General features: G+C 59.9%; 107 protein-coding genes, 2 pseudogenes and 1 riboswitch (1 of these 110 only partly in view). Of the genes and pseudogenes, 51 read left to right on the forward strand and 58 right to left on the reverse strand.

The window, feature by feature from the left end:
* A partial coding sequence (locus PH558_RS23500; protein ID WP_285206934.1) for a LysR substrate-binding domain-containing protein occupies positions 1-277 on the forward strand: 277 nt, incomplete at its 5' end.
* A 110-nt stretch (positions 278-387) separates the two neighbouring features.
* On the opposite strand, the gene PH558_RS23505 is transcribed toward PH558_RS23500, so the two are convergent.
* Positions 388-1,395: an AraC family transcriptional regulator gene (locus PH558_RS23505; RefSeq protein ID WP_285206939.1), complete on the reverse strand. Its 1,008-nt coding sequence runs from the start codon at positions 1,393-1,395 to the stop codon at positions 388-390.
* Between the two features lie 194 nt (positions 1,396-1,589).
* Here PH558_RS23505 and PH558_RS23510 point away from each other — a divergent pair, with 194 nt between their 5' ends.
* The 7 genes from PH558_RS23510 to lpdA all read left to right on the forward strand — a co-directional run bounded on the left by PH558_RS23510 (position 1,590) and on the right by lpdA (position 9,751).
* Positions 1,590-2,357, forward strand: coding sequence for a 3-hydroxyacyl-CoA dehydrogenase (locus PH558_RS23510; protein WP_113408605.1), 768 nt, complete (start codon positions 1,590-1,592; stop codon positions 2,355-2,357).
* A 25-nt stretch (positions 2,358-2,382) separates the two neighbouring features.
* Positions 2,383-3,570 (forward strand): acetyl-CoA C-acyltransferase, encoded by a 1,188-nt coding sequence (locus tag PH558_RS23515; protein ID WP_113408606.1) that lies wholly within the window; start codon positions 2,383-2,385, stop codon positions 3,568-3,570.
* A 25-nt stretch (positions 3,571-3,595) separates the two neighbouring features.
* Positions 3,596-4,723 carry an acyl-CoA dehydrogenase family protein gene (locus tag PH558_RS23520; RefSeq protein ID WP_285206940.1) on the forward strand — a complete coding sequence of 376 codons (1,128 nt, stop codon included), beginning with the start codon at positions 3,596-3,598 and terminating at the stop codon, positions 4,721-4,723.
* 80 nt (positions 4,724-4,803) lie between these two features.
* Complete coding sequence (locus tag PH558_RS23525) at positions 4,804-6,036, forward strand: 3-methyl-2-oxobutanoate dehydrogenase (2-methylpropanoyl-transferring) subunit alpha (RefSeq protein ID WP_285206941.1); 1,233 nt, start codon at positions 4,804-4,806, stop codon at positions 6,034-6,036.
* 1 nt (position 6,037) lies between these two features.
* Positions 6,038-7,051, forward strand: coding sequence for an alpha-ketoacid dehydrogenase subunit beta (locus PH558_RS23530; RefSeq protein WP_285206942.1), 1,014 nt, complete (start codon positions 6,038-6,040; stop codon positions 7,049-7,051).
* Positions 7,052-7,053: 2 nt separating this feature from the next.
* Entirely contained in the window at positions 7,054-8,358 is a 1,305-nt protein-coding gene (locus PH558_RS23535) for a dihydrolipoamide acetyltransferase family protein (RefSeq protein WP_285206943.1), read from the forward strand.
* 4 nt (positions 8,359-8,362) lie between these two features.
* A complete protein-coding gene (lpdA, locus tag PH558_RS23540) occupies positions 8,363-9,751 on the forward strand; it encodes a dihydrolipoyl dehydrogenase (RefSeq protein ID WP_285206944.1) in 1,389 nt (462 codons plus the stop codon).
* Between the two features lie 21 nt (positions 9,752-9,772).
* Here the strand turns inward: lpdA and PH558_RS23545 are convergent, their stop codons facing one another.
* A complete protein-coding gene (locus tag PH558_RS23545) occupies positions 9,773-10,321 on the reverse strand; it encodes a VOC family protein (RefSeq protein ID WP_285206945.1) in 549 nt (182 codons plus the stop codon).
* Positions 10,322-10,546: 225 nt separating this feature from the next.
* On the opposite strand from PH558_RS23545, the gene PH558_RS23550 reads away from it, so the two are divergent.
* The 9 genes from PH558_RS23550 to ehuA all read left to right on the forward strand — a co-directional run bounded on the left by PH558_RS23550 (position 10,547) and on the right by ehuA (position 19,448).
* Positions 10,547-11,794 (forward strand): DUF3422 domain-containing protein, encoded by a 1,248-nt coding sequence (locus PH558_RS23550; protein WP_285207339.1) that lies wholly within the window; start codon positions 10,547-10,549, stop codon positions 11,792-11,794.
* Positions 11,795-12,073: 279 nt separating this feature from the next.
* Positions 12,074-13,060, forward strand: coding sequence for a hydroxyectoine utilization dehydratase EutB (gene eutB / locus PH558_RS23555; protein WP_285206946.1), 987 nt, complete (start codon positions 12,074-12,076; stop codon positions 13,058-13,060).
* Complete coding sequence (gene eutC / locus PH558_RS23560) at positions 13,057-14,073, forward strand: ectoine utilization protein EutC (RefSeq protein ID WP_285206947.1); 1,017 nt, start codon at positions 13,057-13,059, stop codon at positions 14,071-14,073. The genes eutB and eutC overlap by 4 nt, the downstream gene beginning before the upstream one ends.
* Complete coding sequence (doeA, locus tag PH558_RS23565; protein ID WP_285206948.1) at positions 14,070-15,248, forward strand: ectoine hydrolase DoeA; 1,179 nt, start codon at positions 14,070-14,072, stop codon at positions 15,246-15,248. The genes eutC and doeA overlap by 4 nt, the downstream gene beginning before the upstream one ends.
* 9 nt (positions 15,249-15,257) lie before the next feature.
* Entirely contained in the window at positions 15,258-16,277 is a 1,020-nt protein-coding gene (doeB, locus tag PH558_RS23570; RefSeq protein ID WP_285206949.1) for a N(2)-acetyl-L-2,4-diaminobutanoate deacetylase DoeB, read from the forward strand.
* Positions 16,278-16,381: 104 nt separating this feature from the next.
* A complete protein-coding gene (ehuB, locus tag PH558_RS23575; protein ID WP_095438213.1) occupies positions 16,382-17,239 on the forward strand; it encodes an ectoine/hydroxyectoine ABC transporter substrate-binding protein EhuB in 858 nt (285 codons plus the stop codon).
* A 93-nt stretch (positions 17,240-17,332) separates the two neighbouring features.
* Positions 17,333-17,998, forward strand: a complete 666-nt coding sequence (gene ehuC, locus PH558_RS23580; protein ID WP_285206950.1) for an ectoine/hydroxyectoine ABC transporter permease subunit EhuC — start codon at positions 17,333-17,335, stop codon at positions 17,996-17,998.
* A complete protein-coding gene (ehuD, locus tag PH558_RS23585; RefSeq protein ID WP_285206951.1) occupies positions 17,995-18,687 on the forward strand; it encodes an ectoine/hydroxyectoine ABC transporter permease subunit EhuD in 693 nt (230 codons plus the stop codon). Before ehuC ends, ehuD begins: the two co-directional genes overlap by 4 nt.
* Entirely contained in the window at positions 18,684-19,448 is a 765-nt protein-coding gene (ehuA, locus tag PH558_RS23590; protein WP_095438210.1) for an ectoine/hydroxyectoine ABC transporter ATP-binding protein EhuA, read from the forward strand. The genes ehuD and ehuA overlap by 4 nt, the downstream gene beginning before the upstream one ends.
* A 124-nt stretch (positions 19,449-19,572) precedes the next feature.
* Here the strand turns inward: ehuA and ehuR are convergent, their stop codons facing one another.
* The 6 genes from ehuR to PH558_RS23620 all read right to left on the reverse strand — a co-directional run bounded on the left by ehuR (position 19,573) and on the right by PH558_RS23620 (position 26,793).
* Complete coding sequence (gene ehuR, locus PH558_RS23595) at positions 19,573-21,003, reverse strand: MocR-like ectoine utilization transcription factor EhuR (RefSeq protein WP_285206952.1); 1,431 nt, start codon at positions 21,001-21,003, stop codon at positions 19,573-19,575.
* A gap of 142 nt (positions 21,004-21,145) precedes the next feature.
* Positions 21,146-22,525, reverse strand: a complete 1,380-nt coding sequence (locus PH558_RS23600) for an aspartate aminotransferase family protein (RefSeq protein ID WP_285206953.1) — start codon at positions 22,523-22,525, stop codon at positions 21,146-21,148.
* A 31-nt stretch (positions 22,526-22,556) separates the two neighbouring features.
* On the reverse strand, positions 22,557-24,053 hold the full coding sequence (locus PH558_RS23605) for an NAD-dependent succinate-semialdehyde dehydrogenase (RefSeq protein ID WP_285206954.1): 1,497 nt from the start codon (positions 24,051-24,053) through the stop codon (positions 22,557-22,559).
* Positions 24,054-24,172: 119 nt separating this feature from the next.
* On the reverse strand, positions 24,173-24,667 hold the full coding sequence (locus PH558_RS23610) for an Lrp/AsnC family transcriptional regulator (protein ID WP_095438206.1): 495 nt from the start codon (positions 24,665-24,667) through the stop codon (positions 24,173-24,175).
* A 301-nt stretch (positions 24,668-24,968) separates the two neighbouring features.
* A complete protein-coding gene (locus PH558_RS23615; protein ID WP_285206955.1) occupies positions 24,969-25,685 on the reverse strand; it encodes a DUF3846 domain-containing protein in 717 nt (238 codons plus the stop codon).
* A 163-nt stretch (positions 25,686-25,848) separates the two neighbouring features.
* On the reverse strand, positions 25,849-26,793 hold the full coding sequence (locus PH558_RS23620; RefSeq protein ID WP_285206956.1) for a LysR family transcriptional regulator: 945 nt from the start codon (positions 26,791-26,793) through the stop codon (positions 25,849-25,851).
* A gap of 131 nt (positions 26,794-26,924) precedes the next feature.
* On the opposite strand from PH558_RS23620, the gene PH558_RS23625 reads away from it, so the two are divergent.
* From PH558_RS23625 to PH558_RS23645, 5 genes are all read left to right on the forward strand, one after another.
* Positions 26,925-27,638 (forward strand): phosphoribosyltransferase family protein, encoded by a 714-nt coding sequence (locus PH558_RS23625; protein ID WP_095438941.1) that lies wholly within the window; start codon positions 26,925-26,927, stop codon positions 27,636-27,638.
* A 457-nt stretch (positions 27,639-28,095) separates the two neighbouring features.
* Positions 28,096-28,668 carry an aminotriazole resistance protein gene (locus PH558_RS23630; protein ID WP_095438203.1) on the forward strand — a complete coding sequence of 191 codons (573 nt, stop codon included), beginning with the start codon at positions 28,096-28,098 and terminating at the stop codon, positions 28,666-28,668.
* Between the two features lie 19 nt (positions 28,669-28,687).
* The gene (locus PH558_RS23635; protein ID WP_285206957.1) at positions 28,688-30,211 is read left to right on the forward strand and encodes an ABC transporter ATP-binding protein; all 1,524 of its coding nucleotides are present in this window, start codon (positions 28,688-28,690) and stop codon (positions 30,209-30,211) included.
* Positions 30,208-30,888: an energy-coupling factor transporter transmembrane component T family protein gene (locus PH558_RS23640; RefSeq protein ID WP_285206958.1), complete on the forward strand. Its 681-nt coding sequence runs from the start codon at positions 30,208-30,210 to the stop codon at positions 30,886-30,888. The genes PH558_RS23635 and PH558_RS23640 overlap by 4 nt, the downstream gene beginning before the upstream one ends.
* Positions 30,878-31,510 (forward strand): phosphoribosyltransferase family protein, encoded by a 633-nt coding sequence (locus PH558_RS23645; RefSeq protein ID WP_095438201.1) that lies wholly within the window; start codon positions 30,878-30,880, stop codon positions 31,508-31,510. Before PH558_RS23640 ends, PH558_RS23645 begins: the two co-directional genes overlap by 11 nt.
* Before the next feature lie 674 nt (positions 31,511-32,184).
* Here PH558_RS23645 and PH558_RS23650 read toward each other — a convergent pair.
* The 6 genes from PH558_RS23650 to PH558_RS23675 form a co-directional block, all read right to left on the reverse strand.
* On the reverse strand, positions 32,185-32,922 hold the full coding sequence (locus tag PH558_RS23650; RefSeq protein WP_285206959.1) for an ABC transporter ATP-binding protein: 738 nt from the start codon (positions 32,920-32,922) through the stop codon (positions 32,185-32,187).
* Complete coding sequence (locus PH558_RS23655; protein WP_095438198.1) at positions 32,919-33,764, reverse strand: ABC transporter ATP-binding protein; 846 nt, start codon at positions 33,762-33,764, stop codon at positions 32,919-32,921. Before PH558_RS23655 ends, PH558_RS23650 begins: the two co-directional genes overlap by 4 nt.
* Positions 33,751-34,629 carry an ABC transporter permease gene (locus tag PH558_RS23660; protein ID WP_446740130.1) on the reverse strand — a complete coding sequence of 293 codons (879 nt, stop codon included), beginning with the start codon at positions 34,627-34,629 and terminating at the stop codon, positions 33,751-33,753. The genes PH558_RS23655 and PH558_RS23660 overlap by 14 nt, the downstream gene beginning before the upstream one ends.
* A 20-nt stretch (positions 34,630-34,649) precedes the next feature.
* Complete coding sequence (locus PH558_RS23665) at positions 34,650-35,678, reverse strand: ABC transporter permease (RefSeq protein ID WP_285206960.1); 1,029 nt, start codon at positions 35,676-35,678, stop codon at positions 34,650-34,652.
* Positions 35,679-35,697: 19 nt separating this feature from the next.
* Entirely contained in the window at positions 35,698-37,293 is a 1,596-nt protein-coding gene (locus tag PH558_RS23670; RefSeq protein WP_095438195.1) for an ABC transporter substrate-binding protein, read from the reverse strand.
* A 62-nt stretch (positions 37,294-37,355) separates the two neighbouring features.
* Positions 37,356-37,550, reverse strand: a complete 195-nt coding sequence (locus tag PH558_RS23675; protein WP_285206961.1) for a hypothetical protein — start codon at positions 37,548-37,550, stop codon at positions 37,356-37,358.
* Positions 37,551-37,737: 187 nt separating this feature from the next.
* Between PH558_RS23675 and PH558_RS23680 the strand changes: the two genes are divergently transcribed.
* The 4 genes from PH558_RS23680 (at position 37,738) to PH558_RS23695 (ending at position 41,674) form a co-directional block, all read left to right on the forward strand.
* Positions 37,738-38,712 (forward strand): mannonate dehydratase, encoded by a 975-nt coding sequence (locus PH558_RS23680; RefSeq protein WP_285206962.1) that lies wholly within the window; start codon positions 37,738-37,740, stop codon positions 38,710-38,712.
* 39 nt (positions 38,713-38,751) lie between these two features.
* The gene (gene kdgD / locus PH558_RS23685) at positions 38,752-39,660 is read left to right on the forward strand and encodes a 5-dehydro-4-deoxyglucarate dehydratase (protein ID WP_285206963.1); all 909 of its coding nucleotides are present in this window, start codon (positions 38,752-38,754) and stop codon (positions 39,658-39,660) included.
* Between the two features lie 70 nt (positions 39,661-39,730).
* The gene (locus PH558_RS23690) at positions 39,731-40,903 is read left to right on the forward strand and encodes a lactonase family protein (protein ID WP_285206964.1); all 1,173 of its coding nucleotides are present in this window, start codon (positions 39,731-39,733) and stop codon (positions 40,901-40,903) included.
* 345 nt (positions 40,904-41,248) lie between these two features.
* Positions 41,249-41,674, forward strand: coding sequence for a DUF4168 domain-containing protein (locus PH558_RS23695; protein WP_095438191.1), 426 nt, complete (start codon positions 41,249-41,251; stop codon positions 41,672-41,674).
* 117 nt (positions 41,675-41,791) lie between these two features.
* Here the strand turns inward: PH558_RS23695 and PH558_RS23700 are convergent, their stop codons facing one another.
* The 8 genes from PH558_RS23700 to PH558_RS23735 form a co-directional block, all read right to left on the reverse strand.
* Entirely contained in the window at positions 41,792-42,616 is an 825-nt protein-coding gene (locus PH558_RS23700) for a hypothetical protein (RefSeq protein WP_285206965.1), read from the reverse strand.
* On the reverse strand, positions 42,613-43,740 hold the full coding sequence (locus tag PH558_RS23705) for a LysM peptidoglycan-binding domain-containing protein (protein ID WP_095438189.1): 1,128 nt from the start codon (positions 43,738-43,740) through the stop codon (positions 42,613-42,615). The genes PH558_RS23700 and PH558_RS23705 overlap by 4 nt, the downstream gene beginning before the upstream one ends.
* Positions 43,741-44,104: 364 nt before the next feature.
* Positions 44,105-44,965 carry a hypothetical protein gene (locus tag PH558_RS23710; protein WP_285206966.1) on the reverse strand — a complete coding sequence of 287 codons (861 nt, stop codon included), beginning with the start codon at positions 44,963-44,965 and terminating at the stop codon, positions 44,105-44,107.
* A gap of 70 nt (positions 44,966-45,035) precedes the next feature.
* The gene (locus PH558_RS23715; protein ID WP_095438187.1) at positions 45,036-45,311 is read right to left on the reverse strand and encodes a hypothetical protein; all 276 of its coding nucleotides are present in this window, start codon (positions 45,309-45,311) and stop codon (positions 45,036-45,038) included.
* Positions 45,312-45,575: 264 nt separating this feature from the next.
* A complete protein-coding gene (locus PH558_RS23720) occupies positions 45,576-46,607 on the reverse strand; it encodes an ABC transporter substrate-binding protein (RefSeq protein ID WP_095438186.1) in 1,032 nt (343 codons plus the stop codon).
* Between the two features lie 31 nt (positions 46,608-46,638).
* Positions 46,639-47,409, reverse strand: a complete 771-nt coding sequence (locus PH558_RS23725) for an ABC transporter permease (RefSeq protein ID WP_113408631.1) — start codon at positions 47,407-47,409, stop codon at positions 46,639-46,641.
* On the reverse strand, positions 47,406-48,224 hold the full coding sequence (locus tag PH558_RS23730; protein ID WP_113408632.1) for an ABC transporter ATP-binding protein: 819 nt from the start codon (positions 48,222-48,224) through the stop codon (positions 47,406-47,408). Before PH558_RS23730 ends, PH558_RS23725 begins: the two co-directional genes overlap by 4 nt.
* Before the next feature lie 222 nt (positions 48,225-48,446).
* Positions 48,447-49,007 carry a DJ-1/PfpI/YhbO family deglycase/protease gene (locus tag PH558_RS23735; protein ID WP_113408633.1) on the reverse strand — a complete coding sequence of 187 codons (561 nt, stop codon included), beginning with the start codon at positions 49,005-49,007 and terminating at the stop codon, positions 48,447-48,449.
* 131 nt (positions 49,008-49,138) lie between these two features.
* Here PH558_RS23735 and PH558_RS23740 point away from each other — a divergent pair, with 131 nt between their 5' ends.
* On the forward strand, positions 49,139-49,636 hold the full coding sequence (locus PH558_RS23740) for a cupin domain-containing protein (protein WP_285206967.1): 498 nt from the start codon (positions 49,139-49,141) through the stop codon (positions 49,634-49,636).
* Positions 49,637-49,655: 19 nt separating this feature from the next.
* On the opposite strand, the gene PH558_RS23745 is transcribed toward PH558_RS23740, so the two are convergent.
* On the reverse strand, positions 49,656-50,354 hold the full coding sequence (locus tag PH558_RS23745; protein WP_285206968.1) for a methyltransferase family protein: 699 nt from the start codon (positions 50,352-50,354) through the stop codon (positions 49,656-49,658).
* Positions 50,355-50,512: 158 nt separating this feature from the next.
* On the opposite strand from PH558_RS23745, the gene PH558_RS23750 reads away from it, so the two are divergent.
* Positions 50,513-51,460, forward strand: a complete 948-nt coding sequence (locus tag PH558_RS23750) for a bile acid:sodium symporter family protein (protein WP_285206969.1) — start codon at positions 50,513-50,515, stop codon at positions 51,458-51,460.
* 76 nt (positions 51,461-51,536) lie between these two features.
* On the opposite strand, the gene PH558_RS23755 is transcribed toward PH558_RS23750, so the two are convergent.
* Complete coding sequence (locus tag PH558_RS23755; protein ID WP_285206970.1) at positions 51,537-52,154, reverse strand: 4'-phosphopantetheinyl transferase family protein; 618 nt, start codon at positions 52,152-52,154, stop codon at positions 51,537-51,539.
* Positions 52,155-52,161: 7 nt separating this feature from the next.
* Positions 52,162-56,205, reverse strand: a complete 4,044-nt coding sequence (locus PH558_RS23760; RefSeq protein WP_285206971.1) for a Pls/PosA family non-ribosomal peptide synthetase — start codon at positions 56,203-56,205, stop codon at positions 52,162-52,164.
* A gap of 265 nt (positions 56,206-56,470) precedes the next feature.
* Here PH558_RS23760 and PH558_RS23765 point away from each other — a divergent pair, with 265 nt between their 5' ends.
* The 3 genes from PH558_RS23765 to PH558_RS23775 are packed head-to-tail and all read left to right on the forward strand — an operon-like array spanning position 56,471 to position 58,763.
* Positions 56,471-56,707 (forward strand): PepSY domain-containing protein, encoded by a 237-nt coding sequence (locus tag PH558_RS23765; protein ID WP_095438938.1) that lies wholly within the window; start codon positions 56,471-56,473, stop codon positions 56,705-56,707.
* Between the two features lie 2 nt (positions 56,708-56,709).
* Positions 56,710-57,381, forward strand: coding sequence for a response regulator transcription factor (locus PH558_RS23770; RefSeq protein ID WP_285206972.1), 672 nt, complete (start codon positions 56,710-56,712; stop codon positions 57,379-57,381).
* Positions 57,378-58,763, forward strand: coding sequence for a sensor histidine kinase (locus PH558_RS23775; protein ID WP_285206973.1), 1,386 nt, complete (start codon positions 57,378-57,380; stop codon positions 58,761-58,763). The genes PH558_RS23770 and PH558_RS23775 overlap by 4 nt, the downstream gene beginning before the upstream one ends.
* 145 nt (positions 58,764-58,908) lie before the next feature.
* Here PH558_RS23775 and PH558_RS23780 read toward each other — a convergent pair whose 3' ends face one another.
* Together PH558_RS23780 and PH558_RS23785 are read right to left on the reverse strand one after the other, a co-directional pair.
* Positions 58,909-59,868, reverse strand: a complete 960-nt coding sequence (locus PH558_RS23780) for an aminoglycoside phosphotransferase family protein (RefSeq protein ID WP_285206974.1) — start codon at positions 59,866-59,868, stop codon at positions 58,909-58,911.
* Positions 59,869-59,913: 45 nt separating this feature from the next.
* Positions 59,914-60,720 (reverse strand): MBL fold metallo-hydrolase, encoded by an 807-nt coding sequence (locus PH558_RS23785; RefSeq protein WP_285206975.1) that lies wholly within the window; start codon positions 60,718-60,720, stop codon positions 59,914-59,916.
* A 397-nt stretch (positions 60,721-61,117) separates the two neighbouring features.
* On the opposite strand from PH558_RS23785, the gene PH558_RS23790 reads away from it, so the two are divergent.
* Both PH558_RS23790 and PH558_RS23795 read left to right on the forward strand, forming a co-directional pair.
* Positions 61,118-62,803, forward strand: coding sequence for a Na/Pi cotransporter family protein (locus tag PH558_RS23790; RefSeq protein WP_285206976.1), 1,686 nt, complete (start codon positions 61,118-61,120; stop codon positions 62,801-62,803).
* A 140-nt stretch (positions 62,804-62,943) separates the two neighbouring features.
* Positions 62,944-63,081, forward strand: a pseudogene (locus PH558_RS23795) (biotin/lipoyl-containing protein); the annotation flags it as partial.
* Positions 63,082-63,149: 68 nt separating this feature from the next.
* Here the strand turns inward: PH558_RS23795 and PH558_RS23800 are convergent.
* The 4 genes from PH558_RS23800 to PH558_RS23815 all read right to left on the reverse strand — a co-directional run bounded on the left by PH558_RS23800 (position 63,150) and on the right by PH558_RS23815 (position 67,535).
* Positions 63,150-64,103 (reverse strand): sugar-binding transcriptional regulator, encoded by a 954-nt coding sequence (locus PH558_RS23800; RefSeq protein WP_095438174.1) that lies wholly within the window; start codon positions 64,101-64,103, stop codon positions 63,150-63,152.
* A gap of 21 nt (positions 64,104-64,124) precedes the next feature.
* The gene (locus PH558_RS23805) at positions 64,125-65,591 is read right to left on the reverse strand and encodes an FGGY family carbohydrate kinase (RefSeq protein WP_285206977.1); all 1,467 of its coding nucleotides are present in this window, start codon (positions 65,589-65,591) and stop codon (positions 64,125-64,127) included.
* A 178-nt stretch (positions 65,592-65,769) separates the two neighbouring features.
* Complete coding sequence (locus tag PH558_RS23810; RefSeq protein ID WP_285206978.1) at positions 65,770-66,726, reverse strand: transketolase family protein; 957 nt, start codon at positions 66,724-66,726, stop codon at positions 65,770-65,772.
* Positions 66,726-67,535, reverse strand: coding sequence for a transketolase (locus PH558_RS23815; RefSeq protein WP_285207341.1), 810 nt, complete (start codon positions 67,533-67,535; stop codon positions 66,726-66,728). The genes PH558_RS23810 and PH558_RS23815 overlap by 1 nt, the downstream gene beginning before the upstream one ends.
* Positions 67,536-67,758: 223 nt before the next feature.
* Here PH558_RS23815 and PH558_RS23820 point away from each other — a divergent pair, with 223 nt between their 5' ends.
* The 7 genes from PH558_RS23820 to ribB all read left to right on the forward strand — a co-directional run bounded on the left by PH558_RS23820 (position 67,759) and on the right by ribB (position 74,689).
* Positions 67,759-68,739: an ABC transporter permease gene (locus PH558_RS23820; RefSeq protein WP_285206979.1), complete on the forward strand. Its 981-nt coding sequence runs from the start codon at positions 67,759-67,761 to the stop codon at positions 68,737-68,739.
* Between the two features lie 116 nt (positions 68,740-68,855).
* A complete protein-coding gene (locus PH558_RS23825) occupies positions 68,856-69,785 on the forward strand; it encodes a sugar ABC transporter substrate-binding protein (protein WP_095438171.1) in 930 nt (309 codons plus the stop codon).
* Positions 69,786-69,813: 28 nt separating this feature from the next.
* Entirely contained in the window at positions 69,814-71,292 is a 1,479-nt protein-coding gene (locus PH558_RS23830) for a sugar ABC transporter ATP-binding protein (protein ID WP_285206980.1), read from the forward strand.
* A 20-nt stretch (positions 71,293-71,312) separates the two neighbouring features.
* Positions 71,313-72,101 carry an SDR family oxidoreductase gene (locus PH558_RS23835; RefSeq protein ID WP_285206981.1) on the forward strand — a complete coding sequence of 263 codons (789 nt, stop codon included), beginning with the start codon at positions 71,313-71,315 and terminating at the stop codon, positions 72,099-72,101.
* 4 nt (positions 72,102-72,105) lie between these two features.
* Positions 72,106-72,843, forward strand: coding sequence for a triose-phosphate isomerase (gene tpiA, locus PH558_RS23840; protein WP_285206982.1), 738 nt, complete (start codon positions 72,106-72,108; stop codon positions 72,841-72,843).
* A gap of 77 nt (positions 72,844-72,920) precedes the next feature.
* Positions 72,921-73,703 (forward strand): glucose 1-dehydrogenase, encoded by a 783-nt coding sequence (locus PH558_RS23845; RefSeq protein ID WP_113408641.1) that lies wholly within the window; start codon positions 72,921-72,923, stop codon positions 73,701-73,703.
* A gap of 100 nt (positions 73,704-73,803) precedes the next feature.
* Positions 73,804-73,950: riboswitch (FMN riboswitch) on the forward strand.
* A gap of 112 nt (positions 73,951-74,062) precedes the next feature.
* A complete protein-coding gene (ribB, locus tag PH558_RS23850; protein WP_095438167.1) occupies positions 74,063-74,689 on the forward strand; it encodes a 3,4-dihydroxy-2-butanone-4-phosphate synthase in 627 nt (208 codons plus the stop codon).
* A 56-nt stretch (positions 74,690-74,745) separates the two neighbouring features.
* Here ribB and PH558_RS23855 read toward each other — a convergent pair whose 3' ends face one another.
* The 5 genes from PH558_RS23855 to PH558_RS23875 all read right to left on the reverse strand — a co-directional run bounded on the left by PH558_RS23855 (position 74,746) and on the right by PH558_RS23875 (position 78,766).
* Complete coding sequence (locus PH558_RS23855) at positions 74,746-75,666, reverse strand: homocysteine S-methyltransferase family protein (protein WP_285206983.1); 921 nt, start codon at positions 75,664-75,666, stop codon at positions 74,746-74,748.
* A 63-nt stretch (positions 75,667-75,729) separates the two neighbouring features.
* The gene (locus PH558_RS23860; RefSeq protein ID WP_113408643.1) at positions 75,730-76,419 is read right to left on the reverse strand and encodes an ABC transporter permease; all 690 of its coding nucleotides are present in this window, start codon (positions 76,417-76,419) and stop codon (positions 75,730-75,732) included.
* Positions 76,420-76,430: 11 nt separating this feature from the next.
* Positions 76,431-77,156 (reverse strand): ABC transporter permease, encoded by a 726-nt coding sequence (locus PH558_RS23865; RefSeq protein WP_285206984.1) that lies wholly within the window; start codon positions 77,154-77,156, stop codon positions 76,431-76,433.
* A gap of 12 nt (positions 77,157-77,168) precedes the next feature.
* Complete coding sequence (locus PH558_RS23870) at positions 77,169-77,942, reverse strand: transporter substrate-binding domain-containing protein (RefSeq protein WP_285206985.1); 774 nt, start codon at positions 77,940-77,942, stop codon at positions 77,169-77,171.
* 44 nt (positions 77,943-77,986) lie between these two features.
* Positions 77,987-78,766: an ABC transporter ATP-binding protein gene (locus tag PH558_RS23875; protein ID WP_095438162.1), complete on the reverse strand. Its 780-nt coding sequence runs from the start codon at positions 78,764-78,766 to the stop codon at positions 77,987-77,989.
* Positions 78,767-78,937: 171 nt separating this feature from the next.
* Between PH558_RS23875 and PH558_RS23880 the strand changes: the two genes are divergently transcribed.
* Positions 78,938-79,423: an Lrp/AsnC family transcriptional regulator gene (locus tag PH558_RS23880; protein ID WP_095438161.1), complete on the forward strand. Its 486-nt coding sequence runs from the start codon at positions 78,938-78,940 to the stop codon at positions 79,421-79,423.
* Positions 79,424-79,510: 87 nt separating this feature from the next.
* Here PH558_RS23880 and PH558_RS23885 read toward each other — a convergent pair whose 3' ends face one another.
* Complete coding sequence (locus PH558_RS23885) at positions 79,511-79,738, reverse strand: hypothetical protein (RefSeq protein WP_285206986.1); 228 nt, start codon at positions 79,736-79,738, stop codon at positions 79,511-79,513.
* A gap of 119 nt (positions 79,739-79,857) precedes the next feature.
* Between PH558_RS23885 and PH558_RS23890 the strand changes: the two genes are divergently transcribed.
* The 4 genes from PH558_RS23890 (at position 79,858) to PH558_RS23905 (ending at position 84,931) form a co-directional block, all read left to right on the forward strand.
* Positions 79,858-81,198, forward strand: a complete 1,341-nt coding sequence (locus PH558_RS23890) for an MFS transporter (RefSeq protein WP_285206987.1) — start codon at positions 79,858-79,860, stop codon at positions 81,196-81,198.
* Positions 81,199-81,281: 83 nt separating this feature from the next.
* On the forward strand, positions 81,282-83,168 hold the full coding sequence (locus tag PH558_RS23895; RefSeq protein ID WP_285206988.1) for a bifunctional sugar phosphate isomerase/epimerase/4-hydroxyphenylpyruvate dioxygenase family protein: 1,887 nt from the start codon (positions 81,282-81,284) through the stop codon (positions 83,166-83,168).
* Positions 83,169-83,251: 83 nt separating this feature from the next.
* A complete protein-coding gene (locus PH558_RS23900) occupies positions 83,252-83,923 on the forward strand; it encodes a TetR/AcrR family transcriptional regulator (RefSeq protein ID WP_095438158.1) in 672 nt (223 codons plus the stop codon).
* A gap of 138 nt (positions 83,924-84,061) precedes the next feature.
* Positions 84,062-84,931 carry a shikimate dehydrogenase gene (locus tag PH558_RS23905; protein WP_285206989.1) on the forward strand — a complete coding sequence of 290 codons (870 nt, stop codon included), beginning with the start codon at positions 84,062-84,064 and terminating at the stop codon, positions 84,929-84,931.
* Between the two features lie 85 nt (positions 84,932-85,016).
* Here PH558_RS23905 and PH558_RS23910 read toward each other — a convergent pair whose 3' ends face one another.
* The 5 genes from PH558_RS23910 to PH558_RS23930 all read right to left on the reverse strand — a co-directional run bounded on the left by PH558_RS23910 (position 85,017) and on the right by PH558_RS23930 (position 91,488).
* Positions 85,017-87,158, reverse strand: a complete 2,142-nt coding sequence (locus PH558_RS23910; protein ID WP_285206990.1) for a beta-galactosidase — start codon at positions 87,156-87,158, stop codon at positions 85,017-85,019.
* Positions 87,159-87,175: 17 nt separating this feature from the next.
* Positions 87,176-88,327, reverse strand: coding sequence for an ABC transporter ATP-binding protein (locus PH558_RS23915; RefSeq protein WP_285206991.1), 1,152 nt, complete (start codon positions 88,325-88,327; stop codon positions 87,176-87,178).
* Positions 88,328-88,366: 39 nt separating this feature from the next.
* Positions 88,367-89,218, reverse strand: coding sequence for a carbohydrate ABC transporter permease (locus PH558_RS23920; RefSeq protein WP_285206992.1), 852 nt, complete (start codon positions 89,216-89,218; stop codon positions 88,367-88,369).
* Positions 89,218-90,093 (reverse strand): carbohydrate ABC transporter permease, encoded by an 876-nt coding sequence (locus tag PH558_RS23925; protein WP_095438153.1) that lies wholly within the window; start codon positions 90,091-90,093, stop codon positions 89,218-89,220. The genes PH558_RS23920 and PH558_RS23925 overlap by 1 nt, the downstream gene beginning before the upstream one ends.
* A 117-nt stretch (positions 90,094-90,210) precedes the next feature.
* Positions 90,211-91,488 (reverse strand): ABC transporter substrate-binding protein, encoded by a 1,278-nt coding sequence (locus tag PH558_RS23930; RefSeq protein ID WP_285206993.1) that lies wholly within the window; start codon positions 91,486-91,488, stop codon positions 90,211-90,213.
* A 200-nt stretch (positions 91,489-91,688) separates the two neighbouring features.
* Between PH558_RS23930 and PH558_RS23935 the strand changes: the two genes are divergently transcribed.
* Positions 91,689-92,834, forward strand: coding sequence for an ROK family transcriptional regulator (locus PH558_RS23935; RefSeq protein WP_285206994.1), 1,146 nt, complete (start codon positions 91,689-91,691; stop codon positions 92,832-92,834).
* A gap of 136 nt (positions 92,835-92,970) precedes the next feature.
* Here the strand turns inward: PH558_RS23935 and PH558_RS23940 are convergent, their stop codons facing one another.
* The 4 genes and pseudogenes from PH558_RS23940 to PH558_RS23955 all read right to left on the reverse strand — a co-directional run bounded on the left by PH558_RS23940 (position 92,971) and on the right by PH558_RS23955 (position 95,348).
* Entirely contained in the window at positions 92,971-93,957 is a 987-nt protein-coding gene (locus PH558_RS23940) for a GlxA family transcriptional regulator (RefSeq protein WP_285206995.1), read from the reverse strand.
* Between the two features lie 26 nt (positions 93,958-93,983).
* Positions 93,984-94,142, reverse strand: a pseudogene (locus PH558_RS23945) (proline racemase family protein); the annotation flags it as partial.
* Between the two features lie 10 nt (positions 94,143-94,152).
* Entirely contained in the window at positions 94,153-94,473 is a 321-nt protein-coding gene (locus tag PH558_RS23950; protein WP_285206996.1) for a hypothetical protein, read from the reverse strand.
* A 191-nt stretch (positions 94,474-94,664) separates the two neighbouring features.
* On the reverse strand, positions 94,665-95,348 hold the full coding sequence (locus tag PH558_RS23955; protein WP_285206997.1) for a 5-formyltetrahydrofolate cyclo-ligase: 684 nt from the start codon (positions 95,346-95,348) through the stop codon (positions 94,665-94,667).
* A gap of 114 nt (positions 95,349-95,462) precedes the next feature.
* Between PH558_RS23955 and PH558_RS23960 the strand changes: the two genes are divergently transcribed.
* Both PH558_RS23960 and PH558_RS23965 read left to right on the forward strand, forming a co-directional pair.
* Complete coding sequence (locus PH558_RS23960) at positions 95,463-96,368, forward strand: LysR family transcriptional regulator (RefSeq protein ID WP_285206998.1); 906 nt, start codon at positions 95,463-95,465, stop codon at positions 96,366-96,368.
* Between the two features lie 53 nt (positions 96,369-96,421).
* Entirely contained in the window at positions 96,422-97,543 is a 1,122-nt protein-coding gene (locus PH558_RS23965; RefSeq protein WP_285206999.1) for an HPP family protein, read from the forward strand.
* A 61-nt stretch (positions 97,544-97,604) separates the two neighbouring features.
* Here the strand turns inward: PH558_RS23965 and PH558_RS23970 are convergent, their stop codons facing one another.
* Entirely contained in the window at positions 97,605-97,952 is a 348-nt protein-coding gene (locus PH558_RS23970; protein WP_113408788.1) for a DUF488 domain-containing protein, read from the reverse strand.
* 96 nt (positions 97,953-98,048) lie between these two features.
* Positions 98,049-99,374 carry an NAD(P)/FAD-dependent oxidoreductase gene (locus PH558_RS23975; RefSeq protein WP_285207000.1) on the reverse strand — a complete coding sequence of 442 codons (1,326 nt, stop codon included), beginning with the start codon at positions 99,372-99,374 and terminating at the stop codon, positions 98,049-98,051.
* A 232-nt stretch (positions 99,375-99,606) separates the two neighbouring features.
* Here PH558_RS23975 and PH558_RS23980 point away from each other — a divergent pair, with 232 nt between their 5' ends.
* Positions 99,607-100,083 (forward strand): Lrp/AsnC family transcriptional regulator, encoded by a 477-nt coding sequence (locus tag PH558_RS23980; RefSeq protein WP_095438144.1) that lies wholly within the window; start codon positions 99,607-99,609, stop codon positions 100,081-100,083.
* An 89-nt stretch (positions 100,084-100,172) separates the two neighbouring features.
* Here PH558_RS23980 and PH558_RS23985 read toward each other — a convergent pair whose 3' ends face one another.
* The 7 genes from PH558_RS23985 to PH558_RS24015 form a co-directional block, all read right to left on the reverse strand.
* On the reverse strand, positions 100,173-101,834 hold the full coding sequence (locus tag PH558_RS23985; RefSeq protein ID WP_285207001.1) for an ABC transporter ATP-binding protein: 1,662 nt from the start codon (positions 101,832-101,834) through the stop codon (positions 100,173-100,175).
* The gene (locus tag PH558_RS23990) at positions 101,831-102,682 is read right to left on the reverse strand and encodes an ABC transporter permease (protein ID WP_113408662.1); all 852 of its coding nucleotides are present in this window, start codon (positions 102,680-102,682) and stop codon (positions 101,831-101,833) included. Before PH558_RS23990 ends, PH558_RS23985 begins: the two co-directional genes overlap by 4 nt.
* Positions 102,679-103,629 carry an ABC transporter permease gene (locus PH558_RS23995; RefSeq protein ID WP_113408663.1) on the reverse strand — a complete coding sequence of 317 codons (951 nt, stop codon included), beginning with the start codon at positions 103,627-103,629 and terminating at the stop codon, positions 102,679-102,681. Before PH558_RS23995 ends, PH558_RS23990 begins: the two co-directional genes overlap by 4 nt.
* A gap of 102 nt (positions 103,630-103,731) precedes the next feature.
* On the reverse strand, positions 103,732-105,342 hold the full coding sequence (locus PH558_RS24000; protein WP_113408664.1) for an ABC transporter substrate-binding protein: 1,611 nt from the start codon (positions 105,340-105,342) through the stop codon (positions 103,732-103,734).
* A 65-nt stretch (positions 105,343-105,407) separates the two neighbouring features.
* Positions 105,408-106,130: an HAD-IA family hydrolase gene (locus tag PH558_RS24005; protein ID WP_285207002.1), complete on the reverse strand. Its 723-nt coding sequence runs from the start codon at positions 106,128-106,130 to the stop codon at positions 105,408-105,410.
* 235 nt (positions 106,131-106,365) lie between these two features.
* Positions 106,366-107,739, reverse strand: a complete 1,374-nt coding sequence (locus PH558_RS24010) for an aspartate aminotransferase family protein (RefSeq protein ID WP_285207003.1) — start codon at positions 107,737-107,739, stop codon at positions 106,366-106,368.
* 13 nt (positions 107,740-107,752) lie between these two features.
* Entirely contained in the window at positions 107,753-108,592 is an 840-nt protein-coding gene (locus tag PH558_RS24015) for a GNAT family N-acetyltransferase (RefSeq protein WP_285207004.1), read from the reverse strand.
* 319 nt (positions 108,593-108,911) lie between these two features.
* Between PH558_RS24015 and PH558_RS24020 the strand changes: the two genes are divergently transcribed.
* Positions 108,912-109,580, forward strand: a complete 669-nt coding sequence (locus tag PH558_RS24020; RefSeq protein ID WP_095438136.1) for a haloacid dehalogenase type II — start codon at positions 108,912-108,914, stop codon at positions 109,578-109,580.
* A gap of 14 nt (positions 109,581-109,594) precedes the next feature.
* A complete protein-coding gene (locus PH558_RS24025) occupies positions 109,595-110,869 on the forward strand; it encodes an NAD(P)/FAD-dependent oxidoreductase (protein ID WP_095438135.1) in 1,275 nt (424 codons plus the stop codon).
* A 68-nt stretch (positions 110,870-110,937) separates the two neighbouring features.
* On the opposite strand, the gene PH558_RS24030 is transcribed toward PH558_RS24025, so the two are convergent.
* The 3 genes in view from PH558_RS24030 to PH558_RS24040 are tightly spaced (at most 14 nt apart) and all read right to left on the reverse strand, a layout consistent with a single transcriptional unit that may run on beyond the window.
* Complete coding sequence (locus tag PH558_RS24030) at positions 110,938-112,395, reverse strand: NAD-dependent succinate-semialdehyde dehydrogenase (RefSeq protein ID WP_285207005.1); 1,458 nt, start codon at positions 112,393-112,395, stop codon at positions 110,938-110,940.
* A gap of 14 nt (positions 112,396-112,409) precedes the next feature.
* The gene (locus tag PH558_RS24035) at positions 112,410-113,453 is read right to left on the reverse strand and encodes a tartrate dehydrogenase (protein ID WP_285207006.1); all 1,044 of its coding nucleotides are present in this window, start codon (positions 113,451-113,453) and stop codon (positions 112,410-112,412) included.
* An 11-nt stretch (positions 113,454-113,464) separates the two neighbouring features.
* Positions 113,465-114,243, reverse strand: the 3' portion of a protein-coding gene (locus PH558_RS24040; RefSeq protein ID WP_285207007.1) for an aldehyde dehydrogenase family protein. 685 nt of this gene lie beyond the right edge of the window; the window shows 779 of its 1,464 coding nt (coding positions 686-1,464); its start codon lies beyond the right edge, outside the window — the gene reads right to left on this strand; its stop codon occupies positions 113,465-113,467.

Here is a 114,243-nt window from a genome sequence, read left to right on the forward strand (position 1 = left end):
ATGGATCGAAAAGAGGGGGCGCTCTCTGACCGTTAAACCATCGCTTCGTTTCAACCATTACACTGAGACAATTGCTGCGGCTCGAGCAGGGCAGGGGATTGCGCTCGGCTGGCGTCTTCTTGTCCAAACCTTTCTCAACGACGGCACCCTCGTAGCACTGGAGGAGGCCGAGATACCCACCGCCGACCAATATCACATTCTCCTCCCAGCGAAGCCGCGCCGTACGCTCGCCGCGCAGCACGCCGCAAACTGGCTTGCCAACGCGCTAACGCGGTAAGGCCAGTTTCGGAACTCAATCTGGATAAGGCTTGTCGAGATCGCGAATGCCAACAGGCCATAACGAAACACTATGGCGCAGGCCGTTGGAAGACCCGACGTCGGGCATGATCACCGGTTTCGCGCGGTCATCTCCTTTCGAAATGCAGCCGGGCTCCTTGCGGTCCATTTCCGGAATGCCCGATGAAAGGCGCTGGGTTCGGAAAAGCCGAGGCGCGTCGCGATCTCCCCGACGCCGAATTTGGTCGTTTGCAGCATCTCGATTGCAAGATCGCGGCGGATTTCATCCCTGATGGCGGCATAGTTCTGGCCCTCGGCGTGGAGCCGATGCCGCAGGGTCGAAGGAGACATGCGCATTTGCGCGGCCAAATCATCGAATGCTTCCCATGAAGCAGGCGGCGATTGGCGCAGCCGCCTGCGCACGCTCGCGGCAAGGCCGGCGTCATAGCGGTAACGCACAAGGATGTTGGCCGGTGCATTGCGTAGAAACTGCTTCAAGGCCTGCTCGTTGCGCGTCACCGTCAATTTAAGGAGAGAGGCATCGAAGGCAAGCCTGCTCGCCGGCTGTGAGAAGCGCACGGGCGCTCCGAAAAATTGCCGGTAATCTGCGCCATGGTCCGGCTCGGCGCAGCGAAAATCGACCATTCGCAGGGGGATGCGGCGCCCGATGAGCCAGCATGCGATGCCGTGCAGCAAGATCCAATAGGTTCGGTAGGCAAAAGCCGAACGTGCGTTCTTCAGGTCGGTTAGCACAATATGCGCCAGCCCGTCGACCACTTCGATATGCCCTTTCGGGTCCTCCAGCACAATGTTCAAAAACCGCAGCGCCCGTCGCAGCGCCTGGTCGAGGGTCCTTGCGTGCAGCACGCAATGGCAAAGCAGCGTGAAGCTGCCGCGACGCATGGGTCTGCCGCCCATGCCGAAGAATTCGTCGTCGATCTCGGCGGCGATCGCCAGCCAGAGCGCGCCATAGCTTTCAGCCGAAACCGGCACGTCGATCTGAGCGGATAGGCCAAGCGTCGCGAGCAATCGTTCGGGGGATTTTCCCTGCCGCCGAAGGCAGTCGATCGCCTCTTTCACGAAGAAAGGTGATATCATCCGCCGTGCGGTTTCCGTCATCGTCATGACCTGCAAAATATGGTAAAACTGGCCGCTGATTTGAGACGCTTTTGTCATCGAATGCAATATCGCGCGACGGTAAGCTTAGGCGAGGCGCGAGGTGACCGTGCTCTTCCGAGGATGCGATACTGCGGGCGACCGCACGAAGCGTGGAGGCCCTCGGTTGAAATCGACTGCGCTGGAGGAGAGCGACCATGTTGATCCAGGGAAAGACTTTCGTCGTTACCGGTGGCGGTTCGGGCCTTGGGGCTGCGGTTGCGCGCATGCTGGCAGGTGAAGGGGCGAACGTGGTCATCGCCGATGTCAATACGGACGCCGCCGCCGCCGTCATCAGCGAGCTCGGAGGCCGCACCGCTTTCATAAAGACCGACGTTACGCAGGAAGAAGAGGGCCAGGCCGCGATCGATATAGCGCTGGAACGCTTCGGTCATCTGCATGGCCTGGTCAATTGCGCCGGCGTCGCGCTCGGCGAAAAAGTGATCGGTCGCAATGGTCCGCACCGGCTCGACAGCTTTGCGCGCGCGATCGGCATCAATCTTATCGGTACTTTCAACATGATCCGGCTCGCGGCGGCTGCCATCGCCAAGGAGCAGCCGGATACGGACGGCGAGCGCGGGGTCATCGTCAATACGGCGTCGATTGCAGCCTTCGACGGACAGATTGGTCAGGCGGCCTATGCGGCCTCGAAGGGCGGCGTTGCCGCCATGACGCTGCCGATAGCTCGCGAATTGGCGCCTAGCGGCATTCGCGTCGTCGCCATCGCGCCAGGCATTTTCGAGACGCCGATGATGGCCGGCATGCCGCAGGAGGTGCAGGATTCGCTGAGCAAGAGCGTGCCCTTTCCACAGCGCTTCGGAAAGCCGGTGGAATTCGCCGCATTGGTACGCCACATCTGTGAGAACGTCATGCTGAATGGCGAAGTCATCCGCCTCGATGGCGCTTTGCGCATGGCACCGCACTAAACGGGATCGTAACGGGAGGTTTGATATGACGCGAGAAGATCCGATCGTCATCGTTGGCGCGGCCCGTACTCCAATGGGTGGCTTCCAGGGAGATCTTAAGGATTGCACGGCGCCGGAACTCGGTGCTGCCGCCATCCGCGCAGCACTCGAGCGCGGCGGCGTTGGCCCGGAGGCAATTGAGGAGGTGGTCTTCGGTTGCGTTCTTCCGGCCGGGCAGGGTCAGGCACCGGCAAGACAGGCCGCGATCGGCGCCGGTTTGCCGTTTGCGACGGGCGCGACCACCGTCAACAAGATGTGCGGTTCGGGAATGAAGGCCGTCATGCTGGCACACGATCTGATCGGCGCCGGCAGCGCGTCGATCGCCGTTGCCGGCGGCATGGAGAGCATGACGAATGCGCCTTACCTGCTCGACCGGGCACGCGGCGGCTACCGGCTCGGGCACGGCCGCGTCATCGACCATATGTTCCTCGATGGGCTTGAAGACGCCTATGACAAGGGACGCCTCATGGGCACTTTCGCCGAGGATTGTGCCGAGGCCTATCAGTTCACACGTGCGGCACAGGACGACTACGCCGTCACATCCCTGACCCGTGCCCGCAATGCGATCGAGGAGGGGGCATTCGATCATGAGATCGTACCTGTCACCGTCAAGTCAGGGCGATCCGAACTTGTTGTCGGCCGTGACGAACAGCCCGGCAAGGCCAAGCCGGAAAAAATCCCGACGCTCAAGCCGGCTTTCCGCGAAAATGGCACGGTGACCGCCGCGAATGCCTCTTCCATCTCCGATGGTGCTGCCGCGCTGGTACTGATGCGGCGCTCAAAGGCCGAGCGCGGAGGTATTGCACCGCTTGCCACCATCGTTGGTCACGCCACGCATTCGCAGGCGCCCAATCTCTTCGCGACTGCGCCGATCGGCGCGCTGCGCAAGCTTTCCGAACGCACCGGCTGGAACCTTCGGGACGTCGACCTGTTCGAAGTCAACGAGGCCTTTGCCGTCGTTGCCATGGCGGCGATGCGCGATCTCGACTTGCCGCACGACAAGATCAACATTCACGGCGGCGCCTGCGCGCTCGGCCATCCGATCGGCGCGTCCGGCGCCCGCGTGCTCGTCACGCTGCTTGCAGCACTCAAGCGCTACGGCATGAAGCGCGGCATGGCGACGCTTTGCATCGGCGGCGGCGAAGCAACCGCCATGGCGGTCGAACTGAACTGAACGGTTTCGAGGAGGAGACCGGACCATGATTCTGAGCGAAGACCAGATCCAGATCCGCGACATGGCGCGTGATTTTGCCAGGGAGCGCTTGGCGCCGGGTGCTGCCGAGCGCGATGCGAAGAGCCTCTTTCCCCGCGAGGAGTTGAAGGAGATGGGCGAGCTCGGCTTCCTCGGCATGCTCGTACCCGAGGCCTATGGCGGTTCGGAAACGGGCGTGATCGCCTATGCCGTAGCACTTGAGGAAATTGCCGCCGGAGACGGGCCATGCTCGACCATCATGAGCGTGCACAGCTCCGTCGGCTGCGTGCCGATCCTGAAATACGGCACGGAGGAGCAGAAGCAGCGTTTCCTGCCGAAACTGGCAAGCGGCGAATGGATCGGCGGCTTTGCCTTGACTGAGCCGCAGGCCGGTTCCGACGCCTCGAATCTGAAGACCCGCGCCCGCCGTGACGGCGATCATTATGTCATCGACGGCGCCAAGCAGTTCATTACGTCGGGCAAGAACGGCAATGTCATCATCGTCTTCGCCGTCACCGATCCCGATGCGGGCAAGAGAGGAATTTCGGCCTTTATCGTGCCGACCGACACGCCCGGCTACGAGGTCGTGCGCGTCGAACACAAGCTCGGTCTGCACTCGTCCGACACCTGCCAGATCGCCTTTACCGGCATGCGCATCCCCGCCGAAAATCGGCTCGGTGCGGAAGGCGACGGCTACAGGATCGCCCTGTCGAATCTCGAAGGCGGCCGCATCGGCATCGCATCGCAATCCGTCGGCATGGCGCGAGCGGCTTTCGAGGCGGCGCGCGACTATGCCCGCGAACGCAAGACGTTCGGCTCGCCGATCATCGATCATCAGGCTGTCGCCTTCCGGCTTGCGGATATGGCGACGCAGATCGAGGTCGCCCGTCAGATGGTGTTGCACGCGGCACAGTTGAAGGAGGAGGGGCAGCCCTGCCTTACCGAAGCGTCGATGGCGAAGCTGTTCGCGTCGGAAATGGCCGAAAAAGTCTGCTCCGACGCGATCCAGATCCATGGCGGCTACGGATATATGGCGGACTATCCGGTCGAGCGCATCTACCGAGATGTCCGCATCTGCCAGATTTACGAGGGAACGAGCGATGTTCAGCGCATCGTTATCGCGCGCAACTTATAGTATGTTTTCGTAGAATGTTGCGGCCGTGCCAGCCGTGGGGAGCGCGGGTGGGGCGGCCGACAAGGGAGGTATCACAGCGCATGAACGAGGTTCCAAATCTGAGCCTGCACGTCCCCGAGCCGGCGGTGCGGCCGGGCGGCCAGCCGGATTTCTCCAACGTCAAGATCGCCAAGGCCGGCTCCGTGCCAAAACCAGCGGTCGACGTTGCGCCTGAGGAGATCCGCGATCTCGCTTATTCCATCATCCGCGTTCTCAACCGCGACGGCGAGGCGGTCGGCCCGTGGGCCGGATTGCTCTCCGATGAGGAATTGCTGACGGGCTTGCGCAACATGATGAAGCTCAGGGCCTTCGACGCTCGGATGCTGATGGCGCAACGACAGGGAAAGACCTCTTTCTACATGCAGCATCTTGGCGAAGAGGCGGTGAGTTCCGCCTTCCGCAAGGCGCTGAACAAAGGGGACATGAACTTCCCGACCTATCGGCAGGCAGGCCTCCTGATCGCCGACGACTATCCGATGGTCGAGATGATGAACCAGATCTATTCGAACGAGGCCGATCCTTTGCGCGGTCGGCAACTGCCGGTCATGTACTCGTCGAAGGAGCATGGCTTCTTTACCATCTCCGGCAATCTTGCCACCCAATATGTGCAGGCCGTCGGCTGGGCGATGGCGTCGGCCATCAAGAACGACACCAGGATCGCGGCCGCATGGATCGGCGACGGCTCGACGGCGGAATCCGATTTCCATTCCGCACTGGTCTTCGCCTCCACCTACAAGGCGCCAGTCATCCTCAATATCGTCAACAACCAGTGGGCCATCTCGACCTTCCAGGGCATTGCCCGCGGCGGTTCCGGCACCTTCGCCGCCCGCGGTCTCGGCTTCGGCATTCCGGCACTTCGCGTCGACGGCAATGACTATCTGGCGGTCTATGCCGTCGCCAAATGGGCGGCCGAGCGCGCAAGGCGCAACCTCGGCCCAACATTGATCGAATATGTCACCTACCGCGTCGGCGCCCATTCCACCTCCGATGACCCGAGCGCCTATCGGCCGAAAACCGAATCCGAGGCCTGGCCGCTCGGCGATCCGGTCCTGCGGCTGAAGAAGCATCTGATCGTGCGCGGCGTCTGGTCGGAAGAGCGCCATGCCCAGGCGGAGGCCGAGGTTCTCGATGAAGTTATCGAAGCACAGAAGCAGGCCGAAAGCCACGGCACGCTGCATGCGGGCGGCAAGCCATCGGTGCGCGACATCTTCGAGGGCGTCTATGCGGAAATGCCCGCCCATATCCGCCGCCAGCGGCAGAAGGCAGGATACTGACATGGCAAGAATGACAATGATCGAGGCCGTGCGCAGCGCCATGGACGTCTCGATGGGACGTGACGACAATGTCGTCGTCTTCGGCGAGGATGTCGGCTACTTCGGCGGCGTTTTCCGCGCCACGCAGGGACTCCAGGCCAAATACGGCAAGACCCGCTGCTTCGATGCGCCAATCAACGAATCCGGTATTCTCGGTACGGCGATCGGCATGGCCGCCTACGGCTTGAAGCCCTGCGTCGAAATCCAGTTCGCCGATTATATGTATCCGGCCTATGACCAGATCACCCAGGAAGCGGCGCGTATCCGCTACCGCTCCAATGGCGACTTTACCTGCCCGATCGTCGTGCGCATGCCAACCGGCGGCGGCATCTTCGGCGGGCAGACGCATAGCCAGAGCCCGGAAGCGCTGTTTACCCATGTCTGCGGATTGAAGGTGATCGTGCCGTCCAATCCCTACGACGCCAAGGGCCTGCTGATCGCGGCGATAGAGGATCCGGACCCGGTGATGTTCCTCGAACCGAAGCGGCTCTATAACGGCCCCTTCGATGGTCATCACGAAAGGCCGGTGACGCCCTGGTCGAAGCATGATCTCGGCGAGGTTCCGGAAGGGCATTACACGATCTCGATCGGCAAGGCGGAAATCCGCCGGCCAGGGAGTGCCGTCACCGTGGTCGCCTACGGTACGATGGTGCATGTGGCGCTTGCCGCGGCCGAGGAGACGGGGATCGATGCCGAGGTGATCGATCTGCGCAGCCTTCTACCGCTCGACCTCGATACGATCGTCCAGTCGGTGAAGAAGACCGGCCGCTGCGTCGTCGTGCACGAGGCAACGCTTACCTCCGGCTTCGGCGCGGAAGTCGCATCACTGGTTCAGGAGTACTGCTTCTATAGTCTTGAGGCACCGATCGTGCGCGTGACCGGCTGGGACACGCCGTATCCGCACGCACAGGAATGGGACTATTTCCCCGGTCCCGCCCGTGTCGGCCGGGCGTTGAAAGAAGTGATGGAGGGCTGAGGATGGGTGAATTCGTCATCAAGATGCCCGATGTGGGTGAAGGCGTGGCCGAGGCCGAGCTGGTCGAATGGCATGTCAAACCGGGCGACCCGGTGCGTGAGGATATGGTGCTTGCAGCAGTCATGACCGACAAGGCGACGGTGGAAATCCCCTCTCCGGTCGAAGGGGTCGTACTCTGGCTCGGCGCCGATGTCGGCGATACGGTCGCCGTCAAGGCGCCGCTCTTGCGCATCCAGGTCGCTGGCGAGGATAGGAATGCGAGCGAAGAGGCCTCCCTCGCCGAGGCTCCCCAACCTGCGAAGACCGGACCGGCCAGGGACGAGGTGAGGGAGGCCAAGCCGGTCGCACCACCTCTGGCAAGACCGGCAGTCGAAGCGAAGGTTATTCAGTCGACGGCGCCGGTCGAGCGCCCGGTTCCCCGCGAACCGGCGGAGCGTCCGCTTGCTTCCCCTGCCGTCCGGTTACGTGCCCAGGAGGCTGGTGTCGATTTGCGCCAGGTGCCTGGCACTGGGCCAGCGGGACGCATCACCCATGACAATCTCGATCAGTTCATCGCGCATGGCATGCAGCACGCAATCGCTGCTCCAACGGGCGCCGCCCGCAAGACCGATGTCGAGGAGATCAAGATCACCGGCCTGCGCCGGCGCATCGCCGAGAAGATGCGCCTCGCAGCCTCGCGCATTCCCCACATCACCTATGTCGAAGAGGTCGATGTCACCGACCTTGAAGACTTGCGGGCGACGATGAATGCCGGCCGCAAACCCGATCAGCCGAAGCTGACCATTCTGCCCTTCCTGATGCGGGCGATGGTGAAGACGCTGGGCGAGCAGCCCGGTATCAACGCCACCTTCGACGATGATGCCGGTGTCGTCACCCGCTACGGCGCCGTCCACATCGGCATCGCCACGCAGACGCCCTCCGGCCTGACCGTACCGGTCGTCCGCCACGCCGAAGCTAGGTCGATCTGGGATTGCGCCGCCGAGCTGACACGCCTCGCCGACGCTGCCCGCAATGGCACCGCCGCACGCGAGGAGCTGTCCGGTTCCACGATCACCATCTCCTCGCTCGGCGCGCTCGGCGGCATCGTGACGACGCCGATCATCAACCATCCCGAAGTCGCGATCGTCGGCGTCAACAAGATCATGACCCAGCCCGTCTGGGACGGGGCCCAGTTCATCCCGCGCAAGATCATGAACCTATCGTCGAGCTTCGACCATCGCATTGTCGACGGCTGGGACGCAGCAGTCTTCGTGCAGCGGATCAAGGCCCTGCTGGAAACTCCCGCGCTGATCTTCATCGAAGGTTGATGACATGAAAGAAATCGTCTGCAAGCTCCTCGTCATCGGCGCCGGACCCGGCGGCTATATCTGCGCCATCCGCGCCGGACAGCTCGGTGTCGATACTGCCATCGTCGAATCCACAACGGCCGGCGGCACCTGCCTGAATATCGGCTGCATCCCCTCCAAGGCGCTGATTCACGCGGCCGAGGAGTTCGAAAAGGTCAGCCACATGACCAGTCCCAATGCGCTTGGCATCACCGTCGAGGCGCCAAAGCTTGATCTCGCGCAGACCATACGCTGGAAGGATGGTATCGTCGGCCGATTGAACAGCGGCGTGCTTGGGCTCCTGCGCAAGTCCAAGGTCAAGATCGTGCATGGGCAGGCGACGTTCCGTGACGGCAAGACTGTCGAAGTCGAGACCGAGACCGGAACTCAGGTCATCCGTGCCGAAACGGTTGTCATTGCGACAGGCTCCGAGCCGGTCGAGCTGCCGCTGCTGCCCTTTGGCGGAGAGATCCTTTCGTCCACCGAGGCGCTGTCGCTGACGAGTGTGCCCAATACACTTGCTGTCGTTGGCGGCGGCTATATCGGCCTGGAACTCGGCACTGCCTTTGCCAAGATGGGCGCGCAGGTCACGGTGGTCGAGGCGATGTCGCAAATCCTGCCGCAATATGACGCCGAGCTCGTCAAGCCGGTTGCCAAGCGTCTGCATGAGCTCGGCATGCGTGTGCTGACTGGAGCCACGGCGAAAGCCTATTCGGGAGAGGCGCTGCTGATCGAGACCGCTGCTGGCGAAGAAGAACGGATCGCCGCGGACAAGGTTCTCGTCACAGTCGGGCGCAAGCCGCGCACGGAAGGTTGGGGTCTCGAAGAACTCGATCTCGATCGCGCCGGCCGCTTCATCCGCATCGATGAGCGCTGCCGCACATCCATGCGCGGTGTCTATGCCATCGGCGATGTCACCGGCGAGCCGATGCTTGCCCATCGTGCCATGGCGCAGGGGGAGATGGTCGCTGAGATCGTTGCCGGCCGCAAGCGTGTCTGGGATAAACGCGCCATTCCCGCTGTCTGCTTCACCGATCCCGAGATCGTCACCGCGGGGCTTTCACCCGATGAAGCGCGCGCTCAGGGCTATGAAATCCGCGTCGGTCTCTTTCCCTTCGCTGCCAACGGTCGGGCGATGACGACCCAGTCGGAAGATGGTTTTGTGCGGGCTGTAGCGCGCGCGGACACCAATCTGGTGCTCGGCCTGCAGGCGGTTGGTGCCGGCGTCTCGGAACTGTCAAGCGCGTTCTCGCTGGCACTCGAGATGGGCGCGCGGCTGGAAGACATTGCGGGCACGATCCACGCCCATCCGACCCGCAGCGAAAGCCTGCAGGAAGCCGCATTGAAAGCGCTTGGCCATGCCCTGCACATCTGAGCCGATCTCAGCTGCCTGTAATCATTTTTCCGGAGATTTTGGCGACCAAAGGATCGTTTCGGCCGTCTTTTCGTAGGCCATGCCCTCCGGATAGCTGATGACCTCCAATTGCAAGCCCCAGGGGGACTGGAAATAGAGGATGCTCTGTCCGGCATTCGGTCCCTCGCTGATGGGGAGCGGTCCGAGGCGGGTCGTGATGCCTTGTGCATCGAGGTAGGCCTTGGCCGCCTGAATGTCTTCGACGTAAAGTCCGACATGGAAGGCGCCAATGTCGCTGTTCTTTTGCTCAAGGCGGCGCTGGCCCGGTGCCTCATATTCGAAGAGCTCCAGATTGGAGCCGTGACCGATGCGGATAAGCGCCGCGCGCCTGATGCGGGCGCGTGGATGAGTGCCCAGCGCCTGGCGCATGAAATCGCCTTCATCATCGCCGATCGGGCCGAAGGTATAGGCATGCCTGCAACCGAGTATTCGGACGAAGAAGTCGAGTGCCTCGTCAAGATCGGGAACGGTGATGCCCGTATGGTCTTGACCCAGGAGGCCAGGCAATCCCAGGCTTGCGGCATTTGTCATGCAAGTCTCCCCTTCAACAGTTCCAGGACGAACCGCCGGTTGTGTGGTTCTCTGAGCCTGGCCGTGCGTTCGCCGCTATTTTCTACCGAAAGCCTCGGTTCGCAAGTCATGCGATCGATGTTGGTTGCGTCGAGCTTACCCTATGTCAGAATTCAGCCGAACAGGGTTGCCTTCAAAACCTCGGGACACTCTGTCGCAGGCAACGAAGCATTGCCGATTGCCGCAATGGCCGGCATACGATTGGAGCAGGCATTTGCTTGGGGAGCGAAAACGGTGGCAGTCGATTTCAATTCGGAACTTCACGCGCGGCCATCGATCTATTTTTCGGGTCCGGCGCTCGTCGAGCATATCGCCCTGTCGGGCACATCACCCTCGATCTCCGACCTGAGTCACCGTGTCGTCGTTGCCGAGGATGCAATCGAAGGCCCTCGGACACAGGTCGAGTTTCATACCGAATTCGTCACTGTCACCCGAGTTACGCCTCTTGAGGCCGAACCCTCGACCTGGCCCGCGGATTCGCTGTCGATCGATGAGGCGGCGCGGCTCGCCGGCTTGACCGACTGGTCGTTCGTCTGCCGATTGGAAATTCTCATTTGCGGATCGGCGCCGGGTGAACTTGGGCCTCTCCTTTCGGCGCTTCAATTCGGCGATACGGCGGCGTCCACGATCGGCGGCGGAGCCGCACTCGTTTGCTCGGATTTTCGCGTCGGAGACAACGGCACCAGCCGCACGATCCTCTTCAACCATGACCTCAATGCATACCGGCTCGGCCGTATGGTCCGCAGGGTCTATGAAATCGAGACCTACCGTGTCATGGCGCTTTTGGGCTTTCCGGAGGCGCGGCGGCTTGGTCCTGTTCTTGGTGGCTACGATCGGAAGCTTGTCGAATTGACGAATCGCCACGTATCGACCTCCGCCGAAGACCATAAGCGACTGCTTGATGAGATTTCCCAGCTTTCCGCGGAGGTGATCTCCGCGGCGGCGCAGACGCGCAATCGTTTTGGTGCCACGGCAGCCTATGCCAAGATCGTCGAGGAACGCATCGCCGAGCTGCGCGAGACCCATGTCCCAGGTTTTCAGCGTTTCGGGGTTTTCGTCGCGCGCCGCTTCAGACCGGCAGTCAGGAGTTGTGAGGCGACTGCATTGCGCCTGGAGCAGCTATCGCATGCGACCATGCATCTGATCGATTTGCTCCAGACCCGCATCCAGGTGGAGATCGAGGTCCAGAACGCCGTTCAGATCCAGGCCATGGCCGAGCGCGCCGAAACCCAGGTCAAAATTCAGCGGGCGGTCGAGGGTCTCTCGATCATCGCCATCAGCTACTACCTTCTGAGCCTGATCAAGGTCGCGATCGAGACGGCGGATCATGCCGGCCTTCACATCAATCCAATCTACATGCTGATCTCTATTCCCGTGGTGATCGGAGCAGTCGCCCTTGCGATCCTGAGGGTCAGGCACGCGCTGAAATCCTGACGTCTTTTTGAACGTAGCGCACAGCAACTACCGCCGCGCCGGCATCAGCACGAATACGAAATCCCATGCACCTGGCGATCCGCCAAGCGTGCGCCATGCTGACATTGCCTCACTCGGCTGTCAGCCTTGGAAGGTGCACTTATAATTGTAATGAAACAATATACAGATTGACATGATCCATTGTCTCTTTCACGCTGATGTCATGAACATCCAGCGCGAGAAAAAGATGAAATTCGTGATGACGCCGGTTGCATCATCGGCAAGGCATCGGTGTGTGCCATGACGATGATGGTGACGTTGCAGGATATAAAAGCGGCGCGGCGGCGCATTGCGCCAAACGTGCTGCGCACGCCGTTGCGGCTTTCGCAAGCGCTGTCTCAGCGGACGGACGTTCCGGTTCATCTCAAGCTGGAAAACCATCAGCATACGGGCAGTTTCAAGCTTCGCGGCGCCACGAATGCGCTTTTGCGCCTGGACGAAAAGGCACGTTCGCGTGGGCTTGTGACGGCATCGACCGGCAATCACGGCAGGGCGGTTGCCCATGCGGCCAAGACGATGGGCGCTCGCGCGACCATCTGCCTGTCTGCACTTGTTCCCACCAACAAGGTCGAGGCTATCCGAAATCTTGGCGCGGACATCCGTATCGTCGGGCACTCGCAGGATGATGCGATGTTGGAGGTCGAGCGCCTCGTCCGTGATGAGGGCATGTGTTTCATTCCGCCCTTCGACGCCGCCGATGTCATTGCCGGTCAGGGCACGCTCGGGCTCGAGGTCGCAGACGATTTGCCGGAAACGGCGCTGGTTCTCGTACCGCTGTCGGGCGGCGGGCTGGCCTCGGGTGTTGCAGCCGCGATCAAGAGCCGTCTGCCGGCCGCCAAGGTGGTCGGCGTTTCGATGGAGCGCGGCGCGGCGATGGCGGCGAGCCTTGCGGCCGGTCGTCCAACGGATGTGCAGGAGGTAGAGACCTTGGCGGATTCGCTGGGTGGCGGCATTGGGCTCGATAACCGCCTGACGTTCCGAATGTGCTGGGCGCTTCTCGATAATGTCATCCTGCTTAGCGAGGAGGAGATCGCCGCCGGCATTCGCCATGCGGCCTTGATCGAGGGGTTGACCGTCGAAGGGGCGGGTGCCGTCGGGATAGCGGCCTTGCTCGCCGGCAAGATCAAGCCCGATGGTCTGACGGTTGTTATCGTGTCCGGAGGCAATATCGATCCGGCGACCCATCGGGCAATCGTGAGTGGTCCCGATAGGGGAGTGGCGCCATGACCCGTGTGCTGATCCTGACCGAAACAGATCTTCGCAAGATCGTTCGGCTCGATAACGATGCCGTCGATTGCGTCGAGCAGGCATTCGCGGCGCTGGCGACGAAGGCCGTGGAAATGCCGCCGATCATGCGGCTCGATATTCCCGCCCATCGCGGCGAGGTTGACGTGAAGACGGCCTATGTTCCCGATCTCGACAGTTTCGCGATCAAGGTAAGCCCCGGCTTCTTCGACAATCCATCACTTGGATTGCCAAGCACCAACGGGCTGATGATGCTCCTGTCGGCTCGCACCGGCCTGGTCGAGGCGCTCCTGCTCGACAATGGCTATCTGACGGATGTTCGAACCGCCGCGGCAGGGGCCGTGGCCGCACGGCACCTGTCCCGCCCGGATAGCCGGATTGCCGCAATTCTCGGAGCCGGCATGCAGGCCCGCCTGCAATTGCGTGCGCTCACGCTGGTTCGGCCGATCGAAGCTGCTCGGATTTGGGCGCGCGATCAGGCAAAGGCCGACAAACTCGCGACGGAACTGACGGCGGAACTCGGCTTTCCCGTCGTGGCGGAGGCGGATGCCAAGAAGGCCTGCCGCGACGCCGATATTATCGTCACCACCACACCGGCGGACAAGCCGATCCTCGATGCCACCTGGCTGCAGCCGGGTCAGCACGTCACCGCCATGGGTTCCGACGCCGAACACAAGAACGAGATCGACCCAGCCGCCATCCTGAAGGCCGCGCCTTATGTTGCCGACAGTCTGAAGCAGACGCGGCGGCTGGGTGAGCTTCATCATGCAATCGCCGCTGGGCTTGTAAGCGAGACGGCGGATTTCCCCGAACTTGGCGCCATTGTTGCCGGCCGGGCGGCAGGCCGCCGGTCGCCCGAGGCGATCACCTTTTGCGATCTGACCGGGACCGGCGTCCAGGATACCGCCATTGCCACGCTTGCCCATCGCCGCGCCGTCTCGGCCGGCGCGGGCCAAGCGATCGAAACGACGAAAGCATCAGGAGACCCAGCGTGAGCGAACCGACCCTCAATTTCACCCGCGCCGAATATGCCGAGCGGCTCGAAAAGACGCGCCGCGCCATGGAAAAGGCCGGTGTCGATCTCGTCATCGTCACGGATCCCTCCAACATGCACTGGCTGACCGGCTATGACGGCTGGTCCTTCTACGTGCATCAATGCGTGCTGGTGCCTGATACCGGCGAGCCGATCTGGTATGGCCGCGGCCAGGATGCCAATGGCGCCAAGCGCACGGCCTATCTCGCCCATGACAACATCATCGGCTATCCCGATCACTATGTGCAGTCCAATGAGCGCCATCCGATGGATCTGCTCTCGAAAATTATCGAGGAACGCGGCTGGGCCAATGCCTCGATCGCCGTCGAGATGGACAATTACTGGTTCACCGCCGCGGCCTATGCCTCGCTCGTCAAGCACTTGCCGAATGCGCGCTTCAAGGATGCGAGAGGGCTCGTGAACTGGCAGCGTGCCGTCAAGAGCAAGACCGAGCTCGACTATATGCGCAAGGCAGGTCGCATCGTCGAGGCCATGCACCAGCGGATCGTCGAGAAAGTCGAGCCAGGCATTCGCAAATCCGATCTGGTCGCCGAAATCTATGATGCCGGCATTCGCGGCGTCGATGGCTTCGGCGGCGATTACGCTGCCATCGTTCCTTTGCTGCCGTCGGGCGCCGATGCCTCCGCTCCGCATCTGACCTGGGACGACAAGCCGATGAAGAGCGGCGAGGGCACCTTCTTCGAGATCGCCGGCTGCTATCGCCACTATCATTGCCCGCTGTCGCGCACCGTCTTCCTCGGCAAGCCGACCCAGGCCTTTCTCGACGCGGAGAAGGCGACGCTCGAGGGCATGGAGGCCGGCCTTGCCGCCGCCAAGCCAGGTAACGTCTGCGAGGATATCGCCAACGCCTTTTTCTCGGTCCTGAAGAAATACGGCATCGTCAAGGATAACCGCACCGGCTATCCGATCGGCCTTTCCTATCCGCCGGATTGGGGCGAGCGGACCATGAGCCTGCGCCCCGGCGATCGCACCGAATTGCTACCGGGCATGACCTTTCATTTCATGACAGGCCTCTGGCTGGAAGACATGGGTATGGAAATCACCGAAAGCATCGTCATCACGGAGAGCGGCGTCGAGTGCCTCTCGAACGTTCCCCGACGGCTTGTCGTGAAGTGATGGCCTGAGATGAACAGCATGAGCATATCCAAACGTCCATCGCCGATCGCGCCGACAGTCGATTTCGATCGTGACGGCATCCAGCACGGCCATCTGCGCCTTCCCTGGTCGCGCGACGATTCCGCCTGGGGTTCGATCATGATCCCGATCTGCGTCATCAGGAATGGCGAAGGGCCGACGGCGCTTTTGACCGGGGCCAATCATGGCGATGAATATGAAGGGCCCGTTGCGCTTTTCGATCTCGCCCGCACGCTGAAGCCGGAGGAGATCAAGGGGAGGATCATCATCGTTCCGGCGATGAACTACCCTGCCTTCCGCGCAGCAACGCGCACCTCGCCGATCGACAAAGGCAACCTCAATCGGAGTTTTCCGGGCCGGCCTGATGGTAGCGTTACCGAGAAGATCGCCGACTATTTTACCCGCTACCTGCTGCCGCTTGCCGATATCGTGCTCGATTTTCATTCGGGCGGGCGCACCCTCGATTTCCTGCCCTATGCCGCAGCGCATGCCTTGCCGGATAGGAGCCAGGAGAAGGCCAGCTTCGATGGGGTTGCCGCGTTTTCTGCGCCCTATTCCATGCGGATGATCGAGATCGATGCCGTCGGCATGTATGACACCACCGCCGAGGAGATGGGCAAGGTCTTTGTGACCACGGAGCTTTCGGGCGGTGGAACCATATCGGCGCGCACGGCTTCCATTGCCAAGCGCGGCGTTCTGAATGTCCTGAAGCACGCCGGAATCGTCGCAGGCGCCCCGGAGGTCGAAGCGACACAATGGCTTGATATGCCGTCGTCAGACTGCTTCGTCTTTTCCGAGGCCGACGGCCTTTTCGAACCGCTCAAGGACCTGGGTGAAATGGTTTCGCGGGGCGAGATCATCGCCCGCATCCATCCGATCGGCCGTACCGGATCCGAGCCCTTTGACTATCGGGCGGCGCTGGATGGTGTTCTCGCCGCACGTCATTTCCCCGGCCTCATCAAAACCGGGGATTGCTTAGCCGTCGTCGCAACATTGACGGAGGCGCCCTGAATTGCCGCGCCGCGACAGCGCGGCGCGGGTCACCACCCCGTTATCGGCAAAGATCCGGAAAACCGGACAGCCGGTGACGAATTTCAACCACAGAGGAGTGAACTATGAGATCGAATTTTTACCGCAGCCTCGCCGCCATGGGCCTAACCCTCGGCCTCGCCGTTTCAGCCCATGCCGCCAGCCTCGAGCAGATCAAGAAGGATGGCTACATCCGCGGCGCCAGCGCCAATGAGGTTCCCTACAGCTACATGGACGAGAGCGGTGCCGCCAAGGGCATCGGCCCCGATGTTGCCGCCGCCGTTTTGAAGTCGATGGGTGTCAAGGAAGTCGAGTGGACCGTGACGCCGTTCGGGTCGCTGATCCCCGGCCTGAAGGCCAAGCGCTTCGATTTCGTTGCCGCCGAGCAGAATATCCTGCCGGAGCGCTGCAAGCAGGTGCAGTTCACCACGCCGAATTCGAGCTATGGCGAGGGACTATTGGTGCCGAAGGGCAATCCGAAGAAGCTGCATTCCTATGAGGATATCAAGAAGGATCCGTCGCTCAAGGTCGCGATCGTCTCGGGTGCCGATCAGTTGGACTTCTTCCATGGTCTCGGCATTCCGGAATCCCAGATCGTCATGATCCAGGCGAATGCGGATGCGCTATCCACGATCCAGACCGGCCGTGCCGACGCCTATGCGGCAACCGAGTTGACTGTCGCCAAGCTCGTTCAGGGCAGCACGAATGTCGAGCATGCCGAGCCCTTCACCGATCCGGTGATCAATGGAAAATCCGTCAGAAGCTATGGCGGCTTCGATTTCCGGCCCGAGGACAAGGAACTCTACAAGGCCTTCAATACTGCTCTCGAAGCCTTCAAGAAGACCGATGACTACAAGAAGATCCTGATGTCCTATGGTCTCAGCGCCGAGAGCGTCGAGGCCGCGCGCACGAAGAGCACCGAAGACCTGTGCGCGGGCAAATGAGCCTATCGATAGTCAAGAACGACCCGGCGGTCGTCTGCGGACGATCGCCCGGTCGTTCGGCCCCTCCCATTCTGGAACGGAGGTGACCCGGACATGAGCTGGACACACTATCTGCCGGCATTGCTGAAGGGCGCGGAGGTGACGGCGCTCATCGCCGTTGCCTCGATGTTTCTCGGTGCCATCCTCGCCTTTGCGGCCGGCCTTGCGCGCTTTGCCGGAGGGCGGCTGCTCTCCGCAATCGCGATCGTCTATATCGAGATCTTTCGCGGCACATCGCTTCTGGTGCAGCTTTTCTGGCTCTATTACGCGCTGCCGCTGATTGGCATCTCCTTCGATCCCATCACCACGGGCATCGCCGGCCTGGCGCTCAACATCGGCGCGTATGGCGCAGAGGTGGTGCGCGGCGCGCTGCAGGCGGTCCCCGATACGCAGCATGAGGCGGCGCGGGCGCTGAATTTCGGGCAGGGCCAGACGCTCTTCCATGTCGTCCTGCCGCAGGCCGTGGTCGAAATGATGCCGGCTTTCGGCAATCTCGCTGTCCAGAACCTGAAGGACACCGCCTTGGTGTCGCTCATTTCGATCAGCGATCTCACCTTCCAGGCGCAGCAATTGCGCAACATCACGCTCGACAGCGTGACGATCTACTCGCTGACGCTCATCGGATATTTCATCATGGCGCTCATTCTGGTTGCCTTCATGCGCTGGCTGGAGACGATTCTTCGCCGTGGCGTCGCTTTCCCGGGGAGGGCGCCGGCATGATGTATGGCTTCACCTGGGATACGTCGACGACGCTGTCTTTCGCATTGTCGATCCTGCCGATCCTCGGCATCGGCCTCATCGTCACGCTGGAGGCGGCAGCCGCCGGTTTTGCGATCGCGCTTGTTATCGGCCTTGTCTTCGCCTTGCTGCGGCGCAGCCGTTTCGTGGCCATCTCCTGGCCGACGGCTTTCGTCATCGAGTTCCTGCGCGATACGCCGCTGCTCGTCCAGCTCTTCTTCCTCTATTATGTCCTGCCGATCTACGGCATCGTATTACCTGCTTTCCTGACCGGCGCGCTGGCGCTCGGGCTGCAATATTCGGCCTATACGTCGGAGGTCTATCGCGGCGGCCTGGATGCCGTGCCGCTCGGACAATGGGAAGCTGCGACGGCGCTCAATCTCAGCCGCGGCCGCACCTATTGGGATATCATAATCCCACAGGCGATCCCCCGCATCATTCCGGCCATGGGCAACTATCTCGTCTCCATGCTGAAGGAGACGCCGGTCCTGTCGGTCGTCACGGTGGTCGACATGCTCAATCTCGCCAATCTCATCGGGGATCGGACGTTCGAGTATCTGGTGCCGCTTTCTCTCGTCGGCCTGATCTTTCTCATCCTCACGCTCGTCTGCTCGGCGGCCATTCATTGGCTCGAAAAGGCGTTGCCGAAAAACGGAATTGCTCTCAAATGACGCAACCATTGATCCGCTTTCAAGATGTGACCAAGCGCTACGGCCACCTGACCGTCCTCGACAATTTCTGCTTCGACGTTACGCCCGGCGAGAAGGTGACGCTGATCGGCCCTTCCGGCTCCGGAAAATCAACGGTCCTGCGCATCCTGATGACGCTCGAGCCCTTCCAGGAGGGAACCCTGCATCTGGCCGGCATGTCCTATCATCAGGACAACGGCCGTGGTCGCTTCCTCGCCAGCGAGGCGCATCTGCGGCAGATCCGTACGCATGTCGGCATGGTCTTTCAGAGCTTCAACCTGTTTCCGCACATGACTGTGCTGCGCAACGTCGTCGAAGCGCCGACACGCGTGCTTGGGCTTGGCCGGGCGGAGGCCGAGTGCCGCGCTGTCGAGCTCTTGCGCATGGTCGGCCTCTCTGAGAAGAAGGATCACTATCCAAGTCAGCTTTCCGGCGGTCAGCAGCAGCGCGTCGCGATCGCCCGCGCGCTTGCCATGCGCCCGCGCGTGCTGCTGTTTGACGAGCCGACATCCGCACTCGATCCGCAGCTCGTCGGCGAGGTGCTGGGCGTCATCCGCGATCTCGCCCATGAACACGATCTGACCATGCTGCTGGTCACGCACGAAATGCGCTTTGCCCGCGAAGTCTCCGACCGGGTCTGCTTCTTCGATAAGGGCCGTATCTGCGAGCAAGGCAAGCCGGAAGAGATCTTCAGCGCGCCGAAGGAAGACCGCACCAAGGAGTTTCTCAGTTCGATCCTCTGATGGGATCGAGCTGCGGCAAGACCAGAGCATTTCCGCTTTTCTGCGCATCGCGGAAACGCTCTATCTTCTTGTTTTCAAACGCACTCTGGACGGAAAACCGCTGCGCACTTTTCCTAGAAATGCTCTAAACGATCGATCCCACATCGAAAACGGGCGGCAGTTGTTCGAACGTGCCGCGAACGGTTTCGAGCGCCGAGCGAAGAGCGGAATGGGAGAGGCGGCCACCGAGACAGATGCGGATACCGCCGACCGGCCGCTCTCCACCGGCCACGAACGGATCGGATGGCGTGACCGCGACACCCTTGCGTGCCAGTGCCCGCACGAGGCCTTCCTCGGTCCAACGTTCGGGAACGGAAAGCCAGGCGCAAAGCGACAGCGGATGGCTGCCGGCGACGAACGGCGCCAGCACATCGGAGACGATCGCCTGCCGGGCCTCCGCCTCGTTTCGCTGGACGGTAAGCAGGGCTTGCGCCGTCCCATCCAGAACCCAGCGCGACGCCATTTCGGCAACGACGTTGGTGGCGCTCCATCCGGTGACGCGCAGGATCGAAGCAGCGCGGATTGAATAATGGGCCGGCACGACGAGATAGCCGATGCGCAATCCCGTCATGACGGATTTGGTGAAGCTGGTCACGAAGAAGCCGAGCTCCGGGATGAGATCCGCCATCGAGGGAAGGGGATCCCGCAGCATGGGCTTGTAGACCTCATCCTCGATGACGAAGATATTGTGCCGACGAGCTATGTCGGCGATCGTGCGGCGGCGCTCGGCTCCCATGACATGGCTGGTGGGGTTGCCCAGCGAGGAGACGATAACAAGCGCCGACACATCGCCGATAGCGCAGGCGGCCTCGAAGGCGTCGGGCAGGATACCCTCGCGATCGGTCGGAAGGCCGCGCAGCGTGAAGCCCAGGACGTTGGCAAGGCCGATGATGCCGTGATCGGTCAGGTTCTCGGTCAAAACCACTTCGCCGGGTCGAACGACCGAGGCGACGGCAAGGAAGAGGCCGTGAGCGGCGCCATTCGTGATGAGGATGCGATCTGGATCGGTTGTGACCGACAAGCCGGCGAGCCAGACCTGTGCTGCCGCGCGATGGGCGTCGAGGCCCGCGATCGGACGGCAGGGCCGCATGAAACTGCTATTATCGCTCTCGGCAAGCGCCTGCATGAGTTCGCGGGCCGATCGCTCATGCGCCTCGGTATAAACAGCACGGATGATGGAAAGATCGGCGCTGCCGCTTGGATCGCGATCGAGCATGAAGCTGTCTGCGCGCTCAGTGACACGGCTACGAACGAAGGTGCCCCGCCCGACCTCGCCACGCAGATAGCCGCGACGCTCCGCCTCTTTGTAGCTCAAGCTCACGGTTTGGACGGAAATTCCCAGTGCATGGGCGAGATCGCGATGCGTCGGCATCTGCGCGTGCACCGGCAGGATGCCATCATCGATGTCGGAGATGATCTTGTCGGTGAGCAGCTTGTGCTTGGTCACGCCTTTGCGATGCTGGAGGACGGGTTTCCAGGCGCCATTGTCCTGGCTTTTTGAATCATGACGATACATGGATTGATCCGGTACAATTACAGGAATCCATGTACACCATTCGGCGCCGGATGGCGACGACCGAATGCAATGGCGCGGCCTATTGTCAACAACAGGCCGCGCCATTGGCTAGGACGTGTAGGGTCGTCTCGTCAGGAGCGGATCAGCGGCCCGAAAGTACGCTTTCGATGGCGCCGGCCGCTGCCTTGACGACGGTATCGGCTTCCTCGCGCGTCAGGCACAGCGGCGGTGCAAAGCCGAGGATGTCTCCCTGCGGCATGGCGCGGCCGATGACGCCGCGCTCGAGCAATGCCGCCGCCACCTGCGGTCCGATCTTCTGCGCGGGATCGAAGAACTTGCGATCATCCTTGTCCTCGACGAATTCGATGGCTGCCATCAGCCCGTCGCCGCGAATCTCGCCGACATGCCTATGGCCGCCGACGGCCTTGGCAAGTTCGGAGCGGAAATAGGCGCCGGTCGAGCCCGCATTTTCGACGATGTCGAGTTCGTCGACCAGCTCGAGATTGGCGATACCGGCAGCCGCGCAGATCGGATGGGCGGAATAGGTCCAGCCATGGCCGATGGCGCCGAGTTGATCGGATCCCTGGACGAGCACCTGCCACATCTTGTCGGAGACGATGCTGCCTGATAGAGGCGCATAGGCAGACGTCAGGCCCTTGGCGATGGTGATCAGATCCGGTTTCATGCCGTAATGATCGGAGCCGAACATCGTGCCGAGGCGACCAAAACCAGTGACGACTTCGTCGGCGACGAGCAGGACGTCGTATTTGTCGAGAACGGCCTGGATCTTTTGCCAGTAGGTCTTCGGTGGCGGAACGATGCCGCCGGTGCCGAGGATCGGCTCGCCGATAAAGGCTGCGACCGTCTCCGGACCTTCAGCGAGGATCATCTCCTCCAGCCTGTCGGCGCAATGCTGCGCAAACTGTTCCTCGTTCATTGACCGGTCGGTGCGCCGGAAGAAATAGGGCGCTTCGGTATGGAGGATCGGCGCGCGCGGTAGGTCGAAAGCCTTATGGAAGAGTTCGAGGCCGGTGAGGCTGCCCGTCATGACGCCGGAGCCATGATAGCCGCGCCAGCGAGAGATGATCTTCTTCTTTTCCGGTCGGCCGAGAATATTGTTGTAGTACCAGATGAGCTTGATGTTGGTCTCGTTGGCGTCAGACCCGGAAAGCCCGAAATAGACGCGGCTCATGCCTTTGGGCGCACGGTCGATGATCATCTTAGAAAGCGTGATCGAGGCTTCTGTCCCATGGCCGACATAGGCGTGATAATAGGCGAGGTTCCTTGCCTGCTCGGCGATCGCATCGGCGATTTTCTGCCTGCCATAGCCGACATTGACGCAATAAAGGCCGGCAAACGCATCAAGGCTCTTCTTGCCGGCGGTATCCGTGATGTAAACGCCTTCGGCGCCGGCAATGACGCGGGTCGGCGTCTCGCCGCGCGCGTGCATGCCCATATGCGTCGAGGGATGGAAGAAATGGTCCCTGTCCCAGGCGTTCAGTTCGTTGCGCTTGTCCAGCATATTATCGTTCCTTCTTTTTCTACTCGCGGTGTCAGGCTGTCGTGTCGACGCAGAGATATTTGAGCTCGGTGAAAGCCTCGATGCCGTGGCGGGAGCCTTCTCGGCCCAGACCTGACTGCTTCCAGCCGCCAAACGGGATCGGGCCGCCCGTGATCTTCACGCGGTTGATGGCCACCATGCCGTATTCGAGCGCCCGACCGAGCCGCATCTGCCGCGCGCCGTTCGTCGTCACGACATAGGCGACAAGGCCGTATTGGGTGTCGTTGGCCCGGGCGACAACCTCGTCCTCGCTGTCGAAGACGCTGACGGCTGCGACCGGTCCGAAGGTTTCCTCATGCATGATCAGGGCATCCGGCGAGGGATCGACGAGCAAGGTCGGCTGGAAGAACAGCTTCCCGGCTGGGTGCCGTTTTCCGCCTGTTGCAAGCCTCGCGCCGTGTTTCAACGCGTCGGCAACATGCTCCTCGATCTTCGTAATGGCGCGCTCGTGCATGAGAGGTCCGATATCGACGGCACCATCCAATCCGTTCCCGACCTTAAGAGCTTCGATGCGCTTGGCGAACGTCCCAACGAAAGCGTCCATGATCGGGCGCTGGACGAAGATGCGGTTGGCGGCGAGGCAGTCCTGGCCGGAGGTCGCGAATTTGGCATTGATGGCGATATCGACAGCGCGGTCGAGATCCGCATCGTCGAAGACGATCAAGGGCGCATGGCCGCCAAGTTCCATCACAAGTCGCTTCATTGTCCCGGCACACTGGCCGGCGATCATCTTGCCGATGCCGGTCGATCCGGTGAAGCTCAATGCCCTGACCCGGGGATCTTCGCAGAAGGCGCCGACGATGGTTGCGGCATCGCCGGTCACCACGTTGAAGACCCCGGCCGGAAGCCCGGCGCGTTCGCCGAGTTCAGCAAGTGCCAGTGCCGATAGCGGCGTTTCGGACGACGGGTGAGCGACGACAGTGCAGCCGGCGGCAAGTGCTGCAGCGGCCTTGCGCGTGATCATCGCGGAAGGAAAGTTCCAGGGCGTGACGATACCGACAACGCCGAGTGCTTCCCTGCGGACGAACATTTCGGCATCCGGCAGGTGGCTGGTCACACTCTCCACATTGATGCGCTTCGATTCCTCGGCATACCATTCGATGAAGCTTGCGGCGTAATCGATCTCGCCACGGGATTCGGCAAGCGGCTTGCCTTGTTCCAGCGTCATGATGAGCGCCAGATCCTCGCGTGCCTCCAGCATGAGTTCATACCACTTGCGCAGAATCGCCGATCGCTGCTGCGGCAGAAGCGAACGCCAGGCGGCAAAGGCACGCGCGGCAGCATCGATGGCGCCGATGGTCTCCTGCCTGTCGAGACTGGCGACCCACGCAAGCGTCGCAGACGATGCAGGGTCGGTGACCTCGAAGCTTTGATTGGCTTCGCCGGCGACCCAACGGCCTGCGACATAGGAGAGGTCTCGCAGCAGATGACGGTCGTTCAGCCGCGAAAGGGCTTCATGATAGGTGGCGCGGGCGTGGAGCGCGGTCATGGTCGGGTCTCTCTTTCCAGATAGCCGATGCTGTCACGGAACGATGTGAGAGATTGTCCATTGCTGGCGACTGGTAGAGAGAAAGGATCTAAAGTGAAGCGCGGCGCTAGAGAGTTTCTCTATTCGCTGTCCGACGTGCCCGGAGAAAGCAGGTCGGCGACGGGAAGCACCGTCTCCTCCTTCACAGTCTTGGTGACGATGTAGGTGAAATAGCGTTCGATGCCGAGGTCGCGATTAAGAAGGTCGTCGATCAATCGCTGATAGGCATCGATATTGGCCGCCATGATCTTCAGGATATAATCGACGCCGCCGCCGACAGCCCAACAGGCCGCGATTTCAGGAATGGCCGCCACTGCCCGCTCGAAACGATCGAAGTCGATCTGCCGATGATTTGCCAGTGTCAGTTCTACCATGACGCTTGCGACCGGTGCGAGACGACGGAGTGCCAGACGGGCGTGATAGCCCGTGATGATCCCGGCCTTTTCAAGCTTACGAAGGCGTAGCCAGCATGGCGTCGGCGACAACCCCACCTTATCGGCCAGCGCGAGCTTGGTGATGCGGCCATCGCGCTGAATGGCATCCAGTATCCGCAGATCGATTGCATCAAGTTTCATGTGAAAGCTGCTTGTTGTCGTCGCTTGTCGTTTCCAGACCAATGGCACTCGAAACCAGAGCTGACAAGCTTGCTTCGTGGAATTGGGCTGATCGCGCGGCGTTGTCTGATCCTGAATGAGGCTCTTTATCTGCCGGATGGGCAGCGCTGATTATGTTATGCGGCCGCGTTTCGCTATCGGGAAACAGGTTTACGAGCGATGCTCTTCACATCCCATCAGCGGTGGTATCATGGAAAGAAATATAATAGACATTTCTAATATTGCGCTGATGCCAAATCTTATCGTGCATCTTTCTCGCGCCCTATTCTATGATGTTCGGGATCGAGCGTTCAATGCGAACATCCAGACGGATGACGCGCGTGCTGAGAATTTGAGATTCGCGCACGGTTTCGAAAACGGGCAGGAAAACCGGACGAATGATCGTGAACCAGGAAGCGACGTCGTCGATGCCGGCACTGACACTGGTGGTCTTGCCGCTTTCATCCTTGCCGACGATCAGAAGATTGCCGGCTAGCGGCGAAGGATGGCCCTTCAAATCCGCTATGCTGGAAAGCCCGTCGATGAGGCCGTTATCATCGGCATAGAGAAGATGGGAGTCCGCGATGCGGACGACATCGATCCCGCTGGATCCGACCAACTTGCGGATGTGCTCGATCCGGTTGCCGGCGGGAAGCATCACCGTCCGGATCGTTCCGTCGACCGTGCTTAAAAGATATGACTTGGCTTCTGGCATGGGAATTTCTTCCGTTTGCCGTTCGACGAAGCGCGGTTCTTGTGCACGAACGAGGCGAAGCTGCGGTCGTGCTCTCCTATGGGATTCGTATGGGCTATAATCATTCGCCATTCCCTTGCCACCTCGAGAATTAGCAGTAGAAGATATTGGCTTATAGGCGTGAGCTTGTGCAACTTTTGCAAGCATCAAAATTAGTTCGGTGTGTTGCCTTTTCTTCAACGGCAAGGTGCCCCGGACGCCTTTGATCCGAATAGATTTAGCATGGATAATGTTATGCGCCGGCATCCCGGGCTGCCGCTCACGAGAAATGACATGAGCATTGACATCTCAAGCCAAGGTATAAAATGCGCTTGTTGCTACCGTCGATTGATAAAGGGTCGACGGAGACGAGGCAGTGCCGTGATGGAGGCGTCGCCGCGCAAGGAATCCTGTTCAGGTGGGAGAGCGACTACTCCAATGAATGCACAGATTCCTTTCCGGCTCGAACTGCGATCTCATCGAGATATTCCTCGAAATACCTGCGGGCAATGATGGATGTCATCGAGAGGCTGCGCCTGGGATCAACGATCAGGGAAAGGACCATCGGCGGCAAGCCGCTGTCGGCAATGCGAGAGTAGTGCAATCCGTCCTCATGCGGAAGGGACATGCCGGAAGCGATCGCCGTAACCCCGAAACCGCCGCCCTCGCGGACCATGGACCGCATAAGCGACAAGCTGTTGGTCGTGAGGACAGGCTGAAAGCGGATGTCGATACGCGCCGCGGCAATGTCGACGACATCCCGTAGATGGCTGCTGGTGTCGGGAACGATCGTCGGCTTCTTGAAGAATTCGCCTATGGAGATGCTATCCGGCGGCTCTACACCGGGAGTTGCGGGCAGCATGGCGACGAGATGAAAATCGGCGGAGCGCGTAACAATGACCCCCGGGAGGGGCAGGGGGCTGAAGGTCAGTCCGAAATCTGCGCCCCCATCCCTGACCAGCTGTCGCACGCGATCAGAATCCTCCACTGCGATCGCATTGCGGATACGAGGATGGTCCTTCGTGAATCGCGCAATCGCTGCCGGCAGGAAATCGGGTACGGTTTCCTGGGAAGCCGCGATTCTCACCTCGCCGCGGCGTAATCCCTTCAGTTCCTCGATTTCGGATTTGATGCGGGAAAGGTCCTTATTCCATTCCCTGTAGCCATTGACGAGCAATTCGCCCGCCGATGTCAGCCGCATGCCGCGCGGCAGGCGCTCGAACAGGGCAACACCGAATTCCTCCTCGGCGCTGATGAGCTGCTTGTTGATCGCCGAAGCCGACACATTCAGCTTTTCCGCTGCTTTTCTGATCGAGCCATGGTTGGCGATCTCGTCGAGGTAATGCGCGAAGCGAGAAAACAAGAGTCTGCTCATTCGGAAGTATACCTCGTTGAAGAAAAGGAAACACACCGGACGAATTTTGTTGGTTGTAAAAATTGTGTGATCTAGTGTCTATTAAGACAATAATTTGAATGCAATCAATGTGCCAAGAAGGCCGCAGCAGCATGTATCTGGAGACTCCGCAAACCCATCAGGTGCAGGTTGCCGGCGAGAATTTCAGCTTGCCGATCGTCCAGCTGAGCGATCGGCGGGCAATCGCACTGCTGATGGTCATCGATATGGGTATCCGGTTCGGAGACCTCGTCGGCGAGGCCCTTGCCCGTCATTTTGCGCCGTCGCGGCCTGACATCGTCGTCGGCAGCGCTACCTTGGGCGTCCCTGTCGCCATCGAGGTCTCGCGGCGCCTTGGCATCGATCGATATGTAATCCTGCAGAAATCACCCAAATTTCACCTTGCCGACGCCTTGGTCGAGGATGTTCGTTCCATTACGACCGCAGCGCCACAGCGTCTTCTGCTGGATCGCCGTTCGATAAAGCTGCTTCAGGGTAGACGCGTTCTGGTTGTCGATGATGTCATCGCCACCGGTTCCAGCATGGCGGCGGCAATTAGGCTCGTGCGTCGCGCCGGCGCAAACATAATTGGTGCGGGCGCCATTCTGACCGAAGGTCATTCTTGGCGGAACCTGCTTGGAGAGGACGCCAAGCTGGTGACCAGTCTGGGCCATATTCCGCAGTTCGATGTTGTCGATGGAGTGGCGACGCCGGATGCCGCGACCGAAAAGCATGCCTGGGCAGAAGACCGCGCTTCGGTCAGCAGGCCTGTCAGGCAGATCCGGCGGAAACGTTCCGTGGCCCAGAAAGACGCAGCGCGGATATAGGCAGGGTGCCGGCTATTTGCTGAGCTGTCTTTGCCGCACTCGTTCGTCGCTGTACGCATGATTGGGTTGGCCTGCCGATACTGCGTGTGCTAGATCAAGTTTCATATGCAATCATGGGTGGTTTTCGTGATTTGAATTTCTATACGTCGTTTGAATGTTGGAGAGAACTTCCGTGAGCGGGCAATCATCGCTATTGCAATTCCAATCTGCGCGTTACGCTGGCCTTTTCTCCATCGCGCCCGTGAGTTTTAGGGGGCTGAAACAGTAGCCTATGGGGGACCCGGGGGTCTGTAGAGTATAATGTCCTGGCCTCCGTTCGTGATTGGACGAAGTCCGGGATCTGAGTAATCGGATGCGTCAATAAGAGAGCGCGAAACTGCGCCTGAATGATCGCGGAGGGCCGTCCAATGGGTTTTCCGAGAATTTCTGGAAATTACTTTTTAAAGGGACCAAGATCATGCAACCAGCGACCGTTTCACAAACCGACGGCAATACACTCTTTCCTATCGTGCTCTCGATCGTGGCAGCTGCCGCGACTGGCGTGCTTTGGGCTTATGCCAATCCAATCCAGCTCGTGCCCGGCGTCATTCAGTGGCGCATTTTCGCCTTTCTGCCGTCGGTGATCGGCATTCTGCTCGGCTGGCGCAGCGGCTTCATTTGCGGCTATCTCGGCACCATCGTCTGGTCGCTGCTGGCTGGCACCTTCATACCTGCGCATTCGCTTCTTGTTGACGGCATCATGGTCGGCCTGACCGGCCTTGTGCCCGGGCTGCTTTTCGATCCTGCCAAGACGGCTTTCGATCGCAGCGGGCTGATCAAGATCGCCGCGGTCTGCCTTATCGTCGGGCTCGTTATGGTGGCAGCAGTGTCTGCAAGCCTTGCCTATCTCGGCATTTTCCCATTCTGGTGGGGTTTTGGCTATCTCGGCCTGTCCGACATCGTCCCGATGGTTGTCGGCACGCCGCTTCTGATCATCCCGGCCCTGAAAATTCTGAAGAGTGCGCATCCCGCCGGTTTCAAGCGCTTCTGAACCCGATCTGGATCAACAAGTGCTCAATATTGCCAATCTGACGATCGGTTTCGGCGGCGCTGCGCCGGTGCTTGCCGAAACCAGTTTTATGCTTGACGAGGGGCAACGGCTTCTCGTCTGTGGTGAAGCGGGCAGCGGCAAGTCGACATTGCTCGGCGTTGCCGCAGGCCTGATTCCTCGCTTTATTCCAGTTGCCGAATTCTCCGGGCAGGTGGAGCTTGCTGGCCGCCCACTGCTTTCCTTCACAAAGAAGGAGCTATTCGGCACGATCGGCTTCGTGTCGCAAAATAGCGAAGACCAGCTTTGGGACATCTGCGTCGAGGACGTCATCGCCTTTCCGCTGGAAAACAGGGGAATCGAGCGCAACGCGATTCGGGATCGGCTGACCGAACTGATGACCGAATTCAAGCTGCAGGCCTTGAGCGGCCGTCGGGTTCTGACCCTTTCGGGGGGTGAGCGGCGAATGGTCACCATTGCTGCGGCGATCGTCTCCAGCCCATCGATTCTGGTGCTGGACGAACCGACGACCGGGCTTGATCCCGCCGCGCGCGTGCGGCTATCCAATATCCTGCTGAAAGTGCTGGACGGTACCCCGACATTGTTGATCTCGGAGCAGGACCCTTTGGCACTCCGCTCCGTGATAGACAGCATTGCCTTGTTGCGTCGCGGCGGCGTCTCTCCGAGCATGCCGCCGGAGACGGTGCTTAAGCACGGTGCCGCCTGGATCGACGCCGGCATTTTGCCGCCGATGCGCGCCCGGCCGGCGCGGCAGACTGTCGAGCCGGGTCGCCCGCTGTTGACCGTTTCGGGCCTGACGAGCCAGCTTTCCCGATCGCGCGGCAACCCGGTGCTGAAGGACGTCAGTTTCGATGTCCGGGCTGGAGACGTGCTGGCGCTCATCGGCCGTAACGGCGCCGGAAAGACGACGCTGTTCAAATCGATCCTTGGGCTGGTGAAAACCACCTCGGGTTCCATCCTTCTCGACGGGACAAAGGCCGACGACTGGTCTGTCGCGGCAAGGGCGCGCAAGATTGCCTACATTCCCCAGAACATGCGCCATATCCTGTTCAATATGACCGTAATCGGCGAGGTGATCTTTGCCATTACGGCGTCGAGTGCATCGTCGAGCGACCCCGCCGTCGTTGCGCGCGCCAAGGCAGCGCTGGAGCGATACGCACTCTCCGACTTGGCGGAAGCCAATCCGTTTGCTCTTTCGGCTCGCCAGCAAGCACTGCTGGGGCTCGCTTGCGCCGATGCGACCGGCGCGCTCGTTGCCATCATCGACGAGCCGCTTTTGAGCAGGGACATCAAAGGCCGTCAAATGCTGGAACGTTTCATCTCGTCAATGCAGTCTTCGGGGCGGGCGGTCATGCTGATCTCGCACGATCTGGAATTGGTCGACGATCTGGCTACCCGCCTGATGATCCTCGACAACGGCAGGATCGCGTTCGAGGGAGTACCCGAAGACGGCTGGGAAAACGGCACCTTCCGTTCTCTCGGCTGGCAAGCCCCCTACGATATGACAGCTTGGAGCACGGCATGACGCGGCTTCATGAGCTCAACTTCTTTATCAAGCTGGGAATTGCCTTCATCATCATGCTGGCCGCCTGGTTTGCCCCGGGCTGGCGGTTCGGAGTACCCCTTGCGCTTATCTGCCTGGCCCTTCTATGGGGCTTGAGGGTCCCCGGTCTCCGCGGTTACCTCAAGGGCGCCACACTGCTGACCGGCATGGTCATGGTGAGCTGGATGTTAAATCTCTGGTTGCAGGGTCTTTCGACGCCGGAAGCCTTATCGGTCGCGGCGGCGATGGCCGCCAGGCTGGTAACCACGACGGCCGCCTTCTATTTCGTCATGGAGACAAGCTCGCCGGGCGAAATATTGGCGGCGGCAAGTGCTGCGAGGCTGCCGTCCATCGCCACGCTCGTCCTGTCGCTGACCTTCGGCGTCATTCCGATGCTGCGCGATGATTTCGAGCGTATTGCGGACGCTCAGCGTTCTCGCGGCATGGAGATCGACGATGTCGGCCTGCCGACGAAATTGCGTTTTGCGCTGGCACGCGGCATTCCGCTGCTCATCCAGGCGATCCGCATGGCGCACGCCATCTCGTTTTCCCTCACCCTTTACGGGTATGATCTGAAACACAAGCGAACAACCTGGCGAGAAGTCGGCCTGATGGTCGAGCAGCGCCTCAGCATGAAGGATAAGGCCCATGACCCCTGAGACCGCGGACCCGAGAACCGGACAGAACTGGCAGGTCGATGTTGCCGGCTATGCCGTTGAGCTGCCGATCGTGGCAATCAAACCGGATTTTGCCATTTCCCTCATGATGGTCATCGATCTCGGCGTGAAATTCGGTGAGCACGTCGGCATCAAGCTTGCCGCCAAATTCGCGTCGCTCAAGCCCGACATCGTGGTCGGCACGGCAACCCTCGGCATTCCCGTCGCCATTGAAGTGACGCGGGCGCTCGGCCTCGACAACTATGTGGTGCTGCAGAAGTCGCCGAAGATCCATTTGGCAAATGCGCTGGAACAACGCATCTCCTCCATCACCTCCAAGGGCGAGCAGCGCCTGCTGCTGGACCGCGCCGCGATCCCGCTTCTCAAGGGCAAGCGTGTGCTTGTCGTGGATGACGTGGTCGCCTCGGGGTCGAGCCTCAAAGGTTCGCTGGAACTGGTGCGTAAGGCGGGGGCCGAAGTTGTCGGCATTGGCGTTATCCTGACCGAGGCTCGCGATTGGCACGAGACGCTGGGATCCGATTGCGACCTTGTTCAGAGCCTCGCTCACATCCCTCAATTCTCCAGGACCGGCAATTCTGCCTGGGAGCCAATTCCCGGCACCTGAGGCGACGGCTGTCATTAAACGTATTTCGGCTCCGCCGCTGTTTCGACACGTGTTCGATGCCCTGCGCCTGGGCGTGCCATCTGAACGCCGAGACAGCGGTCATCGGTCCTCAGACGTTCCGAAGTTCCGGCAATCACGCTAGACGAAACCCATGCATGAGGCGCTGCGCGCCAAGCAACCTTTTGTCAGGATCGGCAAGCTCGCCACAGCGGCTATTGCTTCCGGACCCTGCAGATGACGGTACCGTCACCCGTTTGCGCCTTCTTGTTGGGATCGATGCATGTCAAGGCATTGGGCTCACAATCCTCGCGGAACTCATACATGCCATTGGGGCCTATAGCTTCCAGATTGGGGGGTTGCGACGGGCAATCCACGGCCTCGGTGCCGCGTTGCTCGCATGCGGAAAGCGTAAGACCGATCAAGAGGAGAGCAAGAAACTTGTGCATCATCTGTCTTTGATTACAGGATCATATGATGAATGCAAACCCAACCGGGCATCATGGACCATATCGAAACCAGGCGAATGGCCACACATCGACCTGTCCTGGGGGCCTTCTGAATTCCGCTATAGAAAAATCATGGCCACGAAAATCGTAATCATGATCCCGATAGGAATCGGACGACGATCTGCCTTCGCGTGAAGATTGGAGCGATCGGCTATCGGTCATATGCGCCTAAAGGAAACTCGCCTCGAAGAGTTCGCGCGTATAGGCGTCGTGTGTCGTGCCGGCCTGCAGATCCGCCTTAGTCAGTTCGTCGACGAAGGTCCCGCCCTTCATGATCAGCACGCGATCGCACATATGCGCGATGACGGCTAGATCGTGGCTGACGAGGACATAGGTTAGGGAACGCTCGTCACGCTGGTCGGCAAGCAGATTGAGGATTTCTGCCTGGATCGACACATCGAGCGCCGAAGTCGGCTCGTCGAGCAGCAGGATCGGCGGTGAGAGGATCAAGGCGCGGGCGATCGCGACGCGCTGACGCTGTCCGCCGGAAAGCTCGTGCGGATAGCGGTTGGCGAAGGCTGGCGGCAGGCCGACCTGGCGCAATGCTTTTTCGACCTTTACCCAGACATCGCCATACCCCATGGCCCGCAGCGGTTCGGCGAGCGCCGTGCCGATACGGTGGCGGGGATGCAGCGACCCATAGGGGTCTTGAAACACCATCTGAGCATGCCGCAGTTCATCCCGCGTACGGGTCTTGCCGACAGCGTTGCCGGCAAGACCGATATTGCCCGACCATCCCTTTTCCATGCCGGCGAGGCAACGCAGCACGGTCGACTTGCCGCATCCGGACTCGCCGACGATGCCAAGCGTCTCCCCCTTGCCGACATCGAAGCTTACCCCTCTGACGACATGGTTCTTCGTCTTGCCGGAGGTGAAGACGACATCAAGATCGCGAACGCTAATCATCGGCTGGTCTCCAGATCAAACTTTGCCCTGTCGAGCACTGCGAGGCGGCGTACCGGCTTGTGCGGGTCCGGCAATGCGGACATCAGTCCGCGCGTGTAGGGATGCTGCGCATCTTCGAGACGGGTCAGCGTCTCCACGATGCGGCCGGAATACATGACGATGATGCGTTCACAGAAGGCCGCGACCATGCGGATATCGTGGCTGATGAGCAGCAGCCCGGAATTGTTTTCGCGCACCAGTTCGTCGAGCAGGCTGAGCACGTCTTTGCGCACGCTGACATCGAGCGCGGACGTCGGCTCGTCGGCGATGACGAGCTTCGGCTTTGCCAGGAGCATCATCGCGATCATGACGCGCTGACCCATGCCGCCCGAGATCTGGTGCGGGTAGAGCGCCATTACGCGCTCCGGATCGGTGATGCGGACACGCTCGAGCATGGCGCACGCGGCATCCCGCGCTTTGCCGCCACGCAAACCCAGATGCAGCCGCGCCGCCTCGGCGATCTGCCTGCCGACAGTCAGCACCGGATTGAGGGAATAACGCGGATCCTGCATGATCAAAGCAATATCCTTGCCGCGCAGGGCACCCATTTGGCGCTCCGACCTGTCCAGCAGGGAGACGCCGTCGAGCGTCATGCCTTTGGCCGTGATGCTTGCGCTCGGCGGTAGCAGGCGCATGACAGCGCGCCCCGTCGTCGATTTTCCGGAGCCGGATTCGCCGACGATCCCGACGCGCTCGCGTCCGACATCGAAACTGACATCCGAGACCGCCGCGAGCGAGTTGCGCCCGAACCGAACGTTCAGGCCCTGAACGGAGAGGATAGGATGGAGATCACGATCTTGCATGGCGGGGATCCAGAATATCGCGCAGTGTGTCGCCGACGATGTTGAAGGCCAGACTTGCCAGAAGGATCGCAATGCCGGGCATGACGGCGACCCACCAGAAATCGAGCATGTATTTGCGTCCGTTGGAAATCATCGCGCCCCATTCCGGCGCCGGCGGCTGGGCGCCTAGCCCTAGGAAGCCGAGGGACGCCGCCGTCAGGATAATGCCTGCCATATTGAGCGTCAGGCGCACGATGACCGACGGGACGCACATCGGCGCGATGTAGAAGAAGAGGATACGCAGCCTGGAGGCTCCATAAAGCCGCGCGGCGGCGACATAGTCGGTGTTCCTGACGACGAGCGCTTCTGCGCGCGCCAATCTTGCAATCGGCGGCCAGGCCGTCAGCGAAATGGCGATGATCGCAGTGCCCAGGCCGGCGCCGAGCGCTGCGGCAAAGGCCAGCGCCAGGATCAGCGACGGAAAGGAGAGCACGATATCGGTGGCGCGCATCAGCAGCGCGTCGATACGACCACCGAAAAAGCCGGCAACCACACCGATCAGAAGACCGATCGGGCCGACGATCACCGAAATCGACAGCACCGTCTGGATGGTGATGCGCGTGCCGAAGATCAGGCGGCTGAGGATATCGCGGCCGAACTCGTCCGTTCCGGCCAGATGCGCAAGGCTTGGCGGCTTCAAGGCGTCAGAAAGCACCTGCACGTTCGGATCATAGGGCGCCAGAAGCGGCGCGAAGATCGCGATAAGGCATAGCAGGGCGAGGATGATGAAACCCGCCAGGCCAAGTGGTTCATGAGCAAGCTTGCCGCTGGCGCTTCTCAGCGAACCCATCATGCGGCTCATGATATTCGGCGGACGGACGGTCATGTCCGCATGGATCGCATCACTCATCGCACGGCCTCCCTGGTGCGCGGATCGAAGACTGCATAGGCGATATCCGCTAGAAAATTCAAAAGCATGAAGAAGAATCCGACAATGATGGTTGCCGCAAGAATGGCATTCATGTCGCCGATCATCAGGGCATTCGTCATGTATTGGCCGATGCCCGGCCAGGAGAAGACGATTTCGGTCACCACCGCGCCCTCAAGCAGCCCGCCATAGGAGATGGCGAGAATGGTGATGAGCTGTACGGCAATGTTTGGAAGGACATGACCGACGATCGTTCGCGCCGGACCGACGCCCTTGGCGCGGGCGGCGATTACATAGTCCTGGCTGAGCTGCTCCAGGGTGAAACTGCGGGTCATGCGGGTGATATAGGCAACGGCCGCATAGGCGAGAATGAAGGCCGGCAGGATGATGTGGCTCAGCGCATTCCAGAAAATGTCCGTTTCGCCTTGCAGGAGGCTGTCCACCAGCAGAAGGCCGGTTTGCGGCATGACGATACCCTCATAATAGACGTCGACCCGGCCAGGGCCGCCGACCCAGTTCAGGCCCGCATAGAGGACGACAAGCCCGACGATCCCGAACCAGAAGACCGGAATGGAATGGCCGACGAGGGAGATGACACGCGCGATCTTGTCGATCAGCCGGTCACGGAACAGCGCCGCCACCAGACCGAGCGGCACGCCGACGAAGGTCGAGATGATGACTGCAAACGTCGCGAGTTCGAATGTTGCCGGAAAGGCCTGGGCAAGATCGGCTGAGACGGGATTTCCCGTCAGGATCGCCGTGCCGAAATCGCCATGGGCGAGCCCCTTCAGATAGATGAAGAACTGCTCGTAAACGGGAAGATCCAATCCGAGCCGCTGGCGCATGGCGGCATAGGCGGCGGGATCGGCCAGTTCGCCGACGATCGCCCCAACCGGGTCGGCCGGCAGGACGCGGCCGATCACGAAGGTGACCAACAGGAGGATGAACAGGCTGACGATCAGATGCGCGATGCGTCGGCCCAGTTCGGCTACGGATAGTTCCTTCATGATCGCTGCCTTCGATTGCTTATTCGGCGTCGGCCTTGGTCACGCTTTCAAGGCGGGTCATCTGATTGGGATGTCCGAGATAGCCTTTGACCCTGGCGGAGAGAACAAGGGGTTCGAACCGCTCGAAAAGCGGCAGGAGCGCCGGCTTCAGATCGACGAACATCTGCTGCATCTGGCCATAAAGTTCCGCCCGCTTCTTGGCGTCAGGTTCCACTGAGGTCTTTTCCGCAAGTGCCGTCAATCCAGGGATATCCCAGGCGGAACGCCAGGCAAAATTACCGGCATTGTTGGCCTCGAGGCGGTTGTCGGGATTGTTGGCGAAATCATCCATGGAGCCGAGAACGTTGGGCATCAGCGCGCTGGTCTGCGGCAGCAGGAGGTCGAAGTTGCGCGCGCGGTGGGCGGCGATGATCTCGGAACCATTGCCCTGCTGGATCTCGACCTTGATGCCGATCTGACCGAGGGAGGCCTGAATGGCGGTTGCCAGATCGATGCGCGGCGTCTGCGATATCGTTTTCAGCGTCAGCGAAAAGCCATCCTTGAAACCTGCTTCCGCGAGCAATTGCCTTGCCTTGGCGACATCGAGGTGCCAGTCCGGATTCGGCAGCGCGTATTCGAAGTTTTCCGGAACGGGAATGTTTCGTGCCCGACCGTAGGGACCCATGATGGTCTTCTCGATGCCCTTATAGTCGATGCCATAGGCGATGGCTTCACGAACCTTTGGGTTGGCGAGATATTGGTTGCCGGCGTTCATAGCCAGCACATAGAAGCCACCCGTCGGCACGCGTTGGATGACGAAATTGCTCTTGGTCTCGAAGGTTTCGAGATCGGACTTGGACAGCGCATTGCCGATATCGATATCGCCGCGGTCGAGCATCAACCGCTCGACCTGGCTTTCCGGCACATGACGAATGATGACACGCCGCATTTTCGGTGCGCCGCCGACATAGGCCTTGTTTGCATCCAGAATGACGATCTCGTTCGGGGTCCATTTGTTCAGAGTGAACGGCCCGGAGCCTGCCGAATGGGTACGCAGCCATGCGTTTCCGGAATCGCCGTTCGCAATATGCTTCTGCACCTCGACGCTATCGACGACGCTCGAAACGCCCAGCGCCAGCCGATAAAGCAATCCTTCCGCCGTCACCTTGTCCGTCAGATCGATGCGCACCGTCTTGGTGTCGACCGCATGGATCTGATTGGCGATCGTTTCGGTGGAATAACCGATGCGCTTGAAATAGGAGGAACCAGACTGGTTGAGCGTCATCAGCCGGGTCAGCGAGAAGACGACGTCATTGGCGGTGACCGGATTGCCGGAAGCGAAAGCGGCATCCCGCAATTTCAGCGTCAGCGACTTGCCGTCATCCGTCCAACTTTCCGCCAGCTGCGGCACGATCTTGCCATCCGCGGTCGTTGCGACAAGTCGATCGTAGAGATTGGCAAGGATTTCAAGCGCTTTAGGTTCGGTGGCCTGCTGCGGATCGAGGGACAGGACCTGCGCGAGCGACGTACCGATCACTAATTGATCTTTAGGCGTGGCAGCCTGGAGCTGCGGTGCCGCCAATGTCAGCATACCGATTGCAGCGCCCATAAACATGGCCTTCGAAAAGTGCTTCATTATGCCTCCTCCATCGAATACTATATAATACGTATGATGTTAACCGCATGTCATATTATGATTTAGCGAAGATCGGCATGGTTGGCAAGGCCCGTGCCGATGGTTGATGCTGAATGACGAGGGGCAAAGTGGAAACTGGCGTAACAATCGATCAGTTGCCATATGGCTTGGCGGCTGGCTTTTGACAGGGCCGGAGAGACGAAGCAGCCTTCGATGTCAGCAATTGTGCCTATCTCGGCAAAATCCGCGCTGGGCAACGGTTAAAAATCCTGTTGGTGACCGCCGCAGGTCAGGACTCTGAATGCGCCTGATAGACGATGTGGGCAGATATGCTGACGAGCCAGCGACGTTATCGCCCGCCATGGAGCAGCAATAGCTCTCGACACCTCATAAAATTCATATTATGTCATATGATATGGATCAATCTTACGGGAGAGACGCTCGGTGTATGTAGGAACACAGGTCGAGGCGCGCGACGACGACGATTATCGCGTTTTTGCGCAATTGGGGCTGAAGCATATATGTGCGGATCCGCCGGGAAAGCCGGAGAGCTGGACGCTATCTGATCTTGAGCGCCTTCGCGACAAGGTCGAGAGTTTCGGGCTGATTCTGGATATGATTCAGCTCCCCTTGCCGTCTCAACCGATCGAAAAGGCATCCTATCCTGATATTCTGCTTGCCGGACCGGATCGCGATCGCCAGATCGATGCGGTCTGCAAGCTCATCGAAGATGTGGCGGCGGCCGGCATTCCCGCGGCAAAATACAATCTCAATCTCATCGGCATTCCGCGCACGCCGGAGGAACCTGGACGCGGCGGTTCGATGAATGCGAGCTTCCGCTGGGATAAGGCAGATCACCAGGCCGCCCCTGGCTTAGCCGGCGTCCTGTCGGAAGACGAGAACTGGGAGCGCATCGATTATTTCCTGGAGCGCGTCGTGCCCGTGGCGGAGAGCAATCGCGTTCGTCTTGCTTGCCATCCGCACGATCCCTATACACCACCGGGTTATCGCGGCGTCACACGCGTACTTGGCTCCGTCGAAGGCTTGAAGAAGTTCGTGCTGATGCGCGAAAGCCCCTATCACGGACTGAATTTCTGCCAGGGATCGGTCGGCGAGATGCTCGACAATCCGCGCGAGGAGATTGACGACATCATCCGCTGGTTCGGCACGCGCGGCAAGCTTTTCAACGTCCATTTCCGCAACATTCGCGGTGGCAAGCTCTCCTTCATGGAGACCTTCCCGGATGAGGGCGACATGGACATGGTCCGCTCCGCGAAGGTCTACAAGGAAGTCGGCTATCAATACATGCTGATGCCCGATCATGTGCCGACCATCAGCGGCCGGGACCCGACCGGCGTCGCCTTCGCCTTCTGCTACGGCTACATCGCCGCCCTCGTCCAGTCGCTCGAAGGCGCCTGAGACCCAATCGCCCATACCAATCGATAACAGGATTCCCATATGAACCCGATTGAACTGAAAAAGGCGGTTGGCAACGGCCTGCTGTCCTTTCCCGTCACGCATTTCGACAGCGACTTGAAATTCGACGAGGCGAAGTACCGCCGCCATGTCGAATGGCTGGCAGGCTATGATGCCGCCGCTCTTTTTGCAGCCGGCGGAACCGGCGAGTTCTTCTCCCTCAATCCCGCTGAGATCCCGCAGGTCGTTCGCGCCGCAAAGGCATCGGCGGGCAATACGCCGATCATCTCAGGAACAGGCTATGGCACGTCGCTTGCCATCGAGATCGCCAGGGCAGCCGAGAAGGCGGGGGCGGACGGTCTGCTGCTCCTGCCGCCTTATCTCATGTTCGCCGAACAGGCCGGCCTGATCGCTCATGTCAAGGCTGTATGCCAATCCGTCGGAATCGGTGTCATCGTCTACAATCGTGACAATGCGGTGCTCAGCACCGACAGCATCGCGCGGCTTGCCGACGAGTGCCCCAATCTCATCGGCTATAAGGACGGGGTCGGTGACGTCGACAAGGTGATCGAGATCACCACGACCCTCAAGGACCGTCTCGTCTATGTCGGCGGTATGCCGACCCATGAAGTCTATGCCCAAGCCTATTTCGCCGCCGGCGTCACGACCTATTCCTCCGCCGTCTTCAACTTCATCCCCGCACTTGCCCAGCGCTTCTATAGCGCGTTGCGGAGCGGAGATCAGGCAACGGTCGATGAAATCCTCACGGACTTCTTCTTCCCGTTCGTCGCCCTGCGCAATCGGAAGAAAGGCTATGCGGTCTCGATCATCAAGGCCGGCCTGCATGTTCTCGGCAAGGATCCAGGCCCGGTGCGCCCGCCGTTGACCGATCTGACGCCGGAGGAGCTGGCAGCGCTCGCAAAGATCATCGATACGGCCAAGGCCGCGTGAGGCACAGCCAAGCACATGCAAATGATCGTCGGCGCTGCCGGCGATCGCGCTTTGCAGGAGGAGGACACTCGTGGTTGGATTACAATCTGGAATTTTTGCCGCGATCATGGCGGCCTCGGCAATGCTTGCGTCGACACAAGATATGTTTGCCAGGACATTCGTCTATGTCTCTGCGGCAACCGACGGGAAGATCGACAGCTACAGCATGGATGAGAGGACCGGCACCCTGACGCCGGCGGCGACTTTCGATGCGGGCAAGATGGTGATGCCGATGACCATCGGCCCCGACAAGAAGCATCTTTATGCCGTCGTGCGCTCGCAGCCCTACCGGGTGCTGACGCTGGCGATCGATGCGGCAACCGGCAATCTGACGCAGGGTGCGGTCGCGGCCTTGCCCGACAGCATGCCCTATGTGTCGACCGATCCCTCCGGGCGTCTGCTCTTCACCTCCTCCTATGGTGGAAACAAGATCGCGGTCCTGCCGATCGACCCGGATGGCCGTGTGACGGACGGCACTCGCCAGATGATCCTGACCGGCCGCAATGCTCATTCGATCGTCAGCGATCCCAAGGGCAAATATGTCTTTGCGACCAATCTCGGCTCCGACGTGGTGCTGCAGTTCGTGCTCAATGCCGAGACCGGCATGCTGGAGCCGAATAATCCGCCTGAGATCGCCACCAAGCCGGGTTTCGGGCCGCGCCATATCATTTTCGCGCCGGGCGGCAAATCGGTCTATGTCGTCACCGAACTGACCGGCCATGTCATTCACTACAGCCTCGACCCGGCCAAGGGGACGCTCACCGAAGTCGAAAGCGTCGCATCCGTTCCGGACGACACCGGCCTGTCTCCAGGCATTGCCCCGCCGCCTCCACCGCCGTTCAACGCCACGGCGCCGGCAGTCGCACCTGTCGATGACGGCAAGCCGAAGGTCTGGGCCGCCGACATCGGCATTACTCCGAACGGCAAATTCCTCTATACGACCGAGCGAACCACCAGCAAGATCGCCCTCTTCCATGTCGCGGAGGGGAGCGGCAACCTCACTTACGTTACCAATTATCCGACCGAGAAGCAGCCGCGCGGCATCCGCATCGATCCGTCGGGCCGCTTCCTGATCGCGACCGGAGAAAAATCCGACAAGATCGCCGTCTATGCCATCGACCGGGCAAACGGTGCGCTCACGCCGATCGGCCGTTATCCCGTCGACGCCGGCGCGAACTGGGTCGAGGTCGTCACTCTTCCCTGAAACGAGACAAGGATCACAGTCATTCCGCCTTTGTATGGCGGGATGGCTGTGCAAGCAATAAAGGCCGAAGCCCGGCCATGTTCGCGCAGTTTCCTGGCTTTCACATCGGGTAACTGCATTGCGGCTTCGGAAGAAATTCGCGCTGGTCGGATCTCGATCGCCATAAAGCCGCCGCGTCACGGCCAGGGGATCGTCACGCTATTGCCTCACAGAAAACGTTTGACGGCCACATTGCCGCCGGATCGTTCCTCAACCCTAACCGGCGGCTGAATCTAAAACGATATGCCAACCTTCGCTCTACGCCATCAAAGAGGTGTTCCCCCCGCACGACTAAGAGGAATTCAGATGATTATTCGTCATATCCCCGCTGCATCGTTGACCGCTGCAGCCTTGAGCCTGATGGTTCTCAGCACTCAAGCGTTCGCACAGCAAGCAACGCAAGAGCAACAACCTGCCCAAGCGCAGCAGCCCGATAGCAACGCTGCCGCTGCCCCAGTCAGCGATCAAAAGATAGAGGCTTTTGCGGTCGCTTATCTCCAGGTGGACAAGATCAGGCAGGAATATTCGGCCAAGATCGGCGCAACACAGGATCCGACCGCGAAACAACAGCTGCAGACCGAAGCAAGCAAGCAGATGGTGCAGGCTGTTCAGACTTCTCCGGGGATGTCGGTAGACGAATATAACGCAATTCTAACGGCCGCGAAGAAGGACCCGGCACTCGTCAAGAAGGTCCAGGACAAGATTCAGAAAGCCGAGCCGGCCCAGCAGTAAACGACGCCACGATCTCTAAATGAATTGATCTCACGTCGCGGCCGCGCCAAGGGCTTCGATCTTGGCGCGGCTTCGATCGACCTTTTCGACGCCCTGGAAGCGAGGCTATTGGCCGGCCTATCGCCCGGCCGCTTTCAGCAGACCGCTTCGAGCGAAAGTCTCGCGCAGCCGCTCATCGATAGCGATGTAGGAATCGAGTGTCAGTGCGAGTTTTTTCGCAATGACTGGCACGCTTTCCGCCAGCTTTATCAGACGCCCCGGATCGGAAAACACGATTTCTGCATAGGTATTGAAGTCATTCTCCGAGGTCGTTGCGCCATAGGCGGAGAGAAAACCGGTTTCCACCGGCGGAGCGGTCTGGCCATTGCGGGCGATCTGATCGGTCGCGCCGTTCTGAAATTGCCAACCGGCCGGCTCGAGTGCGGAGAAAGCTCGTTGCAAGGCATCGTTTCGCAACCAGATGAAGGAACTCGTTTCGTGGTGCACGCCAAGCTCTGCGGTCAGCTGACGCGTCTCGGCCGATACGTTGGAGGGCGCGGCGAGAAATATCCAGTCTAGCCCATAGGTGCCGCCCGCTTCGGCGCCGTCTATCAAAATCCTGCCCGCGATGAAGATCGCCTTGATGATCCGGCCGAGGCATTGTTCCGGGTAAGCTTCGAAAGCCCTGGCAATGCCGCGCAGCGAGTCCTTTACAGCGGTGTGGTCGGCAGCGCTCAACACGACCCCCTCTACAGGCGCATCGGTAGATAGATAGGGCGGCACGTAGAAGGTCGATGGATCGCCAAAACCGATCGTCAGGCCCTGTTGCCGGCCAAGCTTGGCCGCATACGAATCAGGATCGGCAATAGCATCCTCTTTCGGTGTCGACCGGCCGAGAAGGTAAGAACCGCTCCCGGCCAGAACCACTGCCGCGCCAAGTAGAAGACGCCGTGAGACGATCAATGTGCCAGTCCAACCCGGGCGCCGACGTGTACGGCGGCCGGAACCGCTGCGCGTGGCAGGGCTGTGGTGGCTGCGCCGCGAAGCATAGCAAGGCCGCGCGTCAGCGAGGCGCCGGCGGCCGCGAAGGAGGCCGGATCATCGGCAACGCCGACGCCGCCGGAGAAGAAATCCTCGACCAGGGTGCCGACGACAATGACGCCAGCGCCGATGACCAGACCGGTGCCGATGACACGGCTCCAGTTGGTCCCTTCCTCGGGCTCGCGGATGCGTACCGCGTCACGCACGGCCTGGGGCGAGGGTGCCGACGGAGGAATGTGAGCCTTTGGCGTGATCAGAATGACGAAGGCTACGCTCATGGCGACATAGTGGAATGGGCCGATCCTGCCCTGCAGCTTGGGGAAACGGACCTCGGCGCGCAGCTTCGGTATCGGGCTGCTGGAGCTGAACTCGACACCAACCGCGGTGGCCGCCGCGTTCGGCGTTGTGCTCTGGCTGACCAGCATGGAGCGCACGGTCACTTCTTTTTTCTTCGAATCGTAGATGAAGCGCGTGTCGCCGACGAGCTGGCCGAAGGCGACGTTGGCCTGCTGCGAGATCTGTGTCTCCAGCCGTCCGCCGTTGCTCACGTAGGTTGCCGGATAGCGCTTGTCCGTCATCAGGACGACATCACCGGTCATGCGGAACTCGATCGTCGCCGTCGGAGTCTCGATGACGGGCATCGTCAGATCGTTCAAGCGGTACTTGATCGAGATCGGCGAATAGACGTGCGGCAATTCCTTCTTCAGTTCCGTAGCCGGGTTGCCGGTGCGAAGCGGCTGCGGGGAGGCGGAATGCGGCGCCGGCGTGGTGGCGGATGTCGAGGGATTATGATGCTGCGACGTATGCGGCGGATGGTGATGACCATTGCTGCCATGCTCGCGCTGACCCGGCAGAACGGGGATCAGAATTGTGCTGCCGGCATGGATCAAATCCGGATCGGGAATTCCATGGCCGGTGGCACGAATGACATCGCGGCGGTTATTATAGCGCCAGATACGCGGCCATTGCGCACCATGGCCGAGATGCTCGTGAGCGATAGACCAGAGCGTATCACCCGCCTTGATCTGATATCGTGTGCCGATCATACTTTTCCCCCGTGCGTTGCTTAAAGGAATAGGATAGTTGGCTGAAACGCCTGTCAACGCCGTATCAGGTTTTCGCTATCGTCATATGACAATAAGATTACTAATCATACCTGGCGTAGAGATATTCCACCGTTAGCTGTATCCAGATGATCACGCTGCCGATGGCCGTGACGGTCACAGGGGGCCGGAATTCAACTTGCGCGGTGCCTCGATGCTGGGAGGCCGGAGCTGCCTATCACGTTCGGATTCCCAGCGTGCGACAAGGCCGCGGTGCCCTTGATTGCCGCGAACGGAGCCATGTTTCATCGGCCCTCGAATGGGATAAATACCTTGTAGTATGTGGCTTTCACCGGCACCCGCAGCATTATACTAATGCCGTTATCTGAAAGCCGTTTGATTTCATGAGTTCCAAGATGCCGTCATTACCGAGTAAGACAGCCAATGGGAGAAGGAGAAAATTCTTCGTCGAGTCAATTTTCAAGACCTGTTTGAAAAGTAGCGCCTTGAATTGCGGACCCGCCAGGGAGCCGAGCGGATTGACGACTCCTTCCTTGGTGATTTCCTCTCGCAACCGCGTGATCTCAGATACACGCCGCTGCTCGTAAAGTGTTTCCATGTAGCCACCGATAGGCCCCAGCTGACGGCGTTTCTCGAGAAGATAGCTGATTTGATGTGCGCCAACTGCTTTCAGTGTGAACGTATCGGGTGGCGACCATATCCACATCAGGTCCGTATCGCTTATCAGCGGGGAGATTTGCTTTCCACCGGAGCGGACATGATCCATGATCACACCCTCGACACTTGGTGCCCATGAGTGTTGTCCTTCGCCCATCAGCAATAAGGCCACTACGTATCCTGGAAGGCGTTCAACCGGGGAACCTGCTGCTGTCGGCATAATGCGGCGTAGATCGTCTGCATCCGTCGGCGGCAAATCGGGAAGAACCGGTGGCACTTGTTTTATATTCGTCGAGTACTTCAAGTGCGGAGCATTCGGGCCGATGTCGGTATAGACCGAACTTGCCTGATCGGATATCCGCTCTCCATCGCGAACGATGTCGGATACCAGTGCGGCACCGATGCGTTCATAGCCGAAGATGGCGATTGATCGATCTGCCAGATTCGCTTGCCAGAATACTGCATTATCGTCACTTGCCGCCGCGCTTCGGCCAGCCGGAACCGTCAAAGCGCAAGCCAGAATGGCGAACTGCCGACGTGTTAGATGCATACTGCTCCTCCATTGACCATCTCAGATGGGTCTGAAGCGTAGGTCGATCGGGCCGTTCCGGATATCGCCACTAGGGACGCTCCATTGTCGGGCGTCCACTCCAGGCGGCCGTCACGTTGCTATCGAGCCGCGGTTTGATAAATGGCCGGCGCCGAGCAATCAGGGTCGTCAATCGTGGATCGTGGAAGCGAGCCTGATACGGCTCATCAATGGTGAAAATTGGCGGTGGGATTGCACAGGCTTCTGCGCGCACGGCGAAGGGAAGGGCAAAAACGAGCAACATGCCGAGCAGTTTTGCCGAATATATCCGCTTCTGGCCCGCTGGCGTTTTGAATGATGCAACCATTCTCATTCTCCAGTATCGGACCGCAGCCTGCCTCGATCTTAAGAATCCTTGTCATTCAGGCTTTCGTCAGATCTTGCGCTGCTTGAACGCGCAATTGATCGAAATCCGTCGGTCAATTTGAAAAAATTCTTCGCCCCGAAAGGTCCGTCATAAGACCGCTGCCGGCATCACGCCGGCCCGCCGGCGCTTGCTCGATCTGATAGGATTTTGGCTCGGCAGGGTTAGGCGTACCCGGCCAACCGCCGGGCATGCCTATTGCCTCGATCAGGTCTTTGCGGCCTTGGCAAAGGTCGGATCGAATGTCTTCTCGAAAGGCACGTCGGCACTGGCGAGTTCGGGATCGAGCGTCTTCAACACGCCCATCATGGAATTATAGCCTTCCGGCGTGACCATGCCGTCCGGGGAATACATTTCCTTGGAATTCTTGAAGGCCTGCATGTAGAGGTCGCGATTGCCGAGCAAATATTCTTCCGGAACGACGCCCGCGACATCTTCGGGGCTTGCTGTCGCGATCCATTTCAGGGCCTTCATGAAGGCATTGACCGTCTTTTGCGTGGTGATCGGGTTCTCTTTCGCAAATTCGTGCTTGATGTAGACGGTCGCGGCCGGGTTCGGACCACCGAAAAGCGCACGCGTACCGGCCTCGGTGCGCGTATCCAGAAGCACCGTGATGTCGCCATCATACTGCAACTGCGCGATAACCGGATCGAGATGGGAAAGGCCGTCGATCTGACCGCTCTTGACCGCGGCTACCGCGCCGGCCCCGCCGCCGACGCCGATCAGCGACGCATCGTCGGTCTTCAGCCCATTCTTCAGCATGGCATATTGGAACATCAGCGCCGTCGATGAGCCTGGCGCGGTCACGCCGATCTTGCGGCCCTTCATGTCCGCCATCGACTTGATCTCGCCGGCGAGATCCTTGCGCACCGCGATGACGATCCCCGGAAAGCGGCCGAGATTGCAGATCGCGACGATATCCTGGCCCTTGTTCTGCATGCGGATCGTATGTTCATAGGCGCCGGCGACGACATCGAGGGAGCCGCCGATCAGTCCCTCCAGCGACTTCGAACCGCCGGCGAAATCATTGATGGTGACGTTGAGACCCTCTTCTTTGAAGAAGCCCTTCCGTTCGGCGATCGTCAGTGGCAGGTAATAAAGCAATGGCTTGCCGCCGACGCCGATCAACAGATTCGGCTTTTCCGGCTTCGCGTCCTGTGCCACTGCTGGTAGAATGCCCGCAAGCGAAGCGCCAATTCCGAAGCTCGCCGTCCCGATCAGAAATGTCCTGCGTTCCATAGTTTTTCCTCCACGTCCCTGTTTCTTTGCGCTATTGGCCGCGCCAGGCAAGCAGCCGTCGTTCAACCATCGTCATGACCCAATCCACCAGCAGGACGAAAGCGGTCAGAACCACCATGCCCGCAAAGACACCCGTCACATCAAAGACACCCTCGGCCTGCTGTATGAGGTAGCCGAGACCGGCGGCGGAACCGAGATATTCGCCGACCACGGCACCGACGACGGCAAAGCCGACCGAGGTATGCAGGCTGGAAAACACCCAGGAAAGCGCGGAGGGCAGATAGACATGGCGCAGCAGCTGTCGCTCGTTCATGCCGAGCATGCGGGCATTGGACAGCACCGGCTGGCTGACCTCCTTGACGCCCTGATAGACGTTGAAAAAGACGATGAAGAAGACGAGCGTGATGCCGAGCGCCACCTTGGACCAGATGCCGAGGCCGAACCACAACGCGAAAATCGGCGCCAGCACGACGCGGGGCAGTGCATTCGCCGCCTTCACGTAAGGGTCGAAGACAGCCGCGATTAGAGGCCTGCGGGCGAACCAGAAGCCAAAGACGACCCCGCCGAAGGCGCCGAGCAGGAAGGCAAGGATCGATTCCGATAGCGTGATCCAGAGATGATACCAGATCGATCCGCTAGCGAACCACTGGATGACACGCTGCGCGACCTTGAGCGGATCGGCAAAGAAGAAGGATATGGTCTTCGGATTTCCGAAGAGGCCGGTATTCGTCGCCAGATGCCAGAGGACCAGAATGACCAGCGCCACCAGGATCTGCAGCAGGAGAAGGAGGGAGCGGTTCATGCGATCTCTCCGCTGCTCTGGCGATAGGCGGTCATCACCTCGTCGCGCAGCGCCTGCCAGATATCACGATGAAGCTGGTTGAAGACGGGATCGTGCCGGATTTCGCCGATTTCGCGCGGCCGTTCCAGCGGCACCTTGAAGTCACCGATAATGCGGGACTTCGGACCGGCGGACATGATGACGACACGGTCGGCAAGGGCAATCGCCTCATCGAGATCGTGGGTGACAAACATCACCGCCTTGCGGTCCTCAGTCCAGAGTTTCAGCAGCAGGTCGCCCATGATCAGGCGGGTCTGCGCATCGAGCGGGCCGAAGGGCTCGTCCATCAGGAGCAGTTTGGGATTGCGGATGAGCACCTGAGCGAGACCGACCCGCTTGCGCTGGCCGCCTGAGAGCATGCGTGGGAAACGATCGGCAAATGTGGCAAGGCCGACACGCCCCAGCCAATCCCGCGCAATCCTTTTTGCCTCGGCTCTATCTGTGCCCGCGATCTCAAGCCCGATCGCAACATTCTCGAGAACCGTTTTCCACGGCATCAGCGAATCCTGCTGGAAGAGGTAGCCTGCCTGGCGGTTGATGGATTTGAGGGGTTGGCCGAAGACTTCGACCGTCCCCGACGCCGGCGTCAAAAGCCCCGCCGTTGCATTGAGAAGTGTGGATTTGCCGCAGCCCGTCGGGCCGACAATAGCCACGAACTCATGCGCCTCTACATTCAGATTGGTCGCCGCCACGGCGTCGAACCGTGTCTTCCCGGCCATTTCAAAGGAAATCGCCACCTGTTTCAGGCTGACCGCCCTCACAGCCTCCATCGTCATGCCCTGCTTTCCTCCCGGACGCCCGTAACCTCGCGCGGACATCAGGCATTGTCATGTTGGGTCAACAGATCAAAGCCAGCCGTACCAGTCAATATGCGATTAATGCAGGTTCCGTTCTATCGGAGGCGGAAAATGCGAAAACCCCGAAAAGTTGAGTCCAACTTTTCGGGGTCAGTTCACATTCGATACCGGGGTTCTACGAGTTCCGTGAGAGCTGATCGCTCAGGCCGCGCGGTGCTGGTGCGGACCTTCTTGAACCTCTTCGACGATCTTATCGATGAAAGCAGGAAGGTCGTCGGGCGATCTCGAGGTGATGATGCCCTGATCTGTCACGACCTTTTCGTCCTTCCAGGTCGCGCCGGCATTTTTGACGTCTGTCTTGATGGACCAATAGGAGGTTGCCTGACGCCCACGCAACGCATCGGCCTCGGCTAGCAGCCAGGGTGCGTGACAGATGGCGGCGACGACCTTGCCGGAATTCACGAATTCACGGACGACCCGCATGGCATCTCCTTCAAGGCGCAGCTTGTCGGGATTGATCTGGCCGCCCGGCAGCACCAGCGCATCGAACTGATTCACGTCGACATCCTTGGCCATGAGATCGACGTCGACGCTGTCGCCCCAATCGGTCTTATCCCAGCTCCTGATACTATCCTTCTTGACAGAGGCAACCTTGACGTCAGCGCCACGCTTCCTCAGTTCGTCCAGAGGCACGCGAAGTTCCGAACGCTCGTAGCCATCCGTCGCCAGAATGAGGATATGTGCGGAATTGATGGAAGGCATGATTTATCCTTTCGTTATATCTTCGATTGGAATGCCAGGCCCAAACCCTAGCCGCAGGCAATCGTTCCCGGTTTTCCGGGAACTGCAGCGGGATCCGGCGGTTATGATGGCAATCGACAGGGAGAGATCGTATGGAACAGGCAATCCAATTCGAGCGATCCGGCTGGGTCCCCAATAACCAGCGATTTCCGGCTATCGTCTATCGTCAGGTGCTTGATGGGCCTGACAGGGCTGACGCTTTCGAACGGCTCTTTCGAACCAATGGGTGGGGCGGCCTGTGGCGAAACGGCGTCTATTCCTTTCACCATTTTCATTCCACGGCCCACGAAATATTGGGCGTCGCGGCAGGTCAGGCCCGGCTGATGATCGGCGGACCCGCCGGCAAGGAAATCACGATCGAGGCCGGCGATGCCCTGCTGCTGCCGGCCGGAACCGGCCATTGCCGGTTGGAGGCGAGCGACGACCTGCTCGTGATCGGCGGCTATCCTCCGGGTCAGGAGGCTGATCTCTGTCGGGAAATGCCCACGGCCGAACAGCGAGCTATGATCGAAGAGCTTGGCGTGCCAGCCAGAGATCCGCTGAAAGGAGAGGCCGGCGGCCTCCGATCCCTATGGCTTGGTAAAGCCTAGCGCCGGCCAAAAGCGAGCATCACCAGACACCCGGCAGCAATCGGAACCGCACGTGCCCCGCATAATCGGCATAACCCTCGAGCTCCGCCTGCAGCAGGGCGTCCTCCCAGCTGGTGCGCAGAATCAGCACGCCGCTTGCCAAAGCGGCTGGGATTAGAGCCCACCAGGAACCGAGCGCCAGCGCCAGCCCGGCAAAGATCACGATCGCGCTGACATAGCCTGGATGGCGCACATAGGCGTAGGGACCATTGCTGATGACATGCTGACCGCGTTCTCGCTGGAGGCGGACACCCGGTTCGAAAAAGCGATTAACGGCCTGGGCCCATGTGCCGAGGGCAATGCCGACCGCAAGCAGGATATAACCCAGGATCACGACGGAGGTTGGCATCACCGACCATTTCATCCTGCCGGAATCCAGGGTTCCAACCGGTATTTCGGCGATCATGCCAAGGCATATGAGCGAGACCAAGATGAGGTCCCAGCGCTTGGTCCCGGCCTGGAAGCGGCTGCGTGCCCTGAAGATCGCGGGGTTTACCCGTTGCATAATCAGTATCGCGATGCCGTAGACTACCACGAGGAAAACAATAAAGACCCATCCGGGCCGCCAGTCGAGGCGACCGACAGGTAAAAAGACGAGAGCAAGCAGCGCAAGTGGCAGACCGATCGCATAGGATATGGCCTTCCTGCGGGACATGGGTTCGGGATCGGTGACGGTCATGCATTTGCTCCTTGCAAGGCAAACCAGCTGCGCCCTTCAATAGATTTATGTCGTGTCGACGATGTAAATAGACGGATCGGGCAGTTCGAAGCCTTGACACGCGATGCGCCGCGTTTAGACCGGCCGAATATCATTATGCTCCTTCCCCCGGAGATTCCATGAAATTCCTGGCATCCTTTTCCGCCTTCGTCGGCAAGACTTTTTCCATATGGGTCAGCCTGTTTGCCGTTCTCGGCTTTTTCCTGCCCGATGTCTTCAAGCAGTTCGCACCCTGGATCGTCGTCCTTCTCGGTATCATCATGTTCGGCATGGGGTTGACGATATCCGTTGACGACTTTCGCGAGCTGGCGCGTCGTCCTCATGAGGTCGCGATTGGCGTCATCGCACATTTTGGCATCATGCCGGCGCTGGCACTGCTTTTGACGCGGATCATTCCGATGCCGCCGGAGGTCGCCGCCGGCGTCATTCTGGTCGGCTGCTGCCCAGGCGGCACCTCGAGCAATGTCATGACCTATCTTGCCCGTGGCGATGTGGCGCTGTCGGTCGCCTGCACGAGTGTGACGACGCTCGCAGCGCCCATCGTCACGCCGTTCCTTGTATGGATGTTCGCGAGCCAGTATCTGCCTGTCAATGCCTGGTCGATGTTCATCAGTATCGTGCAGGTCATCATCGTGCCGCTGCTGCTTGGCTTCATCGCGCAAAAGGCCGTGCCCGGTCTGGTTCGTGCGGCGATCCCGGTCCTGCCTCTCGTCAGCGTCATCGGCATCGTGCTGATCGTTGCCGCCGTCGTTGGTGCCTCGAAGGCGGCCATCGTGCAGTCCGGCCTGCTGATCTTCGCCGTCGTCGTCCTGCACAACGGTCTCGGCTACCTCTTCGGCTATTATGCCTCGAAGGTGCTCGGCCTCAATTTCTACAAACGCAAGGCGCTGGCGATCGAAGTGGGCATGCAGAATTCAGGCCTGGGTGCAGCGCTGGCCACAGCCTATTTCTCGCCGATCGCTGCCGTTCCGAGTGCGATCTTCTCCGTCTGGCACAATATTTCCGGCGCGACCCTGGCAAACTGGTTTGCTTCGCGCCAAGACACAGACGCGCCGCCGCGGCCGTGAAATCTACGGTATGGATGGGACGCGGCTTCAAACCACGTCGTGCCGGCCGAAATGCTTCCTATCGAGCAATGGGCGTTCAGCTCATATCCCTGGCAAGGGCGCAATAGACGGCTTGATCCGCGGTCCCGCCCAGTCGGGTTACGGTGAGCGCAATTGGCGGCAGCCGCGATCCAGCGCCAAGACGGATGGTCGCGCCATCGCTGCGCAGGAGGTTCAGTTGGGTCGCCAGATCAGGTTCGTCCAGCCCGTCGAAGATGCCGCGGCCGCTGATCTTCAGCGCAGCCTCCTTGGCGACCCAGAGGCGGTAGCAGACTTCCAGCGCGATCGCGCTATCGAACGTGGCAACCGCGGCCGCTTCCCTTGGCGAGAAGTGGTCGGCGGCAAACGCTACCGGCTCGAAGCCGTTGATATCTTCGACCTCTATATCCACGCCGACAGCATTATTGGGCGCAAAGCCCGCCAGCAGCAGATCGGTGCGATGTGAAAGCGAAACACCCAGCTCGTGATAGGGCTGCCTTAGCGCCGGCCGCTCGCTCGGTCGGCGATAGATGGAAAGATCGTCCCGCCGCGTAGCTGTCCTCAAGGCTGTTTGCGCGATCTGATCACGCTCCGCTCGCCCGCCAGGCATCGGGCGGACGAGGATGGCGATCGCATCTGCGACCGTCAGGACGACCTCGAATCGAGGGGCCGTCATCCCACGCTCACGCTGCGGCGGAGGGCAGGGCCTCTTTCTGAGCAACGGGAGCCGGCTCTTGCTCGGTTTGAACCGCCTGGGCGGGTGCGCCGACCCATGACGTTCCTTGCGGGATGGCCTCGCCCTTCATGACCAGTGTCAACAGTCCGATTTCGGCGAAATTGCCCACATTGGCCTCGTAAAGCACGGTGCTGCCTGAGCCGATGGAGACGCCGTCGCCGATCGTGATGCGGCCGACCTTCATGATGCGGTCTTCATAGAGATGGGTCTGCGGGCAGGAGCCCATATTGAGGACCGCATGGTCGCCGATATGGGTGCAATCGAACTCGCAGATATCGGTGCTGTTGATCCATGCCCCTTGGCCGATCTTGGTGCCGAAGGGACGGAGCAGCCAGGGCAGGAAGGGCGTACCGCGCAGATAGTCGAGCAGCATCTTGCTGGCGAGGCCGCCGTAGAAGACCGCGACGGCTTCGGTGCGCATGGCCCACCATGACCACATCGGCCGGTTCATCGGCTTGTAGGTGCCAATCAGCGTCCATTTGAATGCGACGGCAACGAGATACAGGATACCGGAGGTCGCCAGGCCCGCGGCCATCAGGGTCCAGAACAGGCTGCCCCAGGCACCGTTGTCGATTTCGTTGGCCAACATGTCGGACATGGCAAGTGCCATGACGATGAGGATGGCGGTCGGCAGCGACGTGTGCATGGCCTCGAACAGGATGCGTACAAGGCGCATGCGGAGCGGCGGTGCATAGGTGGTGTTGGCGGCCGCCTGCAGCCTCTCGCGCGTCGGGAACTGGAAAGCGGGGCTGCCGCACCAGGTTTCGCCAGACTTGACGTGCAGGGAGTCGGGCAGGCGCGTCTTGATACCGATGAGCGAATCGCTTTCGATCACGGCACCCTGCGAGATGACGGAGGAGTTGCCGAAGAAGCAGCGATCACCGGTCTTAAGGCGCTTGAGTATCATCCAACCGTTCTGGATTTCCTCGTCGCCGAAGATGGTCTCGTCACCGATGAAGTTGTCGCGGCCCATTTCGATAAGGTCGTATCGACCGGCGAAGTTTGCCGAAATCTCCGTGCCCTTGCCGATCTTGGCCCCCATCAGACGGTACCAATTGCGCATGAAGACGGTGGCGTAGAGCGAATTCAGGGTTTCTAGCATGGCCTCTGTGGTCAGGCCGACGACCCATTTGCGGAAATAGAGATTGCCGAAGATGGAATAACGGCCTGGTACGACGCGAGGCAACAGCACCCATCTGAGCGCCACGACGACGGCCATGGACACGACGATCAGCAGGAAAGCGGCCGGCCAGGAGAGCGCGGCGATCATGCCCCAGGACAAGGCCTCGTCGGAGCCGGGTGCGTAAATCTGCTGGACGGCGGTGAAGAGATAAAAGGCCGGGAAGATCGGCAGCAGACCGACGACGAGGCTGAGATTGTAGGCGACGAAATAGGCTGAGAACTGGAAGACGCGTCCGACGGTTCCAAGCTCCGGATGAGCGGGCACGTCCTCGTGCTCTACACGACCCGTCTCGCGCGCCGGCGAACCGTCCCAGCGCGTATGGGCTTCCACATACGTTCCAGCGGCAATCGCCGTCAGATCGCCGATGACGGCGCCGTCGTCGATCTTGACGTTATGGCCGATAACGGAGCCATTGCCGACCTGCACGCCTTCGCCGATATCGATCGTGCCGACATGGATCTCATTGCCGATGACTTCGACATTGGCGAGCTTGATCTTGACGCCGAGGCTAGATCTTGCGCCGATGCGCACAAGGTCGATCGCGCCTTCCTCGAACTCGTCGATCATCGCATCCTTGCCGACCTTGGCGCCGAGTGCTCGCATATAGACGCGAATGAGCGGCGAGCCTTTGAGGAATTTCGGAGCGGTGAGCTGAACGATGCGCTGCATCAGCCAGATGCGGAAATAATAGGTGCCCCAGAGCGGATAGACGCCGGGCTTTGTGCGGCCGATGACAAGCCATTTGAGGGCGATGACGATCAGTTTCTCGCCGAGATTGAGAGCGAGGTAGACGCCGCCGAGAATGAGGATTTCATTCCAGAGCGATGCACCGTCGTCGATCAGCAGGATCGAGGCGAGCAGCAGGCCTATCCATTGCAGCGTTGCGATCGCAACGATGAAGGGCAATACCACGGCCTGAGCGAGACCGCAGAGAAAACGCCGGCGCAAGGGTACCGGTTCGAAATTCTTGCGCTCCTGTCCCGAGGTGCTCTCCACGCGCTGCTCCAGGATCGCGGCAATGCCGCGCAGGGTGCGGCCGGCATAGACGTCGCGCAGGGCAATGCTGGCGAGCAGCGGGATCTTGCGTACTTCGGAAACAAAACGCGCCGCCAGCATGGAATGGCCGCCGAGCTCGGTGAAGAAGTCCGCTTCGAAACCGATTGAGCGCAGCCGAAGCGCTTCCGTGGCGGCCTTCAGCAGCTGTGCTTCTGTCCACGTGCGCGGCGGCTCTTGTGCCTGGGTTGGCTGATCGGCCACCAGCGGAATGGCGGCAAGCGTCTTGCGGTCGATCTTGCCGGAGGGAAGCCGCGGCAGCGAGACATGGCTATGCCAGGCGGCCGGCACCATGTAGGGCGGCAGCTTGGCTGCAAGCACGGCGCGCGCCTTGTCGCGATCGAAGCTGCTGCCCGTGGTAACGATGTGGGCGACCAGCATCTCCTCACCATCCGGCGGCCGATGGACGACGACGGATGCGGCCTTCACGTCAGGAAGTTCGCCGACGACGGTTTCGATCTCGCCGAGTTCGATGCGATAGCCGCGAATCTTGACTTGGTCGTCGATGCGCCCGAGGAAATGGAGCTGCCCTTCCTCGTCCATCAGAACAGCGTCGCCGCTGCGGTAAAGCACCGGGTCGTCATGGCCGGCAAAGGGGTTGGAGATAAACTTCGCGGCGGTCAGCTGCGGCAGGTTTCTGTAGCCGGCAGCAACGCCCGGTCCGCCGATCAGCAATTCGCCGGTATCGCCGCGAGCAACGAGCTGCAGGTTTTCGTCGACGACGTAGGCAGTCGTGTTGGCGATGGGGCAGCCGATCGTGATCGGTCGGGAAGAATCGAGTTCCGCGTAGGTCGCGACCACCGTCGTCTCAGTCGGGCCGTAGGTATTGATCAGGCGTCGGCCCGGCTTGGAGAAGCGGCTGACGATTGCCGGAGGGCAGGCCTCGCCGCCGACGATGATGACGCGCAGGCTTTCGACATCGCGTTCCAGCATGGTGAGCAGCGTCGGCACGGTGTCAATGACCGTGATCTTTTCCGCTTCCAGCACATCTGCGAGCCTGTCCAGCTCGGCCATGACGGCGGATGTCGCCACTTTCAGCGTTGCGCCGACCAGATAGGGAACGAATATCTCTTCAAGCGAAAGGTCGAAGGCGACCGAAGCCTGCTGAAGAACGACGTCTGATTCGACCATGCCGAGGACATCGTTGCCGGCCCGCAGATAATGGCAGATGTTCCGGTGCGTGACGACGATGCCCTTCGGCTTGCCCGTGGAGCCGGACGTATAGATGGCGTAGGCGGGATCGTCGTGAGTGGCGGCGCGCAGCGCAATGCCATCATCGTCTTCTGCGAGCAGTGTCTTGAGGATCAGCGTCTGGCCGTCGAATTCGGGGGCGAGGGCCACCTTTTCGTCATGCGTCAGCAGCCATTTCGCGCCGCAATCGGCGAGGCTGACGGCCACGCGGTCGGCAGGGGCAGACGCATCGAAGGGAATATAGGCAGCTCCGGCCTTGAGAATCGCCAGAAGCGCGACATGTAGCTCAAGGGAGCGCTGGAACCAAAGGCCGACGAAATCGCCGGAGCCGATACCGCGACGGCTGAGCGCGCGCGCCGCCTCGTCGGAGAGCCGGTCTAGTTCGGCATAGGTCATCGCCCGGTCGGTTCCGATCAGGGTCAGTGCCGTCTTGTCGGGGCTGCGGGCGACCGTTGCCTTGAAGATGTCCACCAGGGTTTCATTGCGGACGAACTCAGGCCGAATGCCGCCTGAGAAAACCGAGAGGCTGGCATTTGGGGTAATCGACGAAATCTGGATAGTCATGGTAACTTCTGCGGAACGAAACTCGGCACAATCGGCGTGCCATCTATCGATGCTTATACACCTTTCAATTTGCAGCTCTCTTACGGGCGTTGTCAGTGAATTGTAATGTTGGGAAAGCTATGCTTGGTTTGCTGCGGGGCGAGCCCTGCGTGCTATCTCGGAAGAAGGATTGATATTGATATCGTTGCGCATATTCGGGCGAAGAGCTGGCTGGCCCCGCTGGCTGTCCGTTCTCTTGGTGGCGGCTTTGCTGAGCTCGCCAGGCATGCAGGTATTAGCTCGTTCGCATAGCAGTGTTCTGGTCGAAGATGCCGGCAGTTTGCGGCCGCTGCGCGACATCTATGCGGTCGTTGCGCGCGAGATGCCGGGCAAGGTGCTGCGAATCAAGCGGGTGCGCCGGGCCGGACGCCAAGCCTACGCCGTGCGTGTGTTGAAGCCGGATGGCAAACGTGGTGATATAGTACTCGACGGCGCAACGCTCGCCGTGATCGAGAGACGCTGAGAATGCGCATTCTGATTGCTGAGGATGAGCCCAGTATCGTGGCGGATATGCGCCGCTGCCTGGAGGATCAGCACTATGTCGTCTCGACCGTGAGCAACGGCGAGGAAGCCTGGTATCGCGGCGATATCGAGCATTTTGATCTTGTCATCCTCGATCTCGGACTTCCGAAGCTTGACGGCCTGACGGTGCTGCGGCGTTGGCGCGCAGAAAAGCGGGGCATGCCTGTTATCATACTGACGGCGCGAGATGGCTGGCGCGACAAGGTCGACGGCATGGATGCGGGTGCCGACGATTATCTGACCAAGCCCTTCCGTATGGAGGAGCTTCTGGCCCGCGTGCGCGCCCTGATGCGCCGCGCCGCGGGGCAGTCCTCCCCGATCCTTTCTAATGGCGTGCTGGAGCTCGATACACGCCAGCGCACCGTTTCGTTTCGCGGGCAGCCGGTTCAGGTGACGGCGCTGGAATACCGACTTCTTGCCCATCTGATGCACAATGCCGGCACCGTGCTTTCCCGAACGCAGATCGCCGACAGCATCTATGACGAAGAGACGGAGCTTCTGTCGAACGCGCTCGAAGTGGTCGTCGCACGCCTTAGGCGCAAGTTCGATGGCACCGTCATCGAGACCCGGCGCGGCCAGGGCTACATCATCCCGCGCGAGGCGCCGCCATCATGACACCGTTCTCGCTGCGAGGGCGGTTGCTGCTGGGTTCGGTGGTGGCGATCATCGTCGCAACCTTTCTGGCGGGGGTCGGCATCAATGCCATTTCCGGGCTGGCCGTCAGGGCTCTCGCCCTCTCGGAGATAGACGAAGAGTTGCGCGTTCTTCTGGCCGCAGTCGATATCAATTCGTCCAATCAGCTCTTCCTTGATGACATGCCGACCGATCCCCGCTTCGGCATTCCGAATGGTGGCTTCTATTGGCAGGTCGGCCGCAATGGCACTGTCGAGCTGCGCTCCCAATCGCTCTGGGAGCAGAACTTGCCTTGGCTGCGTGCCCGGCCTCGCGATGCCGGACGGGCGACGGATATGAAAGGGCCAAACGGCAGCCGTCTTCTCGCCGTCGAACGGTCCATTTCGATCCCCTCGGCCACGGGCGACCAGATGGTCGATATCGTCATGGCGCTCGACAACAGCGAGCTTGCACCGGCGCGCTGGCGCTTCTTCTATGCTATGGCGCCCTCTCTTGGCGTGCTGTCAGTCGCCCTGATCGGGGCAGTCGTGGTATTCCTGCGATATGGGCTGCGGCCGCTCAATGACCTGCGCACGGCCCTGATGGCGGTACAGGAGCGATCCGCACGCAAGATCACCGGTCAGTTTCCGCGAGAAGTCCAGCCTCTCGTGGACGACCTCAACGGCCTGCTCGCATCGCGCGAAACCCAACTGACACAGGCGCGTGCGCGCGCCGGCGATCTCGCGCATGGCCTGAAGACCCCGCTCGCAGCGCTTGAGGCGACCGCGCGTATTCTCTCCGAGGAGGGCATGTCGGAGCGGGCTGCGGCGATCCAGACGGAGGTGAGCCGGATGGAGGCGCAGATCAAGCGAACGCTTGCGCAAACCCGCGCAAGCCTCGCCGCCGCCCATACCGTCGGCGTCATGGATGCCAGCGCCGATCTCCAGAAGATCATCTCGGTCATGCGTCGTCTCTCGGCCGAGCGGAAAATCGATTTCGAGCTCGTGGCGCCGCCGGAGATGTGGCTGGCGATCGATGAGGCGGATTTTGCCGACATCACCGGCAATCTGATCGACAATGCCAGGAAATGGGCGGCCGGCAAGGTCAAGGTTCGCCTATCGCAGTTGCCCGAGGGCGTGGAACTGTGCATCGAGGACGATGGCCCGGGTTTGCCCGAGGATGCGGAAATGGCTTTCATCCGGCGCGGCAGGCGGCTCGACGAAAGCATCGCCGGAACCGGCTTCGGCCTGGCGATCGCCAAGGATCTGGTCGAAGCCTATGACGGCAAGCTGACGCTCGCCCGCTCCAGCCTCGGAGGGCTGTCCGTCACCGTCAATTTGCCGACGCGGCTGGTCAAGGACAAGCAGGCGGCGCTGGAAAATTAGAGCAATTCCAGGAAAGTGCATGGCGTTTTCACGATTCGAGGAAACGTCGAGAGGCTCTAATTCGGCGCGGCCGATTGGTCTGGAAACAAGGATGGATATCGCAGATTGGTCGCCGGAGTGCAGTGAAACCTGATTTATACAGCGTTCATGACCGTACGAGTTTGAGATTCAGTTCAAGCGCGTGTTGCATCCTTGCTCGAACTGCAGGCGCTGATGGAGTCTCGTTGCCGTTGAAAATGTGGCCATGCTCGGCCATCAGGTCCAGTAGGAGGACGCTCGTATAGAGACGAAAAAGCCGGTCATCGGTTTGCCCGGCATGCCGGAGCCACGCAAAGACATAGCTCATGGGGCCACCATAGGCCATCAGAGCAGCCAGTGTTAAAGCGGCAGGATAACGTGGATCGCCAAAGCAAAGATCATCGACATCGACGATGCCGCTGAACGCGCCTTCTGGTGTCACAATCACATTCTTCGTCGTGGTGTCGTGGAGGAAAGGTGTGGCTTCGATCTTGTCGAGCTCTCCGCGTCTGGCAGCGACCTCATGTTCGATTGCGTCAACCAGCCCGATGTCAAACAATCCGGCAGATCCGATCCGGCCTCGCGAACGCGCAAGATTGGCAAGCAACACTTGCGACCATGTGCCATGCGGCGCTTGTTCCGCTCGTGCGGCATATCCGTAGCGCCCCGCGGACTTGGTTCTTGCTGTGATGGCCTGAGCATGCGCCACCTGTGAGGCAATCGCATCGAGCTTCTCTTCCGAGAGGTTTAAGATGACAGAACCCAGATCCATGCCGGGAAAGCGTTCTAGCAGAAGCCAGGGAAACTCTGCGTCGATATTTTCGGCCAGAATGGCTGGTAGCGGCACACCTCCGGGCCGCAATAATCCCGAAAGATAAACTGCACCGGCCATTTCAGCCCGAGCCGATGGCTCACCTATGCGGACGACGGCTGGACGCCGGTCAGCGAACTGAAGATCGAAGACATAGTGCCGTGCACCGGTTGTGAAGCGTCTAACGGCAACCGGTGTGCAACCAGTGACCCCTGAGGCAATGGCGGCGGCAAGCGCGGCATCCGGTGTGCGCCGCATTGGTGTTTTCTGTTTCATGTATGAGTGGGCCTATGCTTGAGGTGGAGCATCGGTTGCAAATTCTCAACTTGCGATCGCCTGCCGATATCTCTCCGCGGAACGTTCCACCACGCCGTTGCCGTCGCTCTCGACCGTTCGACCGGGAAATGCGCCGTAGATCGCTTCGAAACGATAGGGTCGGATGGTTTCCGATATCGCCGTCACGGCCTTGGCGTCGAGCGGAACAAGATTTGGGTAGCTGCGCATGAAGCTGACGAACTTGCGGTCCATGGTCACCTGCATCGTGTCGCCGACGAAGAGCGCGCCGCGCCCGCCTTCGAGCCAGGGGCAATGGAGCACGCAACTGCCGTCGAAATGGCCGCCACAGCGGATCATGGTTGCCTGTCCAATCGACAGTGTCTCGCCTGTCCATGGACGTAGCGCCGCATCGCGCCTTTGCACCCATTCGCTATCATTGGCATGGATATAAATCGGCACGCCTCCGCAGGCGGCACTCCATCCGGTCATCGATGAATAGAAATGAGGGTGGGAGATCGCGATCGCGCTTAAGCCGCCCATGGTGGCGATCCGTGCCTTGCTGGGCTCGTCGATAAGGCTGAGGCAGTCCCAGAGGATATTGCCGTTAGGTCCTTTGACCAGAAAGACGCGCTGGCCAATGCCGAAATGGGGCGAGATCTGCAGACTGAAAACGCCTTCGGCTTCCTCGCTCCAGATTACCTCATGCTTCTGGCCGAGGCTCGCCATATCGGTCCATTCCTGCCCCGATTGAGGTACGAACTGACGCTCGTCTTCACAGATTGGGCAGGCCGGAGGTGGCCCGTCGCCTTCGCCGAACTGTGTGCCACATGTAATGCAGATAAAATGCGTCATCTCGAACTCCTCGCCAGTCTACCTTTCCAACCGGTGGCCGTGGGTGGGCCCGCCGCACGGCATGTGGAGGCTTTTGTGCTATATTGGCCAGACCTTGGACGGATCAAAGCAAAAAGGCAAAGCGGCGATCCTCAGACAATCTCGTCGCAGACAGAAAAGCGTCGTTTTCAGGCCGGCCTCTCCCGGAAAAATGGATATTCCTAATGAACGATGATAGGATTCAGGGGTGGCCTATCATTATGATTTTAATGCAAAAATTCTTATTCTATTGGTTTGTGACAATCTGGCCTTGCAAAAGACGTCAAGACAAAGAAACATAGTCGGCTAAAGAAAGTTAGATAATCGCGATATTGATGCTCGGCATTTGTCCGGGATCGCAGGCAAATGGAGGTCCATCATGGCGCTTATTCTCGGCCTCGTTGCTCTGGCCGGCCACATCGCCCTTTTGCTCTGGGGTACGCGCATGGTGCAGACCGGTATCCAGCGCGCCTTCGGCCCCGATCTGCGCTCCTTTCTCGGCCGCGCGCTCAGCAATCGCACGAAGGCATTTTTTGCCGGGATCGGCGTCACTGCCATCCTGCAGAGCAGTACCGCTACCGGTCTCATGGCTTCGGGCTTTGCAGCCGGCGGGCTGGTGGATCTCGTGCCGGCGCTTGCCGTCATGCTGGGAGCGAATGTCGGCACGACGTTGATCGTCCAGGTGTTATCTTTCAACGTCGCAGCGGCTTCGCCGGCGCTGATCCTGATCGGCGTGCTGATGTTCCGCCGAACCGGGAATTCACGCGTGCACGATCTTGGCCGCGTCATGATCGGGCTTGGCTTCATGCTTCTGGCGCTGCATCAGCTCCTCGACCTCATGACGCAGTATGAGGGATCGAAGGCGCTCGCCTACGTCCTTGATGCGATCGCTGCGACGCCGGTGCTGAGTATGCTTCTCGCAGCCATTCTGACATGGGCTGCCCATTCCAGCGTGGCCGTGGTGCTGCTCATCATGTCGCTTGCAAGCAAGGGGCTCGTCGATGTCGACCAGGCCTTTGCACTCGTTCTCGGCGCCAATCTCGGCACCGCGATCAACCCACTCATCGAAGGGCAATCGGGAACGGATCTATCGGTGAAGCGGCTGCCCATCGGCAATATGTTGACGCGCATTGTCGGTGTGATCGCGATGATCGGCCTGCTGGAACCAGCCGCGCGCCTTTCGGCAATGATCGATAGCGACAGCGCCCGCGCTGTCGCCAATTTTCATACTGCCTTCAATGTCGTTTTGGCCGTGGTGTTCATGCCGCTATTGCGGCCCTATGCCGATCTATTGACCAAGTTGCTGCCGCAGAAGATCGACGAGGCCGATCCGACCCGCCCGAGATATCTCGATCCGGCGGCCAAGGAAACGCCCGTGGTTGCTCTCGGCGCGGCAGCGCGCGAGGCGCTGAGACTGGTGGACGTGCTCTCGGAAATGCTTGCAGGCGCCAAGTCTGCCTTGTCGGACACGGATCGAAAGGCGCTGACGCGATTGCGGTCGCTGGACAATATCCTCGATAGCCTGAACACGGCGGTAAAGACCTATCTGACATCGATCGATCCCGATGAGCTCGGCGAAGCCGACCGGCGGCGCCTGAACGAAATACTGCTGTTTTCGATGAACATGGAACATGCCGGCGACGTGCTCGACCAGAACCTTCTGCCGCACCTGGCAAAACGCCTGCGCCGAGGTTTGAGCTTCTCGAAGGAAGGACAGCTCGAACTCGCAACATTGTTCGACCGATTGCAGTCGAACCTCCAGACGGCGGCTGCCCTGTTCATGACGCAGAATGAAAGTGCCGCCCGCATGCTGGCGGAGGAGAAGGTGATTTTCCGCAAGGCGGAGCGCGAGGGGACGGAAGCCCATTTCCAGCGTTTGCGCCAGGGCGGGATCGAGACCGCCGAGACCAGCTCACTTCACCTCGACCTTCTGCGCGACCTCAAGCAGATCAATTCCCACCTCGTTGCCGCCGCAGCCTATCCCGTTCTGGAAGAGCGTGGCGAACTTTTGCAGAGCCGGACACCAAGCCCGGTTCCACCGGTTGCAGTGCCTGCACATGATTAAAAAGGCTTATCTCAGCCACCTGTCGGACGGCTGGGCCTGAATGCGCGACGCCGATGTGGCTTCGATACGTCCGCTGGTTATAGCTATTCCGTCGGTCGCAGCGCTGTGCCATCAAAAGTTCTTTTGACCCCATCGTATAGGGGCCGACGCTCTTCATCATCGAAGCGATGAAGGTCTTCAACAAGATCGCAGCCCCGCAGGCCGACCGTATCAGGCAGATCACCGAAATAGATGGCGGCGAAGTCGAGACGGGCGACATGCTCGCGGAGATCGCGTGATGGCGGCATCTCTCGACAGGGTGGGCCTGTCGATTTCATTGGCGACAGATTGTTGCCGCTGTGGTCGCCTATGATTCTATAAGACGCTCGGCGCTGAACTTGTCCGTTATCAGCGTATCGATAACTCCTATCCTCAGGGCGCCGGCGATTGCCGCGGTCTTCTTCGCTCCGCCGGCAAGCGCGATGACCCGATCGACTCGTTCCAGATCTTCAAGCGGGAAGCCGATGACACGCTCGTCGAGCGGCGTCTTCACAGGCTTGCCGTCCTTGTTGAAGAACCGCAGCGATATATCGCCGACTGCACCTGCTTCGGCAAGATCGGCGAGCTCCCGCGACGAGAAGATGTTGCCGGATCTCGCCAGAAGTTCCGACGGCTCCACGGCCCCTATGCCGACGATGGCGAGCGTGATGCTGCCGAAAAGATCCATGGTCTCCCGCACGAACGGATCCGCCTGCATCAGGAGTTTGGCCTCGCGGGAGGTCGTGACGCCCTGTACTGGAAGAAGCTTCGGCTCGGCACCGGTCAGTCGGGCGAGGCGGGTGGTCAGCTGGGTGGCATGGGTTTGGACCGACGGGTCGCCCATGCCGCCAAGCGTCTGCACGACGTACTTGGCCTGGGCGCTCTTCTGCGGATGAATGTTTTCCACCATCCTGAAGATCGTCTGGCTCCAGCTCGACACGCCGATGATTTCGCCGGGCGCAAGCGTCACCTCCAGAAGATGCGCGGCAGCTTCGCCGATCCGGGCCATGATGGCACCGTCGCGATCCTCCGTGCATTCGACGACAATCGCCTCGGGGAGACCGTACTTCTCGCGCAGCGCTCCCTCGAGATCGCTGTAGGTGCCTACGGGCGGGATGACGCTCGTGCGCACGATGTCTTCCGCCTCGGCTCGCTTCAGCATTCGCGACACGGTTGCCTGCGACAGGCGAAGGTGCTGCGCGATGTCCGCCTGCCGCTTGCCCTCTATGTGGTACATCTGGGCAACTCTTGAGATGAGGCGGAGTTCGTTAAGGCGAGCCATCGTTGATCCCGGGGTGAATTTTTATTCACCTTTAACCGGAGTTGTGCGCAACGTCGAGCGGGCCAGCGCATCATTCCACCTGTTCAGGAGGCCCGTACTGTCGATGTTTTCCGGCTCGATGACCTTGTTGTTTCTCGGAAGCGCCGCGATGGCATCGAGATCCGGCCACAGGCCTATCGAAAGACCTGCAAGATAGGCTGCCCCAAGCGCCGACGCTTCCGGCGCCTCGCACTGGATGACAGCGTGTTTTACCAGGTTTGATACGCACTGCATGAGAAAGCGGTTCTGGCTCGGGCCGCCGTCGACGTAAAGCATGCCGAGATCGCCACCGCTCTGTGCCTGCATCGCTGCAATCACGTCATGAACCTGGAAAGCGATCGAGTCGGTGACCGAGCGCGCCATCTGCGCGCGGGTGGTGCTGAAGTTGATCTGCGAGAAAAGTGCGCGGGCGTCGGAATTCCAGTAAGGTGCGCCCAGCCCGACGAAGGCGGGCACGAAGCCCGGGCCATCAGGCTCGGCGGTTGCCGCCAGGTCGACAAGGGAGGCAACGTCCGGAAGGCCCAGGATGCCGGCCATCCATGGCAGGCTCGCGGCGCACACGAGGATATTGCCTTCGAATGCGAAGGTCGGTTGTCCGGCGATGCGCCAGGCGACCGTTGTGGTGATGCCATTGCGCGGTGCGATGAAGCGCGGAAGAGTGGTCATGACGGACGAGCCCGTTCCGAAGGTCGCCTTGCCGTCGCCCGGCTTGAAGGCTCCGTGGCCAAACAAGGCCGCATGGCTGTCGCCGATGGCCGACCTGATTGGCGTGCCATCCGGAACGCCGGCAAGACCAAGCGTCGTTCCGAAGTCCGAGGAGCTGTCGAGCACTTCCGGAAGGAGCCGGATATCGACCCCGAAAATCGCGCCTAATTCCCTGCTCCAGGCTTGGGCCTCAAGGTCGAACAACTGGCTTCGCGCGGCGTTCGAGGCGTCGCAGACATGCTTGCGGCGGCCGGTAAGGCGATGAATGAGCCAGCTGTCGATCGTGCCGATGCGGACCTTTTTTCCGCGCGCGACCCGATCGAGAAGCCATCGGAACTTCGGGCCGGGAAACATCGGATCAAGGGGGAGGCCGGTCAGCGCCTCCACGCGCTTGAGATGTCCATCGGCGATGAGACGCTCGCAGTCCGGCGCCGTGCGCCGGCATTGCCAGCTCAAAACTGGTCCAAGCGCCTTGCCCGTCTCGGCATCCCAAATAGTGACGGATTCTCGCTGGTTGGAGATCGCTATCGCTTCGATTGTCGCGCCAGGCGCGTTTTGCAGGCATAGTGCGATCGCTTCACAGACGGATGCGTAAATCCGATCGGGATCCTGCTCGACCCAACCGGGCTGCGGATAGGAGATGCCTACCGGAGCAGAGCCTCTGGCAATGATGTCTCCGTTCTCGGAGACCAGTACCGCCTTGGAATTGGTGGTTCCCTGGTCGATTGCCAGAATGGCCCGCATCATATCCTCCACCGAAGCATGGTGCCGAAACATGTAAGCGGTTCTCGGGCGACATCATGCTCTACTTCTTTGATTTTGGAGCGGATTCAGATTTTAGGCCGATTCGGCCTAAAATCATCCGGTTCTCACGATAAGGCGGGGGCGGCAAGCCGCCCCGTCTTGAATGCGTGCTGTTCGTCTATTTGCGCTTGATAAGCGCTTGCGCGGCGTCCGCAATAGCCGAGGGGGCCATGCCGAATTCGTCGAGCAGGAATTCGGCCGATCCGGTCGGCGCGTAGATGCCGGGAACGCCGAGGCGCGTCATCGGGACGGGGACGTTGTCGACGACAACCTCGGCCACGGCCGATCCCAGCCCGCCAAAGATCGAATGTTCTTCCGCGGTCACGATCGCGCCGGTTTCCCTGGCGGCCGCAATGATGGCATCCTCGTCGATCGGGCGAACCGTGGCGAGATTGAGCACTCTGGCCTCTATGCCGCGTTGCGCGAGAAACTCGGCGGCCTTCACCATGCGATGGGTCAACGTTCCGTTTGCGATGAGCGTGACATCGGAACCTTCACGCAGGAGATTGGCCTTTCCAAGCTCGAACTTGTGGCCTTCCGGCAGGAGGTCGGGCACGCCGACCCGCGACAGGCGCAGGAAGCAGGGGCCATTGTAATTTGCTGCCCACTCCACCGCCGCCGCCGTCTCAATGCGGTCGCAAGGCGCGATCACGGGGAGGTTGGGCAGAACGCGCGTCCAGGCGAAGTCCTCGATCGAGTGATGGGTCGGACCGAGCTCGCCATAGGCCATTCCGGACGAAATGCCGACGAGCTTGACGTTGGCATTCGAGTAGGAGATGTCGGCCTTGATCTGCTCGAGCGATCTGCCTGTGAGGAACGGCGAGGCGCCACAGACATAGGGGAGGCGTCCGCCGTTTGCGAGACCCGCGCCGACGCCGACCATGTTCTGCTCGGCGATGCCGACATTGACCAGGCGATCGGGGAATTTCGACTTGAAGCCGCCAAGCTTCGAGGATCCGACCGAATCGTTGCAGACTGCGACGATCGTTTCATTCTCGACCGCGAGGCGCTCGAGGGTCGATGCGAAAGCGTCTCGGCAGTCATGGAGGTTGGGTGCATTCACAGGCGCGTTCATTAAAGTGCCTCCGACAATTCTGCCAATGCGACTTCGTATTGTTCTTTATTCGGAACCTTGTGGTGCCAGTCGACACGATCCTGCATGAAGGAGATCCCATGCCCCTTGTTGGTATGGGCCACGATGCAATGGGGGCGATCGCTTCGGTGTTCGAGCGTCGGGACAACCTCATGCATGTTGTTGCCGTCGATTTCGGTAACGTCCCAGCCAAAGGCTTCGAGCTTCGGGCGAAGCGGCGCGATATCATTCGTATCCGAGAGCGCGGCACCTTGCTGGAAACGGTTGTGGTCGACAACTAGGGTGAGGTTATCAAGCCGGAACTGCGCCGCGGCCATGATCGCTTCCCAATTGGAGCCCTCCTGCATCTCGCCGTCGCCGGTGATCACGTAGGTATGGTAGCCAGCGCCGGATAACTTCGCCGCCTTGGCCATGCCAACCGCGACCGGCAGACCGTGCCCGAGAGGACCAGTATTGGTTTCGACACCCGGCACCTTGTTGCAATTGGGATGGCCATTGAGCCGCGAATGCGGCTTCAGGAACGTTGAAATCTCGTCTTCTGGAATGAAGCCGCGCTTCGCCAGAGTGACGTAAAGTGCGCATGCCGTATGTCCCTTCGACAGCACAAACCTGTCCCGATCAGGGTGTTTCGGTTGATCCGGCCAGACGCGCAGCACGCGGAAATACAGTGCGGTCAGGAGATCGATCACGGACATCTCGCCGCCAATATGTCCGGCCCCTGCCTCGTAGACTGCCTGGAGGTCTCGCAGACGTATCTGGCGAGCAACGCGTTCAAGTTCGGAAGGCTCCATCATTTCCTCGTGTGAATAAATATTCATTCATTTATATTTTTGCACAAGAGGATCGTTAGTCAAGCCCCCGCGGATGAGTTGTTGTCAAAATAGGCCGAAAAGACCCGGTTGACAGTGCCAAGGTGAATTGGTAATGAATTTTCCAGCATATGTGAATAAATATTCTAGCTTGAAAACCTAGCCGCCAAGCATGGCCGCTAGCTGTAAGTCCCAGGGAGGAATGATGGTGGCGATCGACGTCAATGAACAGAGCCGTCCGTCCGGTGCGTGGCTGAGAAAGCTCACCGGCGCGACCGGACCGCTTGTCGGATTGCTCGCTCTTTGCGTTTTTCTGAGCCTCAGCACCGATGCATTTCTTTCGCTCCGCAACGGTCTCAACATTCTTGATCAGATCACCGTGCTCGGAATCATGGCTGTCGGCATGACCTTCGTCATCCTGATCGGCGGTATCGACCTTTCGGTCGGTTCGGTTCTTGCGCTCGCCATGATGGTCATGGGCTGGACGGCAAATATTGCCGGCCTGCCGCTTGCGGCCGGGATCGTTGTCGCACTTGTCGCCTCTGCGGTAAGCGGACTGATCGTCGGACTTCTCGTCACCCTCTTCAGGGTCCCGGCCTTTATCGCGACATTGGCGATGATGTCGGCTGCGCGCGGCGTCGCGAACATGATCACGGATGGCCAGCAGATCGTCGGATTTCCCGACTGGTTCATGATGCTCGCGATCGATCGGCATTTCGGTGTGCTGACGGCAACGGTCTTCCTGATGCTGGCGGTCGTCGCCGTGGCCTGGGTGTTCCTTCACTTCCGCTCCGAGGGGCGCATGCTCTATGCCGTGGGTGGCAATCCGGAAGTGGCTCGTCTCGCCGGCATCAATGTCCAGCTCGTGACGATTGCCGTCTATGTCGCAAGCGCAGTGCTTGCCGGTCTGGCCGGTATCGTGCTGGCGGCTCGTCTCGATTCCGTTCAGCCGTCCAGCGGCTTTGGATACGAACTCGATACGATTGCGGCCGTCGTCATTGGCGGCACTTCGCTCTCCGGTGGATCTGGCGGTATCGGCGGCACGCTGATCGGCGTCCTGATCATTGGTGTCCTGCGCAACGGGCTCAATCTGCTCAACGTCTCGCCATTCCTGCAGCAGGTCATCATCGGCATCGTCATCGTGCTTGCGGTCGGTGCGGAAACGATCCGCAGGCGGCGGGCCTGATATTCGGGTCCGCGTCCGGCGGATCCCAGCGATTTCCTCTCCGAAAGGTTTGGAGCGGATCATTTGCCCGAGGGGGAGGATATGCCCAAGGGTTCACTAAAAAAGGAGGAAATGAAATGAAACTTGCGCGCATTCTTCTGGCCTCGGCCGCCGTGCTGGCGATGTCATTGGGCTCTGTTCAGGCAAAAGACACTAAGAAGATTGGCCTGGCCGTCGCAAACCTGCAGGCAAACTTCTTCAACCAGATCAAGCAGTCCGTCGAGGATGAGGCCAAGAAGCGTGGCATTCAGGTCGTGACCGTGGATGCCAAGGGCGATGGTCCGACGCAGATCAACCAGATCCAGGATCTGCTGACCCAGAATATCGATGCCTTGATCTATATTCCGGCCGGCGCCGCGGCTGCAACCGTTCCCGTCAAGCTTGCCAAGAATGCCGGTATTCCGGTCGTCAACGTCGACCGCAACGCCGACGGCGCGCCTGGCGACACCTTCCTTGCAACAGATTCCGTCGCGTCCGCCAAGGGCGTTTGCGACTACATCCTCAAGCAGGCCGGCGGCAAGGGCAAGATGGTGATCATCCACGGTCAGAAAGGCACCACGCCTGAAGTCGACCGCAGCAAGGGTTGCGCTGAATCGTTGAAGGCAAATCCAGGCGTGAAGGTGGTTGCCGAACAATATTCCAACATGTGGGCCCAGGACGAGGGCTTCCAGATCATGCAGAACATGCTGCAGGCAAATCCGGATGTATCGATCGTATTTGCTCAGGCCGATGCACTTGCGCTCGGCGCCGCACAGGCGATCAAGGTTGCAAACCCATCCCAGAAGATCGTTGTCGGCGGCTTCGATGGCGATACGGCGGCTCTGGAAGCGCTCAGCAAGGGTGTCTTCGACGTGACCGCGACGCAGCAGACGCAGAAAATGGGCCGCGATGCGGTCGCCAATGCCGTCAAGCTCGTCGCCGGCGAGAAGGTGCCTGCAGTACAGCTGATGGACGCCACGCTGACGACCAAGGAAAACGTGGCCGGCTTCATCGCCAACCACCCGTAATCGTCCTGAAATCTTGAGGAGGTGCGCCGTGACTGAGCCCGTTCTTTCCCTGAGGGGCATATCCAAGCGCTATGGACCGCTTCAGGTGCTGAAGAATATCAGCCTTGATGTCTATGCGGGTGAGGTGGTCGCGCTTCTCGGCGAAAACGGGGCCGGCAAGTCGACCTTGTCGGGCATTATCGCCGGGTCACGCACGCCTTCCGAGGGAGCGATGACATGGCTGGGGCAGCCCTATGCCCCAGCCACTCCACGCGAGGCGATCGACAAGGGCGTCGTCCTGATCCATCAGGAATTGCAGCTCCTGCCGCATCTTTCGATCGCCGAAAATGTCTTCATCGGGCGATGGCCGATGAAGAACGGGGCTGTCGATCGCCCCCAGATGGTTCGGCGTGCGCAGGAACAGCTTGCCCGCCTGAATTTGCATATTCCGGCGACGCGCAAGGTCGCGGGTCTGTCGACTGCCAACCAGCAGCTCATCGAAATCGCCAAGGCATTGGCGCTCAATGCCAAGCTGCTGATCCTCGACGAACCGACGGCCGCACTTGGTGGAGCGGAGACGGAAGCGCTGTTCGAGCAGGTGAGAAAGCTTCGGTCCGAAGGTGTCGGCATTGTTTACATCTCCCACCGCATGGAAGAGATCAAGCAGATCACCGATCGCATCGTCGTCCTGCGCGATGGCGAGCGCGTCCAGGAGTTCGCCGACAGCGCCACACCCGTCCGTACCATCGTTGAAAGCATGGTCGGCCGTTCGCTGGACCGGATGTTCCCGGCTCTTCCCGAACCGACGAATCGCCCTGTTCTGCAGGTCAGCGGACTGAACTCGCCTGACGGGTCCTTCCGTGACGTAACGTTCGATGTTCGCGGCGGTGAGATCCTCGGCATTGCCGGGCTGGTTGGTGCCGGCCGCACCGAACTTGTCCGCGCCATTTCCGGTGCCGATCCGATCAGCGCCGGCTCGATCAGGCTGGAGGGTGAAGAGCTCAAGCTCCGCGATCCGGCCGATGCGATCGCCAAGGGCATCGTGATGGTGCCCGAGGATCGCAAGGAACAGGGTCTCGTCGTCGGCCATCGCATCAGTGAAAACATCATCTATGCCAATCTCGACAAGCTCGGCGGGCGTTGGATCACATCACGAATCAAACGTGCTTTCGCCGAAAAGGCTGTGGCGAAGTTCGGCGTCAAAGGTCAGGCCGAGCAATATGCCTCGGACTTGTCAGGCGGCAACCAGCAAAAGGTCGTCATTGCAAAGTGGCTGATGCGTGACCCCAAGGTCGTCGTCCTCGATGAGCCGACCCGAGGCATCGATGTCGGCGCGCGCGCCAGCATCTACGACATCATCGTCAACCTCGCAAAGCAGGGGGTGGCTGTCATCGTCGTCAGCTCCGATCTCGAGGAAGTACTTGGTGTCTCCAACCGGATTCTCGTGCTTGCACAGGGCAAGCAGGCAGGCATTCTCAATCGTGACGAGGCCAATGACGTCTCTGTCATGGAACTTGCGACAATCTAGACAAACAGAAAGGAAGAGCGGTGTCCGACATCACTCTGAACGCCCTGAAGCTTTTCGATCTTGAGGGACAGGTCGCGCTTGTGACCGGCGCTGGAAGCGGGATCGGGCAGCGTATCGCGATCGGTCTTGCCCAATGCGGCGCCGACGTCGCGCTTCTTGACCGTCGCTCTGACGACGGTTTGGTGAATACGGCTTCGCATATCGAGGCGGCCGGCCGCCGCTCCATCCAGATTGCGGCTGATGTCACCAGCAAATCTTCTCTTGCGGATGCGGTTGCTCGCACAGAGGCGGAGCTTGGCGCCTTGACGCTTGCCGTCAATGCCGCCGGTATCGCCAATGCCAATCCCGCGGAGGAAATGGAAGAAGACCAGTACCAGACGCTGATGGACATCAACCTGAAGGGCGTTTTTCTGTCCTGCCAGGCGGAAGCACGCGCGATGCTGAAGAACGGACGCGGATCGATCGTCAATATCGCCTCCATGTCCGGCGTCATCGTCAATCGCGGCCTGAGCCAGGCTCATTACAACGCCTCCAAAGCCGGCGTGATCCACATGTCGAAGTCGCTCGCGATGGAGTGGGTTGGCCGCGGCATCCGCGTCAACACCATCTCGCCGGGATATACCGCGACGCCGATGAACACGCGTCCGGAAATGGTTCACCAGACCAAGCTTTTCGAAGAGCAGACGCCGATGCAGCGCATGGCAACGGTGGATGAGATGGTCGGCCCCGCCGTCTTCCTGCTGTCGAATGCCGCAAGCTTCGTGACGGGCGTCGACCTACTCGTCGATGGCGGCTTCTGCTGCTGGTGATGCGATGAAGAAACTGATTGCCGGCAACTGGAAAATGAACGGTCTCGCTTCTTCCCTGGCTGAGATCGAGGCGCTGAAGGGAATGATGGGCGAGGCGGCGTGCGACATCGTCGTTTGCCCGCCCTTCACGCTGGTGGAAAAGGCGGTTGAACGGGCGCGAGGGTCAAGGATTGCCATTGGAGCACAGGATTGCCACGCGCAGACCTCGGGCGCCTATACCGGAGATGTTTCTGCCGAGATGCTCGCCGAAATCGGCGCTCGTTTCGTGATTCTGGGACATTCCGAGCGGCGCTCGGCCTATAGGGAGGCGGATGCCGCAGTTGCGGCCAAGGCTGTCGCGGTCCATGAGGCCGGGCTGGCGAGCATCATTTGCGTCGGGGAGACACGTTCAGAACGGGACGAGGGCAGGGCGATCGAAGTGGTTCGTGCCCAGCTGGAAGCGTCAATTCCAAACACCGCAACCAGTTCGAACACGACGATCGCCTATGAACCAGTATGGGCGATCGGAACAGGACTGGTTCCGACCCTCGAGCAGATTGAGGAGATGCATTCGTCTATCCGCCAGGCGCTTGAAAACCGGCTGGGAGAAGAGGGGCAGGATGTCAGGATTCTCTATGGCGGTTCGGTCAAAGCATCGAACGCAAGGGCGATTTTCGGCGTTTCCAACGTCGATGGCGCTCTCGTCGGAGGCGCGTCGCTGAAGGCATCGGAGTTTGCCGGAATTATCTTGGCTGCCGTTTGAAGTCGTCAGCAAAAGGCAGGGCGATCGGCTCCTTGAGCCGGCGCCTGGCGTGGCTGTCACCGCGAAAGGAATAGGAAATGCAGCGTTTCGAAAACAAGACTGTCGTCATCACCGGCGCGAGCCGCGGCATCGGGGCTGCGATCGCCCGGCGGTTTGCGCGCGAAGGTGCTAATCTGGTGGTCTCGGCCAATGAGGATTCCGTCCATGCGGTCGCCGATGCGGTCAAGGCTGATGGCGGAAAGGCGATTTCCTTCGTCGGCGACGTGACGGACAAGGCTAGCGTGAAGGGCCTTTACGACGCTGCCGAGGCAGCCTTCGGCGCCGTCGATATCTCCATCCAGAATGCCGGTGTCATCACCATTGCCCGCGTCGAGGATATGACCGAGGGCGAATGGGATAAGGTCATGGCGGTCAATACCAAGGGCGTCTTCCTCTGCGCCCAGGAGGCGATTGCCCGCATGCGCAAACATGGCCGCGGGGGCCGTATCATCAATACCGCCTCCGGCCAGGCGCGGGACGGTTTCATCTACACGCCGCATTATGCGGCATCGAAGATGGGCGTCGTCGGCATTACCCAGAGCCTTGCCAAGGAAGTCGCCACCGAAGGCATCACCGTGAACGCCTTTTGCCCCGGCATCATCGAAACCGACATGTGGGCCTATAACGACCAGGCTTGGGGCAAGCTTTTGGGCAATTACGGCCCCGGCGAACTCATGAAGGAATGGGTCGAGGGCATTCCGATGAAACGGGCCGGATCGGGTGAAGACGTCGCCGGTCTCGTCACTTTCCTTGCCAGCGACGATGCGGCCTATATCACCGGCCAGACGATCAATGTCGATGGCGGCTTGATCATGTCGTAGTTCGACAATGAGGAACGGTGCGTTCATTGGGCGGATCGGATTCTCGACGATTCGGCGATCAAAGCCTCTTGCGGAATGAGGCATTGATCCCTTATCTTCCACTTGTTCTCAGGGCGGGGTGTAATTCCCCACCGGCGGTATGGGGAGTTTCCTCGAGCCCGCGAGCGCCTTCCGAGCTTTCGGAAGGGTCAGCAGATCCGGTGAGATGCCGGAGCCGACGGTATAGTCCGGATGGAAGAGAGCAACGCAGGAGACGCCGCGTCGTGGTGGCGTTCACATGCTTGTTCGCCCAAGGGAAAATGGTGGCCTTAACCGGCCATGCACGCCGCTCCAAACGGCAACCCTTGAAAGGCAGGAAAATGGCAATTTCGAAAATTGAAGATGCGATCGCTGCGATTGCGCGGGGCGAGATCATTGTGGTTGTCGATGATCGCGACCGCGAAAACGAAGGCGATCTGGTGATTGCCGCGGAAGCGGTCACACCGCAGGCGATCGCGTTCATGATGAATCATGCCCGCGGTCTCATCTGCGTTCCGATGGAGGGCGAGAGGCTCGACGAACTCGACATTCCGTTGATGGTGCCGCGCAACACGGAAGTCCTCAAGACCGCTTTCACCGTTTCGGTCGACTACATCCCGGAAACCACGACCGGAATATCTGCCGCTGACAGGGCGGCAACCGTTCAAGCCCTTATCAGGGATGGATCGCGTCCGGAGGAATTTGCCCGTCCCGGTCATATCTTTCCGCTTCGCGCGCATCCAAACGGCGTCCTGTCGCGTCCGGGGCACACGGAAGCAGCCGTGGATCTGGCCCGGCTTGCCGGCCTTTCGCCGGCCGGCGTCATCTGCGAAGTGGCGAATGACGACGGCACGATGGCGCGTCTTCCAGAGCTCGAAGTTTTCGCCGAGCGGCATGGCCTCCATCTTGTGACGATCGAGGATTTGATTGCCTACAGGGCTGCAAGCGCTCCCTTCAAGGCTGCCTGATCGTTCTGATACAGCCTATCCCGATCCTGCTGGGTCGATGCTTGTGGAAGGCTCTCCTACGCTCGTTGAGGATAAAGGAGGGCCTTCTTCAGCCGATGGATATGCCCGGCGCCGATCCCGCAACAGCCGCCGACCATCGTCGCGCCGGCATCGACCCACGAGCAGGCGAAGCGCGAATAGGCGTCATCATTCAGATCCTCTCGGGTCTCATGAAGGCCTTCGTTGGCGGCCGACTCGCCTTGTTCTCCCTCGAAAGCATTGGCATAGACGCCGATCTGGAGATTGTTGCCGCCCTGCTTGAAAACCTCCGCTGCCGCATCGACGGCCTTTCGCATGACTTCCGGTTTGCTGCAGTTGAACAGGAGTGCGTCGGCGCCGGATGAGGCGGCCCAGCGAGCCGCATCGTCGACGGGTTCGCCGGATCGGAGCTTGGGCGAGGCGCCATTCCTTTGCGCGGCATCATCCGCCAGCGTGAAGGAGATCCAGAACGGCTTGCTTGTTTCAGCGACGGCAGCCCGAACCGCCTCTCCCTCCGCGATCAGGCTGAGGGTTTCGCCGAGCCAGACATCGACATAGGGATCGAGGTTTTCAACCAGAACCTTGAGATAGTCCTGTACCCGTGACGGATCGAAATTCTGCGGCTCGTAGGAGCCGAAGATCGGGGGCAGCGAACCGGCGACCAGGATTTTTCGATCCTTACAGGCATTCGCGGCGTCGCGCGCCAGCCGCCCGGACAGGGCAATGAGATCGGCCCCTTCCTTCCAGAACCGCTCCTCACCAATGTGGAAAGGGACGAGCGCATAGCTGTTCGTTGTAACAACGTCCGATCCGGCGGCAATGAATTCGTCATGGACCTGCCGGACGATCTCCGGCGAATTGACGAGCGCCAGCGCCGACCATTCCGGCTGTTTCAATTCTGCGCCGAGACGCAGCAGTTCGCGGCTCATGCCGCCGTCGAGGATCAAGAGTTTGCTCATGAATGGAATCTCCAAAATGGCTCGGATCTGCGGAGAAGTCTGCTCTCTCCTTCGTGCCGTGGGTTAGCGCCGCACCGGCACCTGCGCTTCCAGGAAACGGAAGCTTCGCGCGATGACGGCTGTAATGATGAGATAGAAGACGGTAACGACAACAAGCGGTTCGTAGACCAGCAGGGTGTCCTGGCGAACTTTTGTGGCAACGGCGTAGAGGTCCATCACGGTGACGGTGAAGGCGAGCGGTGTCGCCTTCAGCTGCATGACGATTTCTCCGCCGATCGTCGGCAATGCGATGCGGATGGCGCGTGGCAGCCAGATGCGTCGGGTGAGCGTCAGGGGGCGCATGCCGAATGCGCGGCCGGCTTCCAGCTCGCCTTTCGGGACGGCCAGCAACGCGCCGCGCAAAACCTCCGCCTCATAGGCTGCATAGTTCAGCGTGAAGCTGACGGCTGCGAAGAAGAAACCTTCGCGCAGGATCGGCCAGAACAGGCTTTGGCGGATTCCCGGGATGACAGGCAGAAGAGAGCCGACACCGTAGTAGAGCAGCCAGAGCTGTATCAGCAAAGGCGTGCCCCGGAAGAAGGTGCAGTAGCCACGGGCAAGGCTTCGCAAGATGGGGCCGCCACTGACCTGGGCGAAGGCAAGGCCGATGGCAATGACGAAGCCGAAGACGACGGAGATCGCAAGCAGCGACAGCGTCTGCACGGCTCCCGTCAACAGAAGCGGCCAATATGATGATATCCATGAGAAGGTCATGTTGGCACTCCTCACGTAAGCTTCGGCTGACCGCGCCGCACTCGCCGCTCGACCAGATTGAATATGGCGTTCGAGACCAGTGTGAGAGCAAGATAGATGAGCGCGGATGCCAGGAAAAAGATGAAGTAGTGTTTGGTGCTTGCGCCGGCCAGGCGTGTGGCGAGAGCCAGCTCCTGGTAGCCGACGACCGCGACGAGAGCGCTGTCCTTGGTGATCGACATCCATAGATTGGCAAGACCGGGCAAGGCATTCGGCAGCAAGGCGGGCAGGATAATGCGGCGGAAGCGAAGCTGTGGCCCCATGCCGAATGCCTTTGCCGCCTCGATCTGGCCAACGGGGATCGCCAGGATCGCGCCGCGCAGGACTTCCGTCATATAGGCGCCCTGCACGAAGCCGAGCACGGCGACCGCGACGGCGAAGCCATTCAATTCGAAGGCCGGCAGATTGAGTGCAATGAGGAGCCGATTGAGGCCATCCATGCCCGCATAATATAGCCCTACGATCAGGATCAGCTCGGGAACGGCACGGACGGTGGTCGTATAGAGTTCGAGCAGCAGCCGGAGCGGCCTTATGCCCGAGAGCTTGCCCAGCGCGCCGCCCGTACCGAGCAGAAGGCCGATCAGAAAAGCGCCGGCGGAGATGGCGACCGTGGAGGCAGCCCCGGTCAAGAGTACTCCACCCCATCCGGGCGGATAGGGGGAGAGCAGATCCAGAATGCCCTGAGGAGAGGTCGCCATCGCCGCGATCGTTTACTTGGCGCCGTAGATATCGAAGCTGAAATACTTCTTGGTGATCTCGTCATATTCACCGCTGGCGCGCACCGCGGCGATCGCCGCATTGAGTTTTGCCTTCAGCTCGGTGTCTTCCTTGCGCAGACCGCCGGAAACGCCGGCTCCGAGAACTTCCTTGTCGTCGGCGACGTCGCCCATCTTGGCGCAGCAATCCTTGCCGCTGTCGCTTTTCAGGAAGGCATCAAGCGCAAGGGAATCGCCGAAGACGTAGTCGATGCGGCCTGCAGCGAGGTCCTGAAATGCCTCGTCGAGCGTCTGATAGGTCTTTTCGTCGGCGACCTTGGCAAAATACTTCTTGTAATATTCCGACTGGATCGTCGACACCTGGATGCCGATGGTCTTGCCCTTGACGTCGTCTGCTGTTGCGCCGGTCTTCTGATCCTTCGGGCCGATCAGCGTGCTGGGCGTATTATAATATTTGTCGGTGAAATCGATGATCTTCGAACGCTCGGCCGTATTCGACATCGATGACCAGATGACATCGAATTTCTTGCTCTGAAGCGCCGGAATGAGGCCATCCCAGGAAAGTTCGACGATCGAGCATTTCTCTTTCATCTGCTCGCAGACGGCGTCCATCATATCGATTTCCCAGCCCTGCCATTTACCGGAGGCATCTTTGGCGAAGAAGGGCGGGTAGGATTCGTTCATGATGCCGAAGCGAACCTCGGCCTGCGCGGTCATCGAAGAAAGCGCGAGGGCAAGCCCGGCGAATAGAGTGGAAACCAGTCTCATAAAAGGGATTCTCCTAATGGTGTTGTCTACGAATGGGATGTGGATCAAGAGGTCAGCATGCCGGTAAATTCCCGACAGCGGGTGCTGATCGGGGCGTCGAAGATCTGCTTAGGCGGCCCTTCCTCCTCGATCCGTCCCTGATGCAGGAAGAGAACGTGGTTCGAGACATCGCGGGCAAAGCGCATTTCGTGCGTGACCAGCAGCATGGTTCGACCCTCCTCTGCGAGGTCGCGGATGACCTTGAGGACTTCGCCGACCAGTTCGGGGTCGAGCGCCGATGTCGGCTCGTCGAAGAGCATCACTGCCGGGTCGATGCAAAGCGCGCGAGCGATCGCTGCTCTTTGCTGCTGACCGCCGGATAGAAAGGCGGGATAGGCGTCGCGCTTGTCGTAAAGCCCGACTTTATTGAGAAGAGCCTCTGCCTTTTCGATCGCCTCGCGACGGGGGACGGCGAGGACATGCACCGGAGCCTCGATGATGTTTTCAAGAACGGTCATGTGCGCCCATAGATTGAAGCTTTGAAATACCATGCCCAATCCGCTGCGGATGCGTTCGATCTGCCGCCAGCTTTTCGGATGCATCTGTCCATGGCGTCCCTGCCTCAGCGCGACTTCCTCGCCGTTGACGACGATGCGGCCGCGATCGGGCATTTCAAGCAGGTTTATGCAGCGCAGAAACGTGCTTTTCCCGGAGCCGGACGAGCCGATGATGGAAATCACGTCCCCTTGATGGGCGGTCGTTGAAACACCCTTGAGGACCTGATGTGACCCAAAGCTCTTGTGGAGATCTTCCACGCGAAGAGCCTGGGAGGACAGTTCTGTCATATATAATTCCGATGAAAAACAATTTGCGGAGAATATCGTGAAGGAGAGCAGAATTTGCGCGCAATTTCCGATTATTTTGCATATAAAATGCAAAAATGTATTCCTTGTGCATCTTTTGTGATGGAATAGAGATATCGTCACCTAATTTCATTGACGTCGAAAGGAGCGTGAATGGAAAATCTGGATCGCTTTGATCGCGATATTCTCGATATCGTCCAGCGCAATTGCCAGCTCACCGCCGAAGCGATCGCGGAGGAGGTCGGCCTTTCGACTTCAGCTGTGCAACGGCGCCTGAAACGGCTGCGCGAGGACGGTATCATCAAGGCGGAAATCGCAGTTGTCGACCGCAAGGCGACCGGAACTCCAATGGTGTTCATTGTCGGCATGGAGATCGAGCGGGACAATTACGATGCACTTGCCAAGTTCCGCCTTTGGGCGGAAAAGCAGGATCATATCCAGCAGGTCTATTACGTCACCGGCGCCGTCGACCTCATTGCGATCGTCACTGCCAGGGATGTCGAGCACTATGACGACATTGCCGCCGTGATCATGGCGGAAAATCCGCAGATCCGGCGCATGCATACGAATGTGGTGCTGCGTGACGTCAAGCTTGGATTGTTCGTGCCGCTGGCAGATGGCAACGAGGCCGGCCGGTAAGCCGCGGGTCGCGGGATAATCGAGGGCACGCCGTACTCGCCTATCTTCTACATGTACCAGGCGAGAAGGAATTATCCTTGGTCCGGCTCATATTGCCTGATCTTCAAGATTTTCAACAAATAATGATGCGGCCTCTGCAGGCGCGCTCAGCCAGACTACAAAGCCTTCACGCCTCAGGCTGTGAGGCAAAAGCTGCTTCAACGCATTGTTTCTATTGCTCGCAACAACGCGCTGCGGGATGGCAGGCTGGCGGCGCTTTACAAAACGAACTAGTTCGTACATTATTGCTGACGAGGAGTGACGGTGCTGCATCATGCAGCATCGAAGACTGTCAGGATGATCTCGGATGTCCTTGCAAGCGGGTGCAGGCGGAGGCCGGATGCGCACGGTTGCGATATGTTCTCGACATCCGAATGCTCTGGGGAGGAACGACCATGAAAAGACAAATCGAACATAAAACACCCAAGCGCGCGGCTCTTGCGAGCTGGTTGGGAAGCGCCGTCGAATATTATGATTTCTTCGTCTACGGTACCGCAGCAGCGCTCATTTTCCCGAAGATCTTCTTTTCGGCGGAAGACCCGCAAACGGCGGCCATCGCCTCATTCGCGACCTTTGGCGTTGCCTATATCATGCGGCCGCTGGGGGCGGTCGTCCTGGGTCACGTCGGCGACAAATTCGGCCGCAAGAAGGTGCTGACTTTCACCCTGCTCCTTATGGGGTTTTCGACTTTCATCATCGGCTGCCTGCCGACCTATAATCAGGCCGGCATCCTGGCGCCCATTCTTCTGGTTCTGGCGCGCGTGCTGCAAGGCATTTCGGCTGCCGGTGAACAGGCCGGCGCCAGCTCCATGACGCTCGAGCACGCGCCAGAAAATAGACGGGCCTTCTTTACCAGCTTCACGCTGAGCGGAACACAGGCCGGACTGATCCTTGCAACATTGGTCTTCATTCCGCTTGGAAAGCTCGATGAAGCCGCGTTGATGTCATGGGGTTGGCGTATCCCGTTCTTCCTGAGCTTCGTGGTGGTCATCGTCGGATTCTGGGTTCGCCGCACGCTTGCCGAAACCCCGGCCTTTCTGGAGGAGACCAAGAAGGGCGAGATCGTAAAGCTGCCGCTCGTCTCGCTGCTCACCAATTATTGGGCAGATGTCCTGCGCATCATCTTTGCGGCGCTGATTTCCGTCGTCAGCACGATCTTCAGCGTCTTCACGCTATCCTATGCCGTCAACACCATGCATATCGATCGCTCGACGATGCTGACCGTTCTGGTGCTTGCCAACATCGTGGCGCTGGGCGCGATTCCCGCATGGGCCATTCTCGCAGACCGCATCGGCCGCAAGCCCGTGTTCATCTTTGGCGCCATCGGCTGCGCAGTGCTGATCTGGCCCTACATCTGGGCCATCAGCCAGAACAACCTCATGCTCGTCTTCGTCCTCGGCATCCTGCTTTCCGGCGTGGTCTACAGTGCATCAAACGGCATCTGGCCGGCGCTCTATGCCGAAATGTTCGACACCCGCGTGCGTCTGTCCGGCATGGCCGTCGGAACCCAGATCGGTTTTGCGCTCGGCGGCTTCGCGCCGACGATCAGTGCGGCGGTCATGGGCACCGGGCCGATGGGTTGGGTGCCGGTTGCCGTCTTTACCTCGATCACAGCCTTGATTGCCGCCATTTCCGCGGCAACCGCAACGGAGACCTACCGGACGCCGATCGATCAACTTGGCAGGGACGAGCGACGCTTGGCAGCTGCCGTTCGCCACGCCGATCGGGCGATCTAGCGGCCAGTCCCGATCTGAGCAGCAATGACGTGTCGCGATCGCGGATGAGTTTGTTGAAAATCGTCAAGTAACGGGATGAAACAATGAAAACCTCGATTGCGACCGTTTCGATCAGCGGTGATCTCAAAGAAAAGCTTCAAGCCATTGCCAAGGCAGGTTTCGATGGGGTCGAAATCTTCGAGAACGACTTTCTCGCCTTCGATGAATCACCGCGCCAGGTCGGTCAGATGGTGAGGGATCATGGGCTGGAGATCACGCTCTTTCAGCCCTTCCGGGACTTTGAAGGCATGCCGGAACCCTTGCGCAGCCGAACCTTTGATCGGGCTGAACGCAAATTCGACCTGATGCAAGAGATGGGGACCGAGCTCGTTCTCGTTTGTTCGAATGTCTCGTCCGCGGCGCTGGGCGGGATTGATCGTGCCGCAGCCGACTTCTTCGAGCTCGGCGAGAGGGCGGCCAAACGCGGCCTGCGGGTCGGATATGAGGCGCTTGCCTGGGGTCGGCATATTCACGATCACCGCGATGCCTGGGAAATCGTCCGTCGGGCCGATCATCCGAATATCGGTCTTATTCTCGACAGCTTCCATACGCTTTCGCGCAAGATCGATGTCAATTCGATCCGGTCGATCCCGAGAGAGAAGATCTTCATCATCCAGCTTGCCGACGCGCCGTTGATCGACATGGATCTGCTCTATTGGAGCCGCCATTTCCGCAACATGCCGGGAGAGGGCGACCTTCCTGTGCTCGAATTCATGAAGGCCGTCGCTGCGACGGGTTACGACGGCTATCTCTCGTTGGAGATTTTCAACGACCAGTTTCGCGGCGGCTCTCCGACCGCCATCGCCGTCGATGGCAGGCGGTCGCTCGTCTATCTCGGCGACCAGGTTCGCCGTGCGGAAAACAGCAGCCTTACCTTGCCGCCCATGCCGGCACGTGCCGAGGTGGAGGGCGTTGCCTTTATCGAATTTACCGTCGATGAAGCGGAGGCGTCCGGCCTTTCTGATCGGCTGCGTGCCCTGGGCTTTCGCCATGTCGGGCGCCACCAGAGCAAGCGCGTCGATGTCTTCCGGCAAGGCGACATCAATCTGGTCGTGAATACCGATCCGGACGGGTTTGCGGGCGCGTCTTACGCTTTGCACGGGCAGTCGGCCTATGCGATGGGGTTATGGGTGGATGATGCCGAAGCCGCAGTCGCGCGGGCCGTGGCGCTGGGTGCCGAACGTTTTGAACAACCACTGAATCCCGGCGAGATCGAAATGCCTAGTGTCAGGGGCGTTGGCGGCGGCATCCTGTATTTCCTCGATCGCAGGAACGCGCTCGGCCGCATATGGGAGATCGAATTCGATCCGGTCAACGACGATACCGATTTGCGGCCTGTCGGGCTGACGGGCATAGACCATGTTGCGCAAACGATGAAATATGAGGAGCTGCTGACCTGGCTGCTCTTTTATACGGCGATATTGAATGCACATAAGACACCGATGGTCGATATTATCGATCCCGCTGGGGTCGTCCGCAGCCAGGTCGTCGAAAACGAGCCGGGCAGCTTGCGCATCACGCTGAACGGCGCGGAAAATCGCAACACGCTCGCTGGGCATTTCATCGCCGAAACTTTTGGCTCCGGCATCCAGCATCTTGCCTTTGCGACCGATGATATCTTTGCCACCGCGGCCGCTCTGGCGGACAACGGTTTTGCTACCTTGATGATCTCGCCCAACTATTACGACGATCTGGAAGCGAGATTCGGCCTGGAGCCGGCTTTCACGGATCGCCTGAAGGCGCACAACATCCTCTATGACCGCGACGATTACGGCGAATACTTCCAGCTTTACAGCCCCACTTACGGCGAAGGCTTCTTCTTCGAAATTGTCCAGCGTAGCGGCTATCGTGGATATGGTGCGGCGAATGCTATTTTCCGCATCGCTGCGCTGAGACGGCATCTGCGACCGATTGGTCTGCCGAAACTTTAGGCTCTCCCCATTCGCGTGAAGCCTGTGTTAAAGCTTTGATCTTCAATGTTGGGCAGGGACAGACCCAGGAAGACGGGCAAGGCATGACCAAAGCGCAAGCGGCCAAGATCGAGCGTCTTACGCGAAAGAACGATCCAGACGCGACCAAGGAAAACATTCTCAAGATCGCCACCGAGGAATTCGTCGCAGCCGGTTTTTCCGGTGCGCGCGTCGATGAGATCGCCGAGCGCACCAAGACGTCCAAGCGCATGATCTACTATTATTTCGGCAGCAAGGAAGGGCTCTATCTTGCCGTTCTCGAGCAGGCCTATACGAAGATCCGCACGCTGGAGAGCGAGCTCGATCTCGAAAACATGCCGCCCGTTCAGGCCATGGCGCAATTGATCGCAAGCACCTTCGATCATGACGACCAAAATCCGGATTTCGTACGGCTGGTCAGCATCGAGAACATTCATCGCGCCGAACATATGAAACGTTCGGTCGTCCTGTCGCAGATGAACATCGCCGTCATCGATATCATCACGGACATCCTTGAACGGGGCTACGCCGATGGTAGCTTCGTGCGCAGGGTAGACCCGGTCGATCTGCATATGATGATCAGCGCCCAATGCTTCTTTCGCGTTTCCAATCGGCATACTTTCGGGGCGATCTTCGAGCGTGACCTGTCGTCCGAAGCGTTGAAGAAGCGGCACAAGTCCCTAATCGTCGATGCGATCCTTGCATTTCTGAGACATCCTTCATCCGAAATGGCCTGACGAGGCGCAGCGTCATCCGATTGGCTTTGGCGTTTTCCCGCGGTGCTCCATCACGCCTTATATTGACTTTACGTACTAGTTCGTACATTTTGTATGCAGGCCGCAGCATGGCTTTGTTTTGCTGCTCGGGAGGAAAGATTGAACACTCAAGCCGTTATTGTTCCTCGTCAACTTCACGTCGGATTGATCGGCGCCGGGATCGGCCGATCGCTGACGCCAGCCATGCATATGCGCGAAGGCGAGCATTGCGGCCTGTCCTACCGCTACGATCTCATCGACATCGACGCCCGTGGTCTCTCGGTGTTGGATCTGCCAGCTCTTGTCGACGAAGCCGAAGCGCAGGGGTTTGCCGGCCTCAATATCACTCACCCTTGCAAGCAGGCTGCCGTCGCGCTGGTGGATGAGCTTTCACCTGATGCCCAGACGCTGCGATCCATCAATACGATCGTTTTTCGTGGAAAGCGCAGGATCGGCCACAATACCGATTGGTGGGGGTTTGCCGAAAGCTTCCGGCGCGGGTTGGCAGGCGTTTCGCTTGATCACGTCGTGCAGCTTGGCGCGGGCGGCGCCGGCGTTGCCGTCGCCCATGCAGTGGCTGAAATGGGCGCGCATTCCGTGGAGATATTCGATCTCGACCCTTCGCGCGCGCAGGCCCTCGTCGACCAACTTCAGCCGGCACATGCCGCTTGCCGTTTCTTGGTCGGTCATGATCTTGCCGCGGCACTGGATGTCGCCGATGGTCTGGTTCATGCAACACCGACCGGCATGGCCGCCCATCCCGGATTGCCGCTCGACGCGCAACTTTTGTCGGATCGTCTCTGGGTCGCGGAAATCGTCTATTTCCCGATCGAGACCGCGCTGGTGAAACGCGCCCGACAGACAGGGTGCCGCGTTCTCGACGGCGGCGGCATGGCGGTATTCCAGGCGGTGAAGGCTTTCGAACTCTTCACTGGCATCCGTCCGGCTGCCGAGCGTATGATACAGCACTTCAATTCGTTGCGCGCCTAAACGCCGATCAATAATTGAAGAGCCTCAATCCCAAAACTCCAGCACCGAAGTTTCATCCTCGGCGCCGGAGAGGTCACAGGTGGTATCAGACTGATTGCTCGATCACCAATACGCCGTAGCCGGCGAGCTCGGTTGCACCTGATATGGCTTTGCCCGTCAGCAGGTCGGTCCCGGCTGGCAGATTGACGATCTTCGTTTCATGCTCGGTATTGAGCACGAACAGCAACCTCCTGCCGCCACCCTCGCGCAGTGACACTTCGACGCCATTAGGCAGATCCTGCACCAGCGGCGCGGCAACATCGTTGCTGACGAGTACCTCGCGAATGGCCTCCGCGAGCGGCGCGGTAAGGTAGGTGCCGAGATAGTAGACTTCGCCATTGCCATGCCGGCGGCGCGTCAGCATCGGCGTTCCTTCCAGGAACCGGTCGGACCAGCGGCCGATGATCTCTGTATCCGCCGTTATCTCCAGCTTCTCGTAAAGGTGCCCGGCCTCGAGCTGACGATTGCCGATCGTATAAGCGTATTTGCGCGAAGCCGAGGTTGCGGCCGGACGTGGCGATGGTTGATGGCTGCCGATTCCGCCTTCGCGGAAACCGGTGAACAGTCCATCCGCTCCTGGAGCGGAGACAGGACCGAATTCATAGACACGCACGCCCGAAAGCTCCGAGAGCGCATTGCCCGGCGCCTGGGTGCGGATGATGTGATTGTTGTCGTCGCGGGTGCCTGTCATTGCCGACAGGATGAGCGTGCCGCCATTGGCGACGAACTTCTCCACGGCTGGCGACCACTCCTCCTTCCACATGACCCAATGGGGAACATAGAGGGCCTTGATGCGCGAGAGATCATCTTCCGGATGGATGAAGCCGCAGGCTATGCCGGCCTCATAGCATGCGCGGTGCAGATGGGCTGCATCCTGCATCGGGCTAGGCAGGCCGATCGCATAGGTCTTGTAGGCTTCCTGATTGTCGAAATCCGCGCCGGCGATGGCAATATCCATACGGACGGTGGTGCCGAGCAGCTTATCCTCGATCTTGCGTATGTCGGACGCGAATTGCTTGGCTTCCTCGTAGCGGCGGCGCGGGATGTCATCGTGGTCGATAATGCCGTTCCAGTAGATCTCGGCGCCGAAATGCGCCGGCCGCCAGCGGAAGAACATCAGGCCGTCAGCACCGCGCGACACCGAGGTCATCGCCATGCGGCGCATCTCGCCGGGCTCCGGCACGGACGAGGAAAAGCCCGGCTGGCTGCCGAGACCCGAGGCCTGTTCCGGAACGATGAAATTGCCGGAATAGGCGCGGCATTGATCGAGATGAAAGGCCTGCGTGATCGCATGCCCGCCGCCGCGGCGCATCTCGTCATAGAGGAACGGGTAGATATCGAAGCCGATGAAATCGAGATCCTGGCCGAACTGGCCGCGGAAATCGATGTCGGCCAGGTTGCCAAGATTATGGAAGATGAACCATGCGGGATTGATCGCCCTCAGGATGTCCACCTGATCGTGCTGGAAGAGAGCCGTCGCGAAGGCGAGGAAGCGGTGATAGTCCTGCACATGTCCGGGGCTGGAGAAGGACGGGTTCATCGGCTGCGGGAAGACGATCTGGTCGAAGGTCTGATAGGCCGTCGCCCAGAAGTCGCCGCCCCAGGCAAAGTTCAGGGCTTCAATCGTGCCGTATTTCGCGCGGCAGAACTTCTGGAACTCGATGAGCGCGGATGGTGAATAGCTTTCGGAAGTCGTCGTATTGAGCTCGTTATCCGTCTGCCAGCCGATGACATCAGGATTGTCCCGATAATGCTCGGCCATGGCGCGCGTGATGCGTCGGCTGTGCCGGCGCAGTACAGGGCTCGTCGTGTCGCAATGCTGGCGCGATCCATGGCTTGCCTGCCTGCCATTGGCATCGACGCGCAGGACTTCCGGGTACTTCGCCGTCAGCCAGCGCGGCGGCGTTGCCGTCGGCGTGCAAAGAATGGTCTTGATGCCGTGCTTGGCCAGGCCGGCAATCGCCTTGTCGAAGAGCGAGAAGTCGAAATGATCCTCATGCGGCTCCATGATATGCCAGGCGAATTCCGCCATGCGAACCGTATTGAAACCGGCAGCCGCCATGCGTTCGGCATCGCGGTCCCAATAGCTCTCGTCGATATGTTCCGGATAATGCGGAACGCCGACCATGAAGCCGTCGAGATTGAGCGTCCGCCAGACCGAGAGCGGCTTTCTTTCCAAAACTTTCATGAGGTCACAAGCTTTCTTTACAGAGAGGCAATGATTGACTTCGGCCGGCTGAGGGTTCTGCCATCGGGGCCGAAGAGGTAGAGGGAGGATGTCGAGGCGGACAGCTTGATCTGCTCGCCGGACGAAAAGCCGGCGGCATTGCCGAGCTGAACGGTGAAATTGCGCGTGCCGCTTTCCGAGCCGATCGTGGCAAGCGGACCCCCATCGACGTAGAGGATGGTCTCGCGACCGAGCTGCTCGACGAGGCCGACCTTGCCGTCGAAGGAAATTGCGGTGTCTTCGGTGGAGGGGCCAATCTTCAGCGATTCCGGCCGGATGCCCAAGGTGAGATGGGACTCAGCCTTAAGATCGCCGACATCGCCCACCGGAACATGGACTGTTGTGCCGCCACCTTCGAGCGCGACTTCAGCGATGCCGTCGCGAAGCGAAACGAGCTTTGCATTGATGAAATTGATCCGTGGCGCACCCAGGAAGCCAGCGACGAATTGGTTTGCCGGATTGTGATAGAGATTGAGCGGCGCGCCCTCCTGCTCGATGATACCCTTGTTGAACACGACGATGCGGCTCGCCATGGTCATTGCCTCGACCTGATCGTGCGTCACATAGATCATCGTCGAGCCGAGCTGCTGGTGCAGCGTCGAAAGCTCGACGCGCATTTGCGTGCGCAGCGCGGCATCTAGATTGGAGAGCGGTTCGTCGAAGAGGAAGACCTCCGGCGAGCGGGTGATGGCGCGACCGATGGCGACGCGCTGGCGCTGGCCGCCCGAAAGCTGCTTCGGGCGCTTGTCGAGCTGGTCGGATATTCTGAGGATTTCGGCCGCGCGCTTGACGGCTGCATCAATCTCGGTTTGCGGGCGCTTCGCCATCTTCAGGCCGAAGCCCATATTCTCGGCGACTGTCATATGCGGATAGAGTGCATAGGACTGGAAGACCATGGCAATGCCGCGATCGCCCGGCTCCTCGCGCGTCACATTGCGGCCGTTGATCCAGATCTCGCCGGAGCTGATGCTTTCGAGCCCGGCAATCGTCTTCAGGGTCGTGGATTTGCCGCAGCCCGATGGGCCGACCATGACGATGAACTCGCCTTTGTCGACGGAAAGATTGATCGAACGCAGGGCATGATAGCCGCCATAATGTTTGTCGATATCGATCAGCTTTACATGGCTCATAAGTGATACTCCAAATCTGTTCGCGCGGTGCGGAAAGCGTCAGCCTTTGACGGCGCCCATGGTCAGGCCCGCGATGAAATGCTTCTGCATCAGGAAGAACATCAGGACCGGCGGGACGGCGACGAACAAGGTTGCCGCCGCCACAATATTCCAGGCGGACGTCCACTCGCCTCTGAGATTGTTGAGGCCCGCCGTTACCGGTTTCACGACGTCGCTTTGCGTCAGCACAATTGCCCAGAAATAATCGTTCCAGACGAAGGTGAAGATCAGGATCGCAAGCGCGGCTAGGGCAGGTCGCATCAGCGGTATAACGACGTGGCGCATCGTCTGCCAGGGGGAGGCGCCTTCCGCGCGCGCCGCCTGGAACAACTCGTCCGGCAGAGCCGCGATGAAATTGCGCATGAATAGCGTCGCAAAGCCGGTCTGGAAGGCGACATGGAAGATGATTAGCGCGAAATAGGTGTCGTATAGACCGACCGAAACCATCAGATCGCGCACCGGGATCATCATGATCTGCGCAGGCAGGAAGTTGCCGCCGACGAAGAGTGAGAAGAGCAGGGCATTGCCGCGGAAATTATAGCGGGCAAGCACATAGCCGGTCAGCGTCGAGAATACGAGGACGAGTAGCACCGAAGGCAGGGTGATGATGAGGCTGTTGATGAAATAGCCCCACATGTTGGTCTGCTGGAAGACCGCCTGGAAATTCTCGACGAGATTGAAATGCTCGGGCCATGTCCAGTATTTGCCGGCCATGATTTCATCGGCCGTCTTGGAGGCGGTCAACATGACCGCGAAGAGCGGCAGCAGCCAGAGGATCAGGATAAGTCCGACGAAGCCGGCATAAAGGCCGCGAAGCGCGGGCTTTTCTTCGGGGATGGGGCGAGGATACATCAGCGTGTCTCCCGTTCCATGCGCACCATGACGCGCAGATACCAGGTGATGAAAACGATCATGATTGCAAAGAGGATGGTGGCGATCGCCGCGCCATAGCCAAAGCGATAGGAGAAGATCGACTGCTCGTACATCTGGTAGGCCAGCACTTCCGACGAGCCGAAGGGACCGCCCGATGTCATCACCGCGATCATGTCGAAGGATCGCAAGGCGCCGACAACGGTCACGGCAAGAGCGATGAAACCCACCTGGCGCAATTGCGGCAGAACGACGTGCCAGAGCATGTTCCAGCCGCGGGCGCCATCGACACGTCCGGCCCCGATGATATCGGAACTCAGATTGTTGAGGCCTGCAAGAAAGAGCACCATGCAAAATGCGATCTGCGGCCAGAGCGCGGCGGCGACCACGGCGAAAGTGACGAAATGTTCGTCCGCGAGCAGGGCAGGCGCCGTCGCGCCGAAGAGATTGAAGATGAGAGCAAGAAGCCCGTAGTTCGGATCATAGACCCAGCCGAACACGACGCCGACCGTGACCGTCGCAAGCACGAGCGGGATGAAGAAAAGCGACTTCAAGATCCGCATGCCGGCGATCTGCTGGTTGACGAGCAGCGCCAGCGCCAGTCCAAGCGGCGGCGCCGCCATGAACATAACGAGCCAGATGATGTTGTTCTTCAGCGAGACGTAGAATTGCGGATCGGCAAAGAGTTCGGAATAGTTTGCCAGTCCCACCCAGCTCTTCTGCCCGACGCCATCCCAATTGAAGAATGAAATCCAGATCGATTCCACCGAGGAAGCGATGATGATCGTTCCGAACAGGATGCATCCCGGCACGATGAAGAGGACAGGCGTCAGCCAGTTCCTGTGTTTTTTCCACATGGCTCAGACTTCTTGGTTCGATAATTCGAGGCACTTCGCAAGGTGCGGGCTTTTCAAGGCAGGCGCGGCGGGGTGAGGGCTTAAAGCCGATGCCCGCCGCGCCTTGGTCCGGGAGGACTATTTGAAAATGCGCGCGCGCGTCTTTTCGAGCCGCGCCAGGATCTGGTCGCGACGCTCGGGCTTGACCGTGAATTCCTGGAAGCCTTTCATGCCGTCCTGCGCCATGTCCGGGTCGGTGTCACGGTCATAATATTGCGACGTTCCCTTCACGCTCTTGAGCGATTCCACGGCGATGTTGACCAAAGGGTCCTTGCTCGGTGGGCAATCGTTGCGCGGCGGAATGGTGCCTTCGGCTTCGAGGAATGCGCCGAGATTGTCAGGCTGATAAAAGTAAGCAAGGAAATCACGCGCGCCCTGCCGGTTCTTCGCCTTGGCCGGGATATGCACCGAGTTGACCGAGAAATCCTCGTAGCGTTCGACGTCGGAGACGATTTCCGGGAAGGGGGCGAAGGCGATCTGGGCCTCGTCGCCTGCTGGGAAGGCGGACTTGATAAAGCCTCCGAGATCCATCATCGCCGCCTTCTTCTGTGCGAGAGCCGCGCCCGCCTGTTCCCAGCCGAAGGATGGGCCGCTTGCGGAAAAGAAATTGGCCTTGATGAGTTCTTCCCATTTGTCGAAGACCGGCTTCAGCATCGGGTCGGTATAAGGGATCTTGCCTTCCATGAGGGCGAGGTGCTTGTCGAGACCGTTGATGCGCAGGTTCATGTGGTCGAACCAGCCTCCGGTCGGCCAGAGTTCTTTCGTACCCATACTGATCGGTGTCATGCCGGCCGATTTCGCCGCTTCGCCGAATTTCAGGAATTCGTCCCAGTTCTTAGGCGCCGTCCAGCCCTTCTCGGCAAAGACGTCCTTGCGATAGAAAAGACCCCAGAGAATGCCGCCGAGCGGCAGACCGTACTGCTTGCCGTTGACGGTGACCGCCGTCATCGTAGCGCCGAGCTTATTGCTATAGCCTTCCTTGGCGAACAGGTCGGAAATGTCGTCGAACAGTCCGCGATCGACGAAAGCCTTCATGCGGTTGCCGGAGAACCAGAAGCAGATATCCGGGGCACCGACGACGAGATAGCTGCGGATGGCCGTCTTGTGAGCCTCGTGATCCATATTGTTGATGGTGACTTTCGTCCCCATCTTCTTGGTAAAATCGGCAGCGATACGGTCAAGGACGGCCCGCTGATCGGCATTGCCGATATCCGAAATGATCGTCACCTCGCCGCCATTGGCAATTGCGGGGCGATAAAGCGCCGTTGTCGCCAGAGCAGCGCCCGTGCCGATCATGAACTGGCGCCGAGACGCCCTGATTGCATTAACGAGTGAAAGTTCGTTCTTCGATGCCATCTTTTTCCTCCCGAGGCACATCAAATCCAGGCCCGCCCACAGATGTTAGGCAGCCGCTAACCTTCAGAATTTACGCAATAAACCGGCAATTCCGCTTGCACCGATACAAGCAGACATTCCTCCATTGCCATGTGCTATTGCATACCGTATCTTCCGAGAAGCGACAATAGTTAATTTACAAAATTAATTTAAGGATCATCGTGCGCGGCAACCCTGGTACCTCCCGAGCTCTTAACCGGCGGCTCATCCTCAATCTGCTGCGAAGCCGTGGGCCGATGCCTCGTGCTGAAATCGCCACCGTGACGGGCCTGAGCCCGGCGGCGGTGACTTTCGTGGTCACCGAACTGATCGAAGAAGGCTTAGTTCTCGAGGGAAAAGCACAGGCCGGCGCGACGGGACGGCGGCCTGTGCCGGTCGATATCAATTATGACGGTCATCTGGCTGTTGGCTTCAAGCTTCGCCACGACAGTATCGACTGTGTCCTGACCGATCTCGCCACGACGCCGATCGCCTCCTTCGATATGCCTGTGCCAGATACGCGGCCGGAAACAATGGTCGAGGCGATTGCGACGGCCATCCCGAAGCTTCTTGCCGATGCCGGCCGTACCGGATCGCCGGTCATGGGGGTCGGCGTTTCCATCCCCGGTGAGGTGGATGCCATCAAAGGCATCTGCGTCCAGAGCCCACGGTTTGGCTGGCGCAATCTTGCCTTTCCCGAACTGTTGCGTGAGCGGGTCCATGTTCCGGTCTGGATCGACGACGACATCAGCGCCTTCACCGTCGCACAGCGGCTCTTCGGCGCAGGCCGCAATTACAGCAATTTCGCGACGATCGCCGTCGGCACCGGCGTCGGATCATCGCTCGTAATGGGCGGGGAGATCTATCACGGAAGCCATGGCCTGGCCGGAAAGCTCGGCCACATCATTACTGTTCCTGGCGGCCGTCTTTGCGAATGCGGGAGAAGGGGCTGCCTTCAGGCTCATACGGCCGAGGCCGCGATGATCGAGGACTGGGGACGACAAAGAGGCGCAAAGGCCAATCGCGATGAATTCGCAGCCGCGATTGATGGCGGCGATCCGGCGGCTCTCCAGGTCATGGCAGAGGCGGGGGAGCTGATCGGGCGCCATCTGGCTGATCTGGTGAACCTGTTCGATCCCGAGGTCCTCATCGCCGGCGGCGAAGCCATGCAGTTCGGTGAAGTGATTCTCGAGCCGATACGGCGTTCGATGGCGAAATATGTCTTCTTGAATACGCCAGAATTACTTCCTGATTGGGTGCCGGGCTCCTGGGCGCGGGGCGCCGCAGCTTTGGCGACCCAGCACTTCTTTGATCTGGATGTTGAATGATGCCGCTGCGCGCATGATCCGCATATGCGCGCCGTGTCGCCAAGAAATCGCCTACCTGAGCTGCGACTCGCTCCTTATCGGGAGCATTCCTTGGTGAAGCTGACAGCCATCGTCACGTCACGTTTTGACGGCTGCTTCAGGCATGCGCGCGCCGTAACTCCGTGGGAGATTGTCCGTAGAGCCGGCGAAAGAGCCTCGCAAAATGGGAGGCGCTGTCGAAGCCGACCTCCAGTGCGATTTCAATGAGTGGCGCCTCTGTCTGGAGAATGAGCTGCTTGGCCCGTTCCATGCGAATGCGGGTGTAGACGGCACCGGGAGAGGTTTTCATTTCCTCGGTGAACAGACGTTCGAGCTGCCGCCGGGACAGTCCGACCGATGCGGCAAGATCTTCGGTCGGCACCACGTCCTCGATATGGCTCTCCATGGTAATCAACACGGCCTTGAGACGTGGGTCCTGGCATTCGATCGCGAGCGGCTTGCGCGGCTGAATATCCAGCCCGGATCGGGCGCGCTCGATTTGCAGCACTTCAAGCGCGTTTCGCTCGGCGTCTCGGCTGATGTGCCGTCTGACGAGAAAGGCAGCCATGTCGGCGGCGCTGCTTCCGCCGGCGCATGATCCGCGGCTCCGGTCGAGATTGAACAGGCGATCGGAGCGAACGGGGTTTTCGGGGAATTGCTCCCGGTAGGCCTGATAGTGCAGCCAGCTGACGCAGGTCTGGTGTGTTTTCATCAGGCCGAGGCGCGCCAGAATGAAGGTGCCGGTGCAAACGCCGATCAGCGGGATCTTTTGAGCCGCGACTTTCTTCAGATAATCGGCGGTCTGATTGTCAATCGTGATGTCCGTGTTCAAAAGTCCACCGACGACGACAATGTAATGGAATTCCTTTGGGTCGATAAAGTCCGACGTCGGTGCGACCTGAACGCCGCAGCTGGAGGTGATGAGATGCCGCGTGCTACCCAATACCTGCCAATCGGCCAGCACCCTGCCCGATTTATCGGCTTCGTCGCTCGCCAATCTCAGCGTATCGACGAAGAGAGCGAAGGCGGAAAGCGTGAATGAGCGCGCGAGGATGAATCCGACCTTCAAGGGATCGTGCTTAGCTTCTTGTTTGACGGATTTCATGCAATGCCTCGACGGACAGACCTCTTCTATTTGATCTGGAAACCATAGGCCAAAGGATCTCGATCGTCGACGAAGATCGTATTGTGGCCGATGATCCGCGCCCAGCCTTCGACGCTCGGCCTGATGCCACGGAAATCTCCGATTTCAACCTCTGACTCGATACATCCTTCGAATATCGTGCCGATTTGATGGATATCAGTGGCTCAGCGCGTGCACCGTAAACTGGAGATAGGCCGCAAGGCTGACGGCGGAAAGCGCCACAATGGCAGCCGGGTGGGAAAGGCTCTTGCTGATGGCCGCGAGCAGCAGGCCGAGCAAGACGATGGCACTTCCCAGCAACGGTCCCCTATCGGCAAAGGACAATGCAAGGGCCGTCAGACTGACTGCCGCCGCGACCATCGTAACCGGCATCTGGTTTTGAAGACTGTCACCGCGGCTTGCGAAGGTGAGCAGAAACCTATTCCAGCTCAAACCGAGGGAAATGCTCAAAAGGAGCGGCAGGAGAATGGACAGCATGAATATCGTCTCTTCCGATGGATCGATCGTAAAGACGCAATTCATGTGCCAATAGGTGCAGGTGTTGATCCGGCCGGGTATATCGGAGCCCAGGCATCAACCGCTGCCCGTTTGTGCGGCGATCTGCCGCTCCGTTCAGCACCCCGGCGGAATCGGCAGGCTCGATGCCCGCCAGGAAAAGGGTATTGAGATCATCGATAGCGCAGTCCCGCTTGCGTGACGATCACGTCCATCGGAATGTCATGAGCGAGCGGACGGATGGTATCGATCCTCTGCGATTCGAAGCCGACGCCGATGACCAAAGGCTTGCGCTCGAGGGCCGCAAGAGTTCTGTCGAAAAATCCACCTCCATAACCAAGACGGTAGCAGGCTGCATCAAAGCCGACCAGGGGCGCGATGACGATATCGGGAACCGCTTCCTTGCCCTCTGCCGGCACGGGAATGTTCCATACCCCGCGTTCAAGCCGCTCTCCCGTTTTCCATGATCGGAATATCAAGGGTTCTGCCTTGACGACAACGACCGGCAACAGGCAATCCGCGCCCCGTGCCGCCAAGGCCGCCATCCATCCTCGCAAGTCCGGCTCTCCCGAGAAGGGCCAGAACAGGCTGATATGTTTGCCGTCGATATCGGTGACAATCTGATCGAGATAAGTGGCGATCGCGCCTGTATATTCTTCACGCTTTGCGATTGGCAGCGCCTTTCGTTCGCCGATCAGCCTTTGCCGCTCAGCCCTTCGCCACGCGAAAATATCCGAGATCCGGTTCTCGTTGGGTGAAATGCCGCTATAGGTTGGGTCGACCTCGTGCAGCATGCAGGCAGGCGATGCGTATTCGCGGATTGTCTCGTCGGTTTCATGTCGATCTGATTTTGCCATCCGCCCGTCAGAACTCCATTCCCTGGCTCGATGCCGAAACATGCTTGAGCTGCGACAATGATTTTTATATAGGGAATGATAAGATAACTTAATTCCTGAATCGAGATCTTTTCATTGGACCTCTCGTCAATCGAGATATTCCTTGCCGTGGCCAGTGACCGCAGCGTGACCAAGGCTGCGAAGGCCGTGGGACGCGTGCCGTCGAATGTGACGACGCGTATCCAGCAGTTGGAAGACGATCTGGGCGTCCTGCTCTTCAGCCGCGACGGCAAGAAGATGACGCTGACGAAAGAAGGCGAGACATTTCACTTCTATGCCAATCGGCTCGCCACGCTTGCGCTCGAGGCGCGTCAGGCGGTCAGGCCCCAGCGCCCAACCGGCACATTGCGTCTGGGGACGATGGAAAGCACGGCGGCAAGCCGGCTGCCCGCGGCGCTCAGCCGGTTCAACCATATGTGGCCGGATGTATCGCTCCGGCTGTCGCTTGGCGCTTCCCGCGATCTTGCTCAGGATGTTCTGCGCGATGTTCTGGACTGCGCGCTGATCGCCCGACCGCCAAAGGCAATGCTGGATGAAGATCCAAGTTTCGCGGCTGAACTCAAGCAGCTCGAAGCCGAACCGGTATTTGTCGAGGATCTGCTGCTCCTGCTACCATCCGGGCATCCGCCGATCCGATCGGCTGCCGATTTGCGCGTCGGTTCGATTGCTGCCCTTGAGCCCGGATGCACTTATCGCGGGATTGCGGAAGGCTGGGCGCGCAAGTCGAGCTCTCTGCCAACGACCGAACTTGGCTCTTATCATGCGATTCTGGCCAGTGTGGCGACCGGCAACGCGGCCGGTGTCATGCCAAGGTCGGTTCTCGATCTCATGTACTGGCCGGCGACATCGGCGACGCACCAGCTTGCCATCGTCGATACGATCCTTATCTCGCGCAAGGATGATCGCCCAAGTTCGCTCGATGCGTTTCATGAGGTCCTTGGCGCCACCAAGGGCAAGAGCTTGCCGCTCGTGCCGAACTAGCCCGCGTCCTGCCGTTCATCCAAGGGATATCCTTCTCTAAAACTGGTTTCATCATGCAGCATCCAGAGTCCCACAAGGCGGCGTCCAGCCGGTTCCGCCTGTTTTCCCCGATCCTGGCCGGAGCCACCTTGCGCGAACGGCTGATCGCGTGCCTTGGTGCCTTGATCGGCATCGGCCTTACCGGCGTGATCAGCGGCTATCTCTTCGGGCAGGGGCCGCATCTTCCGCTCATCGTCGCGCCGATGGGAGCATCCGCAGTGCTGCTTTTCGCGGTTCCGGCAAGCCCGCTTGCCCAGCCTTGGTCGATTATCGGCGGCAACACCATTTCGGCCATGATGGGTATCATCGCCGCCTATCTCATCCATGATCCTATCATCGCGATCGGGGTCGGCGTCTCGCTTGCGATCGGAGCGATGTCTTTTACGCGATGCCTGCATCCGCCAGGCGGTGCCGCCGCCCTGACCGCCGTTCTCGGCGGCCCGGTCGTCGCAGGCTGGGGTTTCCTGTTTCCGTTCGTGCCGGTTGCCTTGAACTCCTGCATACTCGTCGGCCTCGGACTTATGTTTCACAAGCTTTCCAGGCGCAATTATCCGCATGTCGTCGCAAAGCCCGCCGAGAATACCCATCAGACACGTGATCTGCCGCCGCCCTTGCGGGTGGGCTTTCGGGAAGAAGACGTCGATGCCGCCCTGGGCGTGCTTGACGAGACCTTCGATATCGATCGCGCCGACCTCAGCCGCCTCTTGCGGCAGGTCGAATTGCAGGCAGCGGTGCGATCGCATGGAGACATAAGCTGCGCCGATATCATGTCGCGCGATGTCATTGCCATTGGTGAGGATGCCGAGCCGGATCACGCGAGACACCTTCTGCTGAAGCACAATATTCGAACATTGCCGGTCAAGGATCGGGAAGGCCGTCTGATCGGTGCGGTCGGTTTGCGCGAGCTCTCCGTCGGCCTCGATGCCATCACGCACGCCATATCGAAACCGGCTGTCGCCGATGCGGGCGATCCTGCTCTTTCGCTCCTGCCTGTTCTGACGGACGGACGCACACACGCGGTCATCGTCATTGATGCCGATCGGCGCGTTCTTGGTCTGATATCGCAGACGGACCTGTTGAGCGCGATGGCACGACTTCTACCGACTGACGATGCCCTGGCTCAGGTCGTCGCCTGAAACCCGCGCGGAGGTTTCGACATACTTCCATCTTCGGGCGATCACAATGCCGGTCAATGATCTACCGATTGGTGAGGAAGTCCATGAGCACGACAGCGTTATTGTGCTCGGTGTCTCTCGCACCATAAAGAAGCGTGACGGTCGATTGCCCGATTTGCTCTCTAAGCTCTTTCACGGCCTTCGAATTCTTCTCGAGTTCATCCTGGTAGCGCAGGCGAAACTCATCCCATTTTTTGAGATCGTGACCGAACCAGCGTCGCAGCTCAGCGCTTGGCGCAAGGTCTTTCAGCCAGGCGTCTATATGAGCGTCGTTCTTGCTGATGCCGCGAGGCCATAGACGGTCGACCAGGATGCGCTTGCCGTCGCCGTCATCAGCGGGTTCGTAAATTCGTTTGATGTGTAGAGGCATGTCCATCACCTTTCCGGGGCGGCTGCCCCTTGCCGATGATAACATCCGTCTGCGGAAGCCTGGCCGATAATCGGACATCGGCGCAGCTTTCGCATTCTAGAAATCAGCGACCTTGCCCCAAACGGATGAGGCGAAGCGGCTTGGATGATAGGGCGTCGGATCGACGACAGGTGCAGCGCCGGTGACGATGTCGGCAATCAAATGACCGGCGCCGGGTCCGATCCCAAAACCATGACCGGAAAATCCGGCGGCCAGGATGAAGCCGGGAAGGCTCTGAATTTCCCCAATGCCGGGAACACCGTCCGGTGTGCTGTCGATATAGCCCGCCCAGGCGGCCGTGATCTTCGTCTTGCGAAGCTCCGGCAGGAGTTCCAGGGCTCTCGCATGCGTCAGTTCGATCGTGGCATGGTCCGGTCTTGGATCGAGAATGCGCATATGCTCCATCGGCGTCGCTCGGTCGAGCCGCCAACGCTTCAGTGATTCATGACCGGAGCGAAAGCCTTCGAGGCCGCCGGGCGACAGGCTTTTTCGCCGCTTGAGGAACATGGGAATGAATTGCGACGAGAACCGCAATTGCTGAGGCGTCACGTCGACCCGGCCGCGACCGCTGATGGCCAGCGTATAGCCGCCGTCGCCGCGTCGCGTGACCGATACGCCGCTGGTGTGCAAGGCATCCGGCAATCCTTCGGCACCGGCCGAAACGGCCATAATGGACGAACGAACCGAGGCTTGAGGAAAGCGAATGCCCAGCTGCCGGCAGAAAGATGACGCCCAGGCGCCACCGGCGAGGATAGCGGTCTTGGTGCGGATCACCCCGCTTTCGGTGATCACGCCGCTGACGCGCCCCGCTTCCGTTTCCAGACCTCGCGCGGCGCAATTCTGATGGACGGTGCCGCCTAGCTTCATGATCGCGCGTGCCACCGCCGGCGCCGCATTGGCCGGATCGGCAATACCGTCGGTCGGCGAGAAAACTCCGCCTTTCCAGATGCGCCCCGTGGCGCGGCCACGCTCGGTCGCAGCAGCGCTGTCGAGTATATGCGTCGTGACGCCGACCGTTCTCGCAAAGTCGCGCCAGCGCGCCCAACCGGCTATCTCCTGTTCGTCATTGCTGAGATAGAACAGGCCGCAGCGGCGGAAGCCTGTGTCTTCGCCGCTATCAGCGGCAAATCGCTCCCAGAGATCGAGGCTTTTCGTCGCGATCGGCAGTTCCCGCCCATCGCGGTTCTGCTGCCGGCACCATCCCCAATTGCGGCTGGATTGCTCTGCCCCGATCCGACCTTTTTCGACAAGGGCGACGCGCAGGCCCGACCGTACGAGATAGTATGCGGCGAAAACGCCGACAATTCCCCCGCCGATCACGACGGCATCGGCTGACTTCGGCAATATCGGCGAGCTTTCGACAAGGCAAAGCGGTGCAGGCATGCGCGATCTCCAGGTTCGAACCAAATCTACCTCATTGCTTCGCCAGACGTTGCCGGAGATGGTGGATCTGCCAAATTTTATGCCGTGATTGATGCAGTCTATAAACTATTGTGCTTCAAAGAAGATTTGTCTTCCGGATAGACATAACCGGGCGATATGCTACGCTTGACTTTGCGTGACAACAGCATTTTGTGCCGTCTTTCCCCGGCGCTCTTTCAATGGCGGGCCTCTGATGAAACTGGATCGGATCGATATCAAAATCCTCTATGAGCTTCAGAGAAACGGCCGCATCACCAATGTCGAGCTGGCGGACCTGGTGGCTCTTTCACCCAGCCCATGCCTGATGCGCGTCAAACGCCTGCAGGCGGAGGGATATATCGAAGGCTATTCGGCTCAGATCAACCTCGCCAAACTCGGCCAGACGCTGACCGTCTTTACCGAAATCACCTTGAAGAACCACAGGCAAATCGATTTTGCACGCTTCCTCAACGTGGTCGAGAAAATCGACCAGGTGATCGAGTGCCATCTCGTATCAGGCGGCTACGACTATCTCATCAAGTTCGTCACCGCCGGGATCGGCGAATACCAGACCATCATGGAACGGCTGACCGATATGGATATCGGGATCGACAAGTATTTCAGCTTCGTCGTGCTCAAATCACCGATCGTCAAGTCGCATATGCCGCTGACCAGCCTGTTTCCCATGTGACAAGTCTTCCGAGGTCAGGTCGGCTCTAGAATCAAAGAAGTAGAGCGTGATGTCGTCCGAAATCCCCTGACACTTTTCGGCATCACGCTCTAGCCATGCCCATATTCGCGCTTGAGCTCCGGGTCCTGGACGAGATTGTCGAGCCAGGTCGGATCGAGCTTCGGAACTGAGCCGAACAGCAGTTGGGAATAGGGGTGGCGGGGCGCATTCGCGGTCTCGCGCGTGATTTGCTCCACCTTCTTGCCGCCATACATCACGACGATCTCGTCGCAGATTGCCTCGACGACCGACAGATCATGACTGATGAAGATGTAGGACAGATGCAACTCGCGCTGCAGTTCCTTGAGGAGATCGATGATCGCGGCGGCAACGACGGTGTCGAGAGCGGAGGTGATCTCATCGCAGATGATCAGGCGTGGTTCGGCGGCAAGGGCGCGGGCGAAATTCACGCGCTGCTTCTGTCCGCCTGACAATTCCGACGGATAGCGATAGCGAAGCGCGCGCGGCAATCGCACCATATCCAGCAGTTGATCGACTCTCGCCTCCCGGGCCTTGCGATCCATCCCGTGATAAAATGCCAGGGGCCGCTCGAGAATATCGGCGATCGACTTTGCCGGATTGAGCGCGGTGTCGGCATATTGAAAGACGATCTGCATCTCTCGCAATTGATCGCGCGTACGCGATTTAGCGGCGCGATGCATGTCGCTGCCATTGAAGCCGATGGTGCCGGACACGGCCGGCAATATTCCGGCGATCGCACGTGCCAGCGTTGACTTTCCACATCCGGATTCGCCGATGATGCCGAGATTTCTGCCTTTCTCCACCTCGAGGCTTACCGATTGTACCGCGCAGACCGCCGGCAGGCCATTGGGTTGGAGATCGCCATAGCCGGCAACCAGGCTGTCGATCCTCAATACGGGCGCAATCGACCCGCCTGTTCTGCTGTCGCGGACGGCCTGTTTCGGCTCGAAGGCAGCCAGCAACTCACGCGTATAGGGATGGCTCGGCCGCGTCAGGATCGCTTCGGTTTTCGCCAGTTCCTGGATTTCACCGTCCTTGAGCACGGCAATGCGATCGGCGATCTGGGCGACGACCGCCAGATCATGTGACACATAGACGCCAGCAATATCACCGGCGCGAATGACGGATTTGAATGCTTTCAGCACGTCGATCTGCGTCGTCACGTCGAGCGCGGTGGTCGGTTCGTCAAAGATGACGAGCTTGGGTTCGCCGATCAGGGCCATGGCGGCGGCCAGCCTCTGCAACTGGCCGCCGGAGACCTGATGCGGATATCGTTCGCCGATCGTCTCGGGATTTGGCAGCGACAGCGCCCGGAAGAGCTCGATCGCGCGACGACGCGCTTGTTCAGAAGGCATCAGCCGGTGAATGCGGGTGACCTCGATCACCTGTTCGATGATCTTCGTGGCCGGGTTGAAGGCGGCGGCCGCGCTTTGCGGGATATAGGCAACCGTCGTGCCGCGAACCTTCGCACGCTCGCTTTCGGAAAGCGCGGCCATGTCCCGACCGTCGACGTCAATCTTGCCGCCGGAGATGCGACAGCCCTCCCGAGCATGTCCCATGAGCGTCAGCGCGATCGTCGTCTTGCCCGAGCCGCTTTCGCCGATGAGGGCGATAATTTCGCCCTTTGCGATGTCGAAGCTGACATCCTTGATAATCTCGATGACACGGCCGGAATCTGTCCTGGCCTCGACCTTCAAGTTCCTGATTTCTACGAGGTTGGTCGTCATCATGCGCTCCTGTCCCTGATCCTGCGTGGCAGGTTGTCGATCAGCAGGTTGACGCTGATGGTGAGGCTGGCAATGGCGAAGGAAGGCACGATCACCGCAGGGGCGGCGAAGGGTAGGCCGCCGATATTCTCGCGGACCAGAGCTCCCCAATCGGCATAGGGCGGCTGCAGGCCGAGGCCGAGAAAAGAAAGGCCCGACAGCAGGAGCACGACAAAGACGAAGCGCAGGCCGAAGTCCGCCAGGACCGGCCGGATAATGTTCGGCAGGATTTCGGAGGCGATGATGTAGCCGACCCTCTCGCCGCGGGTACGCGCAACGGTGATGAAGTCCATCGTGTTGATATTGACGGCGAGCGCGCGGGCAAAGCGATAGGCGCCGGGGGTGTAGATGACGGCGAGCGTGATGATCAGGACGGGAATGGAAGAGCCAACGGCAGCAACGACGACCAGGCCGAAAAGCTTGCTCGGGATCGAGTTCAGGGCATCGAGAAACCGGCTCAGGATCGTGTCGAACCATCCGCCGATCACGGCCGCGATCATGCCGAGCGCCACGCCGCAAAAACAGCAGAGCGCCACCGCAGCCAAGGAAATACCGACCGTGTAGCGTGCGCCCATCAGGACGCGCGAAAGCATGTCGCGGCCGAGATAGTCCGAACCGAGCCATAACTGATCGCTTATCGGACCGAAATAGTCCGTATCGACGATGTCACCGACGGAGTAGGGGACGATATAGGGCGCGAACAGGGCAACGATCGTCCAGCCGAGAATGATGGCGAAGGCGACGACGCCAACGAGGCTGACGTTGTAACCAAACAGAGATGAAGGGCGGGGAGCCAAGCTTTTCGTGATCATCGCAGCCTCGGATTCGACAGGATTGCAATGATGTCGGCGGCGGTGATCAGCAGGAGATAACCTAGGCAAAAGATCATCGCGCAGCTCTGGATCAGCGGCAGATCGCGGGTCGCGACCGCGTCCACCATCAGCTTGGCGATGCCCGGATAATTGAAGATGGTCTCGACGATGATGACGCCGCCGACGAGATAGGAAAGCGAAAGCGCAATCGCATTGACGATCGGCCCGAGAGCATTGGGCAATGCGTGCCTGAACACCATGCGGCTGCGTGAAGCGCCTTTGAGCAGCGCCATTTCGACATAGGGGGTCTTCAGCGTTTCGATAAGCGCCGCCCGGGTCATGCGGATCATTTGCGCGGAGATGACGAAGGTGAGCGTAATGACCGGCATGGCATAGATCTTCATGAGGTCGAAGAGCGTATGGGCCTCGCTCGTCGACGACAAGGCTGGCAGCCAGCGCAGATAGACGGCAAACAGCAACACAGCCAGCGTCGCGACCATGAATTCGGGCACCGATATGACGCCGATGGAGATGACGGTTACGAGCCGATCATAATAGGTGCCGCGAAGCATGGCGGATGTGATGCCGAGCAACAGCGCAAGCGGCACCGAGACGAGCGTCGTTATGGCAGCAAGCTCCAACGTCGCCACCAGGCGGCCGCCGATCAGCTGCGCGACAGGCATGTTATTCGCATAGGAGATGCCGAGGTCGCCTCTCATCAGACCCAAAAGCCATCCCATGAACCGCAGGATCGCTGGCTCGTCGAGGTGCATGGCCTTGCGCAAGCCCGCAACCGCCTCGGGCGTGGCCGCCTGGCCGAGCAGGATCGAGGCGGTATCTCCCGGCAGCATGCTGGTTGCGAAAAAGACGGCGAATGACACGATCAGCAAGGAGATGATCGCAATGAAAAGCCGGTTCAGGACAAGAACGGAAACCTCGGATCTCAAATAAGTTGCTCCTGCGGCGTTCTAAGGAACGAATGGCATTTGCGGGACGAAAATCCCCCCGAGGCGGCGTCAGCCGTCCCCGGGAGAGGTGTCCAGCGGCGGTCAGGCCTGGAGCCAGAGATATTCCGCCATCGCGTAACCCATCATGCCACCGAGCGGATTGGCTTCCAATCCGTGTACCTTGCTCGAAATAGCATCCACATTCGAGATATAGGCAGGGATAATGGTGCCCGCTTCGTCGGCGATCATCACCTGCATCTCGTCGTAGATCTGCTTGCGTTTGGTCTGATCGAGCAAGCCGCGGGCTTCGATCAGCATCTTATCGAATTTCTCCGACTTGTACTGGCTCTCGTTCCATGGTGCGTTGGAGGCATAGAGGAGCGAGAACAGGATGTCGGGCGTTGGGCGCGGATTGATGTTGCCGAAATGGATCGGCGCCTTCAGCCAGTAATTATCCCAATAGCCGTCGGACGGAACGCGCTGGACATCGAGCTTCATGCCGATGTTTGCGCCTGCGGCCTGGATGATCATTGCCATATCGATCGACGAGCCTGCCGCGTCGGAGGCGATCACCGGAATGGACTGTCCGAGCACGCCCGCCTTCTGGAAATGGAACTTGGCCTTGTCCGGATCAAAGGCTTTCGGCTTCAAATCGTTGTTATGGTAGATGTTCGCCGGGGAAACGGGCTGATCGTTAGCCACTTCGCCAAAACCGCGCAATGCCGATTTGACGATCTGCTCGCGATTGACCAGGGACTTCATCCCGTCGACGAAGTCCTTCTTGTTCCCCGGCGTCATGTCGAGGCGCATGTTGAGGTTGGTGTAGTTGCCGCTTGTCGTTTTCGAAAGGGCAAAGCCGGACTGGCCATCGACCAGCTTCACGGCGCGGGGATTGATGGCAGCGGCAAGATGGATGTCGCCCGAGAGCAGGGCATTCACACGGGCATTGTCGTCGCTGATCGCGAAGAACTCGAAGGAATCGAGATAAGGCTGGCCAGACTTCCAGTAATTCTTGTTCTTGACGACGACCGAGCGATTACCCGGATCGAAGGTTTCGAGAACGAAGGCGCCGGTGCCGTTGCCTTTCGAAAAGTCCGTCGTGCCGTTGGCAACGATCATGAAATGATGCAGCGCCAGAATGGTCGGCAGGTCGGCATTCGGGTCAGCAAGGGTAATTTCGACCGTCGATTTGTCGACGGCCTTGAAGCCGGTCATCTGGGCGGCAATCTTGGCGACCTTGGAGCCGACGCCCGGGTCGAGATGGCGCTTCAGCGAGAAGACCACGTCATCGGCCGTCAGTTCCTTGCCGTCATGGAACGTCACGCCCTTGCGCAGCTTGATCGTCCAGGTCTTGGCATCCTTGCTTTCGATGCTCTCGGCAAGCTCCATTTGCGTCACGCCAGCCTTGTCGATGAAGGTCAGGCGATTGTAGAGCGAGCAGCAGCGCACATAGTCGGTCGATAGGGATGCCTTTGCGGGATCCAGCGTGTCGGCGGTCGAGGACGACCAGCCGGCCCCCTTGAACGCGCCGCCGGAAACCGGCGTGGCTGCGACGGCCTGAGTGGCACGGCCGAGGATGATGCCCGCCGATGATATCGCGACACCTCCCGCCAGCATCAGTTTCAGAAGATCGCGCCGCGTTGCACCGCGCCGAATGGCGTTCTCCACCATTGCGTCGTCGGCAGTGGTCCAGTTCGTAATTCTGTCAGTCATCTCATTCCCCTTTTTCTATTGATTGATGGGATGCCCGTCTTGGTCGCAAGCTCTCCCGGGTTGGGTCACCGTCTTTCGGTCAGCCTTTCCTTGACCGCCGAGGCGAAGGCCGCCATCGACGTGAAGTGGTAGTCGGGTTGAGTGAAGCTCTCCGGCTCTATCGTGCCGCCATAGCCGTCCTGCGCATGACGACGCTCGATCCAGCAATTGGTCAGCCCAAGCTTTCGCGAAATGCCGATATCGTGGTACTGGCTTTGAGCGACATGCAGGATATCGTTCTTGCTCGCCCCTTTGCCGTCGACGAATTCGAATACCTGTTCGAAGAAGGCGGGATCTGGCTTTTCCGTGCCGGTGTCGTCGGCCGTAAAGCTCGCGAAGAACGGCGAGCCGAGCTTTTTTTCAAAGTGATCGAGCGCCCAGCGGCGAGCATTTGTCATTGCGATGAGGCGATGCGTTTTCTTGAGCTCGGCAAGTGCTGCCGCGCTATCGTCGAACGCGTTCCAGTTGGCGACGGAATCACGCAGCCGCCGCGCGTAGCGATCTTCTGCCGGCAGGCCGAGTGCGGATGCGATGGCCATGTAGACCCGGGAGAGATCGTCCGGAAAGAGATCCGCATCCTCGCTGTAGCGCGCCTGGCGATAGAGCCTCAGCGCTTCCTCGCCGTCGATGGAGGTACCAGCTTCCGCCGCAATCTCGGCGAGGCAGGTCTTTATCCCACCTTCGAAGTCGATGAGGGTGCCGACGACATCGAAGGTAAGATATTTGAAGTCCTGAAAGTCTTTGGCCAAGTCATGCTCTCCTTCATGATCCGCTGCGGATACGCCGCGTGCAGCATAAAATTCTGACCCAAAGGGCGGAAATCCTCCTGCCAAGGCCCGGAAAAGCCGGCTTTCAGCCGTTCTAGGAGGCAGTTTGGCAGTTCCTGAACGGCGAAGTCGCCGAATCGATGGTGTACCGCGGCACAAAATTCCGAATTTCCGGCTCTGTCCGACATTTCGCCAACGAAGAACGACATATGCCGCTTCAACGCATGGCGTCCCGAACGTCCGGATCTTCCAAAGTCTGGTCGAGGGTCTTTCGCGTGCGCTCCAGGATCGCGTCGATATCATCGTCCGTGCAACAAAGCGGCGGGGCGTATCCAAGCACGCCATGGGCAAACGCGCGGATGACGAGGCCATTGTCCCAGGCGCGATCGAAAATCCGGCGCGCCGGCGCGGCAGCACTTGGCAATGGTGTCTTCCTGGCTTTGTCAACGACCAGTTCGACGGCCGCCAGCATGCCGCGACCGCGGACATCGCCGACCAGCGGATGGTCACGCAGGCTTTCCAGCCCCTTCATCAGGCGCGCACCGGCCTTGATGCCATTTTCGAGAAGGCCGCCCTCATACAGCTTCAGCACTTCGAGCCCGACGGCGGCGCTGACGGGATGGGCCGAATAGGTGTAGCCATGGCCGACCGCTGCATTTCCGGCGCTGTCAGCGATGACATCATAGACGCGATCGGACATGAACACGGCGCCCATGGGCACGTAGCCGGAGGTCAAGCCCTTGGCCGTCGTCATGAAGTCAGGGACGATTTCGTCATACGAGCAGGCAAACAGCGGACCGGTCCTCCCGAAGCCGGTAATGACCTCATCGGCGATGAAGAGAATGCCATATTGGCTGCAGAGATCGCGGATCGCCTTGAGCCAGCCTTTCGGCGGCACGATGACGCCGCCCGATCCCTGGATAGGTTCGGCATAAAATGCCGCCACGCGCTCGGCGCCGATCGCTTCGATCTTCGATTTGAGGTCCGCGATCGAGGCGGCAATAATCGCATCCGCCTCTTCGCCGGCCGGATTGCGGTAAGGATAGGGCGAGGGGATCTTGTGCTGCCAGTCGAAGGGGACGCCGAAGCCGGCATGGAAGCCGGGTAGCGCCGTGAGGCCGGCCCCAACGGTCGAGGAGCCGTGGTAACCCTGCTCGATCGAAATGAACTGATCGCGCTCCGGCTTACCCTTGGCATGCCAATAGTAGCGGACGAAACGCACCGTGCTATCGACGGCATCCGATCCGCCGAGCGTGAAGAAGATATGATTGAGATCGCCGGGCGCCCGGTCGGCGAGTTCGGCGGCAAGGCGAATGGCCGCCTCGCAACCGATATCGAAGTAACCCGTCGCATAGGGCAGTTCACGCATCTGCCGCGCTGCTGCTTCAACGATGCTCTCATGCCCATAGCCTGCGTTCACGCACCAGAGGCCGGCAAATCCATCGACAAGCTGATGGCCCGATGCATCGGTGACGGTTGCACCCTTTGCGGATCGTAACACCCGCACGCCCAGTTTTTCATGGCCGCGATAGGATGAGACCGGATGGATGAGGTGCGCGCGATCGAGTTCGATGAGCGAGTTGGCGAGCATGATGATCTCCAGATTATCCGAGAGCCTGATTGGCCAATGCAAATATTCTCGCGTCCTGGCTGAGGGCTCCAGCGCCAGGCGGACGTCGCATGGCGATACCGCCACCCACATGGTTGAGGCCGATCTCCGCCAGCCAGCCGGTCAGCCCCGAGCTTTCGTTCGTATCGACGCGCAGGAATCCGCTCGGCTTGCGAAGGGCAAGCGCCGTTATCAGCGATTTTGCATCCTCGGTATTCGATGCGATGACAGGCCCGATCACATCGCCGCGCCCAAAGGCGCGCAGCGCGCCGAAAGCCTCGATACGGCCATGCCGCCGAATGACGAACATTTGCGCGACCTCTGTGAGCGCGTCGATCAACGTGCAGCGATCCGCACCGAAAGCTGCGTGATCGAGCGCTTTGATCGCGGAAAAATCATCGGCGGTCGCGGCCTCGACATACCCTGCCGGAACAAGATCGGCCAAATGTCCCTGATGCTGAAAGATTTCGCCCTCGGCGACAAAGCCGAGTTTGCGATAAAGCGGCAGTCCGTCCGTGGTTGCAATGAGCCTCAGAGGGCGGTCGCCAGCAAGCGCCATTGCGGCATCCATGAGCTTGCGGCCAAGCCCGCGGCCGCGCAGGTTCTCGTCGACGATCACCATATTGATCGTCGCGCAGTCTTGCCTATAGGGGGTCATCAGGATGGTGCCCACGACACGACCCGTCTCGTCCGTGGCTGCCACGCCTTGGCTCAAACGCAAGGCCAGATGCCAGTCCTCGGCACGATGAGGCCATTTGGCTTGACGTGAGAGGGCGAGTGCGCCGTCTATATGCTCCGGTGTGAAGCTGACCAAATTTATGCTGTCGGTTCGCATGGGGCATCCTTTCCTTGCCCCAAGTCTCGGCGATCCCCGCACGGCAGATTATCTGAAGGCGCGGTTCGTCGTGATATCTTTCGCCGTAGCGGGCGCGCTTAGCCGCATCTTATGCTGAGGATGCGTTTTCGGTCGCTCTGCAATGGTCCAAAACCAACGTCGCGACACATATCCGTTGCAACACTCTGCCAAAGGATGCCGCGCATACGAAACAATATGCTTTGCGGAGAGGTCAATTCGATCATGTCCGTCGAGGCACTTCAGCCTATGATCGTCTCAGTAAAGAACGCAAATCCCTTTAGATAGAGGACGAACGGACATGGCGCCTTTCCGGCCGAAATATATCACCTTCGATTGCTATGGCACGCTCACCAATTTCGAGATGGCCGAAGCTGCACGCGACATCTATGGCTCGGAGCTCGATGAAGCGAAGATGCAGCAGTTTACAAAGAACTTCGCCGCCTATCGGCTGGACGAGGTTCTCGGTGACTGGAAGCCCTATGCCGAAGTCGTTCACAACGCGGTCGAGCGGACCTGCCGCGCGAATGGCGTCAAGTTTCGCGCGGAAGACGCCAAGGCGATCTATGAGCGTGTGCCCGGCTGGGGACCGCATCCCGACGTGCCGGCCGGACTGGCGAAAGTTGCCAAGGAAATCCCTCTGGTCATCCTGTCCAACGCAATGAACAGTCAGATCATGTCGAATGTCGAGAAACTCGGCGCGCCTTTCCATGCCGTCTATACGGCAGAACAGGCCAATGCCTACAAGCCGCGCTTCAAGGCGTTCGAATATATGTTCGACATGTTGGGTTGCGGGCCGGAGGACATCCTGCATTGCTCGTCCTCCTTCCGCTACGACCTGATGTCGGCGCATGATCTCGGCATCAAGAACAAGGTCTGGGTCAATCGTGGCCATGAACCGGCAAATCCCTATTACGGCTATGTCGAGATCGCGGACATATCCGGCCTGGCCGGCGTCGTCGGACTATAAGGGAAGGCAACCTCATGAAATTCGTCTCCTATTGGCACGATACAGCGCTGGCCTTTGCCGGAGGCCGGCAAGGCCCGGTCGAAGGGCGATACGACGCCTGTGTCATAGGAGCCGGTTTCACCGGACTGTCCGCGGCCCGGCAACTGGCCAAGGCCGGCGCCAGAGTCGTGGTCCTCGAAGCCGAGCGCGTCGGCTGGGGCGCCTCGGGTCGCAATGGTGGTCATCTGAACAATGGTCTCGCCCACAGCTATCCCGCCGCCAAAGCCGAACTCGGCAAGGAGAAGGCGATCGCGCTATATAAGGCGCTCGACGCCTCCATCGATACGATCGAGGCGCTTGTCGCCGAAGAGGGGATCGACTGCAATTTTCGCCGGGCCGGAAAGCTGAAGCTGGCATCAAAGCCACAGCATTTCGGATCGATCGCCCGCAATTTCGAAGAGGTTCATGCCGAAGTCGATCCGGATACGGCGCTGCTTACGCCGGACGATCTCAAACAGGAAATCGGCTCGCCTTTCCATGGAGCCATGCTCTTCAAGAAAAGCGCGATGATGCATATGGGCCGCTACGCTGTCGGCCTTGCGGATGCAGCGGCTCGCCATGGCGCAGCGATTTATGAGGCGGCGCCGGTGACGAACAGGTTGCAGGAGAAGGGTAAGCATCGGTTGGTGACACCGCGCGGCGAGATCACTGCCGATAATGTGCTGGTGGCGACCGGCGCCTACACGACCCCGAATTTCAGTTATTTTCGCCGGCGGATCATTTCTGTCGGCAGCTTCCTGATCGCAACCCGACCGCTGACGGCGGATGAGATCGCGTCGGTCATGCCGGGAAACCGCACCTGCGTCACCTCGATGAATATCGGCAACTATTTCCGCCTGTCTCCCGACAACCGGCTGCTGTTCGGCGGCCGCGCACGATTTTCTGCGACCTCCGACCATCGTTCCGACGCCAAGAGCGGCGCAATTCTGAAGGCAGGGTTGGCCGAGATATTCCCCCAGCTTGCCGGAGTCGAGGTCGATTATTGCTGGGGCGGTCTCGTCGATATGACGAAGGATCGCTATCCGCGCGCCGGCTATCATGATGGAAGCTGGTATGCGATGGGCTATTCCGGCCATGGTGCACAACTGTCGACGCATCTCGGCATGATCATGGCGGATGCCATGCTCGGCCGTGAGGATCGCAATCCCATGAAGGATGTCGATTGGCCAGCTGTGCCGGGTCATTTCGGCAAACCATGGTTCCTGCCGTTGGTAGGCCTCTACTATAAGACGCTGGACAGGTTCCAGTAACGACAGTTGCCGGGATCATGGCGGGCCGATCGCGAACAGATTGACCCGCTATGGTCCTGGATTCTGATCTAGCCCAGCCCGCCCATGTGAAAGCTCTTCATCTCGAGATATTCCTCGATACCGGCTTGTGCGCCCTCGCGGCCGATTCCGGATTGTTTGACGCCGCCGAAGGGGGCGACTTCCATGGAAACCGAGCCGGTATTGAGCCCGACCATGCCGAATTCCAGGGCCTCGCCGACGCGCCAGGCGCGCTTCAGATTGTCGGTATAGAAATAGGAAGCCAGGCCGAAGGGTGTGCCGTTGGCGATCGCGATCGCCTCCTCTTCGGTCTCGAAGCGGAAGAGCGGCGCCACCGGTCCGAAGGTCTCTTCGCCGGCAAGCTCCATCTCTGTCGTCGCGCCGGTCAGGATGATCGGCGCCGTATATTGGCCGCCTTCAGGCAACTGTCGAGCGGCTGTGATGATCGTTGCGCCCTTCGCCAGCGCGTCGCGGACATGCCGATCGATCTTTTCGAGTGCCGCCTGGTTGATCATCGGGCCGATCGACACGCCGGCCTCGGTGCCTGGGCCGACCTTCATGGCATCGACCTTTGCCTTCAGTTTCGTTGCAAAGGCATCATAGATGCCCGATTGCACGAGGAGCCGGTTGGCGCAGACGCAGGTCTGCCCGCCATTGCGGAACTTGGAGGCGAGCGCGCCTTCGACTGCTAGATCGAGATCGGCGTCATCAAAGACGATGAAGGGCGCGTTGCCACCGAGTTCGAGGCTGAGCCGCTTGATGCTGCCGGCAGCGCCGCGCATCAGGAGCGCGCCGACCCTGGTCGAGCCGGTGAAGGAGATCTTGCGCACGGTTTCGTTGCCCATGATCTCGTTGCCAATCTCGGCCGGCATGCCGGTGACGATATTGATGACGCCGGCCGGGATGCCGGCGCGCTCGGCGAGGACCCCAAGGGCAAGCGCGGAATAGGGGGTGAATTCCGAGGGCTTGATGACAACAGTGCAGCCGGCGGCAAGGGCGGGCGCGACCTTGCGCGTAATCATCGCATTGGGAAAATTCCAGGGCGTGATGATACCGCAGACGCCGACCGGCTCCTTGAGCACGATGATGCGGCGATCGGGTGTGGGAGACGGTATCGTGTGACCGTTGATGCGGCGGGCTTCCTCGGCGAACCACTTCACGAAGGAGGCGCCGTAGCGGATTTCCCCACGAGCTTCATCGAGCGGTTTGCCTTGCTCCGTTGTCAGAATGAGGGCGAGATCGTCGACATTCTCAAGCATGAGATCGTGCCAGGCTTCGAGAAGGGCAGCACGCTCCGCATTTGTCTTGCGCTTCCAGCTGCGCTGCGCGCGCTCGGCAGCCGCGATCGCGTCGCGCGTCTCTGCAGAACCCATGTCGGGCACCGTGCCGATGGCGGCCTGTCTGGCGGGATCTTGAACATCCACCGTCGCGCCTGAAGCGGCCGCGACCCAGGCTCCGTCGATCAATCCCTTGTCACGGAAAAGCTGCTTGTCTTTCAAATCCAACATGAGGTCCTCTGCAATCAGGAGAGCGCGGCGATAATGCCGGCGGTGATGGTTTCCGTTCGATCCTTGCCCGGAAGTGTGCCGATGCCGCGCGCGGTTGTGGCCTCCATCGCCGCGATGATGCGGGTGGCAGCATCCCTCTCACCCAGATGATCGAGCATCATCGCTCCTGACCAGATGGCGGCGATCGGATTGGCGATGCCACGCCCGGCAATATCGGGGGCCGAGCCATGAACCGGCTCGAACATCGATGGGGTGTTGCGCTGCGGATTGATGTTGGCTGAAGCCGCAAATCCAAGGCCGCCCTGAATGGCGGCGCCAAGATCGGTCAGGATATCGCCGAACAGATTGGAGGCGACGACGACATCGAGGCTTTCCGGCACCATCACCATACGAGCCGCCATCGCGTCGATGTGATAGCTCGTGACTTCGACATCGGAATATTCGGCCGAAAGCCTGGCCGTGATTTCATCCCAGAACACCATGGAATATTTCTGCGCATTGGACTTGGTGACGGAGGCAAGCTTGCCGCGCCGGGCACGCGCCTGCTCGAAGCCGAAACGCAGGATGCGCTCGACGCCCGTGCGTGTAAAGATCGACGTCTCCACTGCGACTTCGTCGCTCGTACCCTGATGGACGCGGCCGCCGGCGCCCGAATACTCGCCCTCGGTATTTTCGCGGATGCAAAGAATGTCGAATGTCCCCGCCCGCAGCGGTCCCTGGACCCCCGGCAGCAGCCGGTGCGGTCGGATATTGGCATATTGCACGAAGGCCTTGCGGATCGGCAGCAACAGGCCGTGCAGCGAGACCGCATCAGGCACTTCGGCCGGCCAGCCGACGGCCCCGAGCAGGATCGCATCGAACGCTCTCAGCGTCTCGATCCCGTCTTCTGGCATCATCCGCCCCGTCTGCTTGTAGAATTGGCAGGACCACGGAAATTCGGTGCTATTCAGTGCAAAGCCGCCAGCCTTGGCGGCAACTTGCAGCACCGACCATGCGGCGTCTGTCACGTCCTTGCCGATGCCGTCACCGGGGATCAGAGCGATGGAATAGGTCTTCATGTATCGGTCCCCTAGAGGTTGATGAGCACGCTTTTCGTTTTGCGATTGGCAAGATAAGCCTCGCGTCCCAGGTCCTTGCCGATGCCGGAGCGCTTGTAGCCGCCGGTCGGCAAGATATGATCCCGCGAGCGGCTGTAGCGATTGACCCAGACCGTACCTGCCTGGATCTGCCGGCTGAGGCGGATGGTACGCGACAGGTCGGATGTAAACAGGCCCGCGGCAAGCCCGTAAGAGGGATGATCGGCAAGCACCATCGCTTCGTCTTCGTCCTCGAAAGTTTGCAGCGTCAGGACCGGCCCGAAGATTTCCTCGAGAATGGCGGGAGAAGAGGGATCGAGATCGGTCAAAAGCGTCGGTTCGTAGAAGTAGCCCGGCCTGTCCATCGGCTTGCCGCCGGCGATACAGCGGCCGCCTTCGTTGATCGCGGCAGCGACGATTGCGTCGATCCGGTCGCGCTGGCGCTCGGAGATGATCGGCGAATAGCGTGTCGTCTCATCCCAGGTAGGGCCGGGGCCGATATCCGCCATCCGCGCGATGAGGGCTTCCGTAAATTGGCCGGCAACGCTTGCTTCCACGATCACGCGCGTCGCGGCGACGCAAGCCTGGCCGGCATTGAAGAGAATGCTGCCGACGATCGCATCGGCCGCTTTCGAAAGATCGGCATCTTTGAAAACGATCTGCGGGCTCTTGCCGCCAAGCTCCAGGGTCACCGGCTTGATGCCGGTGCGAGCGATATTCTCCATGATCGCGGATCCCGCTCGGGTGGAGCCAGTGAAGCTGACCTTGGCGA

This window comes from Rhizobium pantanalense, assembly GCF_030182525.1.
GTDB lineage: Bacteria > Pseudomonadota > Alphaproteobacteria > Rhizobiales > Rhizobiaceae > Rhizobium.

Bases quoted from the DNA above. Each gene is read 5' to 3' on its own strand.
- PH558_RS23650 (WP_285206959.1), bottom strand. From the start codon at position 32,922: ATGATTAGCGTTCGCGATCTTGATGTCGTCTTCACCTCCGGCAAGACG.
- PH558_RS23705 (WP_095438189.1), bottom strand. From the start codon at position 43,740: ATGATCGGCACACGATATCAGATCAAGGCGGGTGATACGCTCTGGTCT.
- PH558_RS24025 (WP_095438135.1), top strand. From the start codon at position 109,595: ATGAAATTCGTCTCCTATTGGCACGATACAGCGCTGGCCTTTGCCGGA.
- PH558_RS23990 (WP_113408662.1), bottom strand. From the start codon at position 102,682: ATGATCACGAAAAGCTTGGCTCCCCGCCCTTCATCTCTGTTTGGTTAC.
- PH558_RS23640 (WP_285206958.1), top strand. From the start codon at position 30,208: ATGACGCGGCTTCATGAGCTCAACTTCTTTATCAAGCTGGGAATTGCC.
- PH558_RS23695 (WP_095438191.1), top strand. From the start codon at position 41,249: ATGATTATTCGTCATATCCCCGCTGCATCGTTGACCGCTGCAGCCTTG.
- PH558_RS23645 (WP_095438201.1), top strand. From the start codon at position 30,878: ATGACCCCTGAGACCGCGGACCCGAGAACCGGACAGAACTGGCAGGTC.
- PH558_RS24030 (WP_285207005.1), bottom strand. From the start codon at position 112,395: ATGTTGGATTTGAAAGACAAGCAGCTTTTCCGTGACAAGGGATTGATC.
- PH558_RS23860 (WP_113408643.1), bottom strand. From the start codon at position 76,419: ATGACCTTCTCATGGATATCATCATATTGGCCGCTTCTGTTGACGGGA.
- PH558_RS23520 (WP_285206940.1), top strand. From the start codon at position 3,596: ATGATTCTGAGCGAAGACCAGATCCAGATCCGCGACATGGCGCGTGAT.
- PH558_RS23920 (WP_285206992.1), bottom strand. From the start codon at position 89,218: ATGTATCCTCGCCCCATCCCCGAAGAAAAGCCCGCGCTTCGCGGCCTT.
- PH558_RS23825 (WP_095438171.1), top strand. From the start codon at position 68,856: ATGAAACTTGCGCGCATTCTTCTGGCCTCGGCCGCCGTGCTGGCGATG.
- PH558_RS23600 (WP_285206953.1), bottom strand. From the start codon at position 22,525: ATGCTGGACAAGCGCAACGAACTGAACGCCTGGGACAGGGACCATTTC.
- PH558_RS23545 (WP_285206945.1), bottom strand. From the start codon at position 10,321: ATGACAAATGCCGCAAGCCTGGGATTGCCTGGCCTCCTGGGTCAAGAC.
- PH558_RS23965 (WP_285206999.1), top strand. From the start codon at position 96,422: ATGCAGCATCCAGAGTCCCACAAGGCGGCGTCCAGCCGGTTCCGCCTG.
- PH558_RS24000 (WP_113408664.1), bottom strand. From the start codon at position 105,342: ATGACTGACAGAATTACGAACTGGACCACTGCCGACGACGCAATGGTG.
- PH558_RS23605 (WP_285206954.1), bottom strand. From the start codon at position 24,053: ATGACCGCGCTCCACGCCCGCGCCACCTATCATGAAGCCCTTTCGCGG.
- PH558_RS23940 (WP_285206995.1), bottom strand. From the start codon at position 93,957: ATGAAATCCGTCAAACAAGAAGCTAAGCACGATCCCTTGAAGGTCGGA.
- PH558_RS24010 (WP_285207003.1), bottom strand. From the start codon at position 107,739: ATGCTCGCCAACTCGCTCATCGAACTCGATCGCGCGCACCTCATCCAT.
- PH558_RS23660 (WP_446740130.1), bottom strand. From the start codon at position 34,629: ATGACCGTCCGTCCGCCGAATATCATGAGCCGCATGATGGGTTCGCTG.
- PH558_RS24020 (WP_095438136.1), top strand. From the start codon at position 108,912: ATGGCGCCTTTCCGGCCGAAATATATCACCTTCGATTGCTATGGCACG.
- ribB (WP_095438167.1), top strand. From the start codon at position 74,063: ATGGCAATTTCGAAAATTGAAGATGCGATCGCTGCGATTGCGCGGGGC.
- PH558_RS24035 (WP_285207006.1), bottom strand. From the start codon at position 113,453: ATGAAGACCTATTCCATCGCTCTGATCCCCGGTGACGGCATCGGCAAG.
- ehuC (WP_285206950.1), top strand. From the start codon at position 17,333: ATGAGCTGGACACACTATCTGCCGGCATTGCTGAAGGGCGCGGAGGTG.
- PH558_RS23630 (WP_095438203.1), top strand. From the start codon at position 28,096: ATGCAACCAGCGACCGTTTCACAAACCGACGGCAATACACTCTTTCCT.
- eutC (WP_285206947.1), top strand. From the start codon at position 13,057: ATGACCCGTGTGCTGATCCTGACCGAAACAGATCTTCGCAAGATCGTT.
- kdgD (WP_285206963.1), top strand. From the start codon at position 38,752: ATGAACCCGATTGAACTGAAAAAGGCGGTTGGCAACGGCCTGCTGTCC.
- PH558_RS23800 (WP_095438174.1), bottom strand. From the start codon at position 64,103: ATGGCTCGCCTTAACGAACTCCGCCTCATCTCAAGAGTTGCCCAGATG.
- PH558_RS23770 (WP_285206972.1), top strand. From the start codon at position 56,710: ATGCGCATTCTGATTGCTGAGGATGAGCCCAGTATCGTGGCGGATATG.
- PH558_RS23510 (WP_113408605.1), top strand. From the start codon at position 1,590: ATGTTGATCCAGGGAAAGACTTTCGTCGTTACCGGTGGCGGTTCGGGC.
- PH558_RS23775 (WP_285206973.1), top strand. From the start codon at position 57,378: ATGACACCGTTCTCGCTGCGAGGGCGGTTGCTGCTGGGTTCGGTGGTG.
- PH558_RS23805 (WP_285206977.1), bottom strand. From the start codon at position 65,591: ATGCGGGCCATTCTGGCAATCGACCAGGGAACCACCAATTCCAAGGCG.
- PH558_RS23975 (WP_285207000.1), bottom strand. From the start codon at position 99,374: ATGCCTGCACCGCTTTGCCTTGTCGAAAGCTCGCCGATATTGCCGAAG.
- PH558_RS23720 (WP_095438186.1), bottom strand. From the start codon at position 46,607: ATGGAACGCAGGACATTTCTGATCGGGACGGCGAGCTTCGGAATTGGC.
- PH558_RS23760 (WP_285206971.1), bottom strand. From the start codon at position 56,205: ATGACTATCCAGATTTCGTCGATTACCCCAAATGCCAGCCTCTCGGTT.
- PH558_RS23970 (WP_113408788.1), bottom strand. From the start codon at position 97,952: ATGCCTCTACACATCAAACGAATTTACGAACCCGCTGATGACGGCGAC.
- PH558_RS23505 (WP_285206939.1), bottom strand. From the start codon at position 1,395: ATGACGGAAACCGCACGGCGGATGATATCACCTTTCTTCGTGAAAGAG.
- PH558_RS24015 (WP_285207004.1), bottom strand. From the start codon at position 108,592: ATGCGAACCGACAGCATAAATTTGGTCAGCTTCACACCGGAGCATATA.
- PH558_RS23750 (WP_285206969.1), top strand. From the start codon at position 50,513: ATGAAATTCCTGGCATCCTTTTCCGCCTTCGTCGGCAAGACTTTTTCC.
- PH558_RS23865 (WP_285206984.1), bottom strand. From the start codon at position 77,156: ATGGCGACCTCTCCTCAGGGCATTCTGGATCTGCTCTCCCCCTATCCG.
- eutB (WP_285206946.1), top strand. From the start codon at position 12,074: ATGACGATGATGGTGACGTTGCAGGATATAAAAGCGGCGCGGCGGCGC.
- PH558_RS23710 (WP_285206966.1), bottom strand. From the start codon at position 44,965: ATGCATCTAACACGTCGGCAGTTCGCCATTCTGGCTTGCGCTTTGACG.
- PH558_RS23735 (WP_113408633.1), bottom strand. From the start codon at position 49,007: ATGCCTTCCATCAATTCCGCACATATCCTCATTCTGGCGACGGATGGC.
- PH558_RS23930 (WP_285206993.1), bottom strand. From the start codon at position 91,488: ATGGCATCGAAGAACGAACTTTCACTCGTTAATGCAATCAGGGCGTCT.
- PH558_RS23820 (WP_285206979.1), top strand. From the start codon at position 67,759: ATGGTGGCGATCGACGTCAATGAACAGAGCCGTCCGTCCGGTGCGTGG.
- PH558_RS23715 (WP_095438187.1), bottom strand. From the start codon at position 45,311: ATGGTTGCATCATTCAAAACGCCAGCGGGCCAGAAGCGGATATATTCG.
- PH558_RS23530 (WP_285206942.1), top strand. From the start codon at position 6,038: ATGGCAAGAATGACAATGATCGAGGCCGTGCGCAGCGCCATGGACGTC.
- ehuB (WP_095438213.1), top strand. From the start codon at position 16,382: ATGAGATCGAATTTTTACCGCAGCCTCGCCGCCATGGGCCTAACCCTC.
- PH558_RS23900 (WP_095438158.1), top strand. From the start codon at position 83,252: ATGACCAAAGCGCAAGCGGCCAAGATCGAGCGTCTTACGCGAAAGAAC.
- ehuD (WP_285206951.1), top strand. From the start codon at position 17,995: ATGATGTATGGCTTCACCTGGGATACGTCGACGACGCTGTCTTTCGCA.
- PH558_RS23870 (WP_285206985.1), bottom strand. From the start codon at position 77,942: ATGAGACTGGTTTCCACTCTATTCGCCGGGCTTGCCCTCGCGCTTTCT.
- PH558_RS23985 (WP_285207001.1), bottom strand. From the start codon at position 101,834: ATGATGACGACCAACCTCGTAGAAATCAGGAACTTGAAGGTCGAGGCC.
- PH558_RS23535 (WP_285206943.1), top strand. From the start codon at position 7,054: ATGGGTGAATTCGTCATCAAGATGCCCGATGTGGGTGAAGGCGTGGCC.
- PH558_RS23670 (WP_095438195.1), bottom strand. From the start codon at position 37,293: ATGAAGCACTTTTCGAAGGCCATGTTTATGGGCGCTGCAATCGGTATG.
- PH558_RS23950 (WP_285206996.1), bottom strand. From the start codon at position 94,473: ATGCTGTCCATTCTCCTGCCGCTCCTTTTGAGCATTTCCCTCGGTTTG.
- ehuA (WP_095438210.1), top strand. From the start codon at position 18,684: ATGACGCAACCATTGATCCGCTTTCAAGATGTGACCAAGCGCTACGGC.
- lpdA (WP_285206944.1), top strand. From the start codon at position 8,363: ATGAAAGAAATCGTCTGCAAGCTCCTCGTCATCGGCGCCGGACCCGGC.
- ehuR (WP_285206952.1), bottom strand. From the start codon at position 21,003: ATGTATCGTCATGATTCAAAAAGCCAGGACAATGGCGCCTGGAAACCC.
- PH558_RS23890 (WP_285206987.1), top strand. From the start codon at position 79,858: ATGAAAAGACAAATCGAACATAAAACACCCAAGCGCGCGGCTCTTGCG.
- PH558_RS23740 (WP_285206967.1), top strand. From the start codon at position 49,139: ATGGAACAGGCAATCCAATTCGAGCGATCCGGCTGGGTCCCCAATAAC.
- PH558_RS23980 (WP_095438144.1), top strand. From the start codon at position 99,607: ATGAAACTGGATCGGATCGATATCAAAATCCTCTATGAGCTTCAGAGA.
- PH558_RS23910 (WP_285206990.1), bottom strand. From the start codon at position 87,158: ATGAAAGTTTTGGAAAGAAAGCCGCTCTCGGTCTGGCGGACGCTCAAT.
- PH558_RS23620 (WP_285206956.1), bottom strand. From the start codon at position 26,793: ATGAGCAGACTCTTGTTTTCTCGCTTCGCGCATTACCTCGACGAGATC.
- PH558_RS23915 (WP_285206991.1), bottom strand. From the start codon at position 88,327: ATGAGCCATGTAAAGCTGATCGATATCGACAAACATTATGGCGGCTAT.
- PH558_RS23755 (WP_285206970.1), bottom strand. From the start codon at position 52,154: ATGACGGCCCCTCGATTCGAGGTCGTCCTGACGGTCGCAGATGCGATC.
- PH558_RS23550 (WP_285207339.1), top strand. From the start codon at position 10,547: ATGGCCGGCATACGATTGGAGCAGGCATTTGCTTGGGGAGCGAAAACG.
- PH558_RS23780 (WP_285206974.1), bottom strand. From the start codon at position 59,868: ATGAAACAGAAAACACCAATGCGGCGCACACCGGATGCCGCGCTTGCC.
- PH558_RS23885 (WP_285206986.1), bottom strand. From the start codon at position 79,738: ATGATGCAGCACCGTCACTCCTCGTCAGCAATAATGTACGAACTAGTT.
- PH558_RS23655 (WP_095438198.1), bottom strand. From the start codon at position 33,764: ATGCAAGATCGTGATCTCCATCCTATCCTCTCCGTTCAGGGCCTGAAC.
- PH558_RS23815 (WP_285207341.1), bottom strand. From the start codon at position 67,535: ATGGAGCCTTCCGAACTTGAACGCGTTGCTCGCCAGATACGTCTGCGA.
- PH558_RS23855 (WP_285206983.1), bottom strand. From the start codon at position 75,666: ATGAGCAAACTCTTGATCCTCGACGGCGGCATGAGCCGCGAACTGCTG.
- PH558_RS23610 (WP_095438206.1), bottom strand. From the start codon at position 24,667: ATGAAACTTGATGCAATCGATCTGCGGATACTGGATGCCATTCAGCGC.
- doeB (WP_285206949.1), top strand. From the start codon at position 15,258: ATGAACAGCATGAGCATATCCAAACGTCCATCGCCGATCGCGCCGACA.
- PH558_RS23845 (WP_113408641.1), top strand. From the start codon at position 72,921: ATGCAGCGTTTCGAAAACAAGACTGTCGTCATCACCGGCGCGAGCCGC.
- PH558_RS23790 (WP_285206976.1), top strand. From the start codon at position 61,118: ATGGCGCTTATTCTCGGCCTCGTTGCTCTGGCCGGCCACATCGCCCTT.
- tpiA (WP_285206982.1), top strand. From the start codon at position 72,106: ATGAAGAAACTGATTGCCGGCAACTGGAAAATGAACGGTCTCGCTTCT.
- PH558_RS23730 (WP_113408632.1), bottom strand. From the start codon at position 48,224: ATGACGATGGAGGCTGTGAGGGCGGTCAGCCTGAAACAGGTGGCGATT.
- PH558_RS23895 (WP_285206988.1), top strand. From the start codon at position 81,282: ATGAAAACCTCGATTGCGACCGTTTCGATCAGCGGTGATCTCAAAGAA.
- PH558_RS23785 (WP_285206975.1), bottom strand. From the start codon at position 60,720: ATGACGCATTTTATCTGCATTACATGTGGCACACAGTTCGGCGAAGGC.
- PH558_RS23725 (WP_113408631.1), bottom strand. From the start codon at position 47,409: ATGAACCGCTCCCTCCTTCTCCTGCTGCAGATCCTGGTGGCGCTGGTC.
- PH558_RS23955 (WP_285206997.1), bottom strand. From the start codon at position 95,348: ATGGCAAAATCAGATCGACATGAAACCGACGAGACAATCCGCGAATAC.
- PH558_RS23665 (WP_285206960.1), bottom strand. From the start codon at position 35,678: ATGAAGGAACTATCCGTAGCCGAACTGGGCCGACGCATCGCGCATCTG.
- PH558_RS23625 (WP_095438941.1), top strand. From the start codon at position 26,925: ATGTATCTGGAGACTCCGCAAACCCATCAGGTGCAGGTTGCCGGCGAG.
- PH558_RS23765 (WP_095438938.1), top strand. From the start codon at position 56,471: ATGCAGGTATTAGCTCGTTCGCATAGCAGTGTTCTGGTCGAAGATGCC.
- PH558_RS23515 (WP_113408606.1), top strand. From the start codon at position 2,383: ATGACGCGAGAAGATCCGATCGTCATCGTTGGCGCGGCCCGTACTCCA.
- PH558_RS23880 (WP_095438161.1), top strand. From the start codon at position 78,938: ATGGAAAATCTGGATCGCTTTGATCGCGATATTCTCGATATCGTCCAG.
- PH558_RS23810 (WP_285206978.1), bottom strand. From the start codon at position 66,726: ATGAACGCGCCTGTGAATGCACCCAACCTCCATGACTGCCGAGACGCT.
- PH558_RS23525 (WP_285206941.1), top strand. From the start codon at position 4,804: ATGAACGAGGTTCCAAATCTGAGCCTGCACGTCCCCGAGCCGGCGGTG.
- PH558_RS23925 (WP_095438153.1), bottom strand. From the start codon at position 90,093: ATGTGGAAAAAACACAGGAACTGGCTGACGCCTGTCCTCTTCATCGTG.
- PH558_RS23745 (WP_285206968.1), bottom strand. From the start codon at position 50,354: ATGACCGTCACCGATCCCGAACCCATGTCCCGCAGGAAGGCCATATCC.
- PH558_RS23875 (WP_095438162.1), bottom strand. From the start codon at position 78,766: ATGACAGAACTGTCCTCCCAGGCTCTTCGCGTGGAAGATCTCCACAAG.
- PH558_RS23615 (WP_285206955.1), bottom strand. From the start codon at position 25,685: ATGCCGGCGCATAACATTATCCATGCTAAATCTATTCGGATCAAAGGC.